The organism is Streptomyces flavofungini (assembly GCF_014650815.1).
GTDB lineage: Bacteria > Actinomycetota > Actinomycetes > Streptomycetales > Streptomycetaceae > Streptomyces > Streptomyces flavofungini.
In genome coordinates this window covers 395,662-503,463 of sequence record NZ_BMVR01000005.1, presented here as the reverse complement: position 1 = coordinate 503,463, position 107,802 = coordinate 395,662, and the positions used below count along the sequence as shown (strand labels likewise).

Annotated in this window: 93 protein-coding genes and 2 tRNA genes; 44 read left to right on the top strand and 51 right to left on the bottom strand. The window is 72.2% G+C overall.

Translation table 11 applies throughout. The features are described from left to right. Positions 1-25 precede the first annotated feature (25 nt). The 5 genes from rsmA to rsmI all read right to left on the bottom strand — a co-directional run bounded on the left by rsmA (position 26) and on the right by rsmI (position 6,115). A complete protein-coding gene (gene rsmA, locus IE274_RS15680) occupies positions 26-925 on the bottom strand; it encodes a 16S rRNA (adenine(1518)-N(6)/adenine(1519)-N(6))-dimethyltransferase RsmA (RefSeq protein WP_190116332.1) in 900 nt (299 codons plus the stop codon). Between the two features lie 679 nt (positions 926-1,604). Beyond that, a complete protein-coding gene (locus tag IE274_RS15675; protein ID WP_190116331.1) occupies positions 1,605-3,296 on the bottom strand; it encodes a resuscitation-promoting factor in 1,692 nt (563 codons plus the stop codon). A gap of 158 nt (positions 3,297-3,454) precedes the next feature. After that, on the bottom strand, positions 3,455-4,327 hold the full coding sequence (locus IE274_RS15670) for a TatD family hydrolase (RefSeq protein WP_190116330.1): 873 nt from the start codon (positions 4,325-4,327) through the stop codon (positions 3,455-3,457). Between the two features lie 148 nt (positions 4,328-4,475). After that, positions 4,476-4,916 (bottom strand): hypothetical protein, encoded by a 441-nt coding sequence (locus tag IE274_RS15665; RefSeq protein ID WP_190116329.1) that lies wholly within the window; start codon positions 4,914-4,916, stop codon positions 4,476-4,478. Positions 4,917-5,266: 350 nt separating this feature from the next. Then, positions 5,267-6,115 (bottom strand): 16S rRNA (cytidine(1402)-2'-O)-methyltransferase, encoded by an 849-nt coding sequence (gene rsmI / locus IE274_RS15660; RefSeq protein ID WP_190116510.1) that lies wholly within the window; start codon positions 6,113-6,115, stop codon positions 5,267-5,269. Positions 6,116-6,243: 128 nt separating this feature from the next. Between rsmI and IE274_RS15655 the strand changes: the two genes are divergently transcribed. The 5 genes from IE274_RS15655 to IE274_RS15635 all read left to right on the top strand — a co-directional run bounded on the left by IE274_RS15655 (position 6,244) and on the right by IE274_RS15635 (position 13,179). Further along, a complete protein-coding gene (locus IE274_RS15655; protein WP_190116328.1) occupies positions 6,244-7,986 on the top strand; it encodes a dolichyl-phosphate-mannose--protein mannosyltransferase in 1,743 nt (580 codons plus the stop codon). Positions 7,987-8,085: 99 nt separating this feature from the next. Continuing rightward, positions 8,086-9,732, top strand: a complete 1,647-nt coding sequence (locus IE274_RS15650; protein WP_190116327.1) for a penicillin-binding transpeptidase domain-containing protein — start codon at positions 8,086-8,088, stop codon at positions 9,730-9,732. Between the two features lie 167 nt (positions 9,733-9,899). Continuing rightward, entirely contained in the window at positions 9,900-11,621 is a 1,722-nt protein-coding gene (locus IE274_RS15645; protein ID WP_190116326.1) for a penicillin-binding transpeptidase domain-containing protein, read from the top strand. 188 nt (positions 11,622-11,809) lie between these two features. Next, the gene (locus tag IE274_RS15640) at positions 11,810-12,331 is read left to right on the top strand and encodes a YbaK/EbsC family protein (RefSeq protein WP_190116325.1); all 522 of its coding nucleotides are present in this window, start codon (positions 11,810-11,812) and stop codon (positions 12,329-12,331) included. Further along, on the top strand, positions 12,328-13,179 hold the full coding sequence (locus tag IE274_RS15635) for an EamA family transporter (protein WP_190116324.1): 852 nt from the start codon (positions 12,328-12,330) through the stop codon (positions 13,177-13,179). Before IE274_RS15640 ends, IE274_RS15635 begins: the two co-directional genes overlap by 4 nt. Before the next feature lie 170 nt (positions 13,180-13,349). Here IE274_RS15635 and IE274_RS15630 read toward each other — a convergent pair whose 3' ends face one another. From IE274_RS15630 to IE274_RS15620, 3 genes are all read right to left on the bottom strand, one after another. Then, entirely contained in the window at positions 13,350-14,318 is a 969-nt protein-coding gene (locus IE274_RS15630; RefSeq protein WP_190116323.1) for a hypothetical protein, read from the bottom strand. A 343-nt stretch (positions 14,319-14,661) separates the two neighbouring features. Continuing rightward, positions 14,662-14,841 carry a DUF397 domain-containing protein gene (locus IE274_RS15625; protein ID WP_229909560.1) on the bottom strand — a complete coding sequence of 60 codons (180 nt, stop codon included), beginning with the start codon at positions 14,839-14,841 and terminating at the stop codon, positions 14,662-14,664. Continuing rightward, positions 14,838-15,626, bottom strand: coding sequence for a helix-turn-helix domain-containing protein (locus tag IE274_RS15620; protein WP_190116322.1), 789 nt, complete (start codon positions 15,624-15,626; stop codon positions 14,838-14,840). The genes IE274_RS15625 and IE274_RS15620 overlap by 4 nt, the downstream gene beginning before the upstream one ends. Positions 15,627-15,737: 111 nt before the next feature. Between IE274_RS15620 and IE274_RS15615 the strand changes: the two genes are divergently transcribed. Next, on the top strand, positions 15,738-15,941 hold the full coding sequence (locus tag IE274_RS15615) for a hypothetical protein (protein WP_190116321.1): 204 nt from the start codon (positions 15,738-15,740) through the stop codon (positions 15,939-15,941). Beyond that, the gene (locus tag IE274_RS40210) at positions 15,934-16,578 is read left to right on the top strand and encodes an ATP-binding protein (RefSeq protein ID WP_190116320.1); all 645 of its coding nucleotides are present in this window, start codon (positions 15,934-15,936) and stop codon (positions 16,576-16,578) included. Before IE274_RS15615 ends, IE274_RS40210 begins: the two co-directional genes overlap by 8 nt. A 20-nt stretch (positions 16,579-16,598) precedes the next feature. Here IE274_RS40210 and IE274_RS15605 read toward each other — a convergent pair whose 3' ends face one another. The 4 genes from IE274_RS15605 to IE274_RS15590 are packed head-to-tail and all read right to left on the bottom strand — an operon-like array spanning position 16,599 to position 20,537. Further along, entirely contained in the window at positions 16,599-17,825 is a 1,227-nt protein-coding gene (locus IE274_RS15605) for a serine hydrolase domain-containing protein (RefSeq protein WP_190116319.1), read from the bottom strand. A 36-nt stretch (positions 17,826-17,861) separates the two neighbouring features. Beyond that, complete coding sequence (locus IE274_RS15600) at positions 17,862-18,635, bottom strand: energy-coupling factor ABC transporter ATP-binding protein (RefSeq protein ID WP_190116318.1); 774 nt, start codon at positions 18,633-18,635, stop codon at positions 17,862-17,864. Further along, positions 18,620-19,384 carry a cobalt ECF transporter T component CbiQ gene (cbiQ, locus tag IE274_RS15595; protein ID WP_190116317.1) on the bottom strand — a complete coding sequence of 255 codons (765 nt, stop codon included), beginning with the start codon at positions 19,382-19,384 and terminating at the stop codon, positions 18,620-18,622. The genes IE274_RS15600 and cbiQ overlap by 16 nt, the downstream gene beginning before the upstream one ends. 1 nt (position 19,385) lies before the next feature. Then, on the bottom strand, positions 19,386-20,537 hold the full coding sequence (locus IE274_RS15590; protein ID WP_190116316.1) for an energy-coupling factor ABC transporter permease: 1,152 nt from the start codon (positions 20,535-20,537) through the stop codon (positions 19,386-19,388). 290 nt (positions 20,538-20,827) lie between these two features. Between IE274_RS15590 and IE274_RS15585 the strand changes: the two genes are divergently transcribed. Continuing rightward, on the top strand, positions 20,828-21,169 hold the full coding sequence (locus tag IE274_RS15585; RefSeq protein WP_190116315.1) for an SsgA family sporulation/cell division regulator: 342 nt from the start codon (positions 20,828-20,830) through the stop codon (positions 21,167-21,169). A gap of 52 nt (positions 21,170-21,221) precedes the next feature. Here the strand turns inward: IE274_RS15585 and IE274_RS15580 are convergent, their stop codons facing one another. Both IE274_RS15580 and IE274_RS15575 read right to left on the bottom strand, forming a co-directional pair. Further along, the gene (locus IE274_RS15580) at positions 21,222-23,528 is read right to left on the bottom strand and encodes an MMPL family transporter (RefSeq protein WP_190116314.1); all 2,307 of its coding nucleotides are present in this window, start codon (positions 23,526-23,528) and stop codon (positions 21,222-21,224) included. A 223-nt stretch (positions 23,529-23,751) separates the two neighbouring features. Next, positions 23,752-24,354 carry a TetR/AcrR family transcriptional regulator gene (locus IE274_RS15575; RefSeq protein ID WP_190116313.1) on the bottom strand — a complete coding sequence of 201 codons (603 nt, stop codon included), beginning with the start codon at positions 24,352-24,354 and terminating at the stop codon, positions 23,752-23,754. Between the two features lie 163 nt (positions 24,355-24,517). On the opposite strand from IE274_RS15575, the gene IE274_RS15570 reads away from it, so the two are divergent. Beyond that, the gene (locus tag IE274_RS15570; protein ID WP_190116312.1) at positions 24,518-27,850 is read left to right on the top strand and encodes a S41 family peptidase; all 3,333 of its coding nucleotides are present in this window, start codon (positions 24,518-24,520) and stop codon (positions 27,848-27,850) included. Between the two features lie 80 nt (positions 27,851-27,930). Then, on the top strand, positions 27,931-28,116 hold the full coding sequence (locus IE274_RS15565; protein ID WP_190116311.1) for a hypothetical protein: 186 nt from the start codon (positions 27,931-27,933) through the stop codon (positions 28,114-28,116). Positions 28,117-28,181: 65 nt separating this feature from the next. On the opposite strand, the gene IE274_RS15560 is transcribed toward IE274_RS15565, so the two are convergent. The 3 genes from IE274_RS15560 to IE274_RS15550 are packed head-to-tail and all read right to left on the bottom strand — an operon-like array spanning position 28,182 to position 31,548. After that, positions 28,182-29,060, bottom strand: a complete 879-nt coding sequence (locus IE274_RS15560) for an SDR family oxidoreductase (protein ID WP_190116310.1) — start codon at positions 29,058-29,060, stop codon at positions 28,182-28,184. Then, positions 29,057-30,004, bottom strand: a complete 948-nt coding sequence (locus IE274_RS15555; protein WP_190116309.1) for an alpha/beta fold hydrolase — start codon at positions 30,002-30,004, stop codon at positions 29,057-29,059. Before IE274_RS15555 ends, IE274_RS15560 begins: the two co-directional genes overlap by 4 nt. Beyond that, the gene (locus IE274_RS15550; protein ID WP_190116308.1) at positions 30,001-31,548 is read right to left on the bottom strand and encodes a flavin-containing monooxygenase; all 1,548 of its coding nucleotides are present in this window, start codon (positions 31,546-31,548) and stop codon (positions 30,001-30,003) included. The genes IE274_RS15555 and IE274_RS15550 overlap by 4 nt, the downstream gene beginning before the upstream one ends. 206 nt (positions 31,549-31,754) lie before the next feature. On the opposite strand from IE274_RS15550, the gene IE274_RS15545 reads away from it, so the two are divergent. Then, on the top strand, positions 31,755-32,405 hold the full coding sequence (locus IE274_RS15545) for a MerR family transcriptional regulator (protein WP_190116508.1): 651 nt from the start codon (positions 31,755-31,757) through the stop codon (positions 32,403-32,405). Between the two features lie 18 nt (positions 32,406-32,423). Here IE274_RS15545 and IE274_RS15540 read toward each other — a convergent pair whose 3' ends face one another. Further along, entirely contained in the window at positions 32,424-33,506 is a 1,083-nt protein-coding gene (locus IE274_RS15540; protein WP_229909559.1) for a DUF6528 family protein, read from the bottom strand. 140 nt (positions 33,507-33,646) lie between these two features. After that, complete coding sequence (locus IE274_RS15535; RefSeq protein WP_190116307.1) at positions 33,647-34,438, bottom strand: exodeoxyribonuclease III; 792 nt, start codon at positions 34,436-34,438, stop codon at positions 33,647-33,649. Between the two features lie 83 nt (positions 34,439-34,521). On the opposite strand from IE274_RS15535, the gene IE274_RS15530 reads away from it, so the two are divergent. After that, complete coding sequence (locus IE274_RS15530) at positions 34,522-35,001, top strand: GNAT family N-acetyltransferase (RefSeq protein ID WP_190116306.1); 480 nt, start codon at positions 34,522-34,524, stop codon at positions 34,999-35,001. Here the strand turns inward: IE274_RS15530 and IE274_RS15525 are convergent. Together IE274_RS15525 and IE274_RS15520 are read right to left on the bottom strand one after the other, a co-directional pair. Continuing rightward, entirely contained in the window at positions 34,998-35,186 is a 189-nt protein-coding gene (locus IE274_RS15525; RefSeq protein ID WP_190116305.1) for a hypothetical protein, read from the bottom strand. The two genes, IE274_RS15530 and IE274_RS15525, sit on opposite strands and share 4 nt — an antisense overlap. Positions 35,187-35,352: 166 nt before the next feature. Continuing rightward, positions 35,353-36,087 (bottom strand): FMN-dependent NADH-azoreductase, encoded by a 735-nt coding sequence (locus IE274_RS15520; RefSeq protein WP_190116506.1) that lies wholly within the window; start codon positions 36,085-36,087, stop codon positions 35,353-35,355. Between the two features lie 86 nt (positions 36,088-36,173). Here IE274_RS15520 and IE274_RS15515 point away from each other — a divergent pair, with 86 nt between their 5' ends. Next, entirely contained in the window at positions 36,174-37,262 is a 1,089-nt protein-coding gene (locus IE274_RS15515) for a sigma factor (protein ID WP_190116304.1), read from the top strand. A gap of 1 nt (position 37,263) precedes the next feature. Here IE274_RS15515 and IE274_RS15510 read toward each other — a convergent pair whose 3' ends face one another. The 8 genes from IE274_RS15510 to galU all read right to left on the bottom strand — a co-directional run bounded on the left by IE274_RS15510 (position 37,264) and on the right by galU (position 44,285). Continuing rightward, positions 37,264-38,112: an arylamine N-acetyltransferase family protein gene (locus IE274_RS15510; RefSeq protein WP_190116303.1), complete on the bottom strand. Its 849-nt coding sequence runs from the start codon at positions 38,110-38,112 to the stop codon at positions 37,264-37,266. Between the two features lie 246 nt (positions 38,113-38,358). Next, positions 38,359-38,432: transfer RNA gene (locus IE274_RS15505), tRNA-Ala, on the bottom strand. Positions 38,433-38,556: 124 nt separating this feature from the next. Continuing rightward, positions 38,557-39,933: a divisome protein SepX/GlpR gene (gene sepX / locus IE274_RS15500; protein WP_190116302.1), complete on the bottom strand. Its 1,377-nt coding sequence runs from the start codon at positions 39,931-39,933 to the stop codon at positions 38,557-38,559. A gap of 300 nt (positions 39,934-40,233) precedes the next feature. Next, the gene (locus IE274_RS15495) at positions 40,234-40,857 is read right to left on the bottom strand and encodes a GNAT family N-acetyltransferase (protein WP_190116505.1); all 624 of its coding nucleotides are present in this window, start codon (positions 40,855-40,857) and stop codon (positions 40,234-40,236) included. Continuing rightward, on the bottom strand, positions 40,854-41,351 hold the full coding sequence (locus IE274_RS15490; protein ID WP_190116301.1) for a MogA/MoaB family molybdenum cofactor biosynthesis protein: 498 nt from the start codon (positions 41,349-41,351) through the stop codon (positions 40,854-40,856). Before IE274_RS15490 ends, IE274_RS15495 begins: the two co-directional genes overlap by 4 nt. 49 nt (positions 41,352-41,400) lie before the next feature. Beyond that, positions 41,401-41,904, bottom strand: coding sequence for a cyclic pyranopterin monophosphate synthase MoaC (moaC, locus tag IE274_RS15485; RefSeq protein ID WP_190116300.1), 504 nt, complete (start codon positions 41,902-41,904; stop codon positions 41,401-41,403). A gap of 125 nt (positions 41,905-42,029) precedes the next feature. Beyond that, complete coding sequence (glp, locus tag IE274_RS15480; RefSeq protein WP_190116299.1) at positions 42,030-43,379, bottom strand: molybdotransferase-like divisome protein Glp; 1,350 nt, start codon at positions 43,377-43,379, stop codon at positions 42,030-42,032. A 3-nt stretch (positions 43,380-43,382) separates the two neighbouring features. Then, on the bottom strand, positions 43,383-44,285 hold the full coding sequence (gene galU / locus IE274_RS15475) for a UTP--glucose-1-phosphate uridylyltransferase GalU (RefSeq protein ID WP_190116298.1): 903 nt from the start codon (positions 44,283-44,285) through the stop codon (positions 43,383-43,385). A gap of 94 nt (positions 44,286-44,379) precedes the next feature. Between galU and IE274_RS15470 the strand changes: the two genes are divergently transcribed. Beyond that, positions 44,380-44,991: a 5-formyltetrahydrofolate cyclo-ligase gene (locus IE274_RS15470; protein WP_190116297.1), complete on the top strand. Its 612-nt coding sequence runs from the start codon at positions 44,380-44,382 to the stop codon at positions 44,989-44,991. Positions 44,992-45,093: 102 nt separating this feature from the next. On the opposite strand, the gene IE274_RS15465 is transcribed toward IE274_RS15470, so the two are convergent. After that, on the bottom strand, positions 45,094-47,946 hold the full coding sequence (locus tag IE274_RS15465) for a penicillin acylase family protein (protein WP_190116296.1): 2,853 nt from the start codon (positions 47,944-47,946) through the stop codon (positions 45,094-45,096). A gap of 229 nt (positions 47,947-48,175) precedes the next feature. Between IE274_RS15465 and IE274_RS15460 the strand changes: the two genes are divergently transcribed. The 6 genes from IE274_RS15460 to IE274_RS15435 all read left to right on the top strand — a co-directional run bounded on the left by IE274_RS15460 (position 48,176) and on the right by IE274_RS15435 (position 54,342). Further along, positions 48,176-49,675 (top strand): potassium/proton antiporter, encoded by a 1,500-nt coding sequence (locus IE274_RS15460; RefSeq protein WP_190116504.1) that lies wholly within the window; start codon positions 48,176-48,178, stop codon positions 49,673-49,675. 440 nt (positions 49,676-50,115) lie between these two features. Then, positions 50,116-51,381: an MFS transporter gene (locus IE274_RS15455; RefSeq protein ID WP_190116295.1), complete on the top strand. Its 1,266-nt coding sequence runs from the start codon at positions 50,116-50,118 to the stop codon at positions 51,379-51,381. A 67-nt stretch (positions 51,382-51,448) separates the two neighbouring features. After that, on the top strand, positions 51,449-51,790 hold the full coding sequence (locus IE274_RS15450; RefSeq protein ID WP_190116294.1) for an FmdB family zinc ribbon protein: 342 nt from the start codon (positions 51,449-51,451) through the stop codon (positions 51,788-51,790). Positions 51,791-51,902: 112 nt separating this feature from the next. Beyond that, on the top strand, positions 51,903-52,754 hold the full coding sequence (locus tag IE274_RS15445; RefSeq protein WP_190116293.1) for an S-methyl-5'-thioadenosine phosphorylase: 852 nt from the start codon (positions 51,903-51,905) through the stop codon (positions 52,752-52,754). Positions 52,755-53,091: 337 nt separating this feature from the next. Next, the gene (locus IE274_RS15440) at positions 53,092-53,658 is read left to right on the top strand and encodes an RcpC/CpaB family pilus assembly protein (RefSeq protein WP_372446990.1); all 567 of its coding nucleotides are present in this window, start codon (positions 53,092-53,094) and stop codon (positions 53,656-53,658) included. A gap of 162 nt (positions 53,659-53,820) precedes the next feature. Beyond that, complete coding sequence (locus IE274_RS15435; protein ID WP_190116291.1) at positions 53,821-54,342, top strand: large conductance mechanosensitive channel protein MscL; 522 nt, start codon at positions 53,821-53,823, stop codon at positions 54,340-54,342. A 55-nt stretch (positions 54,343-54,397) separates the two neighbouring features. Here the strand turns inward: IE274_RS15435 and IE274_RS15430 are convergent, their stop codons facing one another. Then, on the bottom strand, positions 54,398-54,616 hold the full coding sequence (locus IE274_RS15430) for a hypothetical protein (RefSeq protein ID WP_190116290.1): 219 nt from the start codon (positions 54,614-54,616) through the stop codon (positions 54,398-54,400). 124 nt (positions 54,617-54,740) lie between these two features. Next, complete coding sequence (locus tag IE274_RS15425; protein WP_190116289.1) at positions 54,741-54,962, bottom strand: hypothetical protein; 222 nt, start codon at positions 54,960-54,962, stop codon at positions 54,741-54,743. On the opposite strand from IE274_RS15425, the gene IE274_RS15420 reads away from it, so the two are divergent. The 4 genes from IE274_RS15420 to IE274_RS15405 all read left to right on the top strand — a co-directional run bounded on the left by IE274_RS15420 (position 54,961) and on the right by IE274_RS15405 (position 59,755). After that, positions 54,961-56,175, top strand: coding sequence for a low temperature requirement protein A (locus IE274_RS15420; RefSeq protein ID WP_190116288.1), 1,215 nt, complete (start codon positions 54,961-54,963; stop codon positions 56,173-56,175). The two genes, IE274_RS15425 and IE274_RS15420, sit on opposite strands and share 2 nt — an antisense overlap. Before the next feature lie 111 nt (positions 56,176-56,286). Next, positions 56,287-57,435 carry a P1 family peptidase gene (locus IE274_RS15415; RefSeq protein WP_190116287.1) on the top strand — a complete coding sequence of 383 codons (1,149 nt, stop codon included), beginning with the start codon at positions 56,287-56,289 and terminating at the stop codon, positions 57,433-57,435. 163 nt (positions 57,436-57,598) lie between these two features. Next, the gene (locus IE274_RS15410; protein ID WP_307821991.1) at positions 57,599-58,834 is read left to right on the top strand and encodes a L,D-transpeptidase; all 1,236 of its coding nucleotides are present in this window, start codon (positions 57,599-57,601) and stop codon (positions 58,832-58,834) included. Positions 58,835-58,981: 147 nt separating this feature from the next. After that, positions 58,982-59,755 (top strand): DUF6227 family protein, encoded by a 774-nt coding sequence (locus IE274_RS15405; RefSeq protein ID WP_190116285.1) that lies wholly within the window; start codon positions 58,982-58,984, stop codon positions 59,753-59,755. Between the two features lie 70 nt (positions 59,756-59,825). Here IE274_RS15405 and IE274_RS15400 read toward each other — a convergent pair whose 3' ends face one another. The 6 genes from IE274_RS15400 to IE274_RS15375 form a co-directional block, all read right to left on the bottom strand. Next, positions 59,826-60,077: a hypothetical protein gene (locus IE274_RS15400; RefSeq protein ID WP_190116284.1), complete on the bottom strand. Its 252-nt coding sequence runs from the start codon at positions 60,075-60,077 to the stop codon at positions 59,826-59,828. Between the two features lie 114 nt (positions 60,078-60,191). Continuing rightward, positions 60,192-60,674, bottom strand: a complete 483-nt coding sequence (locus IE274_RS15395) for a hypothetical protein (RefSeq protein WP_190116283.1) — start codon at positions 60,672-60,674, stop codon at positions 60,192-60,194. 88 nt (positions 60,675-60,762) lie between these two features. Then, positions 60,763-62,823 carry a PTS fructose transporter subunit IIABC gene (locus IE274_RS15390; RefSeq protein ID WP_190116282.1) on the bottom strand — a complete coding sequence of 687 codons (2,061 nt, stop codon included), beginning with the start codon at positions 62,821-62,823 and terminating at the stop codon, positions 60,763-60,765. 123 nt (positions 62,824-62,946) lie between these two features. After that, a complete protein-coding gene (gene pfkB / locus IE274_RS15385) occupies positions 62,947-63,894 on the bottom strand; it encodes a 1-phosphofructokinase (RefSeq protein WP_190116281.1) in 948 nt (315 codons plus the stop codon). Between the two features lie 587 nt (positions 63,895-64,481). Next, positions 64,482-65,243, bottom strand: a complete 762-nt coding sequence (locus IE274_RS15380; protein WP_190116280.1) for a DeoR/GlpR family DNA-binding transcription regulator — start codon at positions 65,241-65,243, stop codon at positions 64,482-64,484. Positions 65,244-65,473: 230 nt separating this feature from the next. Next, positions 65,474-67,042 carry an MFS transporter gene (locus tag IE274_RS15375; protein WP_229909558.1) on the bottom strand — a complete coding sequence of 523 codons (1,569 nt, stop codon included), beginning with the start codon at positions 67,040-67,042 and terminating at the stop codon, positions 65,474-65,476. A gap of 156 nt (positions 67,043-67,198) precedes the next feature. Here IE274_RS15375 and IE274_RS15370 point away from each other — a divergent pair, with 156 nt between their 5' ends. Continuing rightward, positions 67,199-68,173: a helix-turn-helix transcriptional regulator gene (locus IE274_RS15370; RefSeq protein ID WP_190116279.1), complete on the top strand. Its 975-nt coding sequence runs from the start codon at positions 67,199-67,201 to the stop codon at positions 68,171-68,173. Positions 68,174-68,320: 147 nt separating this feature from the next. Here the strand turns inward: IE274_RS15370 and IE274_RS15365 are convergent, their stop codons facing one another. Further along, positions 68,321-69,349, bottom strand: coding sequence for a sigma-70 family RNA polymerase sigma factor (locus tag IE274_RS15365; protein ID WP_190116278.1), 1,029 nt, complete (start codon positions 69,347-69,349; stop codon positions 68,321-68,323). A 214-nt stretch (positions 69,350-69,563) separates the two neighbouring features. On the opposite strand from IE274_RS15365, the gene IE274_RS15360 reads away from it, so the two are divergent. From IE274_RS15360 to IE274_RS15350, 3 genes are all read left to right on the top strand, one after another. Beyond that, positions 69,564-70,091: a GNAT family N-acetyltransferase gene (locus IE274_RS15360; protein ID WP_190116277.1), complete on the top strand. Its 528-nt coding sequence runs from the start codon at positions 69,564-69,566 to the stop codon at positions 70,089-70,091. A 48-nt stretch (positions 70,092-70,139) separates the two neighbouring features. Continuing rightward, positions 70,140-71,285, top strand: a complete 1,146-nt coding sequence (locus IE274_RS15355) for a questin oxidase family protein (protein WP_190116276.1) — start codon at positions 70,140-70,142, stop codon at positions 71,283-71,285. Positions 71,286-71,400: 115 nt separating this feature from the next. Then, positions 71,401-71,928, top strand: coding sequence for a MarR family winged helix-turn-helix transcriptional regulator (locus IE274_RS15350; RefSeq protein WP_190116275.1), 528 nt, complete (start codon positions 71,401-71,403; stop codon positions 71,926-71,928). Between the two features lie 45 nt (positions 71,929-71,973). Here IE274_RS15350 and IE274_RS15345 read toward each other — a convergent pair whose 3' ends face one another. Both IE274_RS15345 and IE274_RS15340 read right to left on the bottom strand, forming a co-directional pair. Next, the gene (locus IE274_RS15345; protein WP_190116274.1) at positions 71,974-73,503 is read right to left on the bottom strand and encodes an MFS transporter; all 1,530 of its coding nucleotides are present in this window, start codon (positions 73,501-73,503) and stop codon (positions 71,974-71,976) included. A 98-nt stretch (positions 73,504-73,601) separates the two neighbouring features. After that, positions 73,602-74,318 (bottom strand): TetR/AcrR family transcriptional regulator, encoded by a 717-nt coding sequence (locus IE274_RS15340; protein WP_190116273.1) that lies wholly within the window; start codon positions 74,316-74,318, stop codon positions 73,602-73,604. Positions 74,319-74,734: 416 nt separating this feature from the next. Here IE274_RS15340 and IE274_RS15335 point away from each other — a divergent pair, with 416 nt between their 5' ends. The 5 genes from IE274_RS15335 (at position 74,735) to IE274_RS15315 (ending at position 79,155) form a co-directional block, all read left to right on the top strand. Further along, a complete protein-coding gene (locus IE274_RS15335; protein ID WP_190116272.1) occupies positions 74,735-76,066 on the top strand; it encodes a M6 family metalloprotease domain-containing protein in 1,332 nt (443 codons plus the stop codon). Positions 76,067-76,248: 182 nt separating this feature from the next. Beyond that, positions 76,249-76,719, top strand: coding sequence for a hypothetical protein (locus IE274_RS15330; protein ID WP_190116271.1), 471 nt, complete (start codon positions 76,249-76,251; stop codon positions 76,717-76,719). Between the two features lie 22 nt (positions 76,720-76,741). After that, a complete protein-coding gene (locus tag IE274_RS15325) occupies positions 76,742-78,094 on the top strand; it encodes a hypothetical protein (RefSeq protein WP_190116270.1) in 1,353 nt (450 codons plus the stop codon). 59 nt (positions 78,095-78,153) lie between these two features. Further along, entirely contained in the window at positions 78,154-78,639 is a 486-nt protein-coding gene (locus tag IE274_RS15320) for a hypothetical protein (protein WP_190116269.1), read from the top strand. Between the two features lie 9 nt (positions 78,640-78,648). After that, positions 78,649-79,155, top strand: coding sequence for a hypothetical protein (locus IE274_RS15315; protein ID WP_190116268.1), 507 nt, complete (start codon positions 78,649-78,651; stop codon positions 79,153-79,155). Positions 79,156-79,190: 35 nt separating this feature from the next. Here IE274_RS15315 and rho read toward each other — a convergent pair whose 3' ends face one another. Next, complete coding sequence (gene rho, locus IE274_RS15310) at positions 79,191-80,417, bottom strand: transcription termination factor Rho (RefSeq protein WP_190116267.1); 1,227 nt, start codon at positions 80,415-80,417, stop codon at positions 79,191-79,193. A 398-nt stretch (positions 80,418-80,815) separates the two neighbouring features. On the opposite strand from rho, the gene IE274_RS15305 reads away from it, so the two are divergent. The 3 genes from IE274_RS15305 (at position 80,816) to IE274_RS15295 (ending at position 82,906) form a co-directional block, all read left to right on the top strand. After that, positions 80,816-81,106: a hypothetical protein gene (locus IE274_RS15305; protein WP_190116266.1), complete on the top strand. Its 291-nt coding sequence runs from the start codon at positions 80,816-80,818 to the stop codon at positions 81,104-81,106. Positions 81,107-81,402: 296 nt separating this feature from the next. After that, positions 81,403-82,218: an SDR family NAD(P)-dependent oxidoreductase gene (locus tag IE274_RS15300; RefSeq protein ID WP_190116265.1), complete on the top strand. Its 816-nt coding sequence runs from the start codon at positions 81,403-81,405 to the stop codon at positions 82,216-82,218. Between the two features lie 160 nt (positions 82,219-82,378). Continuing rightward, positions 82,379-82,906, top strand: coding sequence for a GNAT family N-acetyltransferase (locus IE274_RS15295; RefSeq protein WP_190116264.1), 528 nt, complete (start codon positions 82,379-82,381; stop codon positions 82,904-82,906). Between the two features lie 51 nt (positions 82,907-82,957). Here IE274_RS15295 and amaB read toward each other — a convergent pair whose 3' ends face one another. The 3 genes from amaB to IE274_RS15280 form a co-directional block, all read right to left on the bottom strand. Next, positions 82,958-84,508 carry an L-piperidine-6-carboxylate dehydrogenase gene (gene amaB, locus IE274_RS15290; RefSeq protein WP_190116263.1) on the bottom strand — a complete coding sequence of 517 codons (1,551 nt, stop codon included), beginning with the start codon at positions 84,506-84,508 and terminating at the stop codon, positions 82,958-82,960. Positions 84,509-84,666: 158 nt separating this feature from the next. Further along, positions 84,667-86,136, bottom strand: coding sequence for a 2-oxoadipate dioxygenase/decarboxylase (hglS, locus tag IE274_RS15285; protein ID WP_190116262.1), 1,470 nt, complete (start codon positions 86,134-86,136; stop codon positions 84,667-84,669). A gap of 55 nt (positions 86,137-86,191) precedes the next feature. Beyond that, on the bottom strand, positions 86,192-87,331 hold the full coding sequence (locus IE274_RS15280; RefSeq protein ID WP_268255574.1) for an NAD(P)/FAD-dependent oxidoreductase: 1,140 nt from the start codon (positions 87,329-87,331) through the stop codon (positions 86,192-86,194). A gap of 338 nt (positions 87,332-87,669) precedes the next feature. On the opposite strand from IE274_RS15280, the gene IE274_RS15275 reads away from it, so the two are divergent. The 3 genes from IE274_RS15275 (at position 87,670) to IE274_RS15265 (ending at position 89,753) form a co-directional block, all read left to right on the top strand. Next, a complete protein-coding gene (locus tag IE274_RS15275) occupies positions 87,670-88,569 on the top strand; it encodes a LysR family transcriptional regulator (RefSeq protein ID WP_190116260.1) in 900 nt (299 codons plus the stop codon). 180 nt (positions 88,570-88,749) lie between these two features. After that, positions 88,750-88,825, top strand: a tRNA-Arg gene (locus tag IE274_RS15270). 361 nt (positions 88,826-89,186) lie between these two features. Further along, positions 89,187-89,753 (top strand): Uma2 family endonuclease, encoded by a 567-nt coding sequence (locus tag IE274_RS15265; protein ID WP_190116259.1) that lies wholly within the window; start codon positions 89,187-89,189, stop codon positions 89,751-89,753. Between the two features lie 312 nt (positions 89,754-90,065). Here IE274_RS15265 and IE274_RS15260 read toward each other — a convergent pair whose 3' ends face one another. Further along, positions 90,066-92,228: an ATP-binding protein gene (locus IE274_RS15260; RefSeq protein WP_190116258.1), complete on the bottom strand. Its 2,163-nt coding sequence runs from the start codon at positions 92,226-92,228 to the stop codon at positions 90,066-90,068. Between the two features lie 383 nt (positions 92,229-92,611). Here IE274_RS15260 and IE274_RS15255 point away from each other — a divergent pair, with 383 nt between their 5' ends. The 3 genes from IE274_RS15255 to IE274_RS15245 all read left to right on the top strand — a co-directional run bounded on the left by IE274_RS15255 (position 92,612) and on the right by IE274_RS15245 (position 97,787). Further along, positions 92,612-93,973 (top strand): NHL repeat-containing protein, encoded by a 1,362-nt coding sequence (locus IE274_RS15255; protein ID WP_190116257.1) that lies wholly within the window; start codon positions 92,612-92,614, stop codon positions 93,971-93,973. A gap of 423 nt (positions 93,974-94,396) precedes the next feature. After that, positions 94,397-95,449 (top strand): PP2C family protein-serine/threonine phosphatase, encoded by a 1,053-nt coding sequence (locus tag IE274_RS15250; RefSeq protein WP_190116256.1) that lies wholly within the window; start codon positions 94,397-94,399, stop codon positions 95,447-95,449. A 424-nt stretch (positions 95,450-95,873) separates the two neighbouring features. Then, entirely contained in the window at positions 95,874-97,787 is a 1,914-nt protein-coding gene (locus IE274_RS15245; RefSeq protein ID WP_229909557.1) for a PAS domain S-box protein, read from the top strand. 428 nt (positions 97,788-98,215) lie between these two features. Here IE274_RS15245 and IE274_RS15240 read toward each other — a convergent pair whose 3' ends face one another. From IE274_RS15240 to IE274_RS15230, 3 genes are all read right to left on the bottom strand, one after another. Next, positions 98,216-100,288, bottom strand: coding sequence for an ATP-binding protein (locus tag IE274_RS15240; protein ID WP_190116254.1), 2,073 nt, complete (start codon positions 100,286-100,288; stop codon positions 98,216-98,218). 149 nt (positions 100,289-100,437) lie between these two features. Continuing rightward, complete coding sequence (locus IE274_RS15235) at positions 100,438-101,364, bottom strand: PP2C family protein-serine/threonine phosphatase (protein WP_190116253.1); 927 nt, start codon at positions 101,362-101,364, stop codon at positions 100,438-100,440. A 955-nt stretch (positions 101,365-102,319) separates the two neighbouring features. Then, positions 102,320-102,604: a hypothetical protein gene (locus IE274_RS15230; RefSeq protein WP_190116252.1), complete on the bottom strand. Its 285-nt coding sequence runs from the start codon at positions 102,602-102,604 to the stop codon at positions 102,320-102,322. Positions 102,605-102,967: 363 nt separating this feature from the next. On the opposite strand from IE274_RS15230, the gene IE274_RS15225 reads away from it, so the two are divergent. Then, positions 102,968-103,546 (top strand): hypothetical protein, encoded by a 579-nt coding sequence (locus IE274_RS15225; RefSeq protein WP_190116251.1) that lies wholly within the window; start codon positions 102,968-102,970, stop codon positions 103,544-103,546. Positions 103,547-103,619: 73 nt separating this feature from the next. Here IE274_RS15225 and IE274_RS15220 read toward each other — a convergent pair whose 3' ends face one another. Together IE274_RS15220 and IE274_RS15215 are read right to left on the bottom strand one after the other, a co-directional pair. Further along, entirely contained in the window at positions 103,620-104,723 is a 1,104-nt protein-coding gene (locus IE274_RS15220) for a GNAT family N-acetyltransferase (RefSeq protein WP_190116250.1), read from the bottom strand. Positions 104,724-105,079: 356 nt separating this feature from the next. Continuing rightward, positions 105,080-105,607, bottom strand: a complete 528-nt coding sequence (locus IE274_RS15215; protein WP_307821996.1) for a hypothetical protein — start codon at positions 105,605-105,607, stop codon at positions 105,080-105,082. Between the two features lie 149 nt (positions 105,608-105,756). Between IE274_RS15215 and IE274_RS15210 the strand changes: the two genes are divergently transcribed. Continuing rightward, positions 105,757-107,739, top strand: a complete 1,983-nt coding sequence (locus IE274_RS15210) for a transglycosylase domain-containing protein (RefSeq protein ID WP_190116249.1) — start codon at positions 105,757-105,759, stop codon at positions 107,737-107,739. Positions 107,740-107,802 lie beyond the last annotated feature (63 nt).

Here is a 107,802-nt window from a genome sequence, read left to right as displayed (position 1 = left end):
TGGTTTTGGGGGTGTGCTCGGTGGGTCAGTTGTCCGTGGGCTCGTTGCCTGCGGGCTCAGCCGTGTTCTCCGCGTTCTCCGCGATGCGCGCGAACTCCTCCACCGTCAGCGACTCGCCGCGCGCCTGCGGCGAGACGCCCGCCGCCACCAGCGCCGCCTCGGCCGCCGCCGCGGAGCCCGCCCAGCCCGCGAGGGCCGCACGCAGCGTCTTCCTGCGCTGGGCGAACGCGGCGTCGACCACCGCGAACACCTCCCGCTTGGACGCGGTGGTCTTCAGCGGCTCGGCGCGGCGCACCAGCGACACCAGACCCGAGTCGACGTTCGGGGCGGGCCAGAAGACGTTGCGGCCGATGGACCCGGCGCGCTTGACCTCGGCGTACCAGTTGGCCTTCACCGACGGGACGCCGTAGACCTTCGAGCCGGGGTCGGCGGCGAGGCGGTCGGCGACCTCCGCCTGCACCATCACCAGCGTGCGCTCGATGCTGGGGAAGGTGTCGAGCATGTGCAGCAGCACCGGTACGGCGACGTTGTACGGGAGGTTCGCGACCAGGGCCGTCGGAGCGGGCCCCGGGAGCTCACGCACCAGCATGGCGTCGCTGTGGACCAGGTCGAAGGAGGCCGCCTTCTGCGGGATGCGGGCCTCGACCGTCGCCGGGAGGGCCCCGGCGAGCACGTCGTCGATCTCCACGGCGGTCACGTGGGACGCCGTCTCCAGGAGAGCCAGGGTCAGCGAGCCGAGGCCCGGGCCGACCTCGACGACGACGTCGTCCGGGCCCACTTCCGCGGTGCGGACGATGCGGCGGACGGTGTTCGCGTCGATGACGAAGTTCTGGCCGCGCTGCTTGGTCGGGCGTACGCCGAGGGTCGCGGCGAGGTCGCGGATGTCGGCGGGGCCGAGGAGGGGGCCTTGCTCGGTGGTGCTCACCGCCCCAGGGTAGCCCTGGGTCCGCCGCTCACCTGCTCGTGCGGTTGCCCGGGGGTCGCTGCCCCCGGACCCGCCGCGCCGGTCGGCCTCGGTCCCGGTCCCGGCCTCGGTCCCGGTCCCGCCGCGGCGGTCGGCCTCGGCCCGCCACCGAGACTATGGGGCTTCGCCCCTGTCCCCCTCTGTCGGCGCTCCGCGCCTCGTCCTCAAGCGCCGGACGGGCTGAAATTCCCTCACCGTCGGCCTCACGCACCGGACAGGCTGACATCCCCTCGCCATCCGCCTCAAGCACCGGACAGGCTGACATCCCCTCGCCATCCGCCTCAAGCACCGGACAGGCTGACATCCCCTCGCCATCCGCCTCAGGCACCAGACGGGCTGGAATTCCCACCGTCGGTCTGGCTCCGCCGCAAACGCAGGGCAGCCTCAACCCCCCAACCAGCCGTCCCACCCGCCCCCGCGACGCCGAACGACCGGACCCGGCACCGGGAGCCCGGGGCGGCCGCAGGTGCGGTGCGGGGTGACCCTGGTTCCGGACCGAAGCCTGCCGGTTCCAGTGAGCGGGTGGGCGGGTGGGCGGGATCCGCCGCGGAGCGGTGGGGCAGGGGTGGCGGGGGCACCCGTACGCGCGGCAGGGCGTGACCCCGGTTCCGGCGGGGGTGCTGGTTGCTCCAGTCGCACGTCAGAGCTGGCGGCCGCAGTGGGGCCAGGGGCTGGCGCCCCGTTGGACGTAGAGTTTCTTCGCTCGGTGGGTCTGTTCGGCCGCGGGCGCGTCCTGGGGGCGGCCCGCGCCGCCCAGGGACTGCCAGGTCTGGGTGTCGAACTGGTAGAGGCCGCCGTAGGTGCCGGAGGGGTCGACGGCTCCGGGTCGGCCACCGGATTCGCAGGCCGCGAGGGCACCCCAGTTGAGCCCCTCGGCCCCGGCGACGGCGGTCGGCTGGGCCTTCGTACCGACCTTGACGATCCGCGTCTGCGGCTCGCGCACGACCTCGCTCCGCAGCCGCTTCGGCTTCTGCTTGACGCCGTTCACGGTGCGCACCGAGTACGTGATCCGCCGCGCGCCCTCGCGTCCGGGCTGCGCCACGACCTCCGTGCCGCGCGGCAGCGAGGCGTCCTCGGTCTTGCGGACGTCGTACGGGATCGGCTCCTCGCGGACCTCCTTGCGGCCGGAGATCCGCATGACGGTGACGGTCTGCCCGTCGCGCGGGAAGCTGCCGGGCGGCACGGACGTGGTGTCGGAGCCGCGCAGGGTCACCCCGGACTCCTCGACGGCCTCGCCGACGGTCGCGGCGTTCGTACGGATGGTCCGGGACCGCCCGTCGGCCATGATCGTGACGGTGCGCTCGGTCCGGACGTCCAGGTCGAGCCCTTCGCGGGCGATGCGCTTGCTGCGCGAGGCCGACAGGTACGCCCCCTCGGCGCGCACCCCGAGCTGCTGGAGCGCCCCGTCGACGGTGCGGGCGGTCGTCCAGACCTCGCGGCGGCGGCCGTCGAGGGTGAGCTGGACGGGGCGTCCGTAGCGGACGGCGATCTCGTCGCCGCTGGCGAGGGCGGTGGTCGTGGTGGGGGCGACGATGTCGTGCGCGCCGACGTCCACGCCTTCGTCGGCGAGGAGTTCGCCCACGTCGTCGGCGAAGGTGTGCAGGGTGCGCGGCTTGCCGTCGACGGTGAGCTGGATGGCCTTGTCGTTGGCGACGAAGGCGGAGGTGCCGCCCGCGAGGAACGCGACGACGAGCGCCTGCGGCACGAGCCTGCGCAGCCCGTCGGGCCGTTCGGCGGTCCGTCTGCGCCGCGCCGCCCGCCGCGCCCCGGCCCGCCCGTCGCCGACCGCCGCCCCGTCGGCCACCCCGTCCCCAGCCGCCCCGTCGCCCACCTCGCCCCCGGCCACCTCGTCGTCACCCGCCCCGTCGTCGAACGCCACGTCCCCGGCCACCCCTTCGCCGGACCCCCGGCTCTCCCGCCCGTCCGCCGCCCCCGCGTACCCCTGCGCACCGGAGTCCGGGTACGCGTACCCGCCCCGGTCCACCAGCGGGTCCACCCCGAACCCGCCCCCCGCGAACGCGTCCGGCGTGAACGCCCGCGTCGGCAGCTCGTCGACGACGGCGCCGCCCGCCCCGAAGACCTGCGTGGGCACCCCGTTCCCGGCGAACCCCTCCGCCCGGTCGAACGCGTCGGCCGCGCTGAACTCGGCGGCGGTGAACACCTGTGTCGCGGGCCCGTCCGCGCCACCGCCCCCGGCGCCCCCGCCCTCGTATCCGTACGCGGGCCCGTACGGGTCGTACACGTCGTAGGCGTCATAGGCGTCGTACGAACCCTGCGGCCCGGGCGGCGCGTACTGCGGCTGCCCATACGTCTCGTACTGCGGTTTGCTCACGACGACGCTCCAGCTGACAAGTGACCACTGACAAGCCAAGTGCAGATCGGCTTGCAGAACCTAGCGGAGGCGCCGTCACTCTCCAAAGCAGCGTGACTACTCTGTGTCGACGTGTTGACCCAAGCTGTCAGGCCCGGGAAACCTTCGGTCGTTATCGATCAGTAATCGAAGGCGCGGGCTGTGTTCGAGGAGATCGCCGCGGCCATGGCGTCCTCGCCGATGCCCCGGACCCCGGCCATGGCGCGGAGCGTGACCGGAATGAGATAGGGGGCGTTGGGCCGTCCGCGGTACGGGGCGGGGGTCAGGAAGGGCGCGTCGGTCTCGACGAGGACGAGCTCCAGCGGGGCGACGGCGAGCGCGTCGCGCAGCGGCTGCGCGTTCTTGAACGTGACGTTGCCCGCGAAGGACATGAAGTAGCCGTGTTCCGCGCAGACTTGGGCCATCGCGGCGTCGCCGGAGTAGCAGTGGAAGACGGTGCGCTCGGGGGCGCCCTCCTCCTTGAGGACCCGCAGCACGTCCTCGTGCGCCTCGCGATCGTGGATGACCAGCGCCTTGCCGTGCCGCTTGGCGATCTCGATGTGGGCGCGGAAGGAACGCTCCTGGGCGGCCTTGCCCTCGGGGCCCGTGCGGAAGTAGTCGAGGCCGGTCTCGCCGACGCCCTTGACGTGCGGCAGGGCCGCGAGCCGGTCGATCTCGGCGAGCGCCTCGTCGAGGGCCGCGTCGCCACCGGCGGGGCGCTCGCCCTGGCGGGACCAGCCGTCGGGGTCGCCGTGCACGATGCGGGGCGCCTCGTTCGGGTGCAGGGCCACCGCCGCGTGCACGGCCGGGTGGGCGGCGGCGGTCTCGGCGGCCCAGCGGGACCCCGCCACGTCGCAGCCGACCTGCACGACCGTCGTCACGCCCACCTCGGCCGCCCTGGCGAGGGCGTCCTCGACGGTGCCGGACTGCATGTCGAGGTGGGTGTGGGAGTCGGCGGCCGGCACCCGCAGTGGTTCCGGCTGCGGGGGTGCGGCGTTCTTGTCGGCAGGCATGGGGCGATCGTACGAAGCCCTGCGGGGCTTCCCCAATCCCGCCCCTTCCCGAAACCGGGGCTCCGCCCCGGACCCCGCTCCTCAAACGCCGGAGGGGCTATATGTCTCGCCGGTGCAGCGAAGCGCCGACAGCGGGGGTCCGCGAAGGTCAGCCCGCCTTGCGGTGGTGGAAGGGGTGCAGCAGGTCCGACAGGTGCCAGTGGTGCTTGGGTTCGGCTGCCGGGTCGTCGTCGCCGGGCGTCGCGCCCTCGTCGGTGGCGGCGGCCGTCCCGCCCTTGGCCACGCGGTGGGCGGCCTGCCGGTGGTGCAGGGATTCGAGTGCCGACCGCACCGAGGACACCTGGCCCGCCCGCATGATGCGCACCACGTGCCCGCCGCAGTTCAGGCAGGTGGGCCGGGTCAGCGGCGACGGCACCCGCTGGCCGTTCGCCACGTACGTCACGAATTCCTGGCCCTTGGCGTCGACGTGGTGCTCTATCTCGTACGACTGCTCCCAGCCGTGCCCGCATCGCATGCAGGCGAACGCATAGGACTCATGGACGACATTGACAGCCGCGGTGCGGTGACCGGTGTCTGCGATCTCACTCATGCCAGCTCCTCTTGTCCGCTGGACAAGCGCCGCCGCCCGGGATCTTTCCGGACCCGGTTCGGCAGCGTGGGACGGGTGCGTCCCTGCAACCAGTGGACGCCTTTCCCGAAGCGAGCGCATCAGACCTGTCGACTGTTGGGCGCGATTTGGCCTTTCCATAGAAAACCAGCCTGATGCGCGGCCCGCGCTTTAACATTCACGATAGTCCTTTGCCCGCCGATGGGCTCTTCCGTGCGCCCCCTGCGCCGGAACCGTGACCTGCGCGCCGGGCAGATGCACCGGTTCTCCGGCACCACCGGGCACAAGGCTCCCGAAGCCCTCGTCACGGCGCCCGCCCCACCCCCGACGGGTCAGGCCCCCCGCCCCGCGTTCTTCGCCGCCACCACCGCGTCGAACACCTCCCGCTTGGGCAGCCCCGCCTCGGCCGCGACCGCCGCGATGGCCTCCTTGCGCCGCTCGCCCGCCTCCTCACGCACCCGGACCCTGCGCACCAGCTCGTCCGGACCCAGCTCGGCGGGGCCCTTCTCGGGGGCGCCCTCGACCACCACGGTGATCTCGCCGCGCACGTCGCCGGGGGCCGCCCACTCAGCCAGCTCCTTCAGGGAACCGCGGCGGATCTCCTCGTACGTCTTGGTCAGCTCCCGGCACACCGCGGCCCGGCGCTCGCCGCCGAAGGCCTCCGCCATCGCGACGAGGGTGTCGTCCAGGCGGCGCGGCGACTCGAAGTACACCAGCGTGCGCCGCTCCGCGGCCGACTCGCGCAGCCGCGAGAGCCGCTCGCCCGCCTTGCGCGGCAGGAAGCCCTCGAAGCAGAAGCGGTCGACGGGCAGCCCGGACAGGGCGAGCGCGGTGAGGACGGCGGAGGGCCCGGGCACGGCGGTGACGCGGATGCCGCGTTCGACGGCGGCGGCCACGAGCCGGTACCCGGGGTCGGACACCGACGGCATGCCCGCGTCCGTCACCAGGAGCACCCGCGCCCCGCCCGCGAGCGCCTCGACCAGCTCCGGCGTGCGCGCCGCCTCGTTGCCCTCGAAGTACGACACGACCCGGCCGCCCACCTGCACCCCGAGCGCCTGCGTGAGCCGGCGCAGCCTGCGGGTGTCCTCGGCGGCCACGACGTCGGCCCCGGCCAGCTCGGCGGCGAGGCGCGGCGGCGCGTCCGAGACATCGCCGATGGGCGTGCCCGCGAGGACGAGGATGCCGTCGGCGGCCGGGGTTTCGGCGCTCGTGGACGGACTGACGACTGAATCTGCGCTTCCTGTCACGGATCCATCCTCGCAGGGGCCGGGCGCGGGACTGTCACAGTCGGGTTCCCTACGATGGCGCGGTGACCAGTACCGCGTCTTCCCCGGACACCCGCCAGGGCCAGGCAGCCGAGGAGCAGCAGCCGTCGTCGTGGCAGCACCGGCTGCGCCGCTTCGGCTACACGGCACGCCCGAGAGGCGATGTGCGGGAGCGTCTGGTGCCGCCGTACGCGCGTCCGGGGCAGCGGTTGTGGGTGGCGCTCGGGGTGCCGGGGCAGCTGTCGGAGCGGCTGGTGCGGTGGTCGGGCTGGCTGGGTCCGCTGGCGGTCGCGCTGGTGGCGGGGGTGCTGCGGTTCTGGAACCTCGGCAGCCCCAAGGACGTGATATTCGACGAGACGTACTACGCGAAGGACGCCTGGGCCCTCATCCACAAGGGCTACGAACTGAGCTGGCCGGACAAGGTCAACGAGTCGGTCATCGAGCAGGGCGGCGGCATCGCGCTGCCCACGGACCCGGCGTACGTGGTGCATCCGCCGGTCGGCAAGTACGTGATCGGCGTCGGGGAGTGGCTGTTCGGCTTCGACCCGTTCGGCTGGCGGTTCATGACGGCGGTCCTCGGCACGCTGTCGGTCCTGATGCTGTGCCGGATCGGGCGGCGCCTGTTCCGCTCGACGTTCCTCGGCTGTCTGGCGGGCGCGCTGCTCACCGTGGACGGCCTGCACTTCGTGATGAGCCGTACGGCGCTGCTCGACCAGGTCCTGATGTTCTTCGTGCTCGCGGCGTTCGGCTGCCTGCTGATCGACCGGGACAAGGCGCGCGCACGGCTCGCGGCGGCGCTGCCGGTGGACGCCGACGGGATCGCGCGCCCGGACGCGTACGTGGCGCACACCCTGCGGCTCGGCAGACGGCCGTGGCGCTGGGCGGCCGGGCTGTGCCTGGGCCTGGCCTTCGGCACGAAGTGGAACGGCCTGTACATCATGGTCTTCTTCTGCCTGCTGACCGTGTTGTGGGACGCGGGGTCGCGGCGCGTGGCCGGGGCGGAGCGGCCGTACCTGGCGGCGGTGAGGCGGGACGTGCTGCCCGCGTTCGTGGCGACGGTGCCGGTCGCGGTGTTCACCTATCTGGTGTCGTGGCTGGGCTGGATCCTCTCGCCGAGCGACGGCACCGGCGGCTACTACCGCAACTGGGCGGCGACCGACGGCAAGGACAGCGGCTGGTCCTGGCTCCCGGACTGGCTGCGCAGCCTGTGGCACTACGAGAACAAGGTCTACGACTTCCACGTCGGCCTGTCCTCGCCGCACACCTACCAGTCCAACCCGTGGAGCTGGATCGTCGACGGCCGCCCGGTCTCGTACTTCTACGAGTCCCCGGCGCCCGGCACCGACGGCTGCCCCGCCGACACCAAGGAGAAGTGCGCCCGCGAGGTCCTCGCGCTCGGCACGCCCCTGCTGTGGTGGGCGGCGGCCATCGCGCTGCTGTACGTCCTGTGGCGGTGGTTCTTCCGCAGGGACTGGCGCGCGGGCGCGATCGTGTGCGGAGTCGCGGCGGGATATCTGCCGTGGTTCATGTACCAGGAACGGACGATCTTCTACTTCTACGCCGTGGTCTTCGTGCCGTTCCTCTGCCTGGCCCTCGCCATGCTGATCGGCGCGATCCTGGGACCACCGGGTTCCTCGGAACGGCGCCGGGTGGTGGGCGCCGCGGCGGCGGGCGTACTCGTGCTGCTGATCTTCTGGAATTTCATTTACTTCTGGCCGATCTATACAGGGCAGGCGATCCCGATCGATTCCTGGCGGTCGCGAATGTGGCTCGATACCTGGGTCTGAACGCGACAATCGGACAGCTTCCGATAACACCCGGCGCTTTCCGCACCTCCTGTCCCTGATCCTCTTAGGGTTGTGGCATTCCTGGGGAGGGAGCGCTTGATGCGCAAGGGAGCGAAGGCTGCTCTTGTCGGCGGTGTGTTCGCCGTGCTGGTGGGGGGTTCCGGATATGGCGCCTACAACGTGGTGACCGCGGTGAACGCCGACAGCGGTTCGTCGTCCGCGGCGAAAGGCGGCGCGCGCAGGAGCGGCCCGCCGACGCGCGCGGAGGTCCGGGAGACGGCCGCCGCCTTCCTCGCGGCCTGGGCGAAGGGCGACGCGAACGGCGCGGCCGCGTACACCGACAACGCTTCGGCGGCCGCCAGTGCCCTGACCGGCTACCGCGAGGACGCGCACATCCGGAAGGTGCAGCTGACGGCGGGCCGGATCAGCGGGACGCGGGTGCCGTTCACGGTCCGCGCCACGGTCGCGTACGAGGGCAGGAGCAAGCCGCTGCGGTACGCCTCCGCCTTCGACGTCGTCCGCGGCGTCAGCACCGGCCGGGCGCTGGTGGACTGGCGGGCGGACGTCGTGCACCCGGACCTGGGGCGGGGCGACACCCTGGAGACGGGCGAGGCCGCGGCGCCACCGATCAGGGCCGTGGACCGCGACGGCCGCGCCCTGACCGCGAAGGCGTACCCCTCGCTCGCGCCCGTCCTTGACCAGCTCCGCTCGAAGTACGGCGACCGGGCGGGCGGCAGACCCGGCATCGAGCTGTACGTCCGGCGCGCGGCCCGCGAGAACACGGACGCCGGTACGAAGACGCTGCTCACGCTCGCCGAGGGCCGGGCGGGGACGCTGCGGACGACGCTGAGCGCGGCGGCGCAGCGGGCCGCCGAGGGGGCCGTGGCCCGGTACGCCGAGTCGTCGGTGGTCGCGGTCAGGCCGAGCACCGGTGCGGTGCTCGCCGTCGCCAACCACCGGAAGGACGAGTTCAACGCGGCCTTCGAGGGCAAGCTGGCGCCCGGCTCGACCATGAAGATCGTGACGGCGGCCATGCTCATCGACCGGGGCGTCACCAAGGCGTCCGGGCGCGCGCCCTGCACCCCGGCGGCGACCTGGCAGAGCCAGACCTTCCACAACCTCAAGGGCATGGCACCGAACGGGAACGCGACCCTCGCGGACAGCTTCGCGCGCTCCTGCAACACCGCGTTCGTGAAGCTGGTCGACGAGGAGCCGCTCACGGACGCCTCGCTGACCGAGGAGGCACAGGCCAACTTCGGTCTGGGCCGGGACAACTGGCGGACCGGCATCACGTCGGCGGACGGCACGGTGCCCGCGTCCGCCGGACCCGACCGCGCCGCCAACGCCATCGGCCAGGGCCAGGTGCAGCTCAACCCGCTGAACCTGGCGTCGGTGACGGCGACGGCCACGACGGGCACGTTCCGCCAGCCCGTCCTCGTACCGAAGTCGCTCATCGGCGGCGAACTGGCCACCGCACGCGGCCTGTCCGCCGGCACCGTCGCCCAACTGCGGCAGCTGATGCGGCGGACGGCGGTCACGGGCACCGGCGCGCGGGCCATGGCGGGCCTCGGCGGTGACATCGGCGCGAAGACGGGGTCGGCGGAGGTCGACGGCCAGGCGAGGCCCAACAGCTGGTTCGCGGGCTACCGCGGGGACCTGGCGGTGGCCGCGATGGCGCAGGAGGGCGGGCACGGCGGGGACACCGCCGGGCCGATCGTGGCGGCGGTGCTGCGTTCGGGCGCGTGACGGATGCGGCCGGGTGACGCGGATGCGGCCGGGTGGCGAAGGCACGCTGGGGCAACGCCCGGCGCCCCGGATGGCGCTGCCGTGGTCGAAGGCGTGCGCGGGTGCCGCTAGGTTGGGAAACCGGTGAGTTGGGTGCGGCGGGGGCCGAGGGGATTGGCGGAGGGTCTGTGGGCAAGAGAAGACGTGCGACCGAGCGCAAGAAGGCGCACCCTGCCGTGCTCGGCGGCGCGGCCGTGGCGATCGTGTGCGGCGTGGGGGTCGCCGCGTACGCCCTGTCCGGCGGGAGCGGTGACGGCGAGTCGGACGGCAAGACCGTGGCGACGGGACCGCCCACGGCCGCCGAAGTGCGCACCACCGCGCGGGCGTTCCTCACCGCCTGGGGCAAGGGCGACGTGGCCTCGGCGGCGGCGCTGACGGACGACCGGAAGGCGGCCCGGGCGGCGCTGACCGCCTACCGCGAGGAGGCCAAGGTCTCCGCGGTGCGCCTGAAGCCCGGCAAGCCCGCCACCCGCAAGAGCGCGAAGGTGCCGTTCAAGGCGGCGGCCACGATCTCGTACGGGGGAAAGGACAAGGCGTACGCGTACGATTCCGCGCTGACCGTCGCGCGCCGCGCGGCCGACGGCCGGGTCCTCGTCTCCTGGCGGCCGTCGGTCGTCCACCCCGAACTGCGGGACGGCGACCGCCTGGTCACGGGTGCGGCGGGCACGCCGCCCATCAAGGCCGTGGACCGGGACGGCGGTCCGCTGACGGCCGCCAAGTACCCCTCGCTCGGCACGGTCCTGGACGGGCTGCGGGAGAAGTTCGGCAAGGAGGCGGGCGGCAAGGCGGGCGTGGAACTGCGGGTGGTGCGCGCGGACGCCGAGCCGGACTCCAAGGACTCCAAGGACTCCAAGGACTCCAAGAACCCAGCCTCGAAGAAGAGCGACGCGAAGGACACCCCCGACAAGACGCTCCTCGCCCTCGCCCCCGGCACCCCCGGCACGCTGAAGACGACGATCAGCGCGCGGACGCAGGCTGCCGCGGAGAAGCAGACGGCGAAGCGCAAGCAGGCCTCGGTCGTCGTGGTGAAGCCCAGCACCGGCGAGATCCTGGCCGTCGCCAACTCCCGGCCCGGCGGCTTCAACACGGCCTTCCAGGGCTCCCTCGCACCCGGCTCCACGATGAAGGTCATCACCTCGTCGATGCTCCTGGAGAAGAAGCTGGCGGGCGTCGACAAGAAGCACCCGTGCCCGAAGTACAAGACGTACGGCGGCTGGAAGTTCCAGAACGACGACAAGTTCCAGATCAAGGGCGGTACGTTCCGGGCCAGCTTCGCGCGGTCCTGCAACACGGCCTTCATCACCCAGGCCGAGAAGCTGTCGAACGACGACCTGACGAAGCAGGCCCAGGACGTGTTCGGCCTCGGCCGTGACAACTGGTCCGTCGGCGTCTCCTCGTTCGACGGCGCCGTGCCGGTGCAGTCCGACGCGCAGATGGCGGCCTCGCTCATCGGCCAGGGTGGCGTCCGGATGAACCCCCTGAACATGGCGTCGGTCGCCGCCACCGTGAAGTCCGGCACGTTCCGCCAGCCCTACCTGGTCTCACCCGACGTGGACGACCGCCAGCTCGCCACAGCCCCCCGCAAGATGTCCGGCCGGACGGCCTCCGCCCTCCGCGACCTCATGCACTACACCGGCGTCTCCGGCACCGCCGCCGAGCCCATGGCCGGCCTCGGGTCCGACTCGGGCGCCAAGACCGGCTCCGCGGAGGTCGACGGCCAGAAGAAGCCCAACGGCTGGTTCACCGCGTACCGCGGGGACGTGGCGGCGGCGGCGGTCGTGCAGGCCGCCGGGCACGGCGGGGAGACGGCGGGGCCGGTGGTGCGGGCGATGCTGCTGGCGGGGAAGTAGGGAGCGCCGGGGGTATTTCAGCCCGTCGTGGGGGTCCCCCCTGCTCCTCAAGAGCTTGGGGGAGATTGAGGACGAGGCGCGGAGCGCCGACAGCGGGGGTCCGGGGGCGGCAGCCCCCCGGCCCCGTCCCGGTTCCGGGCACGATTCATGGTCGCGTGGCATACACACGTACCGCTAGCGTGCAGCGCATGAGCACTACGGACAACGCCACGGGCGCATCCGGCGCCCACCCCCGCTTCGTCGAGGCCCTGCGCGGGCTCGGCCTCGACGACCTTCCCGACCGCATCCGCCGCTTCCCCGACCAGACCCGCACCGCGGCCGAGGCGGCCGCCGCGATCGGCTGCGAGCTCAGCCAGATCTGCAAGTCCCTGATCTTCGCCGCCGACGGGGTGCCCGTGCTCGTCCTCATGGACGGCTCCTCGCGCGTCGACGTGGAGCTGGTGCGGCAGGCGCTGGGCGCGGAGAAGGTCACGCGGGCCAAGGCGGACGTCGTGCGCGAGACCACGGGGTACGCGATCGGGGGCGTCCCGCCCTTCGGGCACGCCAACCCGACGCGGGTGCTCGCCGACCGGTCGCTGCTCGGGCACTCCGTGGTGTGGGCTGCCGCGGGTACGCCGTACACCGTCTTCCCGATGGCGCCGGAGGAGTTGGTAGCGCACGCGGGCGGGACACTGGTGGACGTACGCGAGGCCGACGGAACCGGTCAGTGACGCCGCTGGTCACGGGGGCCGTGCTGCTGGCCGCCGTCACCCACGCCAGTTGGAACGCCATCGCCCACCACATCACCGACAAACTCCTCGGCTTCACCCTCATATCCGGCGGCGGCGCCCTCATCGGCCTCCTCCTCGCCCCCTTCGCCCCGCTGCCCGCCGCCGGGGCCTGGCCCTACCTCCTCCTCTCCGCCGTCCTGCACGTGGCCTACATGGTCCTGCTCATGCGGTCCTTCCGGCTCGGGGACTTCGGGCAGGCCTACCCCATCGCCCGCGGCAGCGCGCCGCTCGTCGTGACCGTGCTCGCCGCCGTCTTCGCCGGGGAGGTGCCCGGGGGGTGGCAGGCCGCCGGGGTCGTCGTCTGCTCCGCCGGGCTCACCGGACTCGCCGTGTGGGGGATCCGGGGGTCGGGGCGGCGGCCGGACTGGGCGGCGATCGGCGCCGCGCTGGCCACCGGTGTCTCCATCGCGGCGTACACCGTCGTGGACGGTCTCGGCGTACGCGCCTCCGGGTCGTCCATCGGGTACATCGCCTGGCTGATGATCCTCGAAGGCATCGCCGTGCCCGCGTACGCCTGCTACCGCTGGCGCGGGGAACTCGGCGCCCGGCTGCGGCCGTTCGCCGCCGTCGGGCTCTTCGGCGCCGCGCTCTCCGTCGCCGCGTACGGCCTCGTCCTCTGGGCCCAGACCCGGGCCGACCTCGCCCCGATCTCCGCCCTCCGCGAGTCCTCCATCATCGTCGGGGCGGCGATCGGCGCGCTCTTCTTCAAGGAGAAGTTCGGGTGGTCGCGGATCGTGGCCGCGGGGGTGATGGTGGCGGGGATCGGGTTGATGCTCCACGCGGGCTGACCGACCTCGCGGGGGCGCCCCGGTCCCGCCCCTTCTCCGAAACCGGGGCTGCGCCCCTGGACCCCGGGGGTGGGTGTTCCCCTTCAGGTGGGACGGGGGCGCCCCCGAATCGGCGCTTCGCGCCTCGTCCTCAATCGCCGGACGGGCTTTTCCCCACCCACCCGCCCCCACTACCTGCCGGAACAGCCCGCCCGGCGCCCATGCGGCCCGGTGAGAGCGCGGCGGACCCGGCTGGCGTGGCGGTGCACGTCGGCGGGTTCAGGGGTGGTGGGTACGGGCCGCCGACGGCTGCCGGGGTCCCCCGTACCTTCCGGTGCCCGACAGGCGCGGCACAGGCCCCCGGGCAGGGCTTCCGGGCGGCCGGGCACGCCACAGGCGGTGCATTCCATGATCGTGCGGTGCGGTGTACGTGGCGCACTCGGAGAGGGAACGGGCGGCATCTTGTCGAGGAGGCGCCGCCGGAGGAAGGCACGGGGTGCATGGACCTGCTCGGGAAGTCCTGCGCTCAGGGCTCGGGTGAGGTCGTCGGCCGTGGCACCTCGGGCGAGCCAGTCGGCGGCCAGGTCTTCCAGCGCGGCACAGTCGGCGGCGGACAGGATCAACTGCGGGACGCTTCGGCCGAGTTGGGCGAGGATGTCGTACGTGGAGGAGGGCGGCGCGGGCTGGGTCGTGAGCTGATGCCGCTCTTCGGGTACGTCGTCGGGGGCGCCGCCGCCTCGGGCCTCGGTCGGCGAGGGCGCGTCACCGTCGAGGAACCGGCTCCACCATTCGCTGTCACGTGCGGTACGGGTCCAGTACGTGCGGAAGACCCAACGCGTGCCGGTCCCGGCGTCGCCCTCGCCCTGAGCGAGTCGCCGTACACGTCGCAGGTGCCCGGCTCGCGACAGCTCGTTGAGGGCGGTGCGGACGGCCTGCTGGCCGTAGAGGGGCTGAGCCCTGGCGAGGGTCTTGGCGTCCATGGCGGCGCCTTCGGGAAGCCGGTCGACGAAGGCGGCGAGGTAGGCCGCTCGGGCGGGGAGGTGTCCGAAGTCGCGGGCGTGGGCGGGCCCTTGGTCAGGTGCGGAACGCTTGCCGTAGCCCGGCTTGGCCATGGGGTGTGCGGAGGCGGGCAGGGCGGCGTTAGAGTCTTCGCAAGCCACGGGATCGACCTTACCGATCTTGGGGTGAGACCCCGGCGGGTGTTGGTAGCACCCGGTCGGGGTCGTTTTCGTTTGTCGCCGCGAACGCTAGAGGGTCGCGACGGCGCGTGGCAAGTCGGTCACGAAAAGCGATGTTCGGTGGTGCGGGCGGGAGTTGAAGGGGGTGGGTGGTAGGTACCCAACCGCCCAATCCTTACAAAAGGCGCTCGGATCTCGGCTCCCGAAGCCCGGGGACCGGGGCTCAGCTCTGCACGAACGCGATGAAGCGGGCCCTGGCGTGGGCGCGGGAGGCCGAGCTGGGGGCTACGGGGCCCGAGCTTCGAGCCCCACCGCTTCATCGGCCTCAGCCGCGGCTCACGTGACCGGTGAACGCGGCCCAGGCCGCCGGGGTCACCTCTATGAGTCCGGCCGCATGGTCCTTGGTGTCGCGGATCAGGATGAGCGGCTGGTTGTCGGCGACTTCTATGCAGTCGTTGTCGCCACTACTGCTGTAAGTCGACTTGTGCCAATCCGGGTTGCTCACTTGAACCTCTTCAATGCGTCTTCGATGCAAGCTGTGGTCGCTTCAGCCGTCAATGCGCTGGAGGCGAGCCGATCATAGACCCGCTGGAACCGCAGGACAGCTGCTGGTTCCTCGGAGTAATGGCCGGTCAGAAAGCCCTCCGTATACGCGCCTCGCGAACCGTCCGGCTGCGTCAGGACAGCCATGGTTCCCATGATCTTGCCAGCCCCGAAGGGGAGAAGCTGGAGCGTGATGTTCTGCTGCTCCTGGGCCTCACGCAGCCGTTCCAGTTGAGGGGCGTTGGCGTGAGCGATGGCTGCCTCGTCGAGGACAGCTGCGAACCACGGGGGATCGTCCCGCTCCCATAGCTTCTGGCGCTCCATGCGCTGCTCGACGTATGACTCGACGTTGGTCGGGTTATCAACCTGGCCGATCAGCATGAGCTCGCGTGCATAGTCAGGGGTCTGAAGCAGTCCAGGAACGAGGAATCCAACGGTGTGGATCAGTGCCGCGCTCTCTTGCTTCGCCAGATACGGCTTGGCGTAGTGGCGGACCGTCTGCTGCTCCCGGATCCTGACCAAGTCCGTCAGCGAGTCGCCCAGTTCGAGCACCAAGCCCAGCTTGATCGCCAGCGCGTGGTCCAGCGCCTCCCCGTTCTCCACCCCGGAGATCCTGCTCTTGTTGCTGAACACCTTGGCCGCGAGGTCGGTCTGGGACCAGCCCTTCGCCCGCCGCGCCTCCCTGACCTGGTTCCCGATGTACGCCTCAAGGCTCTCGGCCGGATCGAGCTCGTTAGCGCCTGGCATATGCCCCGTTCCACAGTCCGGTATCGGAATCGCTACTCCTAGTAAACGTACCCACAGGTGAGCAGCCTGGGAGTCCTCCGGAAGGACCAACTCCCCTACGAGGTACCACCTATGACCAACGACAACGGGACGCGACAGCGCATGGAGCTGTCCGTGGCGATCCGAGACCTCAGGGACGCCCTGGAGTACAAGGGGCTCGACCTCCCCGGCCTGCGCGTGGACGACCGGGGCCAGATCGAACTCGGCACGGTCAGCCCGTACACGGGCCGCATGATGGCTCGCGCCCTGATCCAAGGGGCACAGGGCGATGACTGACGCAAGCACGGCGACGGCCGTGGGGGACGTCGTCGTGGACACGCGCCGAGGGCGCGTCGTCCAAGTGACGGCTGCGGACGGTGAGGTGCTGACGGTGACTCGGCCCTCGGGCCTCTCCTGGGAGACGAGGAGTCAGAACTGTCGGCAGGCTCTGCCGGGGGAACAGCGAGAATTCGAGATCGCCAGCCGCACGACAGGAGAGTTCACGCCCTGCCCCGAACCCCTCCCCCAAGAGGTCGAATGGCACCTGCCGCGCCACGCCAGGAGCGTCGGGAGGGCCCGAACCCTCCTCCGGGAGCAGGCAAGTTCGTGGGACCTACCAACCGAGGTCACAGAGACGGCGACGCTCCTCCTGAGCGAGCTGATGACGAACGCGTACCGACACGCGAAGGTCTCCCCGGGCAGAGAGATCTGGACCCACTGCGCACTGAAGGCGGGCCGCCTCCGCATCGCGGTGTCGGACGCGAACGCGACACCGCCCGCGCCCAGGCAGGCATGCCCGGAGGACGAGTCGGGCCGAGGCCTGACCCTGGTCGCCACGCTGTCGGACAACTGGGGCACGGAACTTCGCCCCGGGGGCATCGGCAAGACGGTCTGGTTCGAACTCACCGTCGCGCGGGGGCACAACCCTGACTGAGGGCGGCCACGACACGGGCGTCAGGCGACCGCGCCCCGGAGCGCCCTCACCAACCCCTGTGCCCGCACGTCCGCCGTGACCCCCTTCCCCATCCCGTTCGTGACATAGCCGAAGGCAAGGCCCGACTCGGGGTCGGCGAAGGCGAGGGCGCCGCCCCGCCCGGGGTGCCCGAACGACGTGGGCGCGAGGAGCGGCGACGCCGCGCCGTGGAGCATGTAGCCGAGGCCGAGCCGGGTGTGGACGACGAGGACGCGGTCGGCCCCGGCGGACGCCTCAGCGCGGGCGAGGGCGAGGGTGCCGGGGGTGAACAGGCGGGCGCCGTCTTCGACTTCGCCGATGAGGGAGGCGTAGAAGCGGGCCAGCGCCCCCGCGGTGGCGATCCCGTTGGACGCGGGCAGCACGGCCGAGTGGTACGCGGCGGAGTTCTCGTCGGGGAACGGATCGATCACCCCGAAGGCCCGCCGGGTGAGGGAGTCCGGGTCCCGGTAGGCCTCGGACACCTGGGGCTTGGGCCGGGTGCGGAGCCCCGGCCCGGCGGCGGGTGCGTCCAGTCGCCCCAGCCGTCCCACCCGCCCCGCCTCGGCGGCCGGAAGGCCGACCCACAGGTCGAGGCCCAGCGGCCCGGCGATCTCCTCGGCGACGACGTCCCGTATGGAGCGCCCGGTGACCCTCCGCACCAGCTCCCCGGTCAGCCAGCTGTACGTGTGGGCGTGATAGCCGTGCTCCGTCCCCGGCTCCCAGAAGGGCGCCTGCGCGGCGACCGCGGCGGCGGCCACCTCGGGGTCGAGGGCCTGCCCGGGGGTCAGGGGGCGGTCGAGGGCGGGGACCCCGGCGCGGTGTGCGAGGACGTGGCGTACGAGCGCCCGGTCCTTGCCGTGGGCCTTGTACTCGGGCCAGTAGGCGCCGACGGGGGCGTCGAGGTCCAGCTCACCGCGCTGGTGGAGGAGGAGCAGGACGGCGGCGGCGACCCCCTTGGTCGCGGAGCGGACGACCTGCGCGGTTCCGCGCTCCCAGGGTGCGCCCCCGGCATCGGCCGCGCCTCCACCGGCGCCCCCGTCGAAGTCCCGGACCCCGCCCCAGAGGTCCACCACCGGCCGCCCGTCCCGGTACACCACGACCCCGGCGCCCCGCTCACCGAGCGCGGTGAAGTTGCGTACGAAGGCGTCCCGTACGGGCTCGAACCCCGCGGCCACCGTCCCGTGCACCGCTGCGGCGGCCGGGCCGGCCGCCTCCACGTCAGTGTTCATGTACCGCACAACAGCCTTTCGTAGCCGAAGATTCCACTACCCGTGCGCCCGTACGGTCTTCGGATCGAAGCCGAAGGGGAGTTCCAGGCGGTGGCCGCTCATGAGGTCGGCGTCGGCGAGGAGTTCGCCGGTGGGGCCGTCCGCGGCGATGACGCCTTCGCTGAGGATCAGCGCGCGGGGGCAGAGTTCGAGGGCGTACGGCAGGTCGTGGGTGACCATGAGGACGGTGACGTCCAGGGAGCGCAGGATGTCGGCGAGTTCGCGGCGGGACGCGGGGTCGAGGTTGGAGGACGGCTCGTCGAGGACGAGGATCTCGGGCTCCATGGCGAGGACGGTGGCGACGGCGACCCGGCGCCGCTGCCCGAAGGAGAGGTGGTGCGGCGGCCGGTCGACGTACTCGGCCATGCCGACCTGCCCGAGGGCCTTGAGCACGCGCGCCTCCAGGTCGGGGCCGCGCATTCCGGCCGCCGCGGGCCCGAAGGCCACGTCCTCGCGCACCGTCGGCATGAACAGCTGGTCGTCGGGGTCCTGGAAGACGATGCCGACCTTGCGGCGGATCTCGGCCAGGTGCCGTTTGCCGACGGGCAGTCCGGCCACGGTGACCGTCCCGGCGCCCGCGGTGAGGATGCCGTTCAGGTGCAGGACGAGGGTCGTCTTGCCCGCGCCGTTGGGCCCGAGCAGCGCGACGCGTTCACCGCGTTCGATGCTGAGGTCCACGCCGAACAGGGCCTGGTGGCCGTCGGGGTAGGCGTAGGCGAGGCCGGCGACCTCCAGGGACGCGGGTACGGCGGCAGTCACGACAGGGTCCATCCCAACAGGCAGACGGCTAGGGCGGTGAGGGGCAGGGTGAGGGCGTACGTCCACTGGGCGCGGGTCGCCGTCGCCTCGTCGATGACCGGCATCGACCCGGCGTAGCCCCGGCTGACCATGGCGAGGTGGACGCGTTCGCCGCGCTCGTAGGAGCGGATGAACAGCGCGCCCGCCGATTTGGCGAGCACGCCCCAGTGGCGCACGCCGCGCGCCTCGAAGCCGCGGGACTCGCGCGCGATCCGCATGCGCCGCATCTCGTCCGCGATGACGTCGCCGTAGCGGATCATGAAGGACGCGATCTGGACGAGCAGCGGCGGGAGCTTCAGGCGCTGCAGGCCCAGGAGCAGTTCGCGGAGTTCCGTGGTGGCGGCGAGGAGGACGGAGGCGGCGACTCCGAGGGTGCCCTTGGCGAGGACGTTCCAGGCGCCCCACAGACCGTGGACGCTCAGCGACATCCCGAGGACCTCGGTGCGTTCGCCCTGCGCCACGAACGGGAGGAGCAGCGCGAACGCCACGAAGGGGATCTCGATGAGCAGCCGCTTCAGCCAGAAGAGGAGCGGGACCCGGGCCGCGTACGCCACCGACGCGAGCAGCAGCGCGTACGCCGCGAACGCCCACATCGCCTCGCGGGGCGTGGAGACCACGACGACCACGAAGCAGAAGACGGCGGTGAGCTTGGTGTGCGGGGGCAGGGCGTGCACCGGCGAGTGGCCGTGGCGGTAGAGGCGGTGGGCGTGACCGGCACCCATGTCAGGCGTTCTCGGCGGGTTCGGTCGCCGAGGCGGTGGCCGTGGGCTCGGTCGTCGAGGGGGTCGAGGTGGTCGGGGCCGGACCGGTCTCCGCCGGTTCGGTCGCCGAGGCGGTCGAGGCCGGGCCCGTCCCCGCGGCGCGGCGCCTGCGGACCGCCCAGAACACCGCGCTGCCCGCCACCACCGTCGCGCCGACGCCGATGACGCCCGCGAGGCCGCCGGACAGGCGGGCGTCGCTGATGTCCTTGATGCCGTAGTCGGCGAGCGGCGAGTCGGCGGCGGCGTGCTCCTTCTCGCCCTTGTCGAAGCCCTTGTCGTGGGCGACCTTCTCCAGGCCGTCGGGGTTCGTGGAGGCGTAGAAGGACACGAAGCCCGCGAGGACGACGGAGGCGGCGAGGCCCACGGCCCACAGCTTGCGGTGCGAGCGGGCGGCGGCAGCGGCGGGGGCCGGGGTGGTGCCGGGCGCGTCGATCAGCTCGCCCCCGACCCGCAGCCGCAGCGGCGCCGTCAGGCCGCGCGCCCCGTGCACCAGGTCCGGCCGGACCGCGATGACCGCGCCGACCGTCAGCGCCGTGATCGCGGCCTCGCCGATGCCGATCAGGACGTGCACGCCGATCATGGCCGTGGCGACCTTGCCGAGGGGCACGTCCGTGGTGCCGCCGACGGCGTAGATGAGGGTGAAGGCGGCGGCCGCGGCCGGTACGGAGACGAGCGCGGCCGTGAAGGCGGCGACGGTGAGGGAGCGGCGGCCGCGCGGCAGCAGCCGCGCCAGGCCCCGGAAGATCGCGTACGCCACGACGGTCGTCACGACGGCCATGACGGAGATGTTCACGCCGAGCGCGGTCAGGCCGCCGTCGGCGAAGAGCAGGCCCTGCATGAGCAGGACCACGGCGACGCACAGGACCCCGGTAAAGGGGCCGACGAGTATCGCCGCGAGCGCGCCGCCCAGGAGGTGGCCGCTGGTCCCGGCGGCGACCGGGAAGTTCAGCATCTGCACGGCGAAGATGAACGCCGCCACGAGTCCGGCCAGCGGCGCCGTGCGCTCGTCGAGTTCTCTGCGCGCACCACGGAGGCTGACGGCCACCGCGCCCGCGGCGGCGACACCGGCGACGGCGGAGACGGGAGCATTGATGAAGCCATCGGGGACATGCATGCGCGTGCTCCTGGAAAGGCGCATGTCATGAGTGTGGGGAGGCACTCATGACGAGAGCGGATCGCTCCGAGCGGGGCGCTCGTGAACCTTTCAATGATGGGCGTTGTTGCGAATCGCTTGCAAGAGCGGTCCGGCAACGATTGGGGGCGGGCCGGACCGTCCGGAACGGGCGGGCCGGACCGTCTCCGCGCCCCCTTCGCCCTATGTGACATATGCGTACATATGGGACATTGGGGAGTGAGCCGCTTTCCGTGGGCCGGAACGACCCGGAACGACTACGAGGAGTCAGCATGTCCGCAGTCGAGCAGTACACCCGGGCCCACCTGGTCACCGACTCCCCCGACGAGCACGTCGTCGTCCCCGTCGCGCTGCGCTACGACCCGGAGGCCGACCCGCGCGCGGTGCGGGTCGGCCTCCCGGGGTCCCACGACTGGACCTTCAGCCGCGAGCTGCTCGAACAGGGGCTGCGGGCGCCGACGGAGAGCGGCGACATCAGCATCTGGCCGTGCGGGCGGGTCCAGACGATCCTGGAGTTCCACTCGGCGCAGGGGGTGGCGGTCGTGCAGTTCGACGCCTCGGCGCTGATCCGCTTCCTGCGCCGCACGTACGCGGCCGCCCCCGTGCCCCACTGACCCGGGCACGAGGGCTCAGCCGCGCGGGCGGACTCAGCCGCGCAGGGCGGACTCAGACGCGGACGAGTTCCCGGTCCGCGTCCGGATCGGCCCGGTCCCCGCTCCGGTCCTGCGGAGTACGCAGCCCCTCGCCCTCGACGTCCACGTTCGGCAGCGAGCGGTCCAGCCACTTCGGCAGCCACCAGGCCCTGCGGCCGAGCAGCGCGAGCACCGCCGGGACCAGCGCCATCCGCACGATGAACGCGTCGAAGAAGACGGCGATGGCGAGGCCGAAGCCGATCATCTTGACCATCTGCTCGCTGGAGCCGATGAACCCGGCGAACACCGCGATCATGATGACCGCCGCCGCGGACACGACCCGCGCCCCGTGCTTGAAGCCGGTGACGATCGCCTCGTGCGGGCTCTCGCCGTGGACATACGCCTCCCGCATCCGGGTCACGAGGAACACCTCGTAGTCCATCGCCAGGCCGAAGACCACGCCCACCATGAAGATCGGCATCATGCTCATGATCGGGCCGGTCTGCTCGACGCCGAACAGCGCACCGAGCCAGCCCCACTGGAAGACCGCGACCACGGCGCCGAGCGCGGCGAGCACCGACAGCAGGAAGCCGAGGGCCGCCTTGAGCGGCACCAGGACCGAGCGGAAGACGACGATCAGGAGCAGGAACGCGAGCCCCACGACGAGTGCGAGGTACGGGATCAGGGCGTCGTTGAGCTTCTCCGAGACGTCGATGTTCATGGCCGTGGTGCCGGTGACCATGACCTCGGCACCGCTGTCGGCCTTGACGTCCTTCGCCTCGCCGCGGATCGCGTGCACCAGGTTCTCGGTCTCGGTGCCGCTGGGCTTGGCCGACGGCACGACGCTGAGCATCGCGGTGTCGCCCGCCTTGTCGAACCGCGGCGGGCTCACCGTGAGCACGTCGTCGAGGCCCGAGATCTTCTTCTGTACGGCGGCCGCCTCACCCTTGGCGTCGTCGACGCCCTTGAGGTCGGTGACCACCATCAGCGGACCGTTGAACCCAGGACCGAAGCCGTCCGCGATCAGGTCGTAGGCCTTGCGCTGGGTCGTGGACGTGGGCTGCGCGCCGTCGTCGGGCAGCCCGAGTTCGAGCTGCGAGACGGGCAGGGCGGCGGCGCCGAGGCCGAGCACGCCGAGCAGCAGGACGGCGACGGGGCGCCGGACGACGAAGCGGGCCCAGCGGGTGCCGAGGTTCTCCTTGGCCGGGGCGTTGCCCTCGGCCGGGGCGTTCTCCTTGGCCGGGGCGTCGCCCTTGGCCGGGGCGTCGGCACCGGAGGCCGCGGCCGCGCCGGCCTTCTTCCGACCGCCGAACAGCCTCCCCTTCTCCCCCGTCGGCCTGACCTTCTTGCCCGCGTACCCGAGCAGCGCCGGGATCATCGTGAGCGCGATCAGGACCGCGATGGCGACGGTTCCGGCCGCCGCGAAGCCCATCTTGGTGAGCATCGGGATGTTGACCACCGCGAGCCCGACGAGGGCGATGACGACGGTCAGTCCGGCGAAGACGACGGCCGATCCGGCGGTGCCGACGGCGCGGCCCGCCGCGTCCTCGCGGTCGCGGCCCTCGGCGAGTTCGGCGCGGTAGCGCGAGACGATGAAGAGGGCGTAGTCGATGCCGACCGCGAGGCCGATCATCATCGCCAGCGTCGAGGTGGTGGTGCCCAGGTCGAGGGCGCTGGCGAGCGCGGCGATCGAGGAGACGCCGATGCCGACGCCGATCAGCGCGGTGAGCAGCGGCAGACCGGCCGACACGAGCGAGCCGAAGGTGATGACGAGGACCACGGCCGCGACCGCGATGCCGATGATCTCGGTGGCGCCGGTGTGCGGCATGGCCTGCAGCGCGTCACCGCCGACCTCGACGGTCATGCCGTCGCCCCGCGCCTCGTCGGTGGTCTTCTCCAGCGCGTCCCGGCTGTCGTCGGTCAGCTCCATGGAGGTGACCTTGTACGTCACGGAGGCGTACGCCGTCGTCCGGTCCTTGGAGACCGTCTTGGCCTTGAACGGGTCGTCGGCGCGGGCGACTTGGCCGGAGCCGGAGCCGAGGGCGGAGACGGTCTGCTGGATCTCGGCCCTGACGGCCGGGTCGGTGACCTTCTCGCCCTTCGGCGCCTTGAACACGACGCGGGCGCTGGCGCCGTCGGCGCTGGCCTCGGGCGCGCGCTTCCCCAGGAGGTCGAAGGCCTGCTGGGCCTCGGTACCGGGGATGGAGAACGAGCTGGAGGCGGCGGTGGGGGCCGAGGCGGCACCCACCCCGGCGAGGGTGAGCAGCGCGACCCAGATGAGGGCGACGAAGTGCCGTCGCCGGAAGGCGAGTCGGCCTAGTTTGTACAGGAATGTGGCCACGGGGAGTACTCCCGGTCAGGTCGTGGTGGCTGCTGGCTTCTGGGCAGGGGTGATCAGCCCGACGACGAAGGGGGTACCGCCCATGCCCTCAGGGCAGGGGGGAGGTCGCGTCAGGTGGTGTGGTCGCGGGCGCGACCGGGGGGGGCTCCCCGGGTGAGTGGGTCGAGAGGGGCCTGGAGGGGTCTAGCGGGAACCAGAAGGGCCTAGAGGGATCTAGAGGGACCTAGAGGGATGAGACGCCGAGGGCGGGGAGGATCACGGCGTTGATGTAACTGCGGAGGAAGTCCTGGTCGGCAGGGCGTTCCTCGACGAGGTCGCGGGCGACGAAGCCGCCGACCAGCATGTGGATGACGTACTCGAACGCCGGGTTGTCGGCGTCGATCTCGCCCCGGGCGACGGCGCGGCGCAGCAGCTCGTTCAGGCCGGTGATCTCCGGCTCGATCAGCAACTGGCGCAGCGCCTGGCGCAGTTCGGGGTTGCCGTGGATGGCGTGGAACAGGCCTCGCATCAGCGCCTGGTCCTGCTTCATCTTGCAGTCGTCCTGGAGGGCCACCATCTCCATGAAGTCCCCGCGCAGGGACCCCGTGTCGATGTCGGCCATGGACACGGGCTTGTTGTGCTTCAGCGCCCGGGCGACCAGCTCCGCCTTGCCGCCCCACTGGCGGTAGAGCGTGGCCTTGCTGGACCGGGTGCGGGCAGCGACCGCGTCCATCGTGAGCGCGTCGTACCCGACCTCGCGCAGCAGCTCCAGGACGGCCTCGTAGAGCTCCGCCTCCCGCTCGGGCGTGATCCGGCTCCGCCGCGGCGGCACTGCCACTTCAGCCATGAGCCGACTCCTTGTTTCCCGATTTCCCGATGCCACTGCTACGCCGAGTACTCTACGGGACCTCCTAGCGAAACGAAACGGTTTCGTACGTGTTCCGGGCCACACGCTTCAGGGGCGAGCCCCATAAGTTGCCCCGGCCTCCGGCACGGAAAAGCATGGGGACGTGACCCAGGCGTACCTCCGCTTCCCCCACGTCAGCGGCGACCGGCTCTGCTTCGTCGCCGAGGACGACCTATGGATCGCCCCCCTCGTCCCGAAGGGCGCGGAGCCGACCCGCGCCTGGCGGATCACCGCCGACCGCACCAAGCTCGGCCACCCCCGCTTCAGCCCGGACGGCAGTCACGTCGCGTACACGAGCTGGCGCAGCCTGGACCCCGAGATCCACCTGGCCCCGGCGGACGGCGGCCCCGCGCGCCGTCTGACCTACTGGGGCTCCATGGACACCCGCGTCTGCGGCTGGACCCCGGACGGCGACATCCTCGCCGTCTCCTCGCACGGCCAGCCCTTCTCGTACTTCTGCTGGGCCTACAGCGTCCCCACCGACGGCTCCCCCGGCGGCAGGCTGCCCTGGGGCCCGGTGCACGACATCGCCGTGCTCGACGGCGAGGGCGACGGCGAGCGCCGCACGCTGCTCCTGACCGGGAAGCCGCCGCACGAGCCCGCCGCCTGGAAGCGCTACCGGGGCGGCGCGACGGGCCGCCTGTGGCTGCACGGCGAGCGGCTGCTCGGCGACCTCGGGGGGCATCTGGACGCGCCGATGTTCGTGTCGGGGCGGATCGCGTTCCTCTCCGACCACGAGGGCGTCGGCAACCTGTACTCCTGCCTGCCCGACGGCACCGACCTGCGCCGCCACACCGACCACGACGCCTTCTACGCCCGGCACGCCGCCAGCGACGGCACCCGCGTCGTCTACCAGTGCGCGGGCGAGATCTGGCTGGTGGACGACCTGGCCGCCGACTCCGTGCCGCGCCGCGTCGAGGTCGAGATCGGCGGCCCGCGCGCGGGGCGGCGGACGTACCAGGTGCCCGCCGCGCAGCACGTCGACGCGCTCTCGGTGGACACCACGGGCCGCGCCAGCGCCGTCGTCGTACGCGGCAGCCTGTACTGGCTGACCCACCGCGACGGCCCCGCCCGCACCATCGCCGACACCCCCGGCGTCCGGGTGCGGCTGCCGGAGATGCTGGGCGCGGGCGGGCAGGTCGCGTACGTCACCGACGCCGAGGGCGAGGACGCGGTCGAGATCGCCTACCTGCCCCGGGCCAGCGGCGACCGGGCGCCGCGCAGGCTGGCGGGCGGGCAGCTCGGACGGGTGCAGGAGCTGGTGTCCGACCCGGCCGGGGAGCGGCTCGCGATCGCCTCGCACGACGGCCGCCTGCTGCTCGTCACCGTGTCCGAGGAAGCGGCCGCCGCCGCGGGCACCGAGGACTCCGACGGCGAGGTGACGGAGCTGATCCGGTCCCTCAACGGCCCCGTGCGCGACCTCGCCTTCTCCCCCGACGGGGCGTGGCTCACCTGGTCGCACCCCGGCATCGGCCGGTCCCTGCGGAAGATCAAGCTGGCCCGGATCGCGGGCCCCGGGGCCCGCACCGTCATCGACGTCACCAACGGCCGCTTCGAGGACGAGAACCCGGTGTTCACCCGGGACGGCCGCTATCTCGCCTTCCTCTCCTGGCGCGGCTTCGACCCCGTCTACGACGTGCACACCGGCGACCTGTCCTTCCCGCTCGGCTGCCGCCCCTACCTCGTACCGCTGTCGTCCGCGACGCCCTCGCCCTTCGCGCTGCTGCCCGACGGGCGGCCCGCGGCGGGCGGGCTCGACCCGTACGCGGACGGCGCTGACGGCGCGGGCGACGACGGGTCCGGCGACGGGACGGTGACCGTGGAGGCGGAGGGCCTGGCGAGCAGGGTCACGCCGTTCCCGGTGGCGGCGTCGAAGTACTCCGCGCTGTGCCCGGTGAGCGGCGGCGGCCTGGTGTGGCTGCGGTGGCCGATCTCGGGCGCGCTCGGCGAGACCTTCGCCAACCCGGCCGACACCTCGGGCCGTCCGACCCTGGAGTACTTCAACATCACCAAGGCCAAGAAGTCCGAACTCGTCGACCACCTCGACTGGTTCGCGACCAGCGGGGACGGCTCGCGGCTCGTCGTGGTGGACGAGGGCGACCTGCGGGCCGTGCCGTCCACCGAGTCCGGCGACGGCGACAGCACCGTCTGGCTCGACCTGCGCCGCATCCTGCACGACGTCGACCCGGCCGCCGAGTGGCGGCAGGCCTTCGACGAGGCGGGCCGCCTCATCCGCGCCCACTTCTGGGAACCGGGGATGTGCGGCATCGACTGGACGGGCGTCCTCGACCAGTACCGGCCCCTGGTGGAGCGCGTCGCATCGCCCGACGAGTTCGCCGACCTGCTCCGGGAGGTCCTCGGCGAACTCGGCACCTCGCACGCGTACGTCACCGCGGCGCGGCGCAACGAGGGTCCCCCGCACTACCAGCGGGCGATGGGCCTCCTCGGCGCCAACCTGGTGCGCAGGGACGAGGGCTGGGTCGTGAAACGGATCCTGCCCGGCGAGTCCTCCGACTCCAAGGCGCGCTCGCCGCTGGCCGGCGCGGGCATCCGCGAGGGCGCCGTCCTCACCCATGTGGACGGGCGGCCCGTCGACCCCGTGACCGGCCCCTATCCGCTGCTCGCCGCGGCGGGCGGTACGACGGTGGAGCTGACGTTCCGGCCCGCGGCGGGCGCGGGGCGCTCACGGCGGGTCGCGATCGTGCCGCTCGTCAACGAGCGGCCGCTGCGGTACCAGGACTGGGTGGCCAAACGCCGTGAGGTCGTAAGGGAGTTGAGCGACGGCCGGTGCGGCTATCTGCACATCCCCGACATGGGCGGCTCGGGCTGGGCCCAGTTCAACCGGGACCTGCGCCTAGAGGTGTCGCTGCCCGCGCTGCTCGTCGACGTACGCGGCAACGCGGGCGGCCACATCAGCGAACTCGTCGTGGAGAAGCTCACCCGCAAGATCCTCGGCTGGGACCTGACGCGGGACGCCCAGCCGGTGTCGTACGCCTCCAACGCGCCCCGGGGCCCGGTCGTCGCCCTCGCCGACGAGGCGACCTCCTCCGACGGCGACATGATCACCGCCGTGTTCAAGCTTCTCGGGCTCGGGCCCGTGGTGGGGCAGCGGACCTGGGGCGGGGTCGTCGGGATGACCGGGCGGCACACGCTCGGCGACGGCACGGTCATCACGGTGCCGATGAACGCGGCCTGGTTCGACACCTACGGCTGGTCCGTGGAGAACCACGGCGTGGAGCCCGATCTCGCCGTCCTGCGCACGCCGTTGGACTGGGCGGAGGGGCGGCACGCACAGCTCGACGACGCGGTGCGGGTCGCTCTGGACCTGCTCGCGCTCCACCCGGCCGCGGTGCCGCCGGGCTACTCGGACGTGCCCGACCGGCGGCGCCCGAAGCTGCCGCCGAGGGGCGCCCAGCGGACGGATCACGGAGCGTGAGTGATCGAAATGCGCTGTTTCTGCGGCTATGTGAGTCTGGTCGAGGCCCCATCCCCTCACCCACAACGGGAGTGCACAGCATGGGCATGAAGGACCAGTTCCAGGACAAGGCCGAGCAGCTCCGCAACAAGGCGCAGGAGGCCATGGGCGGCGCCAAGGACGAGGCGAGCGAGCGCTCCCAGCAGGCCCAGGAGAAGGCCCCCGACGAGGCCCAGCGCGCCGCGCAGGAGGCTCAGGACAAGTTCGACCAGGACTACGACGCGTAGCCGTCGCACGGGCGGAACAGCGAACGGGGCTCGCCCGGACTTCCGGGCGAGCCCCGTTTCACGCGCTACCGCCCCCGGCGAGCCTCCGCGTCAGCGGTACCCCCCGCCCCCACAAGCCCGGTCGAGACCTCCCCGAGCCGCGGCTCGAACCGCCGCATCTCCCGTTGGCCGACGCGGGCGATGACCCCCGGCAGGTACGGCCGCATGCCCTGCATGCCCCGCAGCCACCACTGCGCGTAGACGTGGGCGCTCCGCCGCTCGATCCCGGCGACGATCCGGTCGACGGCGGGGCCGAGCGGATACGTCTTGTTGGACGGCCACGGCAGCCGCGACCGCAACTCCCGCATCACGTCGTCCGCGTCGGCCCCGCGCACCATGTCGGTGTCCGTCCAGGACAGATAGCCGACGCCGACCTGCACGCCCTTGTAGCCGACTTCGGCCCGCAGCGCGTGCGCGTACGCCTCCACGCCCGACTTGGACGCGCAGTACGCGGTCATCATCGGCGCGGGCGTCAGCGCGGCGAGCGAGGCGATCTGGAGGAGGTAGCCGCGGCTCTCCATGAGGACGGGCAGGAACGCCCGCGCCGTCACCGCGCTGCCGATCAGGTTGACCTCGATGACCCGCCGCCAGGCGACGGGGTCGGAGGAGAGGAAGGGCCCCCCGCTCGCCACCCCGGCGTTGGCGACGACGATGTCGACCTTCCCGAACCGCGCCTTGACCTCATCGGCGACCCGCGCCATCACCTCGTGGTCGGTGACGTCGGCGTGCCAGCACTCGGCCTCGCCGTGCAGCCGCGAGGCGACCTGCTTCAGTTCGTCGGGTTCGAGCCCGACGAGCGCCACCTGCGCGCCGCGCGCCGACAGCTTGCGGGCGAGGAGTTCCCCGACTCCGCGTGCGGCCCCGGTGACGACCGCGACCTGTCCTTCCAGGCTCACCTTGCTCATGCGCCCTCCCTCTCCTGCCGCGACACGGGCTCCCGTACGACGTACCGCTCCGCCAGTTCCGTGATCCTGCGGGTCACCACCTCCGGCGCCTCGACCGGCGTCATGTGCCCGACGCCGGTCAGCTCGGTCAGGCCGAGGCAGTGCGGCAGCGCCGCTGCGATCCGCCGGGCCTGCACGACGGGCGTGAGCCGGTCGGCCGTCCCCGCGATCACCGCCGTGGGCGCCGCGAGCCCGGCCACCCCGGCTTCGAGGTGCAGCTCGTCCAGGACGTGCGCCCACCGGTAGCGCACGACGCGCGGGCACCCGTGCACGATCCGCGCGCACACCTCGACCCGCTCGGGCGCCGAACCGGGGCCCATCGTGGCGTACTTGAGGAGGCGCCGGGCGATCGGCGTCACGGGTCCGAGGGGCGCCCGCGACCCGAGCAGCCGCCGGGTGAGCCACGTCCGCACCCCTCCGGCGCGCAGCGGCAGGACCGTCGACTCGGCGACGAGCCGCGAACCGCCGGTGCTGCACAGCAGCACCGCGGCCGCATGGTCGCGCACCCCGGGCCGCCCGGCGGCGGCCATCAGCGTCATGCCGCCCATGGAGTGCCCGACGAGGACGGCGGGTTCACCGGGCGCGAGGGTCGCGGCGAGCACGGCTTCGAGGTCGTCGGCGAGGGCCCGGGTGCCGTATCCGGCGGCCTCCAGGGGCGCCTCGCTGCGCCCGTGCCCGCGCTGGTCGTAGGCGATCACGCGGTAGCTGTCCGCCAGGGCCCGGATCTGCGCCGCCCAGAACGCGGTGGAGCAGGTCCAGCCGTGCGCGAGGACGATCGCGGGCGCGTGCTCGGGCCCGTGCACCTCGACGTGGACGCGGGCCCCGTCGGCGGAGACGGCGGTCAGCTCGTGCGCGGGGACGGGCGGCGCGTAGGGCCCGCTGCGGACGTGGGTGAGCCGGGTCATGCGGTGGCCCTCGCCTTCGTGGTCGCCTTGCCGGACCTGCGGCGCCGGGGTCCGCCGTCGGCCGCGGGGGCGCGCACGACCTCGTACTCGGACAGGTCGACGCGCCGCGTGGCGGTGCGGAACTCCGTCGTCGTACCGGGCCAGACGGTGGTGTTGACGCCGTTGTCGTCCAGGTACCAGCTGGTGCAGCCGCCGGTGTTCCAGACGGTGCGCTTCATGCGCTCCTGGACGCGGCGGTTCCAGGCGTCGACGGCGGCGGTGCGCGGGGACAGCGCGGTGCGGCCGCCGATGGTGTTCAACTGCCGCATGTAGTCGGCGAGATAGTTCAGCTGGGACTCGATCATGAGGATCATCGAGGAGTTGCCGAGGCCGGTGTTCGGGCCGATGACGGTGAAGAAGTTCGGGAAGCCCGCGGCGGTCGCGCCGCGCAGCGACTTCATGCCGTCCTTCCAGCTCTCCGCCAGCGTGGTGCCGTCCGCGCCGACGACGCGTTCGGCGATCGGCATGTCCGTGACGTGGAAGCCGGTGCCGAAGACGATCGCGTCGACCTCGGTCTCGGTGCCGTCGGCCGCCACGACGGTGGACCCGCGCACCTCGGCGAGGCCGCTCGCGACCACGTCGACGTTGGGCTTGGCGAGCGCCGGGTAGTAGGCGTTGGAGAGCAGGATCCGCTTGCAGCCGATGCGGTACGTCGGCGTCAGCTTGGCCCGCAGCACCGGGTCCTTGACCGACCGCTCCATGTTGCGCTTGGCGATGCGCTCGATCAGGCCGAGTTCGTCCGGCCGCTTGGTGAACGCCTGCACCTGGAGCTCCCTGATGCCCCACAGGAGGCCCCGGCGCGCCTGGGTGGTGAACGGCAACTGCCGGTGCAGCCACCGCTCGACGCCGGTGATGGCCCGGTCGGCGCGCGGCAGGACCCACGGCGGGGTGCGCTGGAACAGCGTGAGCTGCCGCACCTCGCGCCGGATCTCCGGCACGATCTGGATCGCGGAGGCCCCGGTGCCGACCATGGCGACGCGCTTGCCGCGCAGGTCGTAGTCGTGGTCCCAGCGCGCGGAGTGGAAGACCTTGCCGGGGAAGGTGTCCAGGCCCGGGATGTCGGGCGTCTTGGGGTCGGAGAGCGGTCCGGTGGCGGAGACCACGATGTCGGCGGTGAGCTTGCCGGTGCTGGTCTCGATCCCCCAGCGCAGCTCGTCGGTGTCCCAGGCCAGCTTCAGGACCTCGGTGTCGAGCCGGAGGTGCGGGCGCAGCCGGAAGGTGTCCGCGACCCGCTCCAGGTAGTCCCAGATGTGCTCCTGCCCGGAGAAGGTGCGCGGCCAGTCCGGGTTCGGCGCGAACGAGAACGAGTACAGGTGGGACGGCACGTCGCAGGCGCAGCCCGGGTAGCTGTTGTCCCGCCAGGTGCCGCCGACGGCACCGGCCCGCTCCAGGACGACGAAGTCGGTGATGCCCTCCCTGCGCAGCCGGACGGCGGCGCCGATCCCGCCGAACCCGGACCCGATCACCGCCACCCGCACGTGTTCCACACGTTCGCTCCCGGCCATGCCGACGCCTCCCGAGGTGTGACTCTGCCAGTAAGCACTGGCGCAATGGGGAGAGTAGAACAGCGTCGTACTCATGGGTAGGGGTCCGGCGAGGAAAGTTACCGACGGTACGCCCCCGGCGCGGCGGCCCGGTCCCGGCATAGGCTGCCCACGTGGCAGATCACACGGCAGACGCGGCCGGAGCGGCGGACGTACGCGAGTTCCGCATGGACGAGCTGGCCAAGGAGGCCGGCATCACCGTGCGCACCGTCCGCTTCTACCGTGAGCGCGGGCTGATCCCGCCACCGCGCCGCGAGGGCCGCATCGCCTGGTACGACGAGCACCACCTGGCCCGCCTGCGCACCATCGCCGCCCTCCTGGAGCGCGGCCACACCCTGAACGGCATCGCGGAACTGGCCGAAGCCTTCGAGCAGGGCCGCGACGTGGCCGAACTCCTCGGCATGGACGGCCCCTCGGAGGAGAACCCGGTCCGCCTCACCCCCGAGGAGCTGGCCGACCGGTTCGCGGGCGAGGTCACCCCGGAGAACCTGTCGGCGGCCCTGGACCTCGGCTATCTCGGCACCGACGGCGACGACATCGTGCACATCAGCCGCCGCCTCCTGGACGCCTCGACCACCCTCGTCCGCAAGGGCATCCCGCTCGCGGCGGTCCTGGAGGCGGGCCAGCTCGTGCGCGAACACGCGGACGCGCTGGCCGAGTTGTTCGTGACGGTCGTGCGCACGCACGCCCCGGAGAACACGGACGTCAGCATCGAGATGCTGCGCCCGGTCGCCAAGAGCGTGGTGGAGGCGGAGCTTTCGCTGGCCCTCGACCGGCGGCTCGCGGACGAGAAGCCGGGGAGCGGACCCAGGGGATAGGGGCCCGGCGCGGCGGCCTCAGCGCGGGAGCCACCAACGCGCCTTGTAGATCCCCCCGTTGACCAGCGTATACGTCCCCGTGGGCCGGTGCACGCCCACCTTCGTCGTCCACCAGGTCTCCTCAAGGCCCTTCTCCGGCACGGTGCTGAGGACCTGCCCGGTGCGCGGGTCGTTGCCGACGGCCTTCACCGCCGCGCGGTCGATCAGCTCGTGCCCCGCGTAGTCGCGTACGAAGGTGCCGCGGCGCAGGTCGTACTGGAACACGGCCGCGTTGGTCGTCACCCACAGCCGCCCCGGCCGCCCCGCGACGGGGAACAGGTCGTGCCCGCCCGCGGTCCTGCCGGGCACGGCGACCGGCAGCGGGGTCACGGACGTGCGGGTCAGCGCGGGCCGCGCGGGCGTGCCGCCGACCTCGTACGCCACCAGGTCGTCGTCGCCGAGCGCCCACAGCACCCGCCGCGCGCGGTCCCAGTGCAGCGCGTGCGCGCCCTTCAACCCGTCCTCGGCGTACCGGGTGGCGGCCGGGCCGAGCGAGGCGGCGTACACCCGCACCAGCGCACCCGAGCTGCACGCCACCGCCACGTTGCCGTCCGGCAGCAGCTCCGCGCTGTGCGGGTTGAACAGGTCGTCGCCGGGGCCGAGCGCCGCGCCCCAGTAGCGCCGCCCCGTCGGGTACTCGACGGCGGCCACGAACCCGAACGACGCTGTGGTCAGCACGAGGGTCCGCTTGCGGTGCACGCGCGCCTTCGCCTCGCACGGGTACACCCAGCTCGCCTCCGGCCGGAGGTCCCGGTAGCGGGGGTCACCGAGGGGCGAGAACTGCCAGCGCACGACGGACGGTTCGGCCACCGGGTCCCAGACGCGACGGCGCGGGTCGAGCACCAGGAGCCGCTTGCTCGCCTGCTCGGTGACCAGGACGGGCGGGGTGCCCGGGGGGACCCCGGGACCGGTGGCGGACGGGGCCGACGCGGCGGACGCGGACGCCGTGCCCGCGGGCAGCGCCCCCGCGAGCCCCGCACCCGCCACCGCGCCCGCGGCACCGGTCAGCAGCCCTCGCCGGGACAGACCTCTGGCAGGACCTCCGGACGAACCATCAGACATGAAGCACCCCCGCGCGAGGATCAGTTGGCGCGCCCATCATGAAGGAGGGGCGCGACCGCAATCTGCCACGCCACGCGGGAGCCGGGACAGTCCCCTGCCGGACTTTTGGCCGCGACTTCGCCCGCCGGCCGCCCGGTGGCCTACTCGTAGACGACGGTCACCGGGGCGTGGTCCGACCAGCGCTCGGCGTGCGTGGCGGCCCGCTCCACGGACCCCTTGACCGCGCGCCCGGCGAGGCCCGGCGTCGCCACGTGGTAGTCGATGCGCCAGCCCGTGTCGTTGTCGAAGGCGCGGCCGCGGTAGGACCACCAGGAGTAGGGGCCCTCGACGTCGGGGTGCAGCGCGCGCAGCACGTCGTCGCCGAACTCCTCGAAGACCCGGCTCAGCCAGGCCCGCTCCTCGGGCAGGAACCCGGAGTTCTTCTTGTTGCCCTTCCAGTTCCTGAGGTCGGCCTCCTGGTGGGCGATGTTCCAGTCACCGCAGACCAGGACCTCGCGCCCGTCGGCGGCGGCCCGCGCCCTGAGCCCCTTCAGGTACTCCAGGAACTCCGCCATGAACCGGATCTTCTCGTCCTGCCGCTCGGTGCCGACCTCGCCCGAGGGCAGATACAGGCTCGCGACCGTCACACCCGGCAGGTCCGCCTCCACGTACCGCCCGCTGTCGTCGAACTCCTCCGATCCGAAGCCCACCCGCACCCGCTCCGGCTCCCGCCGCGTGTACAGCGACACCCCCGCGCGGCCCTTCGCGGCGGCCGGGGCGTGCGTGACGTACCAGCCCTCCGGGTCCCGTACGTCCGCCGGGAGCTGCTGCGGCTCGGCCCGCACCTCCTGCAGACACAGCACGTCCGCGCCGGTCCCGGCGAGCCACTCCACGAAGCCCTTCTTGGCGGCGGCACGCAGGCCGTTCACATTCACGCTGGTCACTGTGAGCATCCCGGCACGATACCGGCACACTGGTAGCCGCCCGGAATCCCACGGCCGCCCCCACGGCCCTGCATAGAAGTACGATGGAGAGCATGAACATACATCCCGTCGCCTTCGACCACCCGGACGCCGTCAAGCTCAACGACCGCGTCCAGCTCGAGTACGCCGAGCGCTACGGCGACGAAGGCGACGTGACCCCGCTGGCCGCGGCCATGTTCAAGCCGCCGTACGGCCTGTACCTGATCGCGTACGACGACGCGGGCACCCCGCTGGCCACGGGCGGCTGGCGCGCCATGGACGAGAACGGCGAGGGGTACTCCGACGGGGACGCCGAGATCAAGCGCATGTACGTCACCCCGGAGGCCCGGGGCCTCGGCCTCGCCCGCCGCATCCTCGCGGCCCTGGAGTCCGACGCCCGCGAGGCGGGCCGCACCCGCATGGTCCTGGAGACCGGCACCAAGCAGCCGGAGGCCATAGCCCTCTACATCTCCAGCGCCTACACCCCCTGCGCCAAGTTCGGCCACTACCGCGACACCCCCCTGAGCCGCTGCTACGCCAAGCCCCTGCGCTAGGACCCGTCCGACCCCCGCCCCGGGACCACGGCCGCGCCGAGGTCCAGCTCCGCCAGCGCCCCGCCCCCTGCCGGGCTGGAGAACCGCAACCCGGCCCCGAGAACCTTCGCCTGCCCCACCGCGATGGTGAGCCCGATGACGGCCGGTTTCCGCAGTGGCGAACTGAGCGCGTCGGCGACGTACACGGGCCCGCTGATCCGCGAGGGCCGCAGCGCGGGCCCCTCGACGTACAGGCCGCCGTGCTCCGCGCAGCCACCGGCCAGCGCGGCCGTCAGGGCCGTGCCGCAGACGGCGGCGACGGTCCTGACGGGGCTGCTCCATATGGATCAAATGTATCGATCCGGGCATTTCTCACATGTGGAGAGCGGCCGGACGCCCGCCGAGAGGACGTACGGCCAGCTCGGTCACCGCCGCCCGCGCCGCCGCGAGCGAGTCCACCGCGAGGTCCCGGAACGGCGCCAGCGCGGGAATGTCCCCGGCCCGCGTCAGCTCGGCCCGCACGATGTGCAGCTCCCCCTCGGCCACCCCGAGTTCCCCGAAGTACGCCCGCAGATACGGCACCTGGAAGTCGCAGTCCGCGCGCGGCGTCCCCGGCCCGTACCCCCCGCCGCACGCGGCGACCACCACGACCCGCGTCCCGCCGAGATGCGGACGCCCACTGTCCGGGTCGGTGAACGCCCCCGGGAACGACACCCGGTCGATCCACGCCTTCAGCGCCGCCGGCACCCCGAAGTTGTACATCGGCACCCCGATCAGGACGGTCCCCGCCGCCCGCAGCTCCGCCACGAGCGGCAGCGTCAGCGCCCACTCCCGCTCCTCGTCGGCCCCCTCGGCCAGCGCGGCCACCTTCGCCAGCGGTACGGCGCCCTGCCGCTCCGTGCGCGTCCCGAGCGCGACATAGCCGGACCCCACCAGCGGCACCGGCTCCGCGGCCAGATCCCGGTACCGGTACCCGGCGTCCCCGTACCGCTCCCGCCAGCTCCGCGCGAACAGCCCGGTCAGCGTCCGCGTCACGGACTCCCCTCGCCGATCGGCACTGGAGTCCAGATGCAGCAGCCCGCCCCGTACGGCACCCGTGTCACCCATGTCGCTCACGTCTGCTCAACTCCTGTCACTTCTCTTCGGTCCGGTACGTCAGGAAGGTGACGGAGCAAGCCGGGGAAAGGTGACCGATGGACGAGCAGGCCGAACTGGCGGACCGCTTCGAGGACCAGCGCGGGCGACTGCGGGGCATCGCGTACCGCATGCTCGGCTCGCTGAGCGAGGCGGACGACGCGGTGCAGGAGACGTGGCTGCGCCTGAGCCGTACGGCCGCCGACACCGCTCGCACCGCCGACACCGCTCGCACCGCCGACACCGCTCGCACCGTCGACGCCGCTCACACCACTCGCACCACTCGCACCACTCGCACCACTCGCACCACTCGCACCACTCGCACCACTCGCACCACTCGCACCACTCGCACCACTCGCGCCGCCGTAACGGCCGGGAACCCCGAGAGCGCCGGGCGCCCCGAGCATCCCGAGACGGTGGAGAACCTGCCCGCCTGGCTGACGACCGTCGTCTCCCGCATCTGCCTCGACATGCTCCGCGCCCGCACCACCCGCCGCGAGGACTTCGTCGGCGGCCAGGTCCCCGACCACATCGGCAGCGCCGACGCGCACACCCCCGAGGAGGAGGCGCTCCTGATCGAGTCGGTCGGCCGCGCCCTGCTCGTGGTCCTCGGCACCCTGGGTCCGGCGGAGCGCGTCGCCTTCGTCCTGCACGACTCCTTCGCCGTACCGTTCGACCGGATCGCGCCCATCGTGGAGCGCTCACCGGTGGCCGCGAAGAAGCTGGCGAGCCGGGCCCGCGGCAAGGTGCGCGGCACCCCGGCCGTCCCCGCGGCGGAGCTGACGGGGCACCGGGAGGTCGTCGAGGCGTTCCTCACCGCGGCCCGCGGCGGCGACCTCGACGCGCTGCTCGCGGTCCTGGCCCCGGACGTCGTCCGCCGCGCCGACCCGGCGGCGCTCCCGCTGGGCGCGGCCACCGAGATCCACGGCGCCGCCGCGGTGGCCCGCGAGACGGTCCTGCTCACCCGCAACGCCCGGCACGCCGCCACAGTCCTGCTCGACGGCGTCCCCGGCATCGTCGTGGCCCCGCGCGGCCGCCTCCTCCTGGCCCTCACCGTCACCGTCGAGTCCGGCAGGATCACGTCGTACGAGGTCGTCTCCGCCCCGGCCCGCCTGCGCGGCCTGACCTTCGCCGTCCTCCCGGACTGACTCAGACCAGCTTGGGCACCAGCAGCTCGGCGTCCGCCGCCGACAGCTCGACCCCGAAGAGGCCGGCGAGCACCTCCGGCACCTCGTGCGGCTCAAGATCCCGGGTCTCCGGCGGGCCGGGCCGCTCCGGCGTGACGGTGGTGAGGCGACGGTTGTCCAGGAGGTGCAGCCGGTCGGGGTGGAGGCGCTGCACGAAGATCCGGTCGCTGAAGGCCGAGTGGCGGCTGCTGGCGCCGAAGTGGTTCGTGACGCGCAGGTCGACGGGGTACTGCGGGTGGAGCGTGAAGGTGTGCCGGATCATCCAGCCGTCGCCGGAGTTGTCGGCCTGGCCCGGGCCCGCGGGCTGGTAGAGCGCCCACCCGTCGACGCCGGGGCCGACCTCCTGCCGCCGCAGCCGGTACGGCCAGACGCCGTCCGGCACGTCCGTGGCGTCGGTCAGCTCGATGGGCTCCAGCGGGCTGGCCCCGAACCCGATGTCACTCAGCCACCGCTTCCCCGCCAGCTCCACGATCACCATGGCGTGCGTGGCGGGCCTGATCCTGGTCTCGCCCATCTGCACCCGCCCCTGCACCACGACGAACCGGAACCCGAGCCGTTCCAGCGCGGCCGCGTAGAGCGTGACGTGCTCGAAACAGGTCCCCCCGCGCGCACTGCCGATCAGCTTGGCCTGAACGGACTCGACATCGAGCGGCCGGTACTTCCGCAGCACCGCCTCCACGTTCTCCCACCGCACGGACAGCACATGCGCCCGGTGCAGCGCCCGCAGCGTCGCCAGCGAGGGCGACCGGTCCCCGTCGTGCCCGAGGTGCGCCAGATAGGCCTCGAGGTCGAGTGCGTCGCCGTTCCACATGCGGGTGGTCCCCTCGTGTCATCACGTCAATTGCCGATGTGCGTATGACGCTTGGAGCGATCTCCCCGGCTCCCCTATTCCACCCCGGACCTCGGCCTTTGGTCCTCCGCCGCTGGGCCTCGGTCCCGGGCCCGAGGCCGTACCGACCCCGAACAGCCCCTGGAAACGGCGAAGATCCCGCCCGATCTTGCGATCGGACGGGATCTTCGTCTACCGACTTGAGCTTCCTCAAGAGCGGTTGTGCAGTGGACCTGAGGGGATTCGAACCCCTGGCCCCCTCGATGCGAACGAGGTGCGCTACCGGACTGCGCCACAGGCCCTTGCAACGAGTGAAACTCTAGCATCCCCGTCCGGGTGCTTGGAAATCCGTTCCTGGCTGGTCAGGGAGGCGGGTCCGGGCTGGTCAGGGAGGCGGGCCGAGCGGGGCCCGGCGGTGCCCGGGCGTCACTCGTTGGCGGCGCGCGGGCGGCCGTCGGCCCCGTCGTCGTACTGGTCGAACAGCGGGGTGCGGCCGCGTTCGCGGGAGCGGCGGGCGGAGGCCGCGCGGCGGGCGTCGCTGCGACCGCCGTCGGCGCCGTCGGTGCCGTCAGCGCCGTCAGCGCCGTCGGTGCCGCTCCCGCCGCCGGCGGCCCGCTGCTCCTCGGCGGCCGCGGCCGCCTCGGCGTGCGCCGCCGCCCTGCGGTCCGCGGCGGGCTCGGCGGTGCTCGACCGGGCCGAGCTCCAGGTGTCGGGGGCGCCGAGGTCGACGCTGCCGGGGGCGCGCGGGGCGACCGGCGCCGTCACGTACGTCGGCAGGGGCACCGGGACCGGGTCCCAGCTGTCGGCGCGGCCGGGGCCGTGCTGGCGTTCGCGCTGCTGGTCGACCCACTCGGCGTGGTCGGTCTGCTCGACGAGGGCGCGGCGGTCGGCGGCGAGCGCCGACAGACCGGTCTCCGACTCTGGCGCGGGCTCCTCGGCGGCGGGCTCGGCGTTCGCCTCGCGCCCGCGCGCCTGCCGCTCGCGCAGCCGCCGCGCGGCGACCTCGGCCCGGCGCCGGTCCATCGTGTACGTGAAGCGGCGCCGCTCCTGGCGGCGGAGATAGACGATGTACGCGCTGAGCAGCCCGGCCGGGACGGCGGGCGCCCACAGGAACGCGAAGCCGCCGACGGCCGCGACGATCGTGCCGACGGTGAACGTGAGGAACAGCATCACCGTGGTGCGCCGACGGCGGGCGAGCACCTTCGTGCGCCGGGCCCGCGCGGCGGCGTCGGCCGCGGCGGCGCGCCGGGCGGCCTGGGACGGACCCTGACCCGTCCCGGCCCCCTGCTGGGCACCCGGACGCGCGCCGACGCGCGCCTGCGCGCCGGGCTGCGCCTGCTCGGCGGCGGAGGCGCGGGGCTGGGGCCGGGCGGGCGCGGGACGGCCGCCGGTGGCCACGGGGCGGCCGTGGTGGTCGGCCTGGCGGCTGTGGGGCTCGGCCTGGCGGCCGTGGTGGTCAGCGGCCGGGCGGCCGTGCGGCTCGGCGGCGGGACGGCCGCGGGAGTCCGTGGCGCGCCCCTCGCGTTCCGCTCCCGGAGGCACGGCGAAGGACCGGACGTCGACCGAGTCGGTCACGGCGTCCGGGTCGCTGCGCGACTCCTCCTCTTCAGGCGAGCGCGCTTGCAGGTCCTTGGCGTACCGGCGCTCCATTCCCGCCCGTCCGGAAAGCAGCCGGATGGCGGTGCTGAAGCGTTCCGTCGGACGAGCTTCGTTGAGCTCGTCCTGCCTACGGAGCCACATCGGCACCAAGTAGGCGGCCCAGGCCCCGACGATGACTGCGTAGATGAGGCCGCTGCTGCTCACGCCTCACACGGTAGAGGGGTTTTGTCGAGGCCATCCGCCAATTGAGCCGGTGTGTCGCACGATCTGGCTGATATCTCGAACTTTTTTTGTGACTGATGCGATCAACAGGCCGACGAGGCGCCGAATTTAACGGTCACTCACCGATCAATTTCGAACAGATATTTCATTTATGAGAGTGGCAGCATTGCGCCGCGGCAGGGGCGCGACGGCCCGTCAGGCGCCCGCCCGGCACCCGTCCCACGCTCCGCGAAGCGTCACGCGGTGTTCCCACGCGGCGCTGCCCGGTGTCCTCACGCACCGTCAGGCGGTGTTCCGCGGACGTGCCTGCTGCCAGCGCCGCAGCAACCCCTCCGGCACCTCTTCCACGGTGAGCGCGAACACCAGGTGGTCGCGCCAGGCCCCGTCGATGTGGAGATAGCGGGGCCGCAACCCCTCCTCGCGGAATCCGAGTTTCTCCACCACCCGGCGGCTCGGCGCGTTCTCGGGCCGGATACAGACCTCGATGCGGTGCAGCCCGACGCTCCGGAAGCAGTGGTCGGCGGCGAGCGCCACGGCGGTCGGCATCACCCCGCGCCCGGCGACCGACTCGTCGACCCAGTAGCCCACGTGGGCCGAGCACATCGACCCCCAGGTGATCCCGGCGATCGTCAACTGCCCGACGAGGCGGCCCTGGAACTCGATGACGAACGGCAGCATGCGGCCCGCGTTGGCCTCGGCGCGCAGGTGCCGGACCATCTGCCGGTAGGTGGGGCGGTGGGCGACCGGGCCGCTGGGGGTGGGCGGCGGGATCGTGGCCTCCCAGGGGCGCAGCCAGTCGCGGTTGCGCCGGTTGACCTCGCGCCAGGCGCGCTGGTCGCGCAGTTTTATCGGCCGCAGGACGACATCGCCGTCCGTCAGCTCGACGGGCCAGCTGGGGCTGTTCAGCTCGCACCCCCGTCGGTTCTCGGATGGTCGCCGCCGCGCAGCTGGTCGACGGCATGGGCCAACAGCGGCGTGAGGACGGCGAGTCCGTCGCGTACGCCGCCGCTGGAACCGGGCAGGTTCACGATCAGCGTGCGCCCCGCGACCCCGGCGAGGCCCCGGGACAGCACGGCGGTGGGCACCTTCTCGCGGCCGTACGCGCGGATCGCCTCCGGGATGCCCGGGACTTCGTAGTCGATGACGCGGCGGGTGGCGTCGGGGGTGCCGTCGGTGGGCGAGATGCCGGTGCCGCCGGTGGTGAGGATGACGTCGTACGCGGCGGCGACGCCGTCGCGCAGGGCCTGCTCGACGGGGTCGCCGTCGGGCACCACCCGCGGGCCGTCGACGGCGAAGCCGAGGGCGGCGAGGCCGTCGGCGAGGATCGGGCCGCCCTTGTCGGCGTAGACGCCGGCGGCGGCGCGGTTGGAGGCGGTGACGACGAATGCCCGGTACGTCATGCCCCGGCCTCCTCGGCGTCCCGGTGGGCGTCGACGGGCGCGCGGTGCGTCATGCTCCCGCTCCCTGCCGGTTCCAGTCGCCGGACTTGCCGCCCGTCTTCTCCTCGACCCGTACGTCCGTGATGACGGCGCCCTTGTCGACGGCCTTGACCATGTCGATGACGGTGAGCGCGGCGACGGTGACCGCGGTGAGGGCCTCCATCTCGACGCCGGTGCGGTCGGTCGTCTTCACGGTGGCCAGGATCTCCACGGCGTCGTCGGCGACGCTCAGGTCGACCTTCACTCCGGAGACGGCCAGCGGGTGGCACAGCGGGATCAGGTCGGGGGTGCGTTTGGCGCCCATGATGCCCGCGATGCGGGCGGTCGCCAGGGCGTCGCCCTTGGGGAGGCCCCCTTCTGGTGAGTCCCCCCGCAGCAACTCGATCACCCGGGGCGAGACCAGGACCCGGCCGCTGGCGCGCGCGGTCCGGGCGGTCACGTCCTTCTCGGATACGTCGACCATGCGGGCCGCGCCCGCCTCGTCGATGTGCGTCAGTCGCTGCTGCGTGCTCATGTGCTGTGGCGCTCCCGGTCCGGGCCCCGCGCGGTGCGGTGCGCGGCGGGCCTGCTGTGCGCGACACAGTACCGCCCCGGCGCCGCCCCGCCCGAGCCGCGCGCCCGGTCGGCCCGCGGGGCCCGTCAGCCGAGCAGCACCACGTCGACCTCGGTGCCCGGCTCGACGGACGTGCTGCCCTCGGGGACGACGATCAGCGCGTCCGCGTGGGCGAGGGCGGCGACCAGATGCGACCCGGAGCCGCCGACCGGTGTCACCGTGCCCGCGTCGGCGTCGTACCGCCCGCGCAGGAACTGGCGCCGCCCGGACGGCGAGGTCAGCGCCTTGTCGGCGGCGATCCGCGCGCGGGCGGTGGGCCGGTGGACGTCCGGCAGGCCCATCAGCGCGCGCACGGCGGGCCGTACGAAGATCTCGAAGGAGACGTACGAGGACACCGGGTTGCCCGGCAGGGCGAGCAGCGGGGTGTGGTCGGGGCCGATGGTGCCGAACCCCTGCGGCTTGCCCGGCTGCATGGCGAGCTTGCGGAACTCCACGCCCCCGCCCGCGCCCAGGCCCTCCTCGTCGTCCGGGTCGCCGATGGAGTCGAGCGCCTCCTTGACGACGTCGTACGCCCCCACGCTGACGCCGCCCGTGGTGACGAGCAGGTCGGCGCGGATGAGCTGGTCCTCGATGGTGGAGCGCAGGACCTCGGCGTCGTCGGTGACCGCGCCGACGCGGTAGGCGATGGCTCCGGCGTCGCGGGCGGCGGCGGTGAGGGCGAAGCTGTTGGAGTCGTAGATCTGGCCGTCGGCCAACTCCTCGCCCGGCTGGATCAGTTCGCTGCCGGTGGACATGACGACCACGCGCGGGCGCGGGCGCACCTTGACCGTGCCCCGGCCGATCGCGGCCAGGAGCGCGATCTGCGGGGCGCCGAGGACCGTGCCCGCGGTCAGGGCGCGGTCCCCGGCGCGGACGTCGCTGCCCCGCGCGCGCACGTGGGCGCGGGCTTCGGCGGGGCGGTGCACGCGGACCTCGCCGGAGGCGCCCTCGGGGGCCGCGCTGTGGGCCCGCATGCCGCTGGCGGGGCCCTCGCCGAGCCCGCCGTCGGTCCACTCCACGGGCACGACGGCCTCGGCGCCGGGCGGCAGCGGGGCGCCGGTCATGATGCGGGCGGCCTCGCCGGGGCCGACCGTGGGCTGCTCGCCCTGGCCCGCGGCGACGTCCCCGATGACCGTGAGGACGGCCGGGAACTCCTCGCTGGCGCCGGCGACGTCGGCGACCCGCACCGCGTACCCGTCCATGGAGCTGTTGTCGAAGGGCGGCAGCGAGACGGGCACCGTGACGTCCTCGATCAGGACACAGCCCTGGGCGTCGAGGAGCTGGAGCTCGATGGGCTCCAGTGGCCGGACGGTCGCGAGGATGTCGTCCAGGTGCTCGTCCACCGACCAGAGCTGGTCCCGACCGGTGCCGTGGTGCGTCGTGCCGCTGCTGCTCAAGTGCTACATCTCCTCGGTGACGTAACTGCGAAGCCAGGCCTTGAAGTCCGGGCCCAGGTCTTCACGTTCGCACGCGAGTCTGACAATGGCACGCAGATAGTCGCCGCGGTCGCCGGTGTCATAGCGGCGGCCCTTGAAGACCACGCCGTGCACCGGGCCGCCGATCTTCTCGTCGGCCGCGAGCTGCTGGAGCGCGTCGGTGAGCTGGATCTCGCCGCCGCGGCCCGGCTCGGTCTTGCGCAGTATGTCGAAGACGTGGGGGTCGAGGACATAGCGGCCGATGATCGCGTAGTTCGACGGGGCGTCCGCCGCCTCGGGCTTCTCGACCAGGTCGGTCACCTTCACGACGTCGCCGTCGGCGGTGGGCTCGACAGCCGCGCAGCCGTAGAGGTGGATCTGCTCGGGGGCGACCTCCATGAGCGCGATGACGCTGCCGCCGTGCCGCTCCTGGATCTCGACCATGCGCGCGAGCAGGGGGTCGCGCGGGTCGATCAGGTCGTCGCCGAGGAGTACGGCGAAGGGCTCGCGGCCGACGTGGGGGGCGGCGCACAGGACGGCGTGACCGAGTCCTCTGGGGTCGCCCTGGCGGACGTAGTGCATGGTCGCCAGGTCGCTGGACTCCTGGACCTTCGCGAGCCGGGACTCGTCGCCCTTCTTCGCGAGGGCCGACTCCAGCTCGTAGTTCCGGTCGAAGTGGTCCTCAAGGGGGCGCTTGTTGCGGCCCGTGACCATGAGGACGTCGTCCAGGCCCGCGGCGACAGCCTCTTCGACCACGTACTGGATCGCCGGCTTGTCGACGACCGGCAGCATCTCCTTGGGCGTGGCCTTCGTGGCGGGCAGGAAGCGAGTGCCAAGTCCCGCTGCTGGGATGACAGCCTTGGTGATCTTGGGGGGAGACTCAGTCATGAGCGTTACCTTAACCGGTGCCTATGTGTGGAATCTGTGGCTCCGGAATATAGGCCCACATGTGCGCACAATAGGAAGGGTTTGTGAGTTGACCATGGATCAACCCGGTCCGGGCAAGGGAAACAAGCGCACATTGCGCGCAGAGATCCTCACGGTAAGAGGCGGGTTGACGCCCGGTGACACGCAGAAGGCGGCGGCCGCGCTCGCCGAGCGCTCCCTGGAACTGCCCGAACTCTCGGGCGCGCACACGGTCGCAGCGTACGTCTCCGTAGGCACCGAACCCGGCACCCGTGCCCTCCTGGACACCCTCCACGCGCGCGGGACACGTGTCCTGCTGCCCGTCCTGCTCCCCGACAACGACCTGGACTGGGCCGCGTACGACGGCCCCGGCTCCCTCGCCCCCGTCCAACACGCGGGAAAGATGAAGCTGTTGGAGCCCGCGGGCCCGCGCCTCGGCCCCGACGCCGTCCTGGCGGCCGACGCCGTGCTGCTCCCGGGGCTCGCGGTGGACGCGCACGGGACGCGGCTCGGCCGCGGCGGCGGATCGTACGACCGGGTGCTCGCCCGCCTCGAGCGCGCGGCGCTCTCCCCCGCGCTGGTGGTGCTCCTGTACGACTCCGAAGTGGTCGCGCACGTCCCCGGGGAGGCGCACGACCGGCCGGTGCACGCGGTGGTGACGCCGTCGGCGGTGCGCCGCTTCACGTGAGCGGCGGGCCCGCGTCCGTACGTCCCGCAAGGCGAAAGGGCCCTCCACGCGCGCGTGGAGGGCCCTTTCAACTGTCGCACCGAGCCGGGCGGCTCGCGCCCGTCAGGGCTTCAGCACCAGCGTGTCGTCCGTGCTGTCCTCGACGGCCTTCTCGGAGTAGGCCCACGGCAGCAGTTCGCCCTTGATCCACTTGCCGGTCTGGTCGGTGTAGTGATCGCTGTAGGCGTGCCCGGAGGCGCCGGTGAGGTTGATCCAGCGGGACTTGTCGAGGTCCTTCAGGTTCACGACCATCCGCATCGACGGCACCCAGATCACTCCGTAGCCGCCGGCCGCGTTCCAGCCGGTGGCGTTGACCGTGGCCTCGCCGCCGCCGAGCTTCCAGGGGCCGCGGTTGAGGACCCACTGGAGCCAGCCGGGGCCGTCGGTGCCGAGCGTCTGGTTCTTCAGCGTGAGGGTGTGCAGGCGCCCCCAGCTCCAGGTGTCGATGTCCTTGCCGAGCTTGGCCGTCAGGTCCCAGCGCGCGTCCTCCATGGCCCGCGCGAAGAGCTGGTCGCGGTTCTTGGTCTCCTTGTCGGTGCGCGTGCCCGGCGTCTTCCACCAGTCGTTGTCCTGGTCGTCGAGGATCTTGCGGATGACCTCGAAGTAGCGGTCGCCGCCGTCGGGCTGCGCGGAGTCCGCGTCGCGCTCGCCGCACTCGCGCACCCGGTTCTCCTCGTCGGCCGGGCGGGTGTTGCCCGTCGGCTCGACGGACAGGCACTGGCCCTTGACGCGCAGTTCCTTGGGCAGCTTGTTGCCGATGGCGAGCTGCAGGATGCTGCGCCAGACGGCGTTGAAGTAGGCGGCGGCGGCCGAATCGGCGTCCTGGGTGTAGTCCCAGCCCTCAAGGAGCTTCTGGGCCTCACGGACGTGCTTGTCGCCGATGTCGATCTTCAGCAGCTTGGGCACGAGCAGCCGGGCGATCTCGCTGCTGTTGTCCGTCTGCATCAGCCGCATGTCCTCCGTGGAGATCTTGCCGCCGTTCTTCGTCTTGGACTTGATGAGGTCCTCGATGCGCTGGCTGCGCGCGCCGTAGCCCCAGTCCGAGGTGAGCTTGTACGGGTACTTCTTGCCGTCGCCGTCGTCGATCACGGCCTGGTTGGCGGTGACGATGTAGCCGCGCTTGGGGTTGTACTCGTACGGCAGGGCGTCCTGCGGGATGGGGTCGCCCCAGCGGTAGTCCGGGTCCCAGCCGGGCGCGGGCAGCGAGCCGTCGCCCTTGCCCCGGGTGGGGATCCTGCCGGGCGCCTGGTAGCCGATGTTGCCCTTGGTGTCGGCGTAGATCAGGTTCTGCGAGGGCACCTCGAAGTCGGCGGCGGCCTTGCGGAAGTCCTTGAAGTTCTTGGCCTTGTTCAGCTCGAAGACGGCGTCCATGGACTTGCCGGGTTCGAGGGCGGTCCAGCGCAGGGCGATGCCGTAGCCGTCGCCGCGGTCCGGAGCGGAGGCGTCGACCTGGGCCTTCTTGCCGACCTTGACCAGTTCGTCGTCGCGGTCGGAGATCAGCGGGCCGTTGTTGGTCTCGCGCACCGTGATCGTCTTGGTCTTGCCGCCCGCGACCTTGATCTTCTCCTCGCGGGGCTTGAAGGGGACGATCTTGCCGTTGTACTGGTAGCCGTCGGCGGTGAACTTCTCCAGGTACAGGTCGGTGACGTCGGCCCCGAGGTTCGTCATGCCCCAGGCGATGTCCTGGTTGTGGCCGATGACCACGCCGGGCAGGCCGGAGAAGGTGTAGCCGCTGACGTCGTACTGGCACTTGGCCGACACGGACTTGCAGTGCAGGCCCATCTGGTACCAGACGGACGGGAGCTGCGGGGCCAGGTGCGGGTCGTTGGCGAGGAGCGGCTTGCCGGTGATGGTGTGCGCTCCGGAGACCACCCAGGAGTTGGACCCGATGCCGTTGCCGTTCGAGCCGAGACCGGCGTCCGGGATCTTGTCGAGGACGTCGGAGAGGCCGGAGAGCTGGGACTGGAGGCCGTTGCCGGAGGTCTGGGAACCGGCTGCGCCGGTTCCCGTGCCCGTACCGGTGCCCGTGCCGGTCCCAGTACCGGTACCAGTGCCGGTTCCGGTGCCCGTACCCGTACCGCTGCCAGTACCGGTCCCCGTGCCCGTACCCGTGCCCGACTGCCCGCTCGGCGAGTCGTCACCGCTGAACTTCTCGGTGACGCCGTTGTAGCGGCCCTCCTGGACGATGGGCTTGTGCAGGTCGAACGGGTACTCCGGGTAGAGGTCCTTGATCTGCGACGGGCCGAGGCGGCTGGTCATCAGGGCGCGGTCGATCTCGTCCTGCATGTTGCCGCGCAGGTCCCAGGCCATGGCCTTGAGCCAGGCGATCGAGTCGACGGGCGTCCACTTCTGCGGCTTGTAGTCGTTCTCGAAGGAGAGCGCCGCGTACTCGACGGAGATCTCCTTGCCGCCCTTGCCGTCGAGGTAGGCATTGACCCCCTTGGCGTACGCCTGGAGGTACTTCTTCGTCTTCGGCGAGAGCTTGGAGTCGTACTCCTTCTTGGCCACCCGGTGCCAACCGAGAGTGCGCAGGAACTCATCGGTCTTGACCTGGCTCTTCCCGAACATCTCGGAGAGCTTGCCGGAGGTCATATGGCGGCGTACGTCCATCTCCCAGAAGCGGTCCTGCGCCTGGACGAAGCCCTGTGCCATGAACAGGTCCTCATCGGACTCGGCGTAGATCTGCGGAATGCCGTTGCCGTCGCGCTTGACCTCGACCGTGCCCGACAGGCCCTTCAGGTCGATGGAGCCCTTGGTCTGCGGGAAGGAGGCGCGGACGGCGCTGATGCTCCAGTACGCGCCGAACCCGATGCCTCCTACGACGGCCAGGACCAGGACGATCACGATCAGTCGGGCTCGGCGCCCCTTCTTCCTACCGGACTTGCGACCGGAAGAGGCGTTGGTGTTGGAGGGCATCGCTGTCCTTGCTGTCCTTCGCGAGCGGCAGGGCGGGGCTTGTGCGGGTCCTGGAGTGCTGGAGCAACCATAGGCGCAGGGCGATACGGCCCCGGACGCGGAGTCGGAAACCGACATCGAACGAAGGTTCGGAGACGCGAGGCGGAGTGTGAGGGTGCGCGTCAAGAGCGCGTTAAAGGTTAGGTAACGTAACGAAGCATCACGGCTCGCACGACGGAAGGATCGGCCCCTGTCTGTCCACGACCTCAACCAGCTTCTGCTCATCAGCTCGCTCGTCCTGCTCGTCGCGGTCGTCGCGGTGCGCCTCTCCTCCCGCAGCGGGCTGCCCAGCCTGCTGCTCTACCTCGGCATCGGCGTCGCCATGGGCCAGGACGGCATAGGCAACGTCACCTTCAACAACGCCCAGCTCACCCAGGTCATCGGCTACGCGGCGCTCGTCGTGATCCTGGCCGAGGGCGGCCTGGGCACCAAGTGGACAGAGATCAAGCCGGCGCTGCCCGCCGCGGCCTCCCTGGCCGTCGTCGGCGTCGCGGCCAGCGTCGGCGTCACGGCCGCAGGAGCGCACTATCTGGTCGGGCTCGACTGGCGGCAGGCGTTCATCATCGGCGCGGTGGTGTCCTCGACGGACGCCGCGGCCGTCTTCTCGGTACTGCGCAGGGTGCCGCTCCCGTCCCGGATCACGGGGGTCCTGGAGGCGGAGTCGGGGTTCAACGACGCCCCGGTGGTCATCCTCGTCGTGGCCTTCTCCACCGCGGGACCGGTGCACCACTGGTACGTCCTGGTCGGGGAGATAGCCCTGGAGCTGGCCATCGGCGCGGCCATCGGCCTCGCGGTGGGCTGGCTCGGCGCGTACGGGCTGAGACATGTGGCGCTGCCCGCGTCCGGTCTCTATCCGATCGCGGTGATGGCCATCGCCGTCGCCGCCTACGCCGCCGGGGCCCTCGCCCACGGCAGCGGATTCCTCGCCGTGTACCTGGCCTCCATGGTGCTCGGCAACGCCAAGCTGCCGCACTGGGCGGCCACCCGCGGATTCGCCGAAGGCGTCGGGTGGATCGCCCAGATCGGCATGTTCGTCCTGCTCGGCCTGCTGGTCACGCCGCACCGGCTGCTCGACGACATCTGGCCCGCGGTGGTCATCGGGCTCATCCTGACCGCGGTCGCCCGGCCGCTGTCCGTCGTGCTGAGCCTGCTGCCGTTCCGGATGCCCTGGCAGGAGAAGGCACTCATGTCCTGGGCCGGGCTGCGCGGCGCCGTGCCCATCATTCTCGCCACGATCCCGATGGTGAACGGTGTCGACGACAGCGAGGAGATCTTCAACATCGTCTTCGTGCTCGTCGTCGTCTACACCCTGGTACAGGGGCCGACGCTGCCGGGCCTCGCCAAGATCCTCCGCATCGGCAAGGGAGCGGAGGCCTCCGACCTGGGCATCGAGTCGGCGCCCCTGGAGCGCCTGCGGGGCCATCTGCTCTCGGTGCCCGTCCCGGAGGGCTCGCGGCTGCACGGCGTCGAGATCAGCGAGCTGCGGCTGCCCACGGGCTCCGCCGTCACCCTGATCGTGCGCGACGGCAAATCCTTCGTACCGGGCCCGTCGACCGTGCTGCGGAACGGCGACGAGCTCCTGGTGGTGGCCACGGACCCGGTGCGCGACGCGGCCGAGGCGCGGCTGCGGGCGGTCGCCCAGGGCGGCAAGCTGGTGGGCTGGCTGGGGCTGCCGGGTGGGCAGCGGTGAGGCCGGGGACGGCCTGAGGTTCGGGGGAATCGGGGGCCGCGGGGGGTGGTGAGGGTTCGGGGGCTGTGGGGGTTCGGGGCTGTGGGGGCTCGGGGACTGCGGAGGGTTCGGGGACTGCGGAGGGTTCGGGGCTGCGGGGGGTTCGGGGCTGCGGGGGCAATCGCAGGTGGCGGGGGTCTCACTTCTCGTAATCACAGGTGCGGCTTGCGCGACACCTGTACGATGAAGGCACACTCTGAACGTACCGACACATCTGTCTTCGGTACCGACACTGATCGAACCAACTCTGTCTGACGCAGAGCTGGCGCGACCGTATGGCGGCCGCGGCGCCCTCGCAGTGGGCGACCGGTATCTACCGCAGTTCTGCGCAAGAGGACAGCTCTCGGCGCCGTCGCCCTGGAAAAGCGGCCGCGCTACCAGGCAGCAGAAAGGCAAGGGCCGTGGTGTCCACGGTCACCGAACCCCGCCCGGGCTACGGACAACTTCTGCGCACCCCCCGCGCCTGGACCTTCCTGCTTCCGGGATTCGCCGCGCGACAGCCGTTCGCGATGCTCACCATCTCCATCGTGCTGCTCGTGCAGCACACCACCGGCTCGTACGGGGCCGCCGGTGCGGTGTCGGCCGTCACCGGCGTCTCCATGGCCCTGTTCGCGCCCTTCACCGGCAAGCTCGCCGACCGCTTCGGGCAGCGCGCCGTCCTGCTGCCCGGCGTCCTCGTGCACACCGCGTCCGGCATCACGCTGACCGTGCTCGCGCTGTCCGACGCGCCCCTGTGGGCCCTCTTCGTGGCCGCGGTGCCGACCGGCGCCTCGACCCCGCAGATCGGGCCGATGGTGCGGGCCCGCTGGGGCGTCAAGCTCCAGGGCACCCCGCTCGCCCAGACCGCGGCGGCCTTCGAGTCCGTCACCGACGAGCTGACCTTCGTCCTCGGCCCCCTGGTCGCCACCGCGCTCTGCACGGGCATCGACCCAGCGGCCGGACTCCTCACCGAAGCGGGCCTCACCCTCGTCGGCGGTCTGCTGTTCGCCGCGCAGAAGAGCACCCAGCCGCAGCCCGCCGCCGACGGCCACGCGCGCGTAGCGCACGATTCGGCGCTGCGGGTGCCCGGTGTACGCGTCCTGATCGTCGCGTTCCTCGGCATCGGCACCGTCTTCGGCGGCATGCAGGTGTCCCTGGCCGCCTTCACCGAGTCCATCGGTGAGCCCGGTCTGAACGGCGTCCTGTACGGCACGTTCGCCGCGGGCAACATGCTCTCCGGGATCGCCTGCGGCGCCATCGCCTGGAAGATCGCCCCGCAGCGGCGGCTCGTCCTCGGCTACGCCGGGCTGACCCTGATGGCGTCCGGCCTGTGGGCCGCGCACTCCGTGCTGCTGCTCGCCGGGCTCGGCCTGCTCGTCGGCGTCTGCATCGCGCCCGCCCTGATCACCGGCTACACGCTGGTCGACAGCCTGGTCGCGCCGACCGCGCGCACAGAGGCGTTCACCCTGCTCACCGGCGCGGTCGCGCTCGGGCAGGCGGCGGCCGTCACGGTCGCCGGACAGCTGGAGGACCGCTTCTGGGACGGCGCCGGATTCCTGGTGCCCCTCGGCGGCACGGTGCTCGCGCTGGCCGTGCTCCTGTCGCTGCGCTCCCGGCTCACTCCGAAGACGTCGAGCCGCACCGTGGCACGTGGCGTCGGTCACCGCACGCCGGTGACGGTGGACTGATCCCGCGGAATACGTCACTATGGACCGTCGTTAGCACTCATCGAGTGAGAGTGCCAGGAGGAAGCAAGTGCCGACGTACCAGTACCAGTGCACCGAGTGCGGCGAGGGCCTCGAGGCGGTGCAGAAGTTCACCGATGACGCCCTGACCGTGTGCCCGAACTGCGACGGACGCCTCAAGAAGGTGTTCTCGGCGGTCGGCATCGTCTTCAAGGGCTCCGGCTTCTACCGCAACGACAGCCGCGGCTCGTCGTCGAGCAGCTCGCCCGCGTCGACGTCGTCCTCGGGCTCTGCGAAGTCGTCGGACACCTCGTCGTCCTCTTCGTCGACGTCGTCCTCCACGTCTTCGTCCTCCTCGTCGTCTTCGTCGTCGGGCTCCTCCTCGTCGTCGACGAGCTCCTCGGCGGCCTGACCAGGCCCCTTCAGGGACCCCGGTTTCCTCCGGACCCCAGCTCTTCCCAGGACCCCGCTGTCGTACGACGGCGGGGTCCTCGGCGTTTTCGGGCCGGACTACTGTGCTGGCCATGGTGAATACGGCGAACGCGACCCAGGCCGAGATCGGTGTCATCGGCGGCTCCGGCTTCTACTCCTTCCTCGACGACGTCACCGAAGTGCACGTCGACACCCCTTACGGCTCGCCCAGCGACTCCCTGTTCCTCGGCGAGATCGCCGGGCGGCGGGTCGCGTTCCTGCCACGCCACGGCCGCGACCACCATCTGCCGCCGCACCGCATCAACTACCGCGCCAACCTGTGGGCGTTGCGCTCCGTGGGCGTGCGCCAGGTGCTCGCCCCGTGCGCCGTCGGCGGGCTGCGGCCCGAGTACGGCCCCGGCACGCTCCTGGTTCCCGACCAGCTCGTGGACCGTACGCAGTCCCGCCAGCAGACCTACTTCGACGGCCTTCCGCTGGCCGACGGCACCGTGCCGAAGGTCGTGCACGTCTCGCTGGCCGACCCCTACTGCCCGACGGGCCGTGCCGCCGCCCTCAAGGCCGCGCGCGGCCGCGACTGGGAGCCGGTGGACGGCGGCACGCTCGTGGTGATCGAGGGGCCGCGGTTCTCGACCCGCGCCGAGTCGCGCTGGTACGCGGCGCAGGGCTGGTCCGTGGTCGGCATGACGGGCCACCCCGAGGCGATCCTCGCCCGTGAACTGGAGCTCTGCTACGCCTCGCTGACCCTCGTCACGGACCTCGACGCGGGCGCCGAGTCCGGCGAGGGCGTCTCGCACGAGGAGGTGCTCGAGGTCTTCGCCGCCAATGTGGACCGACTCCGGCCGGTGCTGTTCGACGCGGTGGCGGGGCTGCCCGCGCAAGCGGAGCGGGAGTGTCTGTGTGTGGGGGCGCTGGGTGGGCTGGAGACGGGGATTCGGCTGCCGTAGGCCAGGCTGGGCTGGGCCTGGGCTGGGCTGGGCTGGGCTGGGCTGGGCTGGGCGGAGCTGGGGAGGGCGGAGCTGGGGAGGGATGGGGCGGTGCGGGGTGGAACTTCCCCTTCGGGTGGTGGAGTTGTCCACAACCGGCGAGTAGTGCACGGGGCTCAGCGGGATCTGGCGTGGGCCTGCATCGTGAGAGCGGAATCCGGACCGGGATCCGCACTTCTCACGGCAGGTGGTGGTCGTCATGACGCAGGGCCCTTCGCGCACCTCATCACGTACGCCTTCGCACGCATCCGCACAGTCGGGGGCCGGGCGGGGCGGCGGGGCGCCGCCACCCTGTCAGGTGCCGCACTTCTCCCCGCTGCATGTGCGCGGTGGGCGGCAGCGGCTGCGGCGCCTGATGCGGCACCGGCGGCGGGCGCTGGCCGCGGGCCTCGCGATGACTGCGGCGGCGCTGGTCACCGCGGGGCCGCGTGAGTCCGGGCGGCCGCAGCCGCAGGGGTCGGCGGCGCCCGTGTCCGCCGGGGAGCACGGCGAGGACCCGGCACCGCAACGGGCGCGGCGGGCCGCCCGGTTGGTGACGGCACCGGTGCGGATCGCGGACGCGGCGACGGTGCGGCTGCTGCGGCCGGGCGACCGGGTGGATGTCTTGGCCGCGGGTGGCGCGGGGGTGGACGGCACGGGGGTCGGTTCGGCGGGTTCGACGGGTGCGACGGGTGCGACGGGTTCGGTGCGGCCAGGTGGGGCGGCGCGGGTGGTCGCGGCCGGGGCGCGGGTGTCCGAGGTGCCGGATTCTCCGGACTCGGCGGCCGAGGGCGGGGCTTTGGTCGTCCTTGCGGTGCCGCGTGCGACGGCGGCTCGGCTTGCCGGGGCGAGCGCGACCGCGCGGCTCGCGGTGACGCTGCGATGAGCCGGGTACATACCCGCCCGAGGGGCCGAGGCGAGTACGACACACCTGAGCACCTGTCAAGTCCCTCGTTCGCGTTATGGAATTGGACAGGGCTGCCACGCCCTGCCGTAGGTTGCGAGGCGGTTTGCCGCACAATCCGCACATGCAACGAAAGGCTCAGCAGTGAGCGAGAAGAAGGATCCGGGCATCCTGCAGGGCTTCAAGGCCTTCCTGACGCGCGGCAATGTCGTCGACCTGGCGGTCGCGGTGGTCATCGGCGCCGCGTTCACGAACATCGTGAACTCGGTGGTGAAGGGCGTCATCAACCCGCTGGTCGGCGCCATGGGCACCAAGGATCTCGACCACTACAGCTCGTGCCTGAAATCGCCCTGCGTGGTGAAGAACGGCGAGGCGGTCAGCGGCATCCCGATCCTGTGGGGTTCGGTGCTCAGCGCCACCCTCAGCTTTGTGATCACCGCGGCGGTCGTCTACTTCCTGATGGTCCTGCCGATGGCGAAGTATCTGGCCAAGGCGGCCGCGCGGCAGGCGGCGAAGGAAGGCACGCAGGAGGTCATCGAGGTCTCGGAGCTGGAGGTCCTCAAGGAGATCCGCGACGCGCTGGTCGCCCAGCGGAGCGGCGGGGACGACCGGCCGGGCGGCGACGCGTCCGGCGGCGCGGGCAGGCCGGGCGGCTCAGGGCTGTAGCCCAGGGGTCCTGGTGGGCCCAGGGGTCCTGGTGGGCCCAGGGGTGCTGGCGGGCTCAGATGTGGTGGGGCGGCTTCTCGTCCAGGAAGCGGGCGAGGTCGGCGGCGCTGTCGCCGGACGACGTCGGCCGCTCGCCCCAGCCACGGTCCGTGTCGTCCGAGGACTGCTGGGCCAGCGGGTCGTCGAAGACCAGCGCGTTCGCCGGGTTCTTGGCGTCCTGCCGGGGCTTCGCGTCCTTCGGATCGCGCGGTTCGGGGGCGGGGGCGGTGCTCATGCCTCCAGCGTACGTCCGCCGGGGGCGACGGGTGGGCCGGGAGCGGGCGGGCCAGGAGGGGGTGGGGTGGCCGAGGCTGCGGGGACTCCCGGGGCGGCTGGGACTCCCGGGGCGGCGAGGGGCGTCAGACGGCCCGCAGGCCGTGGGCGGCGAAGGTCTCCTTGGCCGTCGCCACCTGCCGCGAGGTCGGCGCGAGGGTGTCCCGGAGGGGGAAGTCCCCGCCGAGGGCGGTCGGCGAAGTCGAGGGTCGGCCGCAGGACGCTCCCACCACCCACTCGGGTGCTCCGGCGCCGACACGGCTCGCGGCGGGAGGACGGGCCGCCGGGCTCTGCTGTTGTTGGCCCATGACGTCGACCACTCCCCCACCGGGTGCCGCGACCGCACCGCCCGCACCACCTCCCCCGCTGCGCCCGATGGTCGCCCGCGGCCGCGAGGAGGAGCACCGCGCCGCGACACCGCTGGAGCTCTTCTTCGACCTGTGCTTCGTGGTGGCGGTCGCCCAGGCCGGTGTGCAGTTGGTGCACGCGGTCGCCGAGGGGCATCCGGGCGAGGGGGTCCTCAACTACGCGATGGTGTTCTTCGCGATGTGGTGGGCCTGGATGAACTTCACCTGGTTCGCGTCGGCGTACGACAACGACGACACGCTCTACCGCGTCGTGACGCTCGTCCAGATCGCCGGTGTCCTGGTGCTCGCGGCCGGGGTCTCGAAGGCCTTCCAGGACCACGAGTTCCTGGTCGTCTGGCTCGGCTACCTGATCATGCGGCTCGCGCTGATCACCCAGTGGCTGCGGGCGGCGGCCTCGACGACGGGGTCCGAGCGGCGCACGGCGCTGCGGTACGCGGGCGGGGTCGCGCTGTGCCAGGTCGGCTGGCTGGGGCTGCTGCTCCTGCCGGAGGGGGCGCGGGCGTGGATGTTCCTCGTCATGGTGGTCGCCGAGATGGCGGTGCCGACGTGGGCGGAGCGGACCCGGACGACGCCCTGGCACCCGCATCACATCTCCGAGCGGTACGGCCTCTTCACGATCATCGTGCTCGGCGAGACGATCGCCGCAGCGACGGTCGCTGTGAAGTCGGGCATCGACGAGAACGACGCGCTCGGCGAGGTCCTGCCCATCGCCGCGGGCGGGCTCCTCCTGGTCTTCGCCGCCTGGTGGATCTACTTCGTGGTGCCGATCCACGGCCATCTGCGCTCCAACAGCCAGGCGTTCCTGTGGGGTTACGGACACTTCGTGATCTTCGCGTCGGCGGCGGCGATCGGGGCGGGCATCGAGGTCGCGGTGGAGCAGGCCGTCGGCAAGGCGCACATCTCGGAGACGGCGGCATCGGCGGCGGTGACGATCCCGGCGGCGGTGTACCTGTTCACGGTGTGGCTGCTGCACTCGCGCTTCTTCAAGGTGGGGCTCGCTCAGCAACTGGTGCTTCCGGTGACGGCGTTGGCGGTGCTGGCGTGCACCTTCGCGGGCCGCTGGGCGGTGTTCGCGGCGGGGATCGTCGCGGCCCTGGCGGTGGTGACCGGGGTGACGCTCACGTCGCGGATGGTGCGGGCCGAGGCAGCGTGAGCGTTGCGTGGGCGCCGTCGCGCGGGTGCGGCCGCGTGGGCGCTGCCACACGGGTGCGGTCGCGTGGGCGCCGTCGCGGGGCACTGTCAACACGCGTGATACGCATGCCGTATGACGACACGTGACGTACCGACGGAATCCGGGCGGGCCGGCGGGCTGACCGATGTGGCCGGGCTGCGGGTCGGGCACGCGGGGCGCCTGGGTGACGGCTGGCTCTCCGGCACGACGGTCGTGCTGGCGCCCGAGGGCGGGGCGGTCGCGGCGGTGGATGTGCGCGGCGGCGGCCCCGGTACCCGGGAGACGGACGCGTTGGACCCGCGGAACCTGGTGCAGCGGGTGGAGGCGGTGGTCCTGACGGGCGGCAGCGCGTACGGGCTCGACGCGGCGGGCGGGGTGATGGCGTGGCTGGAGGAGCGGGGGCGCGGGGTGCGGGTCGGGCCGGATCCGGCGCATGTGGTGCCGGTGGTGCCCGCGGCGTGCGTGTTCGACCTGGGGCGCGGGGGCGACTTCGGGGCGCGGCCGGACGCGGCGACGGGCCGGGCGGCGGTGGTGGACGCGGCGGCCAGGGAGAGCGGGCACGCGGTGGCCGTGGGCGCGGTGGGCGCGGGCATCGGGGCGGTGGTCGGGCAGGTCAAGGGCGGGGTCGGGACGGCGAGCACGGTGCTGGCCTCGGGGATCACGGTGGCCGCGCTCGTGGTGGCGAACGCGGCGGGGTCGGGGATCGATCCGCGGACGGGGGTGCTGTACGGGCAGTTCTTCGGCACCGGCGCTGAGGACAGCGCAGTCGGCACCGGCACCGGCACCGGCACCGGCACCGGCACCGGCACCGAGGACAACGCCGACGCCGCCGACGCCGACATCGTGGTGCCGCCCTCGCCCGAGGTGCACGCGGCCGCTCGGCGGCGGCTTGCCGAGGCCGCCGCGCGAAACGTGGCGCCGCCGCTGAACACCACGCTGGCCGTCGTCGCCACCGACGCGGCGCTGACCAAGGCGCAGGCGCAGAAGCTCGCGGGCACGTCGCACGACGGCATGGCCCGGGCCGTGCGGCCGGTGCACCTGCTGAACGACGGCGACACGGTGTTCGCCCTGTCGACCGGCGCCCGGTCGCTGGCCGAGGCCGATCCGCTGGCCCTGAACGAGGTCCTCGCGGCGGGCGCGGACATGGTCACGCGGGCGATCGTCGGGGCGCTGCTCGCGGCGGAGTCGGTGGAGACCCCGGGAGGAACATTCCTCGCATACCGGGATCTTTACCAGCAATAGCTCCATCATCAGCAAAGGATATTAAGTCCCTTTTAATCAAGTGTTGTTAGCGTCGTACGGGGGCGCCCTGGTGTGCCTGCACTCACACGCCCGCGCCGGAACCAATCCGTCGCCGGGGCTCTCTTTACCCGTACTGGACCAGACGACGCACTTGGAGCAGCTCGTGACAACGCCGGACACAGCAGCGCAGCAGCCTCAGCCCCGTCGCCGTCGGCGGGTACTGCTGGCGACAGCGGCGCTCGCGGCCGTCGGCGCGCTGACCCTCTCGGCCTGCGGCGGCGACGCCGATGCCAAGGGCGACAAGAAGTCGGACACGTCGAAGGACGCGTCCGGCGCGCGCATCGCCATCTCGTCCAAGGACGGCGCGACCGACGCCTCGATCAACGCCACCGGGGTGAAGGTCAAGGACGGCAAGCTCACGGACGTGAAGATGACGGACGTGACGTCCGGCTCGGCCGTCGAGGGCTCCATATCCGCCGACGGCGGCACCTGGAAGCCGAAGGCGCAGCTGGAGCGCGGGACGAAGTACAAGGTCACCGCGAACGCCAAGGACTCCGACGGGCGCCCGGCCACGGAGAACGCCACGTTCACGACGGTGTCGAACGCCAACAGCTTCATCGGCTCGTACACGCCCGACGGCGGCACCACGGTCGGCGCGGGCATGCCGGTGTCCTTCACCTTCGACAAGGCGATCACCGACAAGAAGGCCGTGCAGTCGCACATCACGGTCAGCTCCAGCAGCGGCCAGAAGGTCGTCGGCCACTGGTTCGGCAACCAGCGCCTGGACTTCCGACCGCAGGAGTACTGGAAGTCCGGCTCCAAGGTGACGATGAAGATCGAGCTGGACGGCGTGAAGGGCGCGGCGAACGCGACCGGCGTGCAGGACAAGACGGTCACGTTCACCGTCGGTCGCGCCCAGGTCTCCACCGTCGACGTGAAGGCGCGGACCATGACGGTCGAGCGCGACGGCAAGGTCGTCAAGACCATCCCGATCTCCGCGGGCAGCCCCGAGAACCCCACGTACAACGGGCAGATGGTGATCTCGGAGAAGTTCACGCAGACGCGGATGAACGGCTCGACGGTCGGCTTCGGCGGCGAGTACGACATCAAGGACGTACCGCACGCCATGCGTCTTTCGACGTCCGGCACCTTCATCCACGGCAACTACTGGAGCTCCCCCTCCATCTTCGGCAGCGCCAACACCAGCCACGGCTGCGTCGGCCTCCGTGACGTCCAGGGCGCGCAGGGCGACACCGTCGCCAAGTGGTTCTTCGACAACTCCCTCGTCGGGGACGTCGTGACGGTCAAGGGCTCGCCGGACAAGACGATCTCCCCGGACAACGGCCTGAACGGTTGGAACATGTCCTGGAGCGAGTGGACGGCGGGCAGCGCCGCCTGATTTCACGCGTCAACGAGCCGAGCCGCACGGGAACTTGCCGTGCGGCTCGATCGTTTTCCCGTTCCCGGACATGATGTCGGACCCAGGGGCTACGGTATGCACGCACAAGGTGACATGCAGCAACGCCGGAAGCATCCGGGAGTATCCGTGAGCGTTCCGTACGAGACAGCGTACGAACCACCTGAGTCGTCCGAGCCTGCCTCCCCCGAGGAGCACCTCGAGCGACTGCTCAGCCGCGCCCTGAACTCCTTCGACCTGCCGGACGAGGCCATACGGCGCCTGGAGCGGGCGTTGGCGTACGACAGTTCGCTGCACTCCGCGCACCACAGCGCGGGCCTGCACCGCGAGACGTACCGCCACACCTGGCTGCTCGCCGACGGTCAGGCGCTCACCCTCTGGGAGTTGGCGCACAACACAGGCCCCGGCAGCCACGCGCAGTACGAGCTGTATCTGGACGAGGAGGAGGCAGGGGTCGCGACCGCCCGCCTGCCGCTCCCGCCGGACACCCCCGCGAGCGACCTGCCCGTCGTCCTGCAGGCCGCCCCGCCGCACGAGCCCCGGCACACGTACGTGCCGGACGACTCCGCCGACCACGCCCGCAGACTGCTGCGCCGCGCGGAGAACCCGGCGGGCCCGGACCGGCCCGGCGACGACACGGCGAGACTGCTGCGCTCGGCGTTCGCCCACCAGATCACGCAGGCCTTCGGCCGCACCGGCCTCAGCGGCGAGACCCGGCTCGGCTTCTCGCTGTACGAGCACGCGTTCCTGCTGTTCGACGGCTCCGAGGTCAGCCTCTGGGAGGTCGAGCACACGGCGACGTCCGACGGCCGGCACATGTGCGAGGTGTACACCAGCGAGCGCGCGGCGCGGTCGGCGATGACGCGCCGGGCGCGGTCGCATCCGGCGACCAGGTCCCGCTAGGTCCACCAGGGCCGCGGGCGCCGCTAGGTCCACCAGGGCCGCGACGCCGCGCCGACCCATCGGACCGGCCCTAGGCCCGGCCGCGGCCGAATTGGCGTATCAGACCGGCGAACGCGGCGCGCTCGTCCGGGGTCAGCTCGACGGACTCCGCGCGCGGCGGTCCCGACTGGACCGGCAGCGAGCCGAGCGATGGGCTGCTCGGAGTCGCGAGTTCGGCCGCACGGCGGCGCTGCACGTGCAGGAACGTGACGGCCCAGATCGCGGTCACCGCGGCGAGCAGGGCCACGCCTGTCTGCTGAACGATCGATGCACCCTGGAACATGCCGCTCAGTAGACAACAGCGGCCGGATCTACAACAGAGGCGTTAATGGGCCTTTGGTCCTGAAGTGACGCATCTCGCACTTGTCAGTCACCTCGTGCACCTCGTACCGAACCGTCAGTTGCCACCCACGTCTTCGTCCCGGTTCTCCGGGGAGGCTTCCCGCTCTCCGGAGAGGAAACCCGCCATCCGGACACAGATCGCGGGCAGTTCGGGTGCCTCACGGGCCCAGTCCTCGGTGTCGACGCCCGCGAGGACGCAGCTCGCCCACAGGGTGGCGAGGAGCCGGGCGGCCAGGTCCGCGCAGGCCGGACCGGCGTCGGGGGCGCTGTGCCGGATGACGTCGGTGGCGTGCTCGATCAGGTTCGGTTCCAGGATCCAGCGGATGCCCGTGCCGGTCTCGATGAGGAAGCCGGAGTAGACCGCGAGGAAGACGCGCGCCGCCTCGGTGTCGGTCGCCAGTCCGGCCTGTGCCTGCTCGGTGAGTTGGCCGACCATGTCGAGCAGGCCTTTGAGGTGACTCTGCTGAAGGTGGCTCACATTGGCCCCCGCCAGGTGCCCGTACCCGGGTTCGAACCGCAGTACCAGCAGTATGCCCACGCGTGGGGCGTACGGGAACGTGTGAAGGGCCCGCCGATACGGACAGGCCCTTCACACCCCGCTCACACCCCGCTCGCGCCGCGCCAGCTCAGGCGGCCACCGGCACCCGGGCCTCGTCCGCCGCCGCAGCCACCGTGCCGCCGTCACCGGCCGGGTCCGCCGTCCGGCGCGCCCCCTTCAGGAGGACGACCACCACGGTCGACACACAGATGCCCGCGGCGATCGCGACCAGGTACAGCAGCGGCTGCCCGATCAGCGGGACCACGAAGACGCCGCCGTGCGGGGCGCGCAGCGTGCAGCCGAACGCCATCGACAGGGCACCGGTGACCGCGCCGCCCGCCATCGACGCGGGGATGACCCGCAGCGGGTCGGCGGCGGCGAACGGAATCGCGCCCTCCGTGATGAAGGAGGCGCCGAGGAACCAGGCCGCCTTGCCGTTCTCCCGCTCGGTCCTGGTGAAGAGCCGCCCTCGTACGGTGGTCGCGAGAGCCATCGCGAGGGGCGGGACCATGCCCGCCGCCATCACCGCGGCCATCACCTTCAGCGAGCCGTCCGTCGGGTGGGTGAGGCCGCCCACCGCGAAGGCGTACGCCACCTTGTTGAGCGGGCCGCCGAGGTCGAAGCACATCATCAGGCCGAGGACGATGCCGAGGACGATCGCGTTCGCGCCGCTCAGGCCCTCCAGCCAGTCCGTCAGCGCGCGCTGCAGCGAGGCGATGGGCTTGCCCACGACGAGGAACATCAGGAAGCCGACGACCGCCGCGGAGATCAGCGGGATCACCACCACCGGCATGATGCCGCGCAGCACCGTCGGGATGCGGACCCGTTGGATCCCCAGGACCACCGCGCCCGCGAGCAGGCCCGCGGCCAGGCCGCCGAGGAAGCCCGCGTCGATCGTGACGGCCACCGAGCCGCCTACGAATCCCGGTACGAGGCCCGGGCGGTCGGCCATGCCGTACGCGATGTAGCCCGCCAGGACCGGGACCAGGAAGGCGAAGGCGAGGCCGCCGATCTGGAAGAGGAGGGCCGCCCAGCTGGTGTGGTCCGTCCAGATGAAGTGGTCCGCCACGGATGGGGCCTTGTCGATCTTCCAGCCGCCGATGGCGAAGCCCAGGGCTATGAGGAGGCCACCGGCCGCCACGAAGGGGACCATGTAGCTGACACCCGACATCAGCCACTTGCGTAGCTTTGTACCGTAACTGTCGGTGCTGTCGCCCGCGTTGTCGACGGGGGTCGGGGCGGTGGGGGTCGTCACCTCGCCTCGGGCCGCCTTTCGCCTTGCCTCGGCGAGGAGTTCCGCGGGGCGGTTGATGGCTGCCTTCACGCCTACGTCGACGGTGGGCTTGCCCGCGAAGCGGTCCTTGTCCCGCACGGGGACGTCGTGGGCGAAGACGACTGCGTCGGCGGCTTCGATTGCCTCGGGGGCGAGGCGGGTGAAGCCTGCGGAGCCCTGGGTTTCCACGGTCAGCTCCACGCCCTCAGCGCGGGCCGCGTTCTCCAGGGACTCTGCTGCCATGTAGGTATGGGCGATGCCCGTGGGGCAGGAGGTGACCGCGACCATCCGGAACGGCCGGGCCGGGGCCGGGGGCGACTTCTCCGCGTGGGAGTCCAGTGAGCCGGAACCGGGGGCTGTGCCCACAGCGGGAACGGGAGCAGCGGGGGTGCCGTCGGCCGCGGTGGGCGCCGCGTCGGGGGTGGCTTCGTCGCCGCGGATCAGGGCTGCTGCCGACTCCGCGTCGGGGACGGCCCGCAGCGCGGCGGTGAAGTCCGGGTCCATCAACTGGCGGGCCAGTGACGACAGGATGGTCAGGTGGGCGTCGTCTGCGCCTGCGGGGGCCGCGATGAGGAAGATCAGGTCCGCCGGGCCGTCGGGGGCGCCGAAGTCGATGCCGGTGGTCGAGCGGCCGAACGCCAGGGTGGGTTCCGTCACGTGGACGCTGCGGCAGTGCGGGATGCCGATGCCGCCGTCGAGGCCGGTCGGCATCTGGGCCTCGCGGGCCGCCACATCGGCGAGGAACCCGTCGAGGTCGGTCACGCGGCCGAGGGTCACCATGCGCGTGGCGAGGGCGCGGGCCGCCGCCTCCTTGGTGTCGGCGGATCGGTCGAGGTCGAGGTCGACCAGGTCGGCGGTGATCATTTCACTGCTCATCGCGGGCTCCTTCGCACGCGTATCCCTCGGGATGGGGAAGGGGTGAGGGCGGGGTGAGGATGGGGGGACGGGGGTGGTGACGAGGGTGGGGCGTGGGGACGGGGGGGTGTGCGGTGGACGGGGTTACGCGGCCGGTTCCGTCAAGGGGCGGTCCAGGGGGATTTCCCGGGTGACGGTGACCGTCTCCGGGGTCAGGTCCGACGGGGTGGGCATCGCGCTGCCGGGGAGTTGGACGGCGGCGGCGCCGTGGGCGACGGCCGAGGCGAGGGCGGCGGGGCCGGTACCGCCCGCGATCAGGAAACCGGCCAGGGAGCTGTCGCCCGCGCCGACGTTGCTGCGTACGGCATCGACCTGGGCGGAGCCGAAGTACGTACCGGAGTCGTCGACGAGGAGCTGGCCGTCCGCGCCGAGGCTGGCGAGGACCGCGCGGGCGCCCAGCTCGCGCAGTTCCTCGGCGGCCTTCACGGCGTCGCCGACCGTGGCGAGAGGGCGGCCGACGGCTCCGGCGAGCTCCTCGGCGTTGGGCTTGACGACGTCGGGGCGTTCGGCGAGGGCGGCGAGGAGGGCCGGTCCTGAGGTGTCGAGGGCGATCCGGGCGCCGGCGGCGTGGCATCGGGCGACCAGGTCGGCGTACCAGGAGGGGGCGAGGCCGCGCGGGAGGCTGCCGCAGCAGGCGATCCAGTCGGCGTGCGCGGAGTGGGTGCCGACGGCGTCGAGCAGCGTGGCGCGCTCGGCCGGGGTGAGTTCGGGGCCGGGGGCGTTGATCTTGGTGAGGGTGCCGTCGGGTTCGGCGACGGAGATGTTCGAGCGGGTCTGGCCCGATACGGGGACGGGGGCGACCTCGATGCCCTGCTCGTCGAGGAGCGTGGCGACGAGGGCACCGGGGGCGCCGCCGAGGGGGAGGACGGCGAGGGTGCGGACGCCTGCGGCGGCGACCGCGCGGGAGACGTTCACGCCCTTGCCGCCGGGGTCCATGCGTTCGCCGGTGGCGCGGATGACCTCGCCCCGGTCGAGGGCGGGGACCTCGTAGGTGCGGTCGAGGGAGGGGTTGGGGGTGATGGTGAGGATCATGCGGGTGGTGCCTTCGGGTGCTTGGGGGGTGGCGCCGGGGGCGGGGCCTGGCGCGGCTACGGGGCCGGGTGCGGCTGCGGGGCCGGGTGCGGCTGCGGGGCCGGGTGCGGCTGCGGGGCCGGGTGCGGCTGCGGAGACGGAGCCTTGAGCTGCTGCGGGGGCGGGGCCGGGTACGGCTGCGGGGGCGGGGCCGGGTACGGCTGCGGAGGCAGGGCCGGGTGCGGCTGCGGAGGTGGGGCCTGGCGCGGCTGCGGAGGTGGGGCCGGGTGCGGCTACGGAGGCAGGGCCGGGCGCGGCTACGGAGGCAGGGCCTGGTACGGCTACGGAGGCAGGGCCGGGCGCGGCTACGGAGGCAGGGCCGGGTGCGGCTACGGAGGCAGGGCCGGGCGCGGCTACGGAGGCAGGGCCGGGCGCGGCTACGGAGGCAGGGCCTGGCGCGGCTACGGAGGCAGGGCCTGGCGCGGCTACGGAGGCAGGGCCTGGCGCGGCTACGGAGGCAGGGCCTGGCGCGGCTACGGAGGCAGGGCCTGGCGCGGCTGCGGAGGTGGGGCCTTCCGCTGCGGGCGATGGTGCCGAGTCGGAGGGCCTCATGCGCGTACCACCTCCGTGCCCGCCTTCTCGATCGCGGCCGCGTCGGCCGGCGACAGGCCCGTGTCCGTGATCAGCACGTCCACGTCCGCGAGGTCGCCGAAGCGGGCGAAGTGCTCCTGGCCGTGCTTGGCCGAGTCGGCCAGCAGGACCACCCGGCGGGCCGCGGCGACGGCGGCGCGCTTCACGGCCGCCTCGGCCAGGTCGGGGGTGGTCAGGCCGTGCTCGACGGAGAAGCCGTTGGCGGCGAGGAAGAGGACGTCCGCGCGGATCTCGCCGTAGGCGCGCAGGGACCAGGCGTCCACGGCCGCGCGCGTGCGGTGTCTTACCCGGCCGCCCACCAGGTGGAGCTGGAGGCCCGGGTGGTCGGCCAGGCGGGCCGCCGTCGGGAGGCTGTGGGTGACCGCCGTCAGCTCCGCCTCCAGCGGCAGGGCCGCGGCCAGGCGGGCCACCGTGGAGCCCGCGTCGAGGATGACGCTGCCCTCGGTGGGGAGTTCGGCGAGGGCCGCTCGGGCGATGCGGTCCTTCTCGTCCGCTGCCGTGCTCTCGCGTTCCGCGAGGTCCGGTTCGAAGTCCAGGCGGCCGGCCGGGATGGCGCCGCCGTGCACGCGGCGGAGCAGGCCCGCGCGGTCCAGGGCCTTCAGGTCGCGGCGGATGGTTTCCGCGGTCACCTGGAACTCGGTGGCGAGGGAGAGGACGTCCACGCGGCCTCCCTCTCGGGCGAGCCGCAGGATTTCCTGTTGGCGTTCTGGACCGTACATGGCTGGGGGCCTCCTGCTTTTGCCCGATTGTGTGGGTTCCCTTGGATCGTACGACCCAGACCCCTTGAAGTAAATGTGAACGGACATTCAGCGGGCACATTCGGGCTTCGCCCCTGGGACGGCAGCACGACCGGACGGCGGCCCGACCGGGCGGCGGCCGGGGCCGCGCACGACAGAGCCCCACCCGCCAAGGAGGCGGGTGGGGCTCGGTGCTGCGCAGCGGCGAGGGGTCAGGGGGTCAGAACCGCCTCGCGGGGCTCCTGCTCCTTCGACACCACCATGGCCGCCGAGTCGTCATCGTCGGACGAGTCCGCGCCCTCGATGTGCTGCTTCGGCCGCTTCGGGAGGGTCAGCATCAGCAAGAACATGGCGATGAGGACCGCGGCGACCCACCACAGCGCGTGCTGGAAGCCGTTGACGAACTCGGCCGGGATCCGGTCCGGAGTGACCTTCTCGTCGATGACGCCGTAGAAGACGACGGACACCAGGCCGAGGCCGAACGCGTTGCCCATCTGCTGGACGGTGTTGAGGAGGCCGGACGCCGAACCGGCGTGCTCGCGCGGCACCTCGGAGAGGATCGCGTCCGTCAGGGGCGCCACGATCAGGCCCATGCCGAGGCCCATGACGACCAGCGGAAGCGCCATCTGCCAGGACGCGATGCCGCTGCCGTACCGGTCGGCCTCCCAGATGTAGATGAGGACACCCGCGGCCATGGTCAGCGCGCCCGCCTGAAGGACCTTGCGGCCGAACCTCGGCACCAGTTGCTGCACGGAGAGCCCGGCCGCGACGGACACCGCGATGGAGAAGGGCACTCCCGTGACACCGGCGCGCAGCGCGCTCCAGCCGAGGCCGACCTGCATGTACATCGTCCAGACCAGGAAGAAGATGCCGAGCGTGACGCCGAACACGGTCTGCACGGCGATGCCTCCGGCGAAGCTCTTCACCTTGAACAGCGAGAGCTCGATGAGCGGCGAACCGTCCTTCGCGGTCTTGCGCTTCTCGTACGCCACGAGGGCGCCGAAGACGACGAGCGCACCCGCCATCATCACGTACCCCCAGACCGGCCAGTCCAGCTCACGGCCGCGCGTCAGCGGGTAGAGCAGCATGAGCGCGCCCGCCGTGACCAGGACGACGCCGACCAGGTCCAGCTTGAGGGCCTTGGGCGCCTTGGACTCCTCGATGAACTTGCGGCCGAGGAGCAGGCCCGCGATGCCGACGGGCAGGTTGATGAGGAAGATCGGGCGCCATTCGAGGCCGAAGAGGTTCCACTCCGTCAGGAGCGCGCCGAGCAGCGGCCCGGAGACCGCGCCGAGGCCGACGACCATGCCGAACATGCCGAAGACCTTGCCGCGCTCGTGCGCCGGGAAGGTGGCGTGCACGATCGAGAGGACCTGCGGCACCATCAGCGCGGCCATTCCGCCCTGCAGGATGCGGGACGCCACCAGCATGTCCGGGTTGGCGGCGAAGCCGCAGAGCGCGGAGGCGACGGTGAAGCCGGTGATGCCGATGAGGAATATCTTCTTGCGGCCGTAGATGTCGCCGAGCCGCCCGCCGGTGATCAGGCCCGCGCCGAGCGCGAGCGCGTACCCGGCGGTGATCCACTGGATGTGGCTGAACGAGGCGCCCTCGTCCCGCTGGATGGCCGGGATCGCGATGTTCACGATCGTCACGTCCACCAGGTCCATGAACGCGGCCGTCATGACGATCGCGAGGGCGAACCAGCGGCGCCGGTCCGTCGGGGACCCCGCTGTCGTGGGCTGGAGCCCCGGTGACGTAGAGGTGCTGCTGGAAGAAGTCATGCCGTAAGGCTAGGGGTCATATAGGTCAGGTCATGTCCTAGATATGCGGGATCCTGGGATCAGGTTCGAGATCGGGTACGGGATCGGGGTCAGGCCCGGACGCGGCCCGGTTCGGCGCAGATTCGGGTTCGGCACCACGGTCGCGGGAGGCCCTTCATGAGTACGGACACACCGGCACGGCTGCTCCAGCTCCTCTCCTTGCTGCAGACGCCGCGCGAGTGGCCGGGCGGTGAGCTGGCCGACCGGCTGAGCGTCAGCCGGCGCACGGTGCGGCGGGACGTCGACCGGCTGCGGGAGCTGGGTTATCCGGTGCAGGCGACGCAGGGCGCGAGCGGGGGCTACCGCCTGGTCGCGGGGAAGGCGATGCCGCCGCTCGTCCTCGACGACGAGGAGGCGGTGGCCATCGCGGTGGGCCTGCGGGCCGGGGCCGGGCACGCCGTGGACGGCGTCGAGGAGGCGTCGGTGCGGGCCCTTGCCAAGCTGGAGCAGGTGCTGCCGTCGCGGCTTCGGCACCGGGTGTCCGCGCTCGGCGCCGCGACGATGTCGCTGGCCACCGGGGACGGTGTGCGGATCGCGCCGGAGACGCTGACGGTGATGGCGTCGGCGACGGCCGCGCACGAGCAGTTGCGGTTCGCGTACGAGGCGAAGGACGGGACGCCGTCGCGGCGCCTGACCGAGCCGCACCGGCTCGTGTCGACGGGGCGGCGCTGGTATCTGGTCGCGTACGACCTGGAGCGGCAGGACTGGCGGACGTTCCGGGTGGACCGGGTGTCGGATCCGTTCGCGACGGGGGTGCGGTTCGCCGAGCGGATGCTGCCGGGCGGGAGCGCGGACGCGTACGTACGGCGCAGTGTCCTCGCACGGCGGCAGGAGTCCGCCGCGTACGAGGTCGATGTGGAGTTCCACGCCTCGGCGGACAAGGTCGGCGGCCGCCTCCCCGCGTCCCTCGGCGAGTTGGTCGCCGTCGCCCCCGACCGCTGCCGCCTGCGGGCGACGGTGACCGAACCCGTGGAGTGGGTGGCGGCGCGGCTCATCTGGGTGGAGTGCGATTTCGTCGCGCACGGCCCCGAGGAACTACGCGACCGCGTACGCGAGTTGGGCCGCCGCCTCAGCGCGGCAGCCAGCGACTGATCCAGCCCGTCCGGGGGCCGACCCAGCCCGTCCGGCGATTGAGGACGAGGTGCGAAGCGCCGATATCGGGAACCGGCACCACCGGGAACGGACCGCCGACAGCCGGGGCCCAGGGGGGACGAAGCCCCCCTGCCCGCCCGGCCGGCCTCAGGCCGCCGCGTCGAACCCGGTGTCCCGGGCCAGCTTCTTCAGCTCCATCAGCGCGTGCTTCTCGATCTGCCGGATGCGCTCGCGCGTCAGCCCGTGCTCCTTGCCGACCTCCGTCAGCGTCCGCTCCCGGCCGTCCACGATGCCGTACCGCATCTTGATGATGGAGGCAGTGCGCTGGTCGAGGCGGCCGATGAGGTCGTCCAGCTCCTCGCTGCGCAGCAGCGTGAGGACGGACTGCTCGGGGGAGACGGCGGAGGTGTCCTCCAGGAGGTCACCGAACTGGGTGTCGCCCTCGTCGTCCACCGGCATGTTCAGCGAGACCGGGTCGCGGGCCCAGTCGAGCACGTCGACCACGCGCTCGGGCGTGGACGCCAGCTCGGCGGCGATCTCCGCGGGCTCCGGCTCGCGGCCGTGCTCGCGGTTGAACTCGCGCTGCACGCGCCGGATCCGGCCCAGCTCCTCCACCAGGTGCACGGGCAGCCGGATGGTGCGCGACTGGTCGGCTATGGAGCGGGTGATGGCCTGGCGGATCCACCAGGTCGCGTACGTGGAGAACTTGAAGCCCTTGGCGTAGTCGAACTTCTCGACGGCGCGGACCAGGCCCGCGTTGCCCTCCTGGATGAGGTCGAGGAGGGGCAGGCCGCTGCGCGGATAGCGCCGGGCCACGGCCACCACCAGGCGGAGGTTCGAGCGGATGAAGACGTCCTTGGCGCGGTCGCCGTCGGCGACGAGGGCTTCGAGCTCCGCGCGCGACGCGGTCACGGCGGAGGCTTCCAGATCGCCCTCCTCGGTGCCGCGCCCCACCACACCGTCCAGTATCTGCCGGGCATAGACGCCTGCCTCGATGATCTGGGACAGCTCGACCTCCTTGGCGGCGTCGAGCAGGGGGGTGCGTGCGATCTCGTCGAGATACATGCCGACCAGGTCGCGGTCGGCGATCTCGCCGCCTACGGCGCGAACACTGCGTGCCGCGTCGGTCCTGCCGGTGGTGGCGGACTTACGACGGGCGACGGCACGGGTTGCCATGCGTGCTCCCTTGCGTGGTTGTCACTGGTCGGTCCGTCAGGGACCGGTGGTCCTGAAGGTCCGGGCCCGGGGGCCGGGCCTGTGGTGGACGGCACACCTTCCCAGGTGCTCTGCATCCGATGGAAACAACGACTGGAATCCGGACAGAATTCCCAAGCCGCCCGTCCTTTTTTGTGATCATGCAGTACCCTGTGCGGCCACGTGAGGAGGCCCATTGCCACCGGGACGTACAGAGGTGCAGGTCAGGCCGGGAGTCGAGGCCGATCTCGCACCCCTGACAGCCATCTACAACCACTACGTACGTGAGACCGCCGTCACATTCGACACGGTCCCTTTCCTGCCGGAAGAGCGCCGCCCTTGGCTGCTCTCCCACCCAGAAGACGGCCCGCACCGCCTGATGGTTGCGCAGCGGGACAAACCCGGCATTCTCGGGTACGCGACCTCCAGCGCCCTGCGCCCCAAGCCCGCGTACTCGACCTCCGTCGAGGTCAGCGTCTACCTCGCCCCGGACGCGGGCGGCCAGGGCATCGGCACCCTCCTGTACGAGGCGCTGCTCGGCGCCCTCGCCGACGAGGACCTGCACCGCGCGTACGCGGGCATCACGCTGCCCAACGAGGCCTCGGTGCGGCTGCACGAACGCTTCGGATTCCGGCACATCGGTACGTACGCGGAGGTCGGCAGGAAGTTTCAGCGGTACTGGGACGTGGCCTGGTACGAGCTGCCCCTCGGACCAGGGGCCTAGTCCCCCGGACCGTTACGGCCGCGCGCGACGGCGCCTTAGCGTGCGCCCATGACCGACACCAGCGGCAGCAGCCACCCCGGCCGGACCACCGACACCGGCGCGACCGGCGACAGCGGCATCCTCGACGAAGCCCTCCAGCGCCTGCACGCCTGTGGCCCCGAGCGGCTCGGGCGGCTCACCAACCACGCCCCGATGGCCGTCGAGGCCCTGGTGCGGGGCGGCCAGGCCCGCTCCGTGCACCGCTGGCTCGACTACTACCGCGCCAAGCTGGAGGACATGCCCGCCCGCGGCACCCCGGTCACGGACGCCGACTGGCGGGCCGCCCTGGGCGACCCCCGCCGCGCCGCCGACTGGATCGAGTACTTCGGGCGCGCCCTCGCCGAGAAGCCCTGGCGCGAGGTGCTCGCCGCCTGGTGGCCGGTGTTCCTGCCGGGCATCGCGGGCGGCTCCACGCACCCGGTGATCCGCGTCGGTCACGCCGTACGCACCCTCCTCGGCCCCGGCGGCGAGACCCCTCCCCGCGTCGCCGAACTGGCCCACGGCCTCGGCTACTGGGCCGCACGGCACAGCCCGCTGCCCGCCCGCACCCCCGTCGCCGTACCGCCGTCCACGACCGCCGCGGCCGCCCTGGACGCGGTGGCGCTGATCCCCGTGCGGGACGGCTCGTTCCCGGCCCGCGTCGCCCAGGTCAGCTCGGTCCCGACGTGGCCCGCGGGCCCGGGCGCCACCGGCACCGGCCCCACCGGCGCGGGCTCCGCCGACGCGAGCCCCCACCCCGGCGAGGACCCGGAATCCGCCCGCGCCCTCCTCACCGACCTCGTCACCGCCGCCGTGCACCGCTTCGCCTCCCACGGCCACGGCGAGCCGATCATGCTCGTGCACGCCGCGACCGCCCCCAACGCCGTCCTGCGCGCCCTGCCCGCGCTCCCCCGCGAGCTGTGGCCCGCCTCCCTGGCGGCGTCCTGGGCGGCGAGCGCGGCGGTCGTCGCGGCCTACTCGCCGACGGCCCCGCAGACGTACCGCGAGGCGGACGCGGAAGCCGGGCGCAGCACCTTCGACGAGGTGTTCGCGCGGGCCGCCGCGCACGGCGACGACCACACGATCAAGTTCGCGGACACCGCCCTGGACGTGGGCGACCGCACGGCGCGGGCCGCCGCGCTGCGGGCCGTGCGGCTCAACCCGCCCACGCTCTGAACGCGTTGGCGCGCCGCCCCACACGGCGGGTGGCGCGCCCGCTCGCCCGTCCCGTCGGCGCGTCCGCGCGGACACCGCTCCGGGGGACACAGAAAGGCCTCGTACAGTGGGATACATGGACACGCCATGCACCGCGACAGCGGACGCCGCGGATGCCGCCGAGCCGCGCTGGCTCGATGACGGGGAACAGCGCACCTGGCTGGCCTACATACACGCCTCCACGCTCCTGGAGGACTTCCTCGACCGGCAGCTCCAGCGGGACGCGGGCATGCCGCACGTCTACTACGGCCTGCTGGTGCAGCTGTCCGCGGCGCCGCGGCGGCGGCTGCGCATGACCGAGCTGGCGAAGAGCTCGAAGATCACCCGGTCCCGGCTCTCACACGCGATCGCCCGCCTGGAGAAGAGCGGCTGGGTGCGGCGCGAGGACTGCGCGACGGACAAGCGCGGGCAGTTCGCGATCCTCACGGACGAGGGCTTCGAGGTGCTGCGCCAGACCGCGCCGGGGCATGTGCACGCGGTGCGTCAGGCCCTCTTCGACCGGCTCAGCCCGGAACAGCAGAAGTCCCTCGGCGAGATCATGAGGATCGTCGCCGAGGGACTCCAGCCGAAGGACGTGGGGGCGGACCTGCCCTGGCTCCGCTAGGGAGCCGGTGTCCTCCTCGCGGCCCGCCCCGTCATCCGGGTGCCGTCAGTGCGCCACCACCGGGATCCGCACCTCGTCCTCGACGCCCTCGCCGTCGCCGGACGCCGCCGAGGAGCCGTCGTCGGCACCGGTGTTGACCAGGACGAAGGCGATCGCCGACGCCACCACGAGGATGCCGACCGCCCACCAGATGGCGGTGGTGTAGCCCTCCACCATGGACTGGGCGGCGAGCAGCTTCTGCGCCGCCGGGGTGGTGGCGGAGGCCGCGTGGTCGGTGAGGTACGCGGTGGTCGCGGAGGCCGCGATGGTGTTCAGGAGGGCCGTGCCGATGGCGCCGCCGACCTGCTGCGAGGTGTTGACCATCGCGGAGGCGACACCGGCGTCACGCGGCTCGACACCGTGCGTGGCCAGGGACATGGCGGGCATGAACGCCGTACCCATGCCGAGGCCCAGCATCAGCTGCGCGGGCAGGATCAGACCGGCGTACGAGGTGTCGACCTCCAGCTGGGTCAGGAGCAGCATGCCGACGGCGGCGAGCAGGAAGCCCGGACCCATCAGCAGGCGCGGCGCGACGCGGGTCATCAGGCGGGTGCCGATCTGCGTCGAACCCACGATCATGCCGATGATCATCGGCAGGAACGCGAAGCCGGTCTTGACCGGCGAGAAGCCCTTGACGATCTGCAGGTAGTACGTGAGGAACAGGAACAGGCCGAACATCGCGATGATCGCGAGGCCGAGGGAGAGGTAGACGCCGCCCCGGTTGCGCTCGGTCAGGACGCGCAGCGGGAGCAGCGGCGACTTGACCTTGGACTCGGTGACGACGAACGCGGCGAGCAGCACGACGGAGGCGACGAACATGGTCATGGTCACGGCGTCGGTCCAGCCGTCGGACTCGGCGCGTGTGAAGCCGTAGACGAGCGCGACCAGACCGAGGGTGGACAGGACCACGCCGGGGATGTCGAGCGGCGAGCGGTTACGGCCCTCGGAGGGCTCACGGACCACGAAGTACGCACCGGCGGCGGCGATGATCGCGAACGGGATGTTCACGAAGAACGTCCAGCGCCAGTTCAGGTACTCGGTGAGGAAGCCGCCGAGGATCAGGCCGACGGCGCCACCGCCACCGGCGATCGCACCGTAGATGCCGAACGCCTTGGCGCGCTCCTTGGCCTCGGTGAACATCACCGCGATCAGCGAGAGGGCGGCGGGCGCGAGCAGCGCGCCGAACAGGCCCTGCAGGGCGCGGGCGCCGAGCATCATGGCCTCGCCGGTCGCGGCGCCGCCGAGGGCGGAGGCCGCGGCGAAGCCGATGAGGCCGGTCACGAAGGTGCGCTTACGGCCCCACAGGTCGGATATGCGGCCGCCGAACAGGAGCAGACCACCGAAGGCGAGGGCATAGGCAGTGATGACCCACTGCTTGTTGCCCTCGGATATGCCGAGGTCCTCCTGGGCGGACGGCAGCGCGATGTTCACGATGGTCGCGTCGAGCACCACCATGAGCTGCGCGATCGCGATGAAGGCGAGCGCCTTCCAGCGCATCGGGTCGGGAGCGGGTGAGGTGACGGGTGATTGAGACATGCGTGGGTCCACCTAGGAAGACAAAGAGGTGATTACGGGAGATACGAGACACTCGATGGGCGTGCGAGCGCATGGGCCTCTGGTCGTGAGGTCGGGTCCTACTTTTGACCCAGGCCCTCCTCGCTGATGCGCGGCTGCCGCTGCCGCCGCTGGTCGTGGTCGCGGCGCAGCTCCTCCAACGTCGCGGCGTGCCCCGGGAGTTCGGAGCGCGCCGGCGCCATCAAGCCGTCCAGGAACAGCTGCAGATGGCGGTGGACGAACTGATCGAAGTCCACCAGGCAGCCGGCGCCGGGCAGCGGCCTGGTCAGTTGGGAGAGGGCGACCATCAGATCCCCGACGGCGATGTCGGTACGCAGCTGCCCGACGGCGCGGCCTCGCGCCATCAGCCCTTCGACGGCGTCTTCGAGCCGGACACGGGCGGCGTGCAGATCGGGATGGTCGGGGTCGATGGCCTCGGAGAGGATCGGACAGAGGGCGCCGATGCGCTCGTCCACCGCGGCGTGGACGAAGACCCGCAGCGCCTCGAAGGCGGCCTCGGGGTCGGCCTCGGCGGTCGCGGTCGCCTCGTCGGCCTGGGCCGTGATGCGGTCGGTGACCGACAGGACGACGTGGTGCACGAGTTCGCCGCGGTCGGGGAAGTGGCGGTACACCGTGGCGTTGCCGACACCCGCGCGGCGCGCGATCTCGTCGAGCGGCACGTCGGGCCCCTGCTCGACGAACATCTCGCGGGCGGCGGTGACGATCCGCTCCCGGTTGCGCAGGGCGTCGGCCCGCGGACGGGTGACACGGCGCTGCGCGGCGGTGGCGGTTTCCACGGCGAACACTCCCCTAAGCGGTCAAAGGCCTCAGGCTCGCAGGGTCCGCGGTGGCGGGTCCAACGATTTTCCCGGTGGGAGAACTGAGGTGTGCGATCCGGGGAGTGGATCCCCGTTTCACACGGACACCCGTCTAAACGGGGAGACGATCCCCGGTTATTTCCCGCCTCGCATGTGACCCGCGTCACATCTCCCTGACCTGGTAAGCCCCCTCACCCCAGCCACCGCCCGCACCCGCGCACCCGCGCCCCTCCCAATGGCCCAACCCCTCAGCGAGACCGCCCCGCGCACCCCCTCCCACCGGCAGAAACCCACGATCGGTCGCGCTCAGCGAGCGCCCGCGCACACCCCGGCACAGGGTGATCGAACAGGGTGCAGCCAGGACCGGCGGCTGCCGCGGAGTGGAGGGCTCACGCATGCAGCAGCCGACCCGGAAGCCCATAGCCCGCCCCCGCCCGCGTACCCGGGCGGCCCGCACGGCCCGGCGGATCCCGCCGCGCACGGCGGCGCTGGCCGGGCTCACGGCTCTCGCCCTCGCGGTCACCGCGTCGGCGAGCACCGGGCGACTGATGGCCGAGACGCCCTCGGCCGCGGGCTCCACGGCGCAGGCCCGGCCGACCGCGCTCGGCCCGTGCATGATCAGCGGGGCCCTCGGGGTGCAGATGCCCGAGGGCATCCCCACGGGCCCCGGCTACGCCCGCTCCACCGGCACGGTCCGGGCCCTGAACCTGATGATCGACTTCTCCGACGCCCCCGGCGAGGGCTCCGCGCTCGACCGGCTCGGGGAGTTCTTCCCGCAGACCACGGACTGGTTCCGCACCAGCTCCTACGGCCGCGTGGACTACCGCGCGGAGGCGCCCGTCCAGGACTGGCTGCGGATGCCCAAGCCCTTCAAGAAGTACGGGATAGAGCGCGGCGCCCCCTTCGACCCCGGCTACCGGGAGCTGGTCGACGACATCGTGGCGGCGGCCGACCCGGACGTGGACTTCTCGGCGTACGACCTGGCGAACATCCTCGTCACCCCGAACGCGGGCCCCTCCGCCCTGGACACCGTCCTGTCGGTGACGTTCGCGGGCAACCACGAGGCACCCGTCGCCGACGGCGTGCCGGTCTCCAACGCGTCCTTCGTCTACAGCCGCCAGGACGACGGCTCCGGCAGCTACGACCAGACCGGCTACCGCGTCCTCCCGCACGAGAACGGCCACGTCTTCGGCCTGCCCGACCTGTACACGCAGGACGGCGGGGGCTCGGTCGGCCACTGGGACATCATGAGCGAGGACTGGGGCGCCAACAACGACCTGCTGGCCTGGCACAAGTGGAAGCTCGGCTGGCTCGACGACACCCAGGTCAACTGCGCCGCGTCCCGCGGCACCACGGAACACCTCCTCAGCCCCCTCGCCGCCGACGGCGGCACGAAACTCGCCTTCGTCCCCCTCACCAAGAAGACCGGCTACGCCGTCGAGGTCCGCACCCGCGCCGGCAACGACGAAGCCGTCTGCCGCCCCGGCGTCCTCGTCTACCGCGTGGACGCCGACGTCGACACCGGCCACGGCCCCGTCACGGTCTCCGACGCCACCCGGGACAGCGGCGGCTGCACCCGCACCCCCAACGTCCACGCCGAACTCTCGGACGCCCCCTACACCCCCGGCGAAACCTTCACGGACCGGGCGTCGGGAGTACGCATCACGGTCGCGGGGGCGGACCTGGACGGGAATTACCGGGTGCACATCACGCGCACGGCCGACTGACCTCGTCAGCCGCTCCTGAAGCCCTCGCACCGAGAATCGGCTGCCGAGAAGCCGCCTGGCACATACTTCTCACCCAACTCCCTAGTTTGCACAGGGGAATTGAAGTTACTCTGGCACCGGACACGCACGTCTCTCACACAGCCACGACCAGGCGGAGGCGTGCACAGCCGACGGGGGTGCACATGAGCTCTGAGAACGACACGGCCCAGCGCATGCAACTGGCCCAGACGGATCCGGCGTGGGGCGGTGCCGGGGAGACGTCACTGGCGAGTTCGGCGACGGACAAGAAGCGCGCGGTCCGGTTCATGGAGAACCGACTGCTGCCGGACACGAAGGCCGCCGGACGGATGGCCGAGGGCGGCGGCCAGGTGCACGCGCCACTGGCCGGTCCGGGCTCCCCGCAGGGCGGCATGGGGAAGCCCGACACGGGACTGAGCGGCGGCCTGTCGAGCTGGGCCACGTACAAGGGGCTCTCCGACGCCATGGCGGTGTGGCAGGGCCAGACCTCGGCGCTGCTCGGACGTCTGCACCAGGAGATGAACGGGCTGCGCGGCGCGAAGAACGCCCTGCACTCCCCGGACGCCGACATCGGCTTTCAGGTCGCGGGCATCGGTGTGCTGCGACGCCCGGCCAGCGCGTTCGACCGCATGTGACGTCCTGGGGGGGGAACGGACCGTGGGACTGACCTATCAGGACGTGATGACCGCCGATCTCTCGCCGCTGTCGGACGTGTCCGACGCCTGGCGGAAGATGGGCGACCGATTCGGCGAACTCAAGGACGACTACGAGAAGTTGGTGCCGAGGGCGCTGGCCAACGGCAAGTGGGAGGGTGAGGCCTTCCGCGCCCACCAGAAGACGGCAACGGCGACCGGGTTCGAGTACGCGGCAGCCCGACAGGAGGCGTTGGCCCTCGCCGGCCTCCTCAAGCAGGCGCACATCAAGCTGACCGGACTGCAGAAGTCCCTGCGGGACCTGGTCGGCGACGCCGAGGCGAAGGACTTCAAGGTCGACAGCTCGGGCAGAGCCACCTACGTCGGCCTCGACAAACCCTCGCCGGACGGCAGCGCCGACAACGACCCCGACTACGCCGCCGTGACGGCCAAGGCCCGCAGCGCGGCGCAGGAGTGGACCGAGCGGATCGCCGACGCGGTACGGGCCGTGGACGACGCCGACCAGAGCGTGCGCCGCGCCCTGACACGCGCGGCGGGCGGCGACCCCGCGAAGCGCGGCGGCGCCATCGGCTTCAACCCCTACGCCGACGGGAACCTGGACAAGCCCTGCGTCGCCCCCGCGGGCGGTGCCTCGTCGGACGGCACTTCGTGGCAGGCCGAGGGTGGTGTCGTCCTCACCGGGCCCGGCACCGACTACGCGCTCAGCGGGCCGGGCTACGGCAGGCAGGGCATGCTCAAGCTGGCGGCCGACGGATTCCACGTGACCGCGGACGGAAAGCTGACCGACGGCCACCGGACGTTCTCCGGTATCGCGGACGTCTATGGCGGGGCCAGGGTCACGGGGGGCCTCGACATCAGCGATACCGGAGTCAGCCTCAACGGCGAAGCGTCCGCCGGGGTACGAGGCATGGCCGAAGGGCGGGCGGAGGCTGGGAACTTCGGCGTCTACGGCCGGGGGACCGGGTTCGCCGGGGCCGAGGCTTCGGGCGACGCGAAGATGGACCTCACGCAAGGGTTCGAGTTTGGGGGAAAGCTCTTCGCCGGGGCGAAATACGGTGCCGCCGCGGGTGCCGACGTCGGCGGCATCGGCGTAGGCGTCACATACGAGGACTGGAAGGCCGTCGGCGTGGAGGGCAAGCTGATCTCCAGAGGCGAGGACGGAAAGTACCACCTTGGCGTCAAGGGTGGCGTCGGCCTCGGGCCCGCCGGTCTCGGCCTGGGTCTGGAGTTCACGGTGGAGCCGGGCAAGGTGGTGGACACCGCCAAGGACGCGGCCGGAGCGCTCGGGGACGGAGCCGGGAAGGTCAAGGACATCGCGGGCGGGGTCACGGACGGGCTACGCAGCCTGCGGCCCTGAGCCTGGTCCGATGCGGCGGCCCCGCACGCACTCCCCCACGCCACGGAAGCGAGAACTCCATGTCCAGCCACCCCATACCCGTGCCCCTTGAACTGCGGCTCCCGGAGAGCTGGCAGGCGGCGCCCCCGGAACTGGTGGGCGTCCCGGACGCCGCCTTCGTCGCGGTCCACGCGCATCCGGACGACGGTTTCACCGCCAACGTGACCGTCGACAGCGCGTACCGGCCGGACGCCGCGACCCTGGCCGAGCTCGGTGACGAGTCAGTGGCAGACCTGAGCGCGGTCGCCGAGTCGCTGGACGTCACGAGCCGCCACGAGATCGGCTCCGCCGCGGCCCCCGGCCTTACGCAGACACTGGCCCTCACGACCGTCGTGAACGGCGTGCGCCGCGAGCTCACGCAGTCCCAGGTGTATCTGTCCCTCCTTGACGTCCACGCCCCGGCCCGCCGCATGGTGGTCCGGCTGATCCTGACCGCCACCACGGCCCAGCACGACGACGTCCTGGAGGACTTCCGGGACATCGTGGCCACGGTGCGGCCCAACTAGGTTGCTCCCATGGGTATCTTCAGCCGCTTCGAACGCGTCACGCATCCACCCGACGACATCGCACCGCCCTGCACACCGGAGGAGGTCATCGAGGCGCTGCTCGACCTCAACGGACCCGACGCCCCCTGGACCGTGCGCGACGGAGACCCGGAGGAGGGCGCCGACCTGGTGGCGGACTGGCACTGCACGGATCCTGTCTGGCGCAAGTACTTCCACTCGGCCACAGAGGACTCGGTCCTGCAGACGCGGATGCGCCTGATGCCGGACGAGTGCCAAGTCCGCTCCCTCGACTACCAATGGCAGCTGCCGGCCACCTCGATGTCGCGCAGCGTGTACACCTCGGGTCGAGGACAGCTCCGGTGGGCGTCCGTCTCCTGGTCGAGAGAGCTCGGACCAGACGGAAAGCGCCGCATCAAGAAGAAGGTCGAGTACGACACCGCGGACCTGAAGAACCACCTGCGGGACACGGTGCTCGACATGGGCTGGTCCTGGCGGGCCAGGTTCTCGAAGCTGTGACCGCGCCGCGCTCCGCACCTCGTGCGCCCCGGGCCTCACGCCGCCACGGCCGCCGACGGCACCGTCTCGCGGACCTGGCGTAGGAACACCGCGTTGCTGGGCGTCTTGCGCAGATGGCCGAGCAGGGCCTCCACGCCGTCCGGGCCTTCTCGGCGGTCCAGTGCGCGGCGCAGGCCCCGTACCGCGGCCAGCTCAGCCGCCGGTACGAGGAGTTCCTCGCGGCGTGTGCCGGAAGGCTTGACGTCGACGGCCGGGAAGACGCGGCGGTCGGCGAGGGCGCGGTTGAGGCGGAGTTCCATGTTGCCGGTGGACTTGAGTTCTTCGAAGTAGTAGTCGTCGGCGCGGGAGCCGGTTTCGACGAGGGCGGTGGCGAGGATGGTGAGGGAGCCGCCCTCCTCGGCGAGGCGGGCGGCGCCGAAGAGGCGCTTGGGGCCCTGGACGGAGCCCGCGTCGACGCCGCCGCTGAGGGTGCGGCCGCCGGACGCGGCGGAGTTGTTGTAGGCGCGGCACAGGCGGGTCAGCGAGTCGAAGAGCATCACGACGTCGCGGCCCTCCTCGACGAGGCGCTTGGCGCGTTCGACGGCGAGTTCGGCGAGGGCGATGTGGGTCTTCGGGGCCTTGTCGAAGGTGGACGCGAGCACTTCGCCGCGTACGGAGCGCCGCATCTCGGTGACTTCCTCGGGGCGTTCGTCGAGGAGGACGACCATGAGGTGGCACTCGGGGTGGTTCTCGGCGACGGCGGCGGCGAGCTGCTGGAGCAGGACGGTCTTGCCGGTGCGCGGCGGCGCGACGATCAGGCCGCGCTGGCCCTTGCCGACGGGCGCGACGAGGTCGACGACACGGGTCGCGACGGAGCCGCGGGTGCCGCCGACGCTGTCGGGGCCGCCCGGCAGCTCCAGGCGCAGCCGCTCGCGCGGGTGCAGCGGGGTGAGGTCGGCGAACTTCGGCCGGGCGCCGGGGGCTTGGGGCGCGCGGCCGTTGACGCGAGCGACGTCGGTGAGCACGCGCGGCTTCTCGCCGCAGGTGCCCTCGACGAAGTCGCCGGTGCGCAGGCCGAATCGGCGGATGAGGGCGGCCGGGACGATCGGGTCGGCCGGGCCGGGGAGGCAACCGGCCACGCGGAGGTGCCCGTTGGGGGCGCTGCGGCCGGTGCTGTCGGGGTCGGTGCCGCTGCGGTCGGGGCCCTTGCGGGCGCTGCCGTTGCGGTCGGTTCCGGTGCGGGCGATGTCCAGGACACCGCTGTGGAGGATTTGGCTGGTCATGAGTGTGGGTCCTTTCGCGGACATGCGAATGAAGGGGCCCGGCCCGGCGGCGAGTTCACGCCGGGGACAGCGGGCGGTGCGGCGGCTGCGCGGCCGACGGAACGTGGGCCGCGAGCGAGCCGTGAAGTACGAGGAGCCCGGTACGGGTGGAGCCGAGGAGATCAACCAGAGGCGGAGATCAACCAGAGGAACGACACCCGAATCGGGGAAGAGAAGCACCGGCGCCCAGAGAGGGCGTACACACGTGCTCATCGCACCGTAGCACACCGACGGCGCGAACGGCGCAATCCACCTGGGATCTTGAGCCTCCGCACGCCTGTGACGCTGCGTGCGTGATCCAGTACGTTGAGTACTCATGAGGGGCGCGGACAGCGGCCCGGCAGGCAGGAGGCACGCCCATGCGTCGTATCGCGCCGACCCTCGGTTCCCTGGTCACGGCGGGAATGCTGGCCTTCGCCGCCCCCGGCTCGGCTGTCGCCGCGAGCGGCACGCTCTTCCTCGACGACACGGCGTACGAGAACCCCAGCGGCTGCTACCCCGCCCCCGCCAGCCCGCTCCGGATCACCAACCGCACGAACGAGCCCGCCGCCGTCTTCGCCCTGCCGAACTGCACCGGCCTGGTCATCGCGGTCGTCGAGTCGGGCCAGAAGCTGGACTCCCCGGCCGGGGTCAGCGTCCTCATCCGCTGACGCCGACGCCCCGCCCCGCCCCGCCCCGGAATCCGTACGACCCCCCGAATCCGTAAGACCCCCACCCCCCCGAACCGCGTCGGCCGATGCCCCTGAGCGCGTCGGCCGGCGCCTGGACGGCCCGTCCCACAGCTGACCGCCCCGCCCGACTGCGCCCCCCCACGGGCAGCCGGGCGGGGGTGGGCGCGGGCGGCGGGAGGGTCGCACGCGGTACAGGAAATCCGCGTGCGACCCTGGCTGCCGGGGCCCACCGCGCCCCCGACCAGCACCCGAGGGACGTGGAGGGCCGAACACCCATGACGGACAGCCGAGTTGTCATCGTCACCGGCGGCGGAACGGGCATCGGCGCCGCCACCGCCCGCCAGTTGCGCGCCGCCGGGCACCGCGTGGTCGTCTCCGGCCGCCGTCCCGAGCCGCTGCACCTGATCGCCGAGGAGACCGGCGCCCTCGCCCACCCCTCCGACGCCGCCGACCCGGACGCGGTCGCGGAACTCGTCGCGGTCACCACCCGGACGTACGGCCGCCTCGACGGCCTCGTCCTGAACGCGGGCACCGGCCGCCCAGGAGCCGTCGGCGACATCACCCCAGAGGACTGGGCCACCGTCATGGCCACCAACCTCACGGGCCCCTTCCTCCTCCTGCGCGCCGCGCTCCCGCACCTCCTCGAAGCCCGCGGCTCCGTGGTCGCGGTGGCGTCCGTCGCCGCCCTGCGCAACGGCGTCGGCAACGCCGCGTACGCCACCTCCAAGGCCGCCCTCCTCCAGCTCACCCGCTCCCTCGCCGTCGACTACGGAGCCCGCGGCCTGCGGGCCAACTCGGTCTGCCCGAGCTGGGTGCGTACGGAGATGGCGGACTGGCGGATGGGCCGCTTCGCCCAGGACGCGGGCCTCGGCGAGGGCCCCGAAGCGGTCGACGCGGCCTACGACGAGGCCACCCGCCTCACCCCCGCGGCCCGCCCCGGCCGCCCCGAGGAGGTGGCCGAGGCGATCTCCTGGCTGCTGTCCCCGGCGGCGTCGTACGTGAACGGCGCGAGCCTGACGGTCGACGGCGGCGTGACGGCGCTGGATCCCGGGACGGCGGCGTTCAAGTTCCACCTGGAGCCACGCGGCTAGGGCTGTCCGAGCCCGCGCGGGGCGGAACCAGCGCGCACCCGGGACACCCCAGCCCGCCCGAGGGACAAACCATCCCACAAACCCCCATCCCCGCAAGAGACTCAACAACTCAGGCCGATCGCCCTGCCGTTACGCCCCCGCCCCGCCGTACCGTTCTCCCATGCCCGAACTCCAGCGCCTGCGCCCCGACCACGCCCCGGCCCTGCTCGCCTTCGAACGGGAGAACCGCGCGTACTTCGCCGCGTCGGTACCGGACCGCGGCGACGCCTACTTCGCCGAGTTCGACGCACGGCACGCGGCACTCCTGGCCGAGCAGGAGACCGGGGCCTGCCACTTCCACGTGCTCGTGGGCGGCGACGGCGAGATCTTCGGGCGGGTCAACCTCGTGGACGTGGCGGACGGCGCGGCCGAACTCGGCTACCGCATCGCCGAGAAGGCCGCCCGCCAGGGCCTCGCCACGTCCGCCGTGGAGAAGGTGTGCGCCCTCGCGGCCACCGAGTACGGCCTGACGTCCCTGCGCGCCTCGACGACCCTCGACAACCCCGGCTCCGAAGCCGTCCTCGCCCGCTGCGGCTTCGTCCCGGCGGGCGAGACCGAGCTCGACGGCCGCCCCGGGATCACGTACACCCGGGACCTGACGGGCCGCGCCCGGACAGGGGCCGTGTCCGGGCGACGGTACACCGCGTAGGGAACATTCAGCGCATTTCGCAAGCCGGAGACCTCAGGGGCACCACACGTCTCACAGGAAGCTGACGTTCTGCGCCAGCGCGAGCCTCCCCGAGTAGTTGACCGTGTTCGTCGCCGACCGCATGTAGGCCCGCCACGCGTCGGACCCCGACTCCCGGCCGCCCCCGGTCTCCTTCTCGCCGCCGAACGCCCCGCCGATCTCCGCCCCGCTCGTGCCGATGTTGACGTTGGCGATGCCGCAGTCGGAGCCCTCGGCGGAGAGGAACAGCTCGGCCTCGGCCTGGTCACGGGTGAAGATGCTGGAGGACAGGCCCTGCGGCACGTCGTTGTGCAGGGCGATGGCCTCCGCCAGCGTCTCGTACGTCATGACGTACAGGACGGGCGCGAAGGTCTCCTCGCGGACGACACCGGTCTGCGCGCCGACGCGGACGATGACGGGCTCGACGTACGCGGCGTCGGGCGCGATGTCCGCGAACCTCCGGCCGCCACCCGCGAGCACCTTGCCGCCCTCGGCCTGCGCGCGGGCCACCGCCTCCTGCATGCGGTCGAGCGCGCCGGTGGAGATCAGCGGCCCGACCAGCGTCGCCTCGTCGAAGGGGTCGCCGACGGGCAGCTTGGCGTACGCGGCGGTGAGCCGGGCCACGAGCGTGTCCGCGATGTCGCGGTGCACGATGAGGCGGCGCAGCGTGGTGCAGCGCTGCCCGGCCGTGCCCGCCGCCGCGAACACGATGCCCTGCACGGCGAGGTCCAGGTCGGCGGAGGGCGCGACGACGGCGGCGTTGTTGCCGCCGAGTTCGAGCAGCGTCCGGCCGAACCGGGCGGCGACGCGCGGCCCGACCTCGCGCCCCATGCGGGTGGACCCGGTGGCGCTGACGAGCGCGACCCGGGAGTCGTCGACGAGCTGTTCGCCGACGGCCCGGTCCCCGATGACGAGGCGGTGCACGCCGTCGGGGGCGCCGACGTCCTCGGCGGCCCGCTCCAGGAGCCGCGCGCAGGCCAGCGAGATCAGCGGGGTCAGCTCGGACGGCTTCCAGACGACGGTGTCGCCGCAGGCCAGGGCCACGGCGGTGTTCCAGGACCAGACGGCACAGGGGAAGTTGAACGCGGAGACGACGCCGACGACGCCCAGCGGGTGCCAGGTCTCGGTGAGCCGGTGCCCGGGCCGCTCGGACGCGATGGTGCGCCCGTACAGCTGCCGGGAGAGGCCGACCGCGAAGTCGCAGATGTCGATCATCTCCTGGACCTCCCCGAGCGCCTCGGAGCGGATCTTGCCCGCTTCGACGGTGACGAGGTCGGCGAGGTCCTCCTGGTGCTCGCGCAGCAACTCGCCGAGTCTGCGCACCAGTTCGCCCCGGCGCGGGGCCGGAGTGGAGCGCCAGTCGAGGAAGGCCCGGTGCGCGTCGGCGACGGCTTCCTCGACGTCGGCCGGGGTGGCGGCGGGCACGGGGAACAGGCGCTCGCCGGTCAGGGGCGTACGCGCGTGGCAGACCTCGCGTTCGGTTCCGCCGCCGCCCGCGCCTTCGTCGAGCGTGACGCCGACGCGGTCGAGGGCGGCGCGGGCCCGGGTGCGGAGGTCGTCGGTGGTGGGGAGGGTGCGGGGCATGGGGCTCCTTCGGGTCGGTGGGCCGTGCGGGGGCCGGGGTCGGGCGGCGCCCGGGGTCGGGGCCGAGGTCGGGGACCGGGCGGCGGGCCTGCGGTCAGGGTCGGGCGGTGTTCGGGGCCGGAGTCCAGGACAGGTACTGTCCGGGTCCCGGCAAGGCGTCAGACAGACGACGGCACCTCCACCCGCCCGATCCCCAGCTCCTCCGCCACCCGCCCGAGGGACCGTTCCTGCTGCCCCTCGTACAGGGCGAACGGATCGAGTACGTCACGGCCGACGGCCCCGGACAGCCAGTCACTGTCGTACGCGGCACCCTCCTCGCCGTCCTTGCGGGTGCCGGAGCCGTCCAGGTTGGACTGGAAGATCCCGGCGGCGGACCGGGGCAGGAAGTCCTCGTAGACGATCGGGTCGGCGCGCACCCAGCCCGCGCGCAGCAGACCGGGCAGGTCGGCGGGCGGGGTGCAGCCGTCGCGGGGCCGGTCGGCGACGACGTGGTACGTGAAGTGGGCGAGGCCGTGCTCGGCGAGGGCGTGCTCGGTGCGGGGGAAGTGGCCGGACCAGAGGGCACGGGCGCGGTCGGCGCGGGTCGGGGCGGCGCCCGCGTGCGCCCCGGCAGCCCCCTCCGCGTCCAGCCGCGCGAGCAACGCGTCGTACAGCGCCCGCCCCCGCCGGCTGAGGGCGATCCCCCGCGCCTCGACCTCCCCGAACCGCACCCGCAGCGCCCCCCGCACCACGCTCCCGTCCGGCTGCCGCAGGGCGCGCGGCTCGTCGAGGGCCCGGAACGAGGTCTGCCGGAGGAGCACGTCCGGTCCTTCCCACTTCGGCGGCCCCTGGATGGCGTCGATCATCCGGACTCCCCGGTCGGTCATGCGCCGGTACAACGCGTCGATGTCGAGGACCCGAGGCGTCAGATGGTTGATGTGCGTGCTCCGCACACCCCCGATGTCGGCGGCGACGGCGGAGACCCGCTCCAACGTCTCGTACCACGCCCTGTCGACCGGCTCGGCCGACAACTTGAAGGCGCCGACCGCGAGTTGCAGGAACCGCTCGGCGGCACCGCCCGGCAGCCCCTGCTCCGTCTCGGCCCGATCGGCGAGAGCGAGCAGTTCGGCGGGGAACAACTCCCGCTCCCCCAGGAACCGTTCGAGCCGCGCCCGCAGCCCGGCGTCGAAGAAGCGGGGGTCGGCCGGGGTGAGCAGCGAGGTGAAGACCCGGAAGGGGTTGCGGGCCAGTTCGACCCCGTCGACCGGCCGGAAGGCGGTGGACACGACGGGCACGGCGCTGGCGGCGGCCTCACGCAGGTCGTAGAACCCGACGGGCCGCATCCCCAGGGCGCCGAACACCCGGCCGACCTGCGCCAGCTCGGCGGGCGTCCCGACCCGGATGGCCCCGTGCCGCTCGGCGGTCACCCGCCCGATCGCCCCGAGCCGCTCGGCATCGGCCCCGCGCTCGCGCAGCACGTCCTCGTTCACTTCGCGCGCTACGTCGACGAGGGTGGCGTACGCGGGGACCTCGCGCCCGTACATGGTGGAGAGCCGGGCGGCGAAGGCGGCACGGAGCTGCCACGTGGCGAGCCAGTCGGTGCCTCCGGGCCCGCCGCCGGACCCCTCACGCGCTGCCTGCTGATCCATCAACTCGCCTCCCTGTCCGCTGAGTCCCGCTGCTCACACGACTGAGTCCCACTGCTCACACGACGTGGACCTCGGGTCGGCCACCGGCAGCCGCACCCCCGCTCCCGAACCGGTCGGCACGGAACGGGGTGACATCGACGACCGGGTCCCGCCCGAGGTGGAGATCCCGTACCACTTCTCCCACAGCGGGGGCCTGCAGGAACCCGTGTCCCGAAAACCCGGTGGCGTAAAGGAAGTTGGCGAGCCGCGCGTCCCGCCCGATGAGGGCGTTCCGATCGGGCGTGACCTCGTACAGTCCCGCCCACCCCCCGGCGACCTCCATGTCCGCGAGGGCGGGGGCGCGCCGCCGCGCCACGTCCCGGAACAGCCCGACCCAGTCCTCGGTCCACGTCGTGTCGAACCCCTCCTCCTGGGCGGGGTCGGCGAGCCCGAAGAGCAGCCCGTCGTCGCTGTTGTGGAAGTAGGCGGTCGAGGAGAAGTCGATGGTGAAGGGGATGCGCGGGGCGGGCGGGTGCAGCGGCCGGGTGAAGGCGATCTGCCTGCGCACGGGCCGTACCGGCAGCCGCACCCCGGCCGCCGCGCCGACCTCGGCGGACCAGGCACCGGCGGCGCACACGAGGGTGGAGCAGGGGATGACGCCGTGGTCGGTGCGGACGGCGGTGACGCGTTCGCCGCTTGGGTCGAGGTCCACTCCGGTGACCGTGGTGCCGGTGCGGAACCGGACCCCGGCGCGGGCGGCGGCGCGGGCGTAGCCCTGGATGACGAGGCCGGGGCGGGCGTGGCCGTCGTCCGGCGAGTGGACGGCGGCGACGAGGCCGTCGGTGCGTACGTACGGACACAACTCGCGCGCCCGCGCGGGGCTGACGAGGCGGCTGGGCACCCCCAGGGCGTTCTGCGTGGCGACGCTCTCCTCGAACGCCGCCGCGTCCGCGTCCTCGCTCAGCAGGAACAGATACCCCACCCGCTCGAACCGGATGTCACCGCCCGGCCGCCGCCCGAAGTCCCCGTACGCCCTGAGGCTCCGCAGCCCCAGCTCGATGTTGACCGGATCGGAGAACTGCGCCCGCACCCCACCGATCGGCTTCCCCGAACTCCCGCACCCGAGGGTGCCGCGCTCGACGACGACGATGTCCCGGACTCCGGCTTCGGCGAGGTGGAAGGCGATGGAGACGCCCATGACACCACCGCCGACGATGACGAGGGAGGGGGTGTCGAAGGGAGTGTCGAAGGGGGAGCCGGACGTGGCGGTCTTAGAGGTCGACGTAGAGGTCGTAGAGGTCAAGGTGCGGTCCCTCCCACTCAACGGGGGCTCGACGCGAACGGTGGAACTCGACGCGAACTGCTGACCGGCGATCTACCGGTCATCGTGCAGCAGCGCGACCATTGACGTCCATGAACAGATCCTGCGCGTGACCGTTGAGCACCGCTATAGGACCGCGCCGAAGGAACGAGGAGACGGAGGCGCACGATGCCGACCCCCGACCGCATGCCCGCCCCCGACCTCGCTCTCGCCCCCGCCCCCGGCCTCGCCCCGTGAACTGGACCGGCGCCCAACTACGCTCCCTGGTGGAACTCGGCAGACGAGGCACGATCACGGCGGTGGCCGCCGCGCTCGGCTACACCCCCGGCGGCGTATCGCAGCAGATCGCGGCGCTGGAGCGGGCGACGGGCCGGGAGCTGCTGCGCCGGGTGGGCCGCAGGGTGGAGCTGACGGAGGCGGGCCGCACGCTCGCCCAGCACGCGGAACGGATCCTCGCCGCGGAGGCGGAGGCCGTGGCGGCCGTGGAGCGCACCCGCACCGAGATCACCGGGACCCTCCGGGTGGCGCTGTTCGCGACGGCGGCCGCGGACATCCTCCCCGAGGCACTGCGCCGGGCCCGCGAGGCACACCCCGGCCTCGCGGTGCACAGCAGGGACATGGAGGTGGACGACGTGTACGACGCGGTGGCGTCGGGGACGGTGGACCTGGCGCTCGGCCTGGACTACCCGGACGTCCCGATCCGCCGGGACCCGGCGCTCCGGGTACGCCACCTCCGCACGGAACGCTTCGCCCTGGCGGCACCCCCGGGAACGTACCCCGACCCCCCTCCCGAGCCCCTCCCCCTGACCGACACCGAACCCCTCCCCTGGATCCTCCCGTCCCCCTCCACCTACTACGGCCGAGCGATCCGCACGGCCTGCCGCCGGGCGGGCTTCGAACCCCGGGTCCACCACGAGGTGACGGACACGGCGGCGACGCTTGCGCTGGTGGAGGCGGGCATCGGCGTCACCACGGTCACGGACCTGATGCTCCGCCTCCGCCCGTCCCGGGTGGACGTACTCCCCCTCGCCCCCGCCCCGGAACGCCACATCGTCATGATCTACCGCACCACGGCGGAGCCCCTGCCCACACTGACCTCCCTCATCGCACTCCTCGAAGGTGATCCGGGGTAGCCGCCCGCGGGCGGGCCGGTGGCCAGGCCCCAGCGGGCCGGGGCGGACGGCCGTGAGGACCCGCACCTCGATCCGCTACGCTGTCCTGGGCTGCCACACACGGCAGCCCAGGCCCTTGCGGCGACAGGACACGGCCCGGCGATCCCGCCGAAGCTCGCGTCCACGTTCCAGGCAAGGCCCGCCTTCGTAGCTCAGGGGATAGAGCACCGCTCTCCTAAAGCGGGTGTCGCAGGTTCGAATCCTGCCGGGGGCACCATGCAATGCGTCGCTGAACTGGGGTTTCTCTCCCAGGGAAGCGTTCTAATCGGCCTCGGACTCCTCGTCCGGGGCCGTCTTGCGTGAGCGACGGGTACTGCTCGGCCGGTGGCGGGTCTGGACGCCGGGCCCCTTTCCGGTTCAGGCCAGACCGAACTTCTCGGCGGGCACCTGTCGCGCAGGGACCCGCAGGTCCCGTAGGCCGACGAGCACGGCCCCGGTCATGGCGGGCGGGTGGGCCGCAGACATGTGCCGGCAGCCGGGGAGGGGGCGTGAGCGACATCAGCATGCCGGACGGATGGCAGACAGTACGCTGAATCCAGCGGGATCGGGCCCGCAGCACAGTGTCCGGGAGGTGCTTCATGACGGCCGAGATGGTGGCCCCGGCGTGGATGCATGAGCAGATCACGGCGGAGGAGTACGAGTCCTGGTCCGAGGAGCAGTGCGCCGGTATCGAGATCGTGGACGGGATGGTCGTCGTGAGTCCGAGTGCGTCCAAGCGGCACAACCGACTCGCCCGGATTCTGGCCAACGCCCTGGATGCCGCCGCGGGCCCAGAGTGGAACGCCGACACGGACTTCGACGTCCGGCTTCAGGACGTCCCGCTCACCAATCGCCGCCCGGACGTCATCGTGTACCGCGCAGACACGATCGACATCACCCCCACCCGCCCTGAGCACGTGCTGCTGGTCGCGGAGGTGGTGTCACCAGGCTCGGAGACCACCGACCGGATCGTGAAGGTCGACCAGTACGCCAAGGCAGGCATCGGCTTCTACTGGCGGATCGAGCAGGCCGCGACAGGCGTTCCTCTCGTGTACACCTACGTTCTCGACCCCGCGACGAAGACCTACCGGGACGGAGACGTGTTCACCGGCGTCCTCAAGGCAGCGGCCCCCTTCCCGGTGGAGATCGACCTCGGCCAGGTCTGACCACGCACTGCTTGGCAGTCGGCGGCGCGTGAGCGGTGCGTGCGCGGACTGCCCGATACAGGGCGGCATGAGCCGGATCAAGTGGCTCACCGCACGGTTCTGACCAGGGGAAACAGCACCGCGCCGCAGCGCCGGGCATCCCCCGGCAAGGATTCGATCCCACTCCTCAAGCGGGTGTCGCAGGTTCGAATCCTGCCGGGGGTACAACGCGTCAAGGCGCTGACCTGGGGTCTCCCGGGGAGCGCTCTGTTCGGCCTCGGGCTTCTCGTCCGGGGCCGTTTGCGTGAGCGGGCAGAGTGAGGCGGGGCGGGCTCAGCCGGATGCGCGGGGCGTGGTGTCTGTCGCGTAGCTCATTCCCTGTTCGTACGACATGACGCGGCCCGCCTCGTAGCTGTGCTCGTAGGCCGGGTCGCCGATCTTGTCGCGGATGGCCCGTTCACAGGCTTGGCGGGCGGCGATCAAGTCCGGGGAGTTCAGTTGGGTGCGGCCGCCGGCGCGGTCCCACAGGCGCTGGGCGATGCCGAGCAGTTCGGCCGCCCGGTGAGCTTCGCCCGCGGCGATGGTGGCGGATGCCAGGGTGTCGATGGCCGTGGCCGCGAGGATGCTGGCGCTGTGCAGCAGCTGGTGTGCGGCAACGGCCCGGGTGGCGTTGCGGGCCCCCGAGGCGATGTCACCGTGGGCGAGGTCCAGCTTCGCCACGATCACGTCGGAGGTCGAGCGCGTCCAGTGCTCGCCGCGCCGGACGCACTCGGCGCGGACCTCTTCGGACACCGCGCGGGCCGCTTCGTGATCGCCGCTCATCAGGTGCGCGTACGCCAAGGCGCCGATCGTCTGAATCTGTGCCGAACCGAGCCAGTCGTCCCGGACGGGGAGGCGGGTGGCGACGGACATGAGGCCGACCGCCTCGGCCGACCGGCCGCGCAGGGCGAGCTGACTGCCCGTGAGGTAGGCGGAGACGGAGAGGGCGGCCGGGTCCACCTGCTGCCGTGCCACGTCGGTGAACCGCCGCCCGAATTCGGCAGCGGTGTCCACGTCACCCTGCATGATCGCTCCGGCGCCACGTGTCCACAGGGCCCGGAGGAGATCGGGCCCCGGAGGCGGATCGGCGGCGAGCGCCCGGTCGAGGCAGTGGTTCGCGTCGCGCACATGGCCGCAGTGCCGCCACAGGAAGCCCGCGGTGCCCGCGATCTCCAGGGCGGCCCGCCGGTCGGGCCGGTCGAGGGACCAGTCCACCGCGGCGCGCAGGTTGGCGTGGTCGGTCAGCACGCGCGCGCTCCACTGCACCTGGCGGCCGGTGTTCCACTCGGCGCAGCCGTCGCGGGCCAGGCGTCGGTAGTACTCGCGGTGGCGCAGCCGTACGGCGTCCTCCTCTCCCAACTCCCCCAGCCAGTCCGCGCCGTACTCGCGCACCGTGTCGAGCATCCGGAAGCGGGCCGTGCCGGTGCGCTGGTCGCGCTGCACGATGGACTGGGCGGCGAGCTCGTCAAGGAGGACGGGCACCTGTCCGGCCGCCAACGGCCCCCCGGCACACACTTCCTGGGCGGCCTCGGCGTCGAAGCCGCCGCTGAACACCGCGAGCCGGGCCCACAGCAGCCGCTCCAGCGGAGCGCACAGCTCGTGGCTCCAGCCGATGGTGGTGCGCAGGGCCTGGTGGCGCGACGGATCCTCGGTGCCGTCGTCCGAGGCCAGCAGGGCCAGTCGGTGGTCCGTCCGCGTCCCGAGGTGGTCGTCGAGCTCGGTGAGCGACAGGGTGGAAAGACGGGCCGCGGCCAGTTCGACGGCCAGCGGGATGCCGTCCAGGTGCTGACAGACCGAGACCGCCACCGGCCGGGTGGCCTCGTCGAGCACGAAGCCGGAGCGCACGGCGGCCGCCCGGTCTGCGAACAGGGTCACCGCGTCCTCCCGGGCCGCGGTGCCCGACTCGTCCACCGGCAGCGGCTCGACTTCCAGACACCGCTCCCCCGGCAGCCCGAGCCGTCGGCGGCTGGTGGCCAGGATGTGCACGTGCGGAGCGAGCCGCAACTCGTCGACGAAGGCCGCGCAGTCCTCCAGCAGGTGTTCGCACGAGTCCAGTACCAGCAGCAGTTGCTTGTCCGCGATCCACGCGGCCAGCGCCTCCGTCGCCGGACGCGTCGTCTGGTCGGCCACCCGCAGCGCCTCCATCGCCACAAGGCCCAGCGTGCCGGGGCCGGTCAGACCGCTGTCGTGCAGGCAGGAGAGCTCCACCAGCCACACACCGTCCGGGTAGGCGGGCCGCACCCGGCGCGCGGCCTCCACCGCGAGACGAGTCTTGCCGATCCCTCCGGGTCCCAGGAGAGTCACAAGGCGGCGCCCGCCGTTCCAGCCCCTGCGTCCCCCGCCGCTCTCGACCGGCCCGTCATCCGGACGCAGCATGACGTCGAGCCGGGCGAGTTCGTCCTGCCGTCCGACAAAACTGCGAGTCTCCGACGGCAGGTTCCCCGACCACTCGCCCATCTCCGTCTCTCCTGGCACGCCGTGTGACACGGGGCCCCCTCCCTTGGCTTCCTCCCTGACTCAACCTGGCTGAGTCTGCTCCGGCGGTACCCCCGAAGGACGGGGCACCGGTCATGCGGACAGAAACACGGCACCGCCTGGCCGTCCCCGTTCACTTCGGGGTGCGTGGCGACCGGTTCGCCTCCGTCCACGACCGGAGGGGCTGCCGAGCGCACGGCGCGCACTACGGAGCGTCGCCATCGGCACGCTCCGGCGAATGGTCAGCGCGCCCTGGCGCCCATCCAGGCGCCGCCGATACGCGGGTTGTACGTGGGCGAAGGGCGCGGAATGGTGCCCGCCGTACCGGGGGCATATCGCCTCGGCAAGCGTGAGGAGTCCCACTCATGACCAGACGTTTCCCGCTCTTCGAAGACCGCCCGACGTGGAGAGCCCACGTGGCAGCCGTGTCCGCACTGGCCGTGGGCCTGATGATGGCCCTCGCGCCCAGCGCGGCGGCCGCGCCCGGTGACCTGGACACCGGTTTCGGCACCAGCGGCAAGGTCACCACCGACTTCGGTGCCACCCCGTCGGAGCCGGAGGTCGGCAACGACCTGCTGCGTACGTCCAACGGGTCCCTGTTCGTCGCCGGGCGACAGGGTTTCGGCACCCCCGGCGTCGGCCCGAGCGATTTCGGTGTCGCCAAGTACACCTCCAGCGGAGCGCTGGACACCGGTTTCAGCGGCGACGGCAAGGTCACCACCGGCTTCGGCGACACCCTGTCGATGGCCCGGTCGGTCATCGAGGCCGGCAACGGGAAGATCCTGGTGGGCGGGTTCACCGGGGGGGAGCAGATCGCCGACCTGGCGCTGGCGAAGTACAACTCCGACGGCACCCTCGACACCTCCTTCGGCGGGGACGGCAAGGTCACCACCGACCTGACCGGCGGACTCGGCGACGGCATCCGCGGCCTGAGCCTGACGAGCGGCGGCAAGATCCTGGCGGCCGGGGCGGCCGGGGCTGACTCCTTCATCGCCCGCTACAACTCCGACGGCACCCTGGACACCGGCTTCGGCGGCGGCGACGGCATCGTCATCACGGACTTCGGCACCGGCGACCACCTCTTCGCGCTGGAGGAGCTGTCCACCGGGAAGATGATCGCGGCGGGCAGCGCCAACAGTGACTTCCTGCTGGTCCGGTACAACTCCGACGGCAGCCTCGACACCTCTTTCAGCGGCGACGGCATCGTGACCACCGACTTCAACGGACTCTCCGACCTCGCGTTCGGCTTCGCCCAGGCGCCCGGCGGCGACTACGTGATCGCGGGCGCGGTCGACGCTCCCGAGCCGTTCGGCATCGCAGGCCCCATCAAGTCCGGTGTGGTCCGCTACAACTCCGACGGCAGCCTGGACACGGGCTTCAGCGGCGACGGCAAGGTCACGACCGACGTGCACACCTTGCTCGCCGACGAGGCGCGCGATGTCGCCGTGGACAGCGACGGCAAGATCGTGATCGCCGGACTGGCCGGGGAGTCCGTCGTGTTTCCCGTCGACCCCGTCGACGGCGACGCCCTTGTCGTCCGCTACAACTCCAACGGCACCCTGGACACCGGCTTCAGCGGGGACGGCATCGCCACCGTCGACTTCTCCGGCGGGGCCGATGTCGCTCGCGGCATCGCACTGACCGGCAGCGACGACATCGTCATCGCCGGCGGCGCGACATCGAGCGGCACCGGGCTCGACTTCGCCCTGGCCAAGCTCCAGGGGTAGGGCGGCCACCGAGGACAGCGGCGGTGATCCGGGGCGGCAATCCCGGATCACCGCCGTCCCGTGCCCGTACCCGGGTGCCGTGGGAGGCGGCCCCGCGAAGCGGGGACGCGGGCACGCCGCGCCACGGCGCCCTCTCCCAAGTCCGTTCTCCCCGGCTCCGTCCCCGGGCCGCCCATGTCACGAGAGGCCCTCTTCTTCGAGCAAGGCGCTCACATGACCGCACCACGGCGAACACACCCGACCACCTCTCGGTCCGCTCCGGTCGGCCAGACCTGCCCGGCAGCGCGTTGGACCAGAATGGCCGGATTCTGCCGCGGACTCACGAGACACAGGGGGAGGCTGGGGCCGTACATGGCGGTCAGGGCAGTCGGGCGGTGGTGGCGGAAGGCGAGCACGCGGAGTTGGCGCGGCCGGAGCCGACCGGTGCTCGCGCTGGGGGTGAGTGGCCTGCTCGCCGTCCTCAGCGGTCTCGGCAGTGGGCACCTGGGAGTCGCTGTACTGCTCATCGGTCCTGTGCTGGCCTGCGCCCGCCTGGACGCACGGCGCACCGCGGCGGTGGCGGCCTCGTCGCTGATACTCGCTCTCGTAGCGGGCGCCGCGAGCGGCCTCATGGTGACTCCGGGTTTCGGAATCGAGTTCCTCGTCCTGTTGGTCGGCGGCACGCTGGCCGTCCGCGATGCCGCCCGGCACACGGCCGACGCGGCCGCACTGGCCCGGGCCACCGAAGTCGCGCAGGCGTCCCAGAACGCGATCCTGCGGCCGATGGCGGTGGAGTTCGGCGGCATCGAGGTGTACGCCCGGAACCGCTGTGCCGTGCAGGGGGCGTCGGTGTGCGGGGATCTGTACGACGTCGTCCACACCCCGTACGGAGTGCGCCTGCTCATCGGGGACGTACGCGGCCACGACCTGGACGCCCTGCGGGCCACCGCGGCGACCATCGGGGCCTTCAAGGACCTTGCCTATCTCACTCCCGGCCTCGCCGACCTGGCGACGGCCCTGGACGCCAGGCTCGCCCCGGAACTGGACGCGGAGGAATTCGTCACCGCCGTACTCGCCGAGTTCGCCCCGGGCGAGGTCCGCATCGTCAACTGCGGGCACCCCGCGCCCGTACGGGCGGGCAAGCAGGTCAGGTTGTTGGAGCCACTGGAGCCGGCGCCCCCGCTGGGCCTGCATCCGAAGCCGCAGCTGTACCGCTTCTATCTCACGAGCGGGGACCGGCTCCTGTTCTACACCGACGGCCTGAGCGAGGCACGCGACGCGAACGGCGCCGACTTCCCGCTCCTCGAACGGGTCGGTGACGCACTGGCCGTGCTCTCCCCCTCCGACGCGCTCGACACGCTGTACGCCATGGTGTCCGCGCACACGGGCCGCGCGCCGACCGACGACATCGCGCTCGCCCTGTGCCGACCGACCAGCATGGTCACCCCCTCGCCCGCTGCCCGGCCCTCGAACCCCGCGGCCCGCAGGGAGCCGTAGGCGATCGTTGGCGCGGGGCGCTCCACAACAGGCTCGTGGAGCGTCGGCGGGAACCGCTGGTGTTCCACGAGCCTGTTGTGGAGCGCCCAGATGAACAAGATGCTCGACGGCAGCTGACCCCGCAGGCCGATCTACAGCGCCTTGCCTGCACAGCAGGTGGCGCGCAACACGCTGCGACGTGGCAGAGCCCTTCGGCGCCGCCCGCCGCGGCGGCAGGGAGGGCGGTGGCAGGGAGCGTGGTGGCAGGAGGGGCGGCGGCGGTGGCGGCGAGCAGGGTGGCGTGCGCGTCACGACGGGCACGGTCTGGCCCCTATTCCAACAAAGAGAGTCCACAAACGGCCACTTGGCGACAAGCCGCCCGTGCCGGACCCGGTTGCTGCTGACATGTGGCATGGCACAAGGCGAGCACAGGATGAGCCCCCGTGTGATCCCAGTAGCCGAGGAACCATTTCGCGCGCTGCTGGAGGCGGCTCCGGACGCGATGGTCATCGTGGACGACGGCGGGATGATCCGTCTGGTCAACGCCCAGACCGAGACCCTGTTCGGGTATCCACGAAACGAACTGCTCGGCCGTCCCGTCGAGATTCTGGTGCCGCACCGCTTTCGGGACCAGCACCCGGGACACCGCCTGGGCTACTCCGGCAACCAGCAGGTCCGGCCGATGGGCGCCAACCTCGAACTGTACGGACTGCGCCGGGACGGGGCCGAGTTCCCGGTCGAGATCAGCCTCAGCCCGCTGCAGACTCCCGACGGTCTCCTGATCTCTGCCGCCGTGCGCGACGTCAGCGAGCGAAAAGCCGCCGATGCCCGCTTCCGAGCCCTGCTGGAAGCCGCTCCGGACGCCATCGTCATCGTGGACGACGCGGGCATCATCCAGCTGGTCAACGCGCAGACCGAAGCCCTGTTCGGCTATCGGCGCGAAGAGCTCCTGGAACGCCCGGTGGAAATCCTGGTCCCCCAGAGGTTCCATCATCACCACCCCTCCCACCGCCACGGCTACGTCAGCAACCGCCGCGTGCGCCCCATGGGCGCCGGACTGGACCTGTACGGGCTGCGCAAGGACGGAGCCGAGTTCCCGGTCGAGATCAGCCTCAGCCCCCTGGAGACCCCGGACGGCACCCTGGTCTCCGCGGCCATCCGGGACGTGAGCGAGCGCAAGGCGGCCGAGGCCCAGCTCGCCGAACTCTACGAACAGCAACGCCACGTAGCCCTGACCCTGCAGCGCAGCCTGATGGGCTCACCCGCCCCGCTGCCCGGCATGGACACCGCCAGCCGATACTTTCCCGCCCGGCAGGGCCCAGGTGTGGGCGGGGACTGGTTCGACCTGATCGCACTGGGCAGCGGCCGCGTGGGAGTACTGATCGGTGACGTCATGGGCCGAGGGCTTGAGGCCGCTGCCGTCATGGGCCAACTGCGCTCGGCCTCCCACGCCCTGGCCAAGACCAGCATGCCGCCCTGGCAGCTGATGCGCGCCCTGGACGCGGTCGTCAGTGAACTGCCCGACCAGCTCGTCACCTGCTGCTACCTGATCCTGGACCCCGACGACAGCACGCTGACGGTGTGCTCCGCCGGACACCTGCCCGTCCTGATGGTGGATCCCACCGGACAGGTCCGAAGACTCCCGGTCCCGGTCAGCGTGCCCCTGGGCGTCGGCGAGGTGCCCCACCAGGAAACCCGCCTGACCGTGCCACCGGCCTCGGTACTCGCCCTGTACACCGACGGCCTGGTCGAGACCCCGACCAGCGACATCGAAGAGCAGATCGACGCCCTCACCATCGCCCTGGAAAAGGCCACCGCCGACCTCCCTTGCCTGGAACAGGCCGCAGACTCCGTACTCGCCTCCCTGCTGCCCGGTCTCCAGGACTACGCCGACGATGTGACACTGCTGCTCGCCCGCGTCCCTCCCGCACCGGTGACCGCCGTCACCGCGCTCCTCCCGGCACAACCCACGAGTGTGGGCGACGGGCGCCGCTTTCTACGCCGCACCCTGCAGGACTGGGACTGCGAAGACCTCACCGACACCGCCTGCCTACTGGCCTCCGAGCTCCTGTCCAACTCGGTGCGCCACGCCTGCGACCCACTGCGGCTACGACTACGCCGCACCAGGGACGAACTCCACGTCGAAGTCAGCGACGGCAGCCCCGTTCTGCCGCACGCCCGGACCGCGCGCCCCGATGAGGAGTCGGGCCGCGGCCTGACCCTCCTCGACCAACTGGCCTCCTCCTGGGGCGCCCTGCTCACCCAGGGTGGCAAAGCCGTGTGGTTCTCCCTCCCGCTGCCCGACCCCGCACAGCGCCGGCAAGAACCCGCATCGGGGCATGCGGACACCGACGCCTGACTTTCCGGGGGCCGGGCACAGCTTCATCGAGCCGATCCCACGTCAGAGAGGCACCGAGCAGAACGGATCCAGCACATGTGAGGACGGGAAACCCCACGAACACCTGAGAACTACGGAGAGGAGTTTCCCGAGGCCAGGAACGTCCTCGGCGACGTCTGCGCACCTCACAGCCTCGATCAGGGAAAACTCCTAAGCGGGTGTCGCAGGTTCGAATCCTGCCGGGGGCACAGAGAAGCGGCAGGTCAGAAGCCCTTCTGCCCGAGAGGGCGGGAAGGCTCCTGGCTTGTCGTACGCCATCTCCTGGTCGACGCGCCCGGTCTGGTCCTCGCGGCCGGCCAGCAGCATGCTCCTGTTCCGGCTTCGAGACCAACACCACTCTCGCGAGGCCGAGTTGAAGCCGTCCGCCACCAGGTTCCATGGGGCTGCGGTCAGTCGATCCCAGGGTGCGGTGGGGCGGTTCCGGGCGTGTGGAGGGCATGGGTGATGCCGGCGTCGGGGTCGCTGTCGTAGCTGGCGCGGAAGGCGGTCTCATAGACGTCGTCGCCGATGGCCTGACGGGCCTGCGCCTCGCACGCCTGGCGGGCGGCGACGAGTTCGGGTGCTCCCATCTGGAGGGAACCAAGGGTCTGCCATACCCGGTCGGCGGTGCCGAGGAACCGGGCGGCTCGCTCGGCGTGCCCGGACGCGACCGTCGCGGAGGCGAGTACGTCGAGGGCCATGCCGATGCCGACGCTGTCGTGGACTCGGCGTTTGCCGTCGAGGGCGTCGCGGGCATGGGCTTCGGCCTCTCCCGCCCGTCCCAGGGCCAGCGCGGCGAGGGCGCGGAGGAGGTCGCCCCAGGCGCGGGCGTGCGTCTCGCCGCGGTCGTCGCATACGGCGCAGAGACGGTCCGCGACGACCGCGGCCTCGGCGACCTGCCCGAGCTGGATGTGGACGTAGGCCCGGGCGACCTGGACGAGGGACCACGCCGCGTCGTAGCGCCCGGGGGACGGCGGGGTGCGCGGCGCCGTGTCGAGCGCCTCGGCTGCCTGCGTCTGCCGACCGCTCAGCGCGAGACAGGTGCCCTCGAGAAGGGCAGCGGCGACCGGGGCGGTCTCATCGGCCTCGTCGGCCGTAACCTTCCGGAAGGTGTCGACGAGGCGGAGGCCGGTCTCCATGTCACCCACGGTCTGGCCGACCATACCGCGGGCCCACAGGGCCTTGGCGCGGTCCGGCCCGGGGGCCGGATCCAGGTCCAGGGCCCGGTCGAGGTAGTACTCGCCCTCCTGGGCGAAGCCGCAGGCGTACCAGAAGAACCACAGCGCCCCGGCCATCTGCAGCCCACCGCGCCCGTCCCGCTCGGCGAGGCAGAAGTCGAGGGCGGCGCGGAGATTGGCGTGTTCGGCCGTCGTTCGGTCGTGCCAGGCGATCTGGTCCGGCCCCATCCAGGCGGCATCCGCGGCCCGGGCCAGCGCCCGGAAGTAGTCCCGGTGCCGGTGGCGCAGCGTGGACTCCTCGCCGAGACCACGCAGCCAGGCGGCGCCGAACTCGCGGATGGTGTCGAGCATCCGGTAGCGCTCGCCGCCGCCGGTCGGCTCCCACATCACGACCGACTTGTCCGTCAGGGAGGCGAGCAGCCCCGGGACCGCCTCCTCGGGAAGGCGCGCGTCGGCGCACACCGCCCGAGCGGCCTCGACGTCGAAGCCGCCGACGAGGACGGAAAGGCGGGCCCAGAGCAGCCGTTCGGCCGGGGTGCACAGTTCGTGGCTCCAGCCGATCGCGGTACGCAGCGCCTGGTGCCAGGGCGGCTCGGCGTCGTACACCACCTCGTCGGTGGCGCCCAGGACGGCGAAGCGGTCGTCCAGCTTCTCGGTCAGCTCGGCCACGGACAGGTCCCGCAGGCGGGCCGCGGCCAGTTCGATGGCGAGCGGGAGGCCGTCCAGGCAGCGGCACAGGCGTACGAGATCGGGCCGGTTGGCGTCGGTGACCGCGAAGCCGGGCACCGCCTCGGCGGCCCGGTCGGCCAGCAGGGCCATCGCGTCCGCGCCACCGCACGCCGCGCCCGCGCCTTCGGGTACGGGCAGCGGGTCGACGGTCAGCGGCCGCTCCGCGTGCGTGCCCAGAGGGCGGCGGCTGGTGACCACGATCCGCAGCCCCGGCGCGGCCCGCAGCAGCACCTCGGCGGCCAGCGCGCACTCGTGGACCAGGTGCTCGCAGGTGTCCAGGACAAGCAGCACCTCGCGCCCCGCCAGGTAGTCGGCCAGCACATCGATCATGGGCCGCGTCGTCTGATCTGCCAGCGCAAGCACCTCGGAGACGGCATGTGCGAGCAGCGCGCCCCGGCGCAGCGACGAGAGCTCCACCCACCACGCCCCGTCCCGGAAGGACGGCTGCACCTCGTGCGCGGCCCGCAGCGCGAGCCGCGTCTTGCCCACCCCGCCGACCCCGGACAGCGTCACGAGCCGGGCACCGCCGTCGAACAGCCTCCGGATCTCCGCCAGTTCCTGCTGTCGACCGTACAACTCGCGTGTCTCCGAAGGGAGGTTCCCCACTCCTTGCCGCCGCATGGTCGCGCCCTTCCTCGCTCTCCCGCCGTGGGGCGGCAGCATGGCGGCTGCGCTCGGGCCGCGGGACGGTCGGCACGAAAGTGACCGGAAGTGTCGCCGCCCGATCACGACTGGCCGAGGTTGCCCTGTGGCGCGCTCGGTACGTCTTCGTTCTTCGGTACGGGGAGTACCGGCCCCGTCAGCAGGCCGGCGGTGGGCTGGACGAGCAGCAGGGTGAGGTCGTCGCCGTGGCCGTCGCCGTCGTGGGCGGCAGCGTGGCGATCGACGAGGCCGACCAGGTTCGCAAGGGCCTCGTCGAGGGTGAGGGCGCCCAGCGCGGCCCGGACCCGGCGGTCGAGGGCCAGCAAGGTGCCGTGCGCGTCCCGGGCCTCGGTGAAGCCGTCGGTGTAGAGGAGCATGCGCTGCTCGGGGGTGAGCAGGACGGCCTGCAGGCTCGGCGTGGGCGACAAGCCCAACGGCGGGGAGGGGCAAGGGGATTCCAGGACCTCCAGGCGCCGGCCCACCAGCAGCGGCGGCGGGTGCCCGCAGTTGACCAGACGGACCGCGCCGGGCACGAAGTCCGCGAGGAGCAAGGTGACGAAGTCCTCGTCTCCGAGGTCGTCTCGTACGCGGTCGTCGAGGATGTGCGCAAGACGGACCAGGTCCGGCTCCGTGGCCGCGGCGTGACGGAAGGCGGAGAGCACCGCCGCGCTGACGCGGACCGCGTCCAGGCCATGACCCGCCACGTCTCCGACGATCAGGCGCGGCCCGGACGGCAGCAGGACGGCGTCATGGAGGTCCCCGCCGACCAGGGCGCCCTCGCTCGCGGAGCGGGTCCGTACGGCCGTGGCCAGGCCGCCCAGATCGGCGGGCAAGGGGCGCACGAGAGCGCGTTGGGTGAGTTCGGCGACGCGGGTCATGCGGGCGAGGGAGGTCTTGCAGCGTATGCGGTCGCGCGCCATCAGGACCGTCCACAGGCCGTGGACGGCGAGCAGCGGCCCGACGACGAGCAGGGCGCAGTCCGGCACCGTCGGCTGGGCCGCGACACTCACCGCGACCCCCGTCTCAATCGCTGTTGCCAGTAGTAGCCATCCACGCTCCGAGAGCATCGCGTGCCTCCGTGGCAGGTCGCCCCTTGCCCCGCGCCGAGCCATGCACGTTCCCACACTTGCCCGGGGCACGTGAGGCCCTTCACGTCATCGGTCACGGAACGTGCCCGCCTATCGGGTCTGCACACGCTTGCGAAGACGGAACCAGCAGCTCAGGCGGCGTCTGCGCCAGCAACTGCTGATGGAGCGTCAGATCATGAACACAACCTCGACGTGACTCCGCCTGATCAGACAGTGACCGCAAACGTCGCCGGGGAGAAAGTCGCCTGCCATGGTCGGCGCGGCGAACGGGACGCACCAGCCGACCCTCGGCAGTCGCCGAGGCCACCACCTACCGATCTTGGTGGGTGGCCTTGGCGTCCCGGTCCGACATCACCATGGGCGGTCCCGCCCTCGGCCGAACTGCCGCCTGCGGCACCCCACTCGTCGCGGGACCCGCGCTTGTCCTGGCGGCGGGCGGCCAACTCGTCGCACATCCACTTCGGGATCAGCGGCCCGTGCACGGGCTCCGGCGAGTGGGCGGCGGATACCTGCGCGAAGCCGCTGAAGGCAGTGCCGACCAGGAGCAGGGCGAACGGCGGCGCCACGGAGAGCAGCGCAAGAAGGAGCTGCAACTGGAACAGCCTCCCGAGGTGGCGCACGGGGCCAGACCTCATTCAGCTTCGGCTCCATGACGTGCCCGCCAAGTTCGCTCGACGGCTGCCCGATGAGCAAGCCGCGCCTGCGCATGAGCTGCTACCGCGTCGCCCTGTCGGCACCAAGGTCCGCGCCTTGGCCGCCCCATGCAGCTACCGCCCCCGCTTCCCACCACCCTGTACGGATCCAGCACGAACCACCCCGTGGGCTCCGCCGCGTGGCTGATCTCCATGGGCGGCGGAACACGGGCAGTGCCGCCTGATCAGGCGGCAGACTCCGCACGCATGGCGCCGCTGCCTGTGCGTCCGACTTCAGACAGGGCCTTCTTCGTGATGACCTTGGACAGGTATCCGGAGCCGAACGCGATGTTCATCACGACGTACCAGAACCTCTCCGCGCCGGTCATCTCGGCGAGTCCGTATTCACTGAGTGCCTTCTTGGCCGGGACCTTCGCGAAATAGGACGCCCCGAACGCGATGCATCCAAGGATGTACCAGAAGCTTTCCGCACTCGTGGTGCGGCCACTGCCGAGAACCTGTTGCGTCATGGGTCCATCTCCGAACTCCGGCCAGTCTGACCTGGTCTCCATCTTCCGCCCGCTTGAGGGCAATGCGCCCCAGGGAGGGGCTGTCTGTTACGGAAGCCGCCCCCGGCGCCGCAACTCCAACAACCAAGTACCGCAAGGGAGTTCGGGCACCGACTCGGGGTCGAGCTCGCGAGGGTCTGGTCCTTGCGGGTGGATCACGTGGGTTGAGGGTGCTTGCGTCGGCAGGGGTGGAATACGGCTCTTGTGGGGGTTGGCCGGATGCAGGGCTGTTCGGCGGGGGCGTTCGCTGCTTGGCTCCCCTCTACGCGGCGGGTCCGAGGGGGCCGTTGCCAGGGGGATCACTCATCTATCGAGGGGGCCGCCATGGCGGACGTACTCAAGTACGGCGACAAGGTCCACATCCAGAACGGCTACAGCAACTGGAGCGGTGGGTACCTCGACACCAACGGGGGGAGTGGGCAGTCCGGGGCGTTGTACGGGGTGTCCACCGCCGATACGCCCACCCGCGGGAAGGGCACGGGGACCTGGGAGGTCGTCTCCGCCACCGGGAAGAAGGCCGGGGAGCAGGTGCTCAGCGGGGACGTCCTGCATCTGCGGAACCTGTGGGCCAACGACGGCGGGTACCTGGACACCAACGGGCACGCCGCGTCCACCCAGGGCCCGGCCGCCAAGTACGACGTGAGCACGAGCAAGGACCGGGACCGGGCCGGGGAGCACACCGGGAGCTGGCGGATCTTCGCCCAGACCTCCGCGCCCGCCGACCAGGCCGTGCGGTACGGCGACATCGTCATCCTGTGGAACCTGTACTCCGCCACCGGCAGCTTCCTGGAGACCAACGGCGGCACCAACGCCGTCGGCGGCAAGTACGACGTGTGCACCAGCGCCTACTGGAACCGGTCCAGCAACGTCGGCGACTGGCGGATCAGCAAGGCAGCGGGGTAACCCCTCCGACCCCGCGCGGCCACCGCCTCGTTGGCGGTGGCCGCACGCGGTCGGCATCCGGCTGGAAAGACCTTCAGCGCCTCAACGGCCCCGACGTCCGCACCGCCCCCACCGTCTTCAGCAGCCGGTCCGCCGGTTTCCGGAGCTGAGGGTGGGCCAGCACCGTGTTGCGCAGGCCGCGGACCGGGCGGCGCCAGAGGCGGTGGGCGACGGCGACCGGGTGCGGGCGGCTCGCGAAGCCCTCGCAGACGCGCAGTTCGCGGGTCTTGAGCCAGTCCTTGTACTCCTTCTCGCCGCGCCCCAGGTCCATGATCCGCACGCCTTGGCGGCCTGCGGCCTCGGCCATCCTGAGGTGCATGATGAGGCCGGGCGAGTAGTAGCGCAGCTCCGGGTCGTACGCCGTGAACCAGGCCGCGAACACCGTGCGCGACCTCGGCCCGAAGTGCGCCGCCACCGGTCGGTCCCCGGCGTACACCACGGAGAGGACCCCGGTGAAGTGCGCGTGTCTGACCTGGAACAGGTGGTTCACCAGGTCCACTATCCACGGCTTCGCGAACCGGTCCATCCGGGCCGTCCTGCGGTACTGCGCCGACTTCCAGTCCATGAGCTGCCGCAGCACCCTCGGGTCGCGGTCGTCGAACACGAACCGCATCTCGCCGAGGTCGCGGCCGAGGCGGCGCTCCTTCTTGAGGGTCGTCTTCGCGAGTCCGGGGTACGTCGCCCGCAGCCACTGCGCGTAGCCGTCACCGTCCCCACCGCCCCCTTGCGTCAGGTCCACCACCGGCGACGCGAACGTCCCCGTGACGTACTCGCCGAACGGCTTCTGCTCCTCCACGAGATGGTCGAACTCGAAGACCGACAGGCCGCAGGCCCGCAGCAGTTCCTGTGGGTCCCAGGTGACCCCGGGGCGGTGCACCAGGCCCTGGCAGTCGGAGAGGCCGAGGCCCACCGCCCGCCCGATGCCGAAAGCGCCCCGTTCGTAGGGGAAGAAGCCGACCGGCTCCCCGCCCTCATGGATGATCGCCACCCGCGCTCCGCCCCGGCAGCGGCCCACTCCGGCCGCGAACTCCGGGGCCAGGAACGGGTTGGCGTATTCGGGTGACTCCTCCATCGCTCGGCACCAGGCCCCTCGGAGCGTCGGACTCAGCTCCTCGGGCCTGTGGTTCGTTATGTCCACCTCAGGTCAACCGCCCTTCCACAGGCTCCGCGAGGGACATCCCGGTCGCAGTGCGGGCCCGTAGGGCGTGCAAGACACGTGGATCGGTATCGCTGCGTCGCATGGGTGACTGCTCCCCCCAGTTCCCCCCGACGCGCCTCGTGCGCGCCGTGTCATGTGTCGTTCAGGTCGCGCCCGTCCTCTTCGTCCAGGTCCCGGGCTTCTGCCCGGGCTCTCTCTGATCGCCAAGGGTCCACCCCGAGTACCCCCTCGTGGCCCGGCACACTTCAAGAGTGCCGCTCATCGCCGGTGAACGAGGGGGAAGTTCCGTTCTGTTGGGGGCTGGGGTGTCCCGTCGGGCGGAAGTGACCGCGTGTTCACCCCCGCTTCCGCAGCCCGTTCAGCAGCGCCGCACCCCGCTCCGCGTCGTCCACCGACACCGCGAAGTTCTTCCCCCTGGCCCGGATCACCAGGCACTCCCCCGCCCGCAGCATCACCGTCGTGCCGAGGCCGCTGAGGCGGTAGCCCCAGCCGCCGACCTGGGACGGCTTGCGGTGTTCGGCGTGGGCCGACTCGATGTCGGCGGCGCGCCAGCGGCGGGCGGGCCAGCCGAAGGGGCCGAAGGTCACCTTCAGGCCGTTCTCGGTGACGAGGGCCTGGACGGAGGAGCAGCCGAGCGTGGTCACGGCGACCAGGGCGAAGGGGATCGCCAGCGCCCACAGGTCCGTCGCCCCGGCGGCCGTCAGGGCGAGGGCGGCCAGGGCCACCGCACCGGCGACCGCGGCGAGCGCGTACAGCCAGGCGTTGGCGGTGCGGGCGGCCCAGACCACGCCGTCCGCACGTGCCCCGCCCGTCGTCCCCGTACCGCCGTCACCGACGCCGTCACCGATTCCGCTACCGTTCATGGCGCCCCCCTCGATCGACTCGATCAACTGTACGAGGTGGGGCCTGACCTGCCCAAGTGCCCCCAAGTCGGCTCCCCCTGCCCTACTGTTACGCCCCGCTGACACCTCCGCGCACAACCCTCGTTCCCCGCCGGGCACTCTCTTGGATCATGGGGACACACGCGCAACGCGTACGCGCGCACGCCAAGAAGGTCACGGCCCGGCCGCGCCGCCGTCGGCGGCGGCTGATCGACTATCCGCGCCACGGCCGCCGGGGCGTGCGCCGGTGGCTGCCGTCGTGGCGGCAGTGGCTCAGCACCTTCCTGCTGGGCACCGGCGGCCTCGCCGGGCTCTTCACCTACGTGTACGTCACCGTCGACGTCCCCGACGAGAACGCGGCGGCCAGCCGCGAGGCCAACGTGTACTACTGGGCCGACGGCACGCAGTTGGTCAGCATCGGGGCGGTCAACCGGCAGAACGTGCGGCTGGACGACATACCGGAGTCCGTGCGCGACGCGGTCATCGCGGCGGAGAACGCGAGCTTCTACAGCGACTCCGGGGTGTCGCCGATGGGGCTCGGGCGGGCCGTGGTGAACATGGTCAAGGGGCAGGAGACGCAGGGCGGTTCCACCATCACGCAGCAGTACGTGAAGAACACCTACCTGTCGCAGGACCAGACGATGACGCGCAAGGTCCGGGAGTTCGTCATCTCACTGAAGGTGGACCAGCGGAAGACCAAGGACGAGATCCTGCAGGGGTATCTGAACAGCAGCTGGTTCGGGCGGGGGGCGTACGGGATCGAGGCCGCCGCGCACGCGTACTACGGCGTGTCCGCACGGGACCTGAACGCCAGCCAAGGGGCCGTGCTGGCCGCGCTGCTGAAGGGCGCCGAGCTGTACGACCCCTCCGGCGGCGCCGCCAACCACCGCCGCGCCAAGGCCCGCTGGGCGTGGATCCTGGACCGGCAGGTCGCCGTCGGCCGGATGAGCGCCAAGGAGCGCGCCCGGTACAAGGAGTTCCCCGAGCCGCAGAAGGAGTCCCGCTCGACCAGCCTGAGCGGGCACTACGGACAGGCCGGCTACCTCGTCGACATCGCCAACAAGTACCTGAAGCAGCGCACCGGCCTCACCGACAAGGACCTAGCCCGCGGCGGCTACAAGATCCACACCACCTTCGACAAGCGCCGCGTCCTGCAGCTCGCCCGCACCGCCCAGCGCACCCTCGACCAGCGCCTCGACCCCAAGAAGCGCCCCCAGGACAAGGGCGTCCAGGTCGGCGCCGCGTCCGTGCGCACCCAGGACGGCGCGCTCCTCGCCGTGTACGGCGGACCCGACGCCACCCGCCACTTCAGCAACAACGCCGACACCTCCGGCGTCCCCGCGGGCTCCGCGTTCAAGCCGTTCGTGCTGGCCGCCGCCCTCCAGGACGGGCTGCGCCCCGACGCCGAGGGGCCCGGCGGGCTGACGCCGGGCGAGGCGCTGGTCCAGGGCGGCAACGCCACGTACCAGCAGCTCGGCAAGAAGGTCGGGGCCGCGGGGGTGCGGGAGGTCGCCGTGGACGCGGGGATGCTGGAGTCGAGCATGGCGCGGCCCGACAAGTCGTTCCCGCTCGGCACGTCCACGCCGAGCGCGGTGCGGCTCGCGAGCGCGTACGGCACGTTCGCGCGCGGCGGCCTCCAGCACGACCCGTACTCCGTGACGTCGGTGACCAGGGAGGGCGACCCCGAGGGGGACGGCGGGGAGCGCGAGCAGATCGAGGGGCTTGAGCCGCCGCGCACCCGGCGCGCCCTGGACTCGCACGCCGCCACGCAGGTCGACACCGTGCTCCGGGACGTCGCCAGGGACAGCCTCGACGGGGTCTCCGCCGCCGGCGGGGGCCCGGTCGCGGCGGGCCGCACCATCGACCAGGACCGCCTGAAGTCGGCGTGGTTCGTCGGGTACACGCCCAAGGTGTCCACCGCCGTGACCGTTTTCCGGCTGCGCCCGCGCAGCCCGCTCCTGCAGCCGCTCTCCGACGTCGGCGGCCGCGGGTCCCGGCACGGCAACGCCCTCACCGAGCGGATCTGGCGGGACGCCCTGAGCGGCGTTGACCTTGCCCCTGGGGCAGGGTCCAAGGTCTCCCCGTCGAAGGCACCCGCCTTCGACGACCGGTGACCGCCGGTCACGGAAGATGACCACGTGGACGCACCCGACACCGCCCCAGAACCCCGCCCGGCC

What these genes read in the sequence shown, in the direction of transcription:
- hglS (WP_190116262.1), bottom strand. Translation starts at nt 86,136, where the DNA reads ATGGATCAGCAGGCAGCGCGTGAGGGGTCCGGCGGCGGGCCCGGAGGC.
- IE274_RS15300 (WP_190116265.1), top strand. Translation starts at nt 81,403, where the DNA reads ATGACGGACAGCCGAGTTGTCATCGTCACCGGCGGCGGAACGGGCATC.
- amaB (WP_190116263.1), bottom strand. Translation starts at nt 84,508, where the DNA reads ATGCCCCGCACCCTCCCCACCACCGACGACCTCCGCACCCGGGCCCGC.
- IE274_RS15565 (WP_190116311.1), top strand. Translation starts at nt 27,931, where the DNA reads ATGGGCATGAAGGACCAGTTCCAGGACAAGGCCGAGCAGCTCCGCAAC.
- IE274_RS15425 (WP_190116289.1), bottom strand. Translation starts at nt 54,962, where the DNA reads ATGGGCCAACAACAGCAGAGCCCGGCGGCCCGTCCTCCCGCCGCGAGC.
- IE274_RS15640 (WP_190116325.1), top strand. Translation starts at nt 11,810, where the DNA reads ATGAGCACTACGGACAACGCCACGGGCGCATCCGGCGCCCACCCCCGC.
- IE274_RS15305 (WP_190116266.1), top strand. Translation starts at nt 80,816, where the DNA reads ATGCGTCGTATCGCGCCGACCCTCGGTTCCCTGGTCACGGCGGGAATG.
- IE274_RS15265 (WP_190116259.1), top strand. Translation starts at nt 89,187, where the DNA reads ATGACGGCCGAGATGGTGGCCCCGGCGTGGATGCATGAGCAGATCACG.
- IE274_RS15575 (WP_190116313.1), bottom strand. Translation starts at nt 24,354, where the DNA reads ATGGCTGAAGTGGCAGTGCCGCCGCGGCGGAGCCGGATCACGCCCGAG.
- IE274_RS15520 (WP_190116506.1), bottom strand. Translation starts at nt 36,087, where the DNA reads ATGGGTGACACGGGTGCCGTACGGGGCGGGCTGCTGCATCTGGACTCC.
- pfkB (WP_190116281.1), bottom strand. Translation starts at nt 63,894, where the DNA reads ATGATCCTCACCATCACCCCCAACCCCTCCCTCGACCGCACCTACGAG.
- IE274_RS15375 (WP_229909558.1), bottom strand. Translation starts at nt 67,042, where the DNA reads ATGACTTCTTCCAGCAGCACCTCTACGTCACCGGGGCTCCAGCCCACG.
- IE274_RS15295 (WP_190116264.1), top strand. Translation starts at nt 82,379, where the DNA reads ATGCCCGAACTCCAGCGCCTGCGCCCCGACCACGCCCCGGCCCTGCTC.
- IE274_RS15400 (WP_190116284.1), bottom strand. Translation starts at nt 60,077, where the DNA reads ATGTTCCAGGGTGCATCGATCGTTCAGCAGACAGGCGTGGCCCTGCTC.
- IE274_RS15670 (WP_190116330.1), bottom strand. Translation starts at nt 4,327, where the DNA reads ATGCCTGCCGACAAGAACGCCGCACCCCCGCAGCCGGAACCACTGCGG.
- IE274_RS15560 (WP_190116310.1), bottom strand. Translation starts at nt 29,060, where the DNA reads ATGAGCAAGGTGAGCCTGGAAGGACAGGTCGCGGTCGTCACCGGGGCC.
- IE274_RS15415 (WP_190116287.1), top strand. Translation starts at nt 56,287, where the DNA reads ATGACGACACGTGACGTACCGACGGAATCCGGGCGGGCCGGCGGGCTG.
- IE274_RS15590 (WP_190116316.1), bottom strand. Translation starts at nt 20,537, where the DNA reads ATGCATGTCCCCGATGGCTTCATCAATGCTCCCGTCTCCGCCGTCGCC.
- IE274_RS15320 (WP_190116269.1), top strand. Translation starts at nt 78,154, where the DNA reads ATGTCCAGCCACCCCATACCCGTGCCCCTTGAACTGCGGCTCCCGGAG.
- IE274_RS15650 (WP_190116327.1), top strand. Translation starts at nt 8,086, where the DNA reads ATGCGCAAGGGAGCGAAGGCTGCTCTTGTCGGCGGTGTGTTCGCCGTG.
- rho (WP_190116267.1), bottom strand. Translation starts at nt 80,417, where the DNA reads ATGACCAGCCAAATCCTCCACAGCGGTGTCCTGGACATCGCCCGCACC.
- IE274_RS15615 (WP_190116321.1), top strand. Translation starts at nt 15,738, where the DNA reads ATGACCAACGACAACGGGACGCGACAGCGCATGGAGCTGTCCGTGGCG.
- IE274_RS15620 (WP_190116322.1), bottom strand. Translation starts at nt 15,626, where the DNA reads ATGCCAGGCGCTAACGAGCTCGATCCGGCCGAGAGCCTTGAGGCGTAC.
- IE274_RS15530 (WP_190116306.1), top strand. Translation starts at nt 34,522, where the DNA reads ATGAACATACATCCCGTCGCCTTCGACCACCCGGACGCCGTCAAGCTC.
- IE274_RS15555 (WP_190116309.1), bottom strand. Translation starts at nt 30,004, where the DNA reads ATGACCCGGCTCACCCACGTCCGCAGCGGGCCCTACGCGCCGCCCGTC.
- IE274_RS15600 (WP_190116318.1), bottom strand. Translation starts at nt 18,635, where the DNA reads ATGGACCCTGTCGTGACTGCCGCCGTACCCGCGTCCCTGGAGGTCGCC.
- IE274_RS15585 (WP_190116315.1), top strand. Translation starts at nt 20,828, where the DNA reads ATGTCCGCAGTCGAGCAGTACACCCGGGCCCACCTGGTCACCGACTCC.
- IE274_RS15420 (WP_190116288.1), top strand. Translation starts at nt 54,961, where the DNA reads ATGACGTCGACCACTCCCCCACCGGGTGCCGCGACCGCACCGCCCGCA.
- IE274_RS15510 (WP_190116303.1), bottom strand. Translation starts at nt 38,112, where the DNA reads ATGTGGAACGGCGACGCACTCGACCTCGAGGCCTATCTGGCGCACCTC.
- IE274_RS15380 (WP_190116280.1), bottom strand. Translation starts at nt 65,243, where the DNA reads ATGTACGGTCCAGAACGCCAACAGGAAATCCTGCGGCTCGCCCGAGAG.
- IE274_RS15490 (WP_190116301.1), bottom strand. Translation starts at nt 41,351, where the DNA reads ATGACGTACCGGGCATTCGTCGTCACCGCCTCCAACCGCGCCGCCGCC.
- IE274_RS15445 (WP_190116293.1), top strand. Translation starts at nt 51,903, where the DNA reads ATGGTGAATACGGCGAACGCGACCCAGGCCGAGATCGGTGTCATCGGC.
- IE274_RS15365 (WP_190116278.1), bottom strand. Translation starts at nt 69,349, where the DNA reads ATGGCAACCCGTGCCGTCGCCCGTCGTAAGTCCGCCACCACCGGCAGG.
- IE274_RS15225 (WP_190116251.1), top strand. Translation starts at nt 102,968, where the DNA reads ATGGCGGACGTACTCAAGTACGGCGACAAGGTCCACATCCAGAACGGC.
- IE274_RS15260 (WP_190116258.1), bottom strand. Translation starts at nt 92,228, where the DNA reads ATGGGCGAGTGGTCGGGGAACCTGCCGTCGGAGACTCGCAGTTTTGTC.
- IE274_RS15465 (WP_190116296.1), bottom strand. Translation starts at nt 47,946, where the DNA reads ATGCCCTCCAACACCAACGCCTCTTCCGGTCGCAAGTCCGGTAGGAAG.
- IE274_RS15515 (WP_190116304.1), top strand. Translation starts at nt 36,174, where the DNA reads ATGGACGAGCAGGCCGAACTGGCGGACCGCTTCGAGGACCAGCGCGGG.
- IE274_RS15215 (WP_307821996.1), bottom strand. Translation starts at nt 105,607, where the DNA reads ATGAACGGTAGCGGAATCGGTGACGGCGTCGGTGACGGCGGTACGGGG.
- IE274_RS15355 (WP_190116276.1), top strand. Translation starts at nt 70,140, where the DNA reads ATGACCGACACCAGCGGCAGCAGCCACCCCGGCCGGACCACCGACACC.
- IE274_RS15335 (WP_190116272.1), top strand. Translation starts at nt 74,735, where the DNA reads ATGCAGCAGCCGACCCGGAAGCCCATAGCCCGCCCCCGCCCGCGTACC.
- IE274_RS15330 (WP_190116271.1), top strand. Translation starts at nt 76,249, where the DNA reads ATGAGCTCTGAGAACGACACGGCCCAGCGCATGCAACTGGCCCAGACG.
- IE274_RS15665 (WP_190116329.1), bottom strand. Translation starts at nt 4,916, where the DNA reads ATGAGTGAGATCGCAGACACCGGTCACCGCACCGCGGCTGTCAATGTC.
- IE274_RS15550 (WP_190116308.1), bottom strand. Translation starts at nt 31,548, where the DNA reads ATGGCCGGGAGCGAACGTGTGGAACACGTGCGGGTGGCGGTGATCGGG.
- IE274_RS15345 (WP_190116274.1), bottom strand. Translation starts at nt 73,503, where the DNA reads ATGTCTCAATCACCCGTCACCTCACCCGCTCCCGACCCGATGCGCTGG.
- IE274_RS15390 (WP_190116282.1), bottom strand. Translation starts at nt 62,823, where the DNA reads ATGAGCAGTGAAATGATCACCGCCGACCTGGTCGACCTCGACCTCGAC.
- IE274_RS15430 (WP_190116290.1), bottom strand. Translation starts at nt 54,616, where the DNA reads ATGAGCACCGCCCCCGCCCCCGAACCGCGCGATCCGAAGGACGCGAAG.
- IE274_RS15315 (WP_190116268.1), top strand. Translation starts at nt 78,649, where the DNA reads ATGGGTATCTTCAGCCGCTTCGAACGCGTCACGCATCCACCCGACGAC.
- IE274_RS15540 (WP_229909559.1), bottom strand. Translation starts at nt 33,506, where the DNA reads ATGTCTGATGGTTCGTCCGGAGGTCCTGCCAGAGGTCTGTCCCGGCGA.
- IE274_RS15255 (WP_190116257.1), top strand. Translation starts at nt 92,612, where the DNA reads ATGACCAGACGTTTCCCGCTCTTCGAAGACCGCCCGACGTGGAGAGCC.
- IE274_RS15350 (WP_190116275.1), top strand. Translation starts at nt 71,401, where the DNA reads ATGGACACGCCATGCACCGCGACAGCGGACGCCGCGGATGCCGCCGAG.
- IE274_RS15230 (WP_190116252.1), bottom strand. Translation starts at nt 102,604, where the DNA reads ATGACGCAACAGGTTCTCGGCAGTGGCCGCACCACGAGTGCGGAAAGC.
- moaC (WP_190116300.1), bottom strand. Translation starts at nt 41,904, where the DNA reads ATGAGCACGCAGCAGCGACTGACGCACATCGACGAGGCGGGCGCGGCC.
- IE274_RS40210 (WP_190116320.1), top strand. Translation starts at nt 15,934, where the DNA reads ATGACTGACGCAAGCACGGCGACGGCCGTGGGGGACGTCGTCGTGGAC.
- IE274_RS15210 (WP_190116249.1), top strand. Translation starts at nt 105,757, where the DNA reads ATGGGGACACACGCGCAACGCGTACGCGCGCACGCCAAGAAGGTCACG.
- IE274_RS15470 (WP_190116297.1), top strand. Translation starts at nt 44,380, where the DNA reads ATGGATCAACCCGGTCCGGGCAAGGGAAACAAGCGCACATTGCGCGCA.
- IE274_RS15545 (WP_190116508.1), top strand. Translation starts at nt 31,755, where the DNA reads ATGGACGAGCTGGCCAAGGAGGCCGGCATCACCGTGCGCACCGTCCGC.
- IE274_RS15605 (WP_190116319.1), bottom strand. Translation starts at nt 17,825, where the DNA reads ATGAACACTGACGTGGAGGCGGCCGGCCCGGCCGCCGCAGCGGTGCAC.
- IE274_RS15370 (WP_190116279.1), top strand. Translation starts at nt 67,199, where the DNA reads ATGAGTACGGACACACCGGCACGGCTGCTCCAGCTCCTCTCCTTGCTG.
- cbiQ (WP_190116317.1), bottom strand. Translation starts at nt 19,384, where the DNA reads ATGGGTGCCGGTCACGCCCACCGCCTCTACCGCCACGGCCACTCGCCG.
- IE274_RS15535 (WP_190116307.1), bottom strand. Translation starts at nt 34,438, where the DNA reads ATGCTCACAGTGACCAGCGTGAATGTGAACGGCCTGCGTGCCGCCGCC.
- galU (WP_190116298.1), bottom strand. Translation starts at nt 44,285, where the DNA reads ATGACTGAGTCTCCCCCCAAGATCACCAAGGCTGTCATCCCAGCAGCG.